This window comes from Streptomyces sp. NPDC021562 (assembly GCF_040640875.1).
GTDB lineage: Bacteria > Actinomycetota > Actinomycetes > Streptomycetales > Streptomycetaceae > Streptomyces.
Genome location: NZ_JBFACN010000002.1, coordinates 317,759 through 433,101, shown reverse-complemented (window position 1 = coordinate 433,101; position 115,343 = coordinate 317,759). Strand labels below are relative to the sequence as shown.

The window sequence follows — 115,343 nt, the reverse complement described above, 5'->3', positions numbered from 1 at the left end:
CGCCCGCGGGTTCAGTGCGGCTGGTCCGCGCCGGCGTCGAGCTGGTGGTCGGCCCAGACGTAGGTCTCCGGCAGCAGGTCGGCGACGGCGACGGCCCGGACGCGGTCGCCCGAGCCGACGATGACCTTGAGGTCCGGGAAGTAGTCGAGGAGAACCTGCCGGCACCTGCCGCACGGCGGTACGACGCCCCGGTCGCGGTCGCCCACGGCGACGACGGTGTCCAGGTCGTAGGCGCCCTGGGCGGCCGCCGCACCGATGAGGACCAGCTCCGCGCACGGTCCTCCCGTGAAGTGGTAGGCGTTCACCGCCGTGACGATCCGGCCGTCCCGGGCCCGGGCCGCGGCCGCCATGGTGTGGTTCTCGCCCCGGCAGCGCGTGCGGGCCACCCGCGCCGCGGCCTGGACGAGTTCGTGATCGACGGGATGGGTCGGCGTGGTCATCGGCTCTGCCTCCGTGGGATCTCGGACGACGGGCCGTGCTGCCCGCCCGCCCGTGATCCTGGCGCACGACGCGCGCCCGGCGTACGGGTCAGTCCTCCGGAGGCCGCGCCTCCATCAGGCGTTCCGCGATGTCGTCCGCCCAGCCCTGGGCCCAGAGCCGGAGCGCGGTGACGGCCCCGGCGTCCAGGCCGAGGACCGTGAACTCCCTGTCGTCCATCCATTCCGTGCCCGTCAGCCGGGCCTGGAGGTCGGCGAGGTCGAAGGTGTCCCGGGCGTGCCGGCGGCCCAGGTCCTCCAGGTCGGGCAGGGACCAGCGGTCCGCCGCGGCGTGCACGATCAGCAGGTCACGGGGCAGGCCGCGGTCGGCCAGGGCCCAGACCCGCATGCCGACCACGTCCTCCAGGGACAGGGTCAGACCCAGTTCCGTGCGGACCGGGGGGTGCCAGAGCGCCTCCTTGAGGATGTCGACCTCGCCCTCGTCCCCCGAGACCACGTCGGTGACCACGAGTTGTGCGGAGAGCGGGTCCGCCTCGCGGGTGACGACGCCCCAGCCGTGGTCGCGCAGCGCCGCCGCCACCGTGCCGGCGATCATCCGCATGGGCGCCGCGTGCTGCGTCGCGACGTCGAGGGTCCGGCCGGGACGGTCGAACAGGCCGTGCGCCTGGGCCGCGTAGTCGCCGGTCAGCGCCAGGGGACAGGCGGCACCGGCCGACAGGACGTCGGGCAGCAGGCGGCGGTGCAGCTCGGTGAGCTTCACCTGGCGGCGGCCGGTGTCCCGTGGGGGCGTCCGGCGGGCGGGTGCGGTCGGGCCATGCCCCGATTATCGCGGGCCGCGAAGCCCCGCGCCTAACGGGTGACCGGGCCGATGTACGTCCCGGGGTGTGTCGCACCGTCCTGGAGCACCAGCGCGCCGCCGTGCCAGGGCAGGTCGTACGACGTGCGCTGGTTCGGCGCGGTGATGACCACGGTGGTGGGGGTGAAGGCGGTGGAGTCGCCCTGCTCCGCGACGAGGTAGGTCAGGGTGAAGTGGGCGGCCGCGCCGCTCGCCAGCGTGACCCGCTGCGGGGTGGCGTCGGTCCGCCGGAGCGACCACTGCCGGCCGCTGTTGACCAGGTCGACGCCCGGGAAGCCGTACATCGTGCAGGTGTGGCCGCTCTTGTTGGTGAGCGCGACCACGGCGTGCTGCTGGCCGCTTCCGCTGCCGGCGTCGGCCCAGGAGTAGCCGAGCTGGGAGGCCTGGCAGGCGGCCACAGAGCCGGCGGCGGAACCACCGGCGGAGGAGCCCCCGGAGGCGGCCGCACCCGACGTACCGCTGCCGCTGCCGCCGCCGCTCCCGGAGCCGGAGCCGGTCGTACCCGTGGACGTGCCAGCGGCGCCCGACCCGGACCCGCCGGCGGAACCGGACCCGCCGGTCGAACCCGACCCGCCGGTCGCACCGGACCCCGTCGCGTCACCGGCCGCCGGTGCGGCCGTGCCGCCGTCGGAGTGCACCGACCCCGACGCGGTGCCGTTGCACGCGGTGAGCAGAGCCATCAGCGCGGCGGCACCGGTCAGGGCGGCGGCGGTCTTACGGAGGTGCGTACGGCGGTGCGACATGGGATCCCCCAGCGGTGCGTTCTCCCCGGCTCTCTGCCGGACACCTCTTTCGATGCCGCCCCGTCAGGGGAAGTTCGGAGATCGCCGTCACGAGCCCGTCGTGGTCACGTCACACCCGTCGTTACAGAACGGCGCCGCTCACGCCATCCAGAAGAACACCGCCGTCATCCGCTTCTCCTCCAGGGTCTTCCCGGTGTACCGCGTCGCGCTGTGCACGAGGTTGGCGTTGTAGAGGAGCAGTCGGTTGTACTTGTGCGGGACGCGGACGTCCTCCTCGAAGTGGTCGCCGGGCACGAACCGCGTACCGAGGGCCTCGACGAGGTTGTTGTGCGGGGCCTGCACGACGTTGCCGCCGAGCCGGCCGCCGGGCAGCGACTGGCGGTAGAACGCGGTGCCGCAGTCCTTGGCCACCCCGGGGTTCAGGTACAGCACCGCCGCGTACCGGCACAGCGCCCGCGAGTCCGTGTGCGGGCGCGGCTCGCTCTCGCCCTCGCCGACCACCTGCACGCAGTTGTGGTTCAGGGTGCCGCCGCCGGGCGCCTGCTGCACCCACAGCTTCCCGGCGCCGGTGGCCTGCCGCACCAGCGCCTCCACGACGTCGAGTTCGGCGGGTTCCAGGCCGGGCATGGTGCGCAGGCCGGGCCAGGTCTCCGAGGTGTACGGATACCCCTGGACCCAGTCGTCCTTGGCCAGACAGCGCTCCCGCACGGCGTCCACGTCGGGCAGGACGTCGTCGAAGACCCAGTAGTCGCGGCCCTTCGTGGGCTTGCGGTAGGGCAGCACGGGAAGCACGGAGTGTGGGGGCATGCGGCGAAGCCTGCCCCCAGCTTTGTCATGACCACATGGACCAGGGGAAATCCACACCGTCCCCTGAGGAAGACATGGGGATCCGACGAGAACCGCCGGGCAACGCCTCACAAGTTCTTTACCAAATCAAAAGGTTTCGAGCGCTTTCCTGTCCGTACTTCCCTGCGTCCGACCCGCCGTGCGCGGGGCCTCGACCGGGCCGGAGGTACCGATGCCCTTTTCGCGTAACGCGACAGGCACTCTCGTCGTGGGAGGAGCCCTGAGCCTGACCCTCGCCGCTCTCGCCTATCCGAGCATGCTGGGTGTGAACACCACGTCCAGCGCCGCCACCAGAGTCATCGCCAACACCCAGTGGGGGCCCCTGACCGAGGGCGACCGGGACTTCGTGGTGAAGGTGCGCGCGGCCGGACTCTGGGAGTACCCGGTGGGGCAGCTCGGCCTGAAGAAGGGCACGACCCCGGCGGTCATCACCGCGAGCAAGCACCTGATCGACGGGCACGCGGCGCTGGACATCAGCTGCCGCAAGATCAGCCAGATGCTCAACATCACCATCCCCAACGTGGCCTCGCCGCAGCAGCAGGGGTTCGTCAGCACCCTGACCGCGGACAGCGGCAAGAAGTTCGACACCGACTTCGCCAACATCCTGCGCGTGACGCACGGTTCGATCTTCAACACCATCGCGAAGGTCCGTTCCACCACCACGAACACCCTGGTGCGCACCCTCGCCGACCAGGCCAACGCCACCGTGCTCGACCACATCACGGTGATGGAGCAGACCGGCCTGGTCGACTTCCCCTCGGTCCTCTTCCAGGAGACGACCCCGCCGAAGCTGCCCGCCACCGACCTGACCCCGCCGCCGCCGGACCCGGGCCAGCCGCAGGTCGTGCTCACCCCGCCGGTCAACAGCACGACCAAGCCGCCGGCCCTGCCGGGCGAGCCCGGCTTCACGGGCAGCGGCGCCGGCGTCGGCAACGGCGGGACCCCCGCTCCCACCGCCGGCTGATCAGGCGCCCAGCCACACCGTGGTGTCCGACGGCAGCGTGCCGTCAAGCGGCAACGGCACGCTGGCGAGCAGCACTTCGCCCGGCGGCAGCGGCACCGGCGCGTGCGACACGTTCGTGACGCACCGCCAGCCGTCCGACCGGGCGAAGTGCAGCACACCCTCGGGGGCCGCGGCCCAGGTCAGCGTCTCGCCGTCGAGCAGCTTGCGGCGCAGCCGCAGCGCGCTGCGGTAGAGCTCCAGGGTGGAGCCCTCCGCACCGGCCTGCGCCTCGACGGCGTACGACGCGAACCACGAGGGCTGCGGCAGCCAGGCGCCGCCCGCGCCGAAGCCGTACGACGGTCCCTCCGTCGTCCACGGCAACGGCACCCGGCACCCGTCGCGGCCCTTGCGGACGTGGCCCGTCTGCTCCCAGATCGGGTCCTGGAGGACGGCCGTGGGCAGGTCGGCGACCTCGGGCAGGCCCAGCTCCTCACCCTGGTAGACGTACGACGAGCCGGGCAGCGCCAGCATGAGGAGGGTGGCGGCGCGCGCCCGCCGCAGGCCCTGTTCGGCGTCGACCGCCGGGGCCCGGCCGCCGGACAGCAGCCAGGCGTTCTCGTCGGTGCCGGCCGGCAGCGACAGCCGGGAGGCGTGCCGGACGACGTCGTGGTTGGACAGCACCCAGGTGGCGGAGGCGCCGGCCGCGCGGGCGGTGGCCAGCGAGTCGGCGATCACCTGACGCAGCGCGTCCGCGTCCCAGGGAGCTTGCAGGTACTCGAAGTTGAAGGCCTGCCCCAGTTCGTCGGGGCGGGCGTACAGGGCGCGGCGGGCGCCGGGCACCCAGGCCTCGGCGACGGCCGTGCGGGGCGGGGCGTAGGCGTCGAAGATCTTGCGCCAGTCGCGGTAGATCTCGTGCACCTCGTCACGGTCCCAGTAGGGGTGGGTGCCGGGCGGCACCCGTTCCAGCGCCTCCTCACCGGTCGCCCCGAACTCCGCCACGTCCCGCAGTGGTTCGGCGAGGTCCTTCACCAGGGCGTGGGCCACGTCGATCCGGAAGCCGTCGACGCCCCGGTCCGACCAGAAGCGCAGGGTGGTGCGGAAGTCGGCGCGGACCTCCTCGTGCTCCCAGTTCAGGTCGGGCTGTTCGGGCGCGAAGAGGTGCAGGTACCACTCGCCGTCCGGGACCCGCCGCCAGGCGCTGCCACCGAACACCGACTGCCAGTCCGAGGGCGGGAGTTCACCGTGCGCGCCGCGGCCGGGCCGGAAGACGTAGCGGTCCCGGGCCGGGGAGCCGGGACCGGCCCGCAGGGCCTCCTGGAACCAGGGGTGCAGGTGCGAGGTGTGGTTGGGGACGATGTCGACGATCACCTTCAGGCCCAGCCGGTGCGCCTCGGCGGCCATCGCGTCGAAGTCGTCGAGGGTGCCCAGACGCGGGTCCACGTTCCGGTGGTCGGCGACGTCGTAGCCGCCGTCGGCCAGCTCGGACGGGTAGAACGGGCTGAGCCACAGGGCGTCCACGCCGAGCGCGCCCAGGTGGGACAGCCGCTCGGTGATGCCCTTGAGGTCACCGAGCCCGTCGCCGTCCGCGTCGGCGAAGCTGCGCGGATACACCTGGTAGATCACGGCCTGGCGCCACCAGTCGGGGTTCCTGGAGGAAAGGTCGACCACGCGTGTTCCTTTCGGACGAAGCGACTCGGACGAAGCGACACCGACATGAAGTCTGTCCATATTGCCGCGAAAGCGAACCTTCACCCCGGCCGGAACCGTTCGTTCCCTGTGTGAGGGAGTTGTGATGATCTCCGAACGAACCCTGGCTGTAGGCAGGTTGACAGGGTTCGGCGAGGCCAACCACCATGGTCCGCACACTGTGGCGCATGTGACCGACGAGCCCGGTGTTTCTTCGCTGTGCCCTCGCTTCCGCTGCCTTACGCGGCTTCTCCGCACGATGGGATATCCATGTCCATAGCCAGCCATGTCACCGCGCGCCGCCTGCTGGGGACGGGCGTCGCGTCGTTCGCCCTGTGTGCCGCCACCGTCGCGGGCGCCTCCGGCGCCTGGGCCCACGGCGGTGCCCCCGGCGGTGACGGCTGGAACTCCGGCGGCCACTACAGCCCCGGCACCGGGGCCGGCACGGAGACCGGCACGGACAAGTGCCAGTTCTCGATCGACGGCTCGAACTTCTTCGACTCGGTGAAGGTCGACGACCAGAACCTGAAGGTCACCGAGGACGGCAAGGTCCACCTGAAGGTCCGCGCCGCGGGTGACGCCGCCGCCTGCACCGCCTCGCTCGCCTCCTACATCGCGCACGGCCCGACCTTCGCCACCTCCGGTGAGCAGATCTTCGTCGACTTCGACTCGGTGACGGTCAAGCAGGGCCAGACCGACTCCCTCGACATCGCGGTCCCGGACGCCGGCTGCTTCGCGCAGATCGACCTCTACCGGGGCGCCGTCAAGTTCGACGGCAGGAAGGACGCCAACGACGGCTTCGTCCACGGTGACCTGCCGGCCGGCCCCGACCACGCGGTCATCAAGGACAAGCTGATCGCCTCCTGGAACGGCGGCACGAAGGACTGCTCGACCAGCGAGTCCTCGTCGCCCTCCCCGTCCCCGTCCGCCCCGGCGCCCTCGGCGTCGGAGTCCACCCCGGCCCAGCCGTCCACCCCGGCCGAGGAGACCACCACCCCGGCGCCCTCGGACAGCGCGTCGACCGGTACGGCCACCCCGTCGCCCTCCGCGTCCGAGTCCAGCACCACCCCGGCCTCGGCCCCCAGCACCGACTCCGGCAGCGGTGGTGGCGGCGACCTCGCCCACACCGGCGCCAGCTCGAGCACCGGCTACCTGGCGGGCGGCGCGGCCGTGCTGCTGGCCGGCGGCGGCGCGATCGTCGTCGCGACGCGGCGCCGCAAGGCGAGCCGCGCCTGACGGGCCGACGCCCCGCACCGACGTGCGCCCGGCCGTCACGGACGGCCGGGCGCACGCGTGTCGGGAGTGGTCACCGCCGCCGCCCGGCTCCTCACCGCTGCCGGCGCCCCGTCGGCCACCCGGCCGGGGGGGCGTGGTCGAACGGCGCAAGGGCGCCTCAGTCGTCTCCGCCCGGCCCGTCCGGGACGCCCGGCCCATCCGCAGCCGTTCCCGTGACCGCCCCCTCGGCCCGCTCCGCGACCGTCCCCGCGGCCGCCTCCGCGACCGTCCTCAGATAGAGCCGCACGTACCGCGGCACGTCCACGTCGAGCGCCACGTCCACCAAGGCCCGCTCCCGGCCACCGCCGTGGATCTCGGCCTCGCCGGGGCGGGCGCGCCGGTCGACGATCGTCTGCCCCCGGGTCGGGCCGGGGGCCAACGACACCTCGACCGGCAGCAGCCGGGTGGTCAGTCCCTCCGGGTCGGCCACGGCACACACCGCACCGGCGTCACCGAGGCCGCCGGCCTGATCGTCGCCGTCGGCACCGGCGGAACTCGGAACGGCGGAACTCGGAACGGCGGGCCGGTGGGCGAGCAGGTCGCCGGCCAGCCGGGCGCCGGGTTCCGTGCTCGCGCGCAGCCGTCGTACCTCCGCGCCCGGCACCACGACCCGCTGGAAGACGTCCAGGCCGTACATGGTGATCGGCACCCCGGCGGTGAGCAGGACGGCGGCTGCCTCGGGGTCGTGCCAGACGTTGAACTCGGCGACCGGCGTGGCGTTGCCGGTGGCGACCGCGCCGCCCATGAACACGATCCGCTCGATGTTCCGGGTGACCTCGGGGTGGGTGCGCAGCAGCAGGGCGATGTTGGTGAGCGGCGCGGTGGGGATCAGGGTGACCGGCCGGGGCGAGGCGAGGATCTCGCGGCGCAGCAGCGTGACGGCGTCGACGTCGACGGGCCGCCGGGTCGGCGCGGGCAGCCCGAGGTCGCCCATCCCGTCCGCCCCGTGCACGTGCCGGGCCGACCGGACCGCCTCGACCAACGGCCGCTCGGCCCCCCGGGCGACCGGGACGTCCCCGGCGCCGGCCCGCTCCAGCACGGTCAGGGTGTTCCGGACCACCCCGTCCACGTCCGTGTTCCCGGCGACACAGGTCACCGCCCGCAGCTCCAGCCCCGGGTGCCGGACGGCGAACAGCAGGGCGAGGGCGTCGTCGACCCCGGTGTCACAGTCGATGACCACAGGAATCCGCTGACCGGCCATGGGGTGCTCCTTCCGTCAGCGCGACTCTATGCGGTCCCGGAAACGGGTGTCGCGGGCGCGATCAGCCGAGACGGGGCCGCTCACGGTGCTCCAGGAAGTGACGGATCCGGAGCCGCTGGGTGTGGTGCATCGGCAGTCGATCGATCTCCGTCGGCCGGACGAACCGCAGCTTTGGTGGACTTCCCGGACGGCCGTTCCCGGGAGTGGGTCGGTCATCTCCATGCCGCCGCCGGGGCTGTTCGGCTCCGGTGCCGCCGGTCGTCGTAGTACCCGGTCCGTGCCGTCTGCTCTCGGGCCCGAGAAGCCTGCGTCCTCGACCCAGACCGCGAACTCGACGCCCACTTCCGCCCGGAAAGGACGACCAGCCCCGGGGGCCGTCCGGATGGGGCGGGTCACCCGGTCGGGTCGGAGCGGTGGTGGTGGGGGGCGGGTGGTGGTGGCGTGGGAGCAGCCGTTTCCGCCGCTGCTCCTGGTCTCCGGGGAGGCCCCGCCATGAGAGTCACCGTCTCCGGTCTTGCCGTGGTCGGGCTGCTCGCCGTCTCCGCGTGTACGGCGGGCACCTCGCCCCCGGGCGCCGTCTCCGACTCCGCCCGCGCCGCCGCCGAACGGCCCGCCGCCTCACCCGGCGCCCCCGGCCCCCCGGTGCTCACCGTCGACCAGGCGCAGGCCGCGCTGATCGGCGAGGCCGACCTGGGGGTGCCGTGGACGGCCGGCGACGCCACCGCCACCTGGCACGACGGGCTGCTCAAGGCGACCACCGGGCAACCGGACTGCCAGCGGCTGCTCGACGCCCTGTACGCCGAGGACCTGGTCGGCGCCCCGGCCGGACCGCAGGCCGGCGTCGTCCTCGACGACGGCGACGACGCCGCCCAGTTGCGCTACCAGGTCGACGCGAGCCACGCCGCCGACGTCGACCGGACGCTGGCCTGGCTGCGGACCCTGCCCGGCACCTGCGGACGGTTCACGGCGCAGACGACCGCCGCCGGTGCCGAACTCGTCCAGGTCGCCGACTCCCGGCTGTCCGGGCTCGGGGACGCACGGCAGGGCCTGCGGGTCGCCCTCACCTGGCAGGCGTCCGCCGACGCCGACCCCAGCACCCTCACCCTCGACGTCGCCGTGGTCCGCGTCGGTGACGACGCGATCGTCCTCACCACCGGCGCCCTCGGCACCCTCCCCGCGGACACCACCGAGCAGGTCCTCCACATCGGCGTCCAGCGCCTCGCCCAGGTACGGGAGAAGGGGCGGGCGCAGGCCTGAGGTGCCGCTGCCACCGAACGCCCCCGCAGCCGGTTCCCCGCCCCCCTCTCACAGCGGTGGCTGGGCCGGGGCCGGACCCAGGGTCGTCGTGCCGGGGGCCGTGCGGTGGCCCAGGCCGGTGCGGTAGGCGTCGAGGGCCGCCTCCACCCGGCCGGTGCGGCGCAGCAGGTCACCGAGCAGCCGGCACAGGTCCGCCAGGTCACCGGCCGCGCCCGCCCGCTCCAGCAGGCTCAGCGCCCGCACATAGTGCTCCTCGGCCGACTCGGTGTCCCGCGCGTCCTCGGCGATGATGCCGAGCAGCCGGTGGGCGGCGGCCGAATGCACGGCGCCGCGCTCGGAGTTGAAGTCGCCCAAGACGTCCTGGAGGAGTTCGGCGGCCTCGTCCGACTTGCCCCGGCGGTGCAGGACGTCGGCCAGTTCCACGGCGGCCTGGCTGCGGTACAGGGCGGCCCGGGTCTCCGAGAGTATCGCCAGCGCTTCCCGCAACTCGCTCTCCGCGCGCTCCAGTTCTCCGTTCTGGGCGCAGACGTAGCCGCGCATCCAGTGACAGTTGGCGAGTTCGGTGCGCAGTTGGAGCTGGCGGTACAGCTCGGCGGCCTTGGCGAGGGAGGCGTCGGCCTCGGCGGCCCGGCCCTCGGCGAGCAGGGTGCGGGCGACGGAGCGGTGCATCCGGGCGATCAGGGCGGGGTCGCCGGACTGCGGGGCGAGGGCGAGGGCGAGTTCGGCGGCCTGCGCGGCGCGGGCGTGCGCGCCCATGTCCATGTAGGGGCCGATGGCGGAGGCGTAGAGGAGGAGCAGCGCGTCCGGGTCGTGCAGGCCGCTCCGGTTGAGCTCGTCGAGGGTGGACTCAAGGAGGTAGACGGCATAACGAAGCTCACCGGCGAGGTAGTGGCTGACGGCCCGGCCGCGGATGGCGGGGACGCGCACCGGCAGCGGCTCGTTCGCCGTCCACAGCTCGGCCCGTTCGAAGAACTCCCTGGCCTGTCCCAGTTCTCCGGTGTCCAGGGCGCATTCGCCCAGGCCGAGCAGTGCGGTGGCCTGCTCCACGGCCAGCCCGTGCGCCTCCGCCTCCGCGAAGAGGGCCGCGTACTGGGCGGCGGCCTCCTCGGCGGCGCCGGTGGCGAGGGTGCGCTGTGCCTCGGTGAGCCGCAGCCTGAGGTCGGTGGCGAGGTGCGCGGGGCGCCCGCTGGCCAGCTCCTCGAAGCCGACGCCGAGCCGCCCGGCGATATGGCGGAGCGCCTCGTCGGAGGCCCGCACCCGGCCCGCCTCCAGCGTGGAGATGTAGGCGGGCGTGTAGGCCGGCTCGGCCAGCTGCCGCTGCGTCAGCCCCCGTTCACCGCGCAGCTGCTGCACCCGTCTGCCGATGGTCTCCGGATCGTCTCGTTCCTGCATCCTGCCTCCCCCAACTCCCCCTGGACCTCTTGCCGTTGAGCGCTGTCAGCCCCTAGGTTAAACGGCGGATTAAACCTGCTTAACCCGCCCCTGTCGTTGCGAGGTCGCCGTGCTCGGACGCTTATCCGCACGCCCTGCCGCACGCCCCCGGTCCCGGATCCGCTCGATCGGGGGGACCCCCGCCTTCCGTAGTATCGCCGCCGCCGTCATCGCGGTGGCGGCACTCGTCACGGCCGGCAATGCCGGACCGGCCGGAGCGACGGACGACTCCACCGGTTCCCAGGCCCCGGCCACGGCGACGGCCACAGCACCCCACACCGTCGACCACTAGGGCCACACCCGCCCCACCGGCCCGGCACCACGACACCGCACACCCGCCAGGACACTCACGCCGATTCACCCCACCTGCCGCCCAGAGTCGTGAGGCGGTGTGGACCGGACCCCTACCGCCGAGGTGTCCGGCGTTCGTACACCGTCACTCTGCGGCCGCGGATCTGTTCGTCGGCGACCGGGGTGAAGCACTCGCGCAGGACCTGGGTCTTCGCCCGGTCCCGGGCGGCCGTCACCGGACGGGCCACCCGGGGCGCGTCGGTCACCAGGAGTATGCGGCGCTCGGCGAGGATCGCGGCGCGTATGCGGTCCGGCGACGCCTCCACGCCCTTCAGGGTGCCGGACCGCTCGGGACTCTCCGTCAGGGCTATGTCCCGCAGGCCCGCGAAGGCGTCCGGCGAGACGGACGCCGTGTCCCTGCGGGCCGCGGGCACGAAGAGCACCGCGTCTCCGGCCCGCTTCAGGTGCCGTACGTCCGAGGCCACCGCCAGCACGTCGTCCACCCTGCTCGCCGGGGACCGCTTGGCCAGCGACTGCGGGAGCAGGGCCGCCACGGCCACCGCCAGCACCACGGGCAGGATCCCTCGCGACGCCACCGGGAAGCGGGGCGCGGCCGCCCGTACCGCCGCGCCGACGGCCGCCCCGATCAGCAGCGCCAGCCCCAGCATGCTGTAGAGGACGTAGCGGTCCAGGAACAGCGGCTGGACCAGGGACAGCGCGATCAGGCCGAGTTGCGGCACCGCCAGCAGCGGCAGCCCCACGGCCGCCGCCGACAGCCGCCCCGTCCGTGGCCGGTCCGGCACCGCACAGGCACCGCCGATCGCCAGCAGCACGCCGGGGCCGATCAGCATGTGCCAGGTCAGCGGCGGTATCCAGGAGACCTGAGCGGACTGGCCGCGGCTGAACACGATCAGCGGCAGCACCCCGGCCGTGGCGCACCCCGCCGCCACCGCCCACCGGGACAGGACCGCACGGTCGGCCCGGACCCACAGCACGGTGACCAGATGCGCCGCCAGGATCATGAGCGAGAGCCAGTTCAGCAGGCCCATGAGGAGGACGGCGGCGCCGTAGGCAGCCCAGTGGCGCGCGGGGACCCGGTGCTGGAGGGCGGTCACGAGGAGCAGGGTGGAGATCCCGGCGCCGGCCGCCACCAGCGCGTACGGCCGGCCCTCCTGGAGGTAGAACTGCACGGCCGGCAGCAGTCCGAGCGCCATTCCGCCGGCCAGCCCCGCCCAGACACCGGCCAGGCGCTGGCCGATCACGGCCACGCAGGCCGCCGCGACCGCGGTGGCCAGCACCGACGGCATCCGCAGGGTCGTGGTGCCGGCGCCGAAACACTCGAACAGCGCATGCATCAGCAGGTAGTAGAGGCCGTGGACCACGTCGACGTTCCCCAGCATGTGCCAGATGTCGGCGGTGGAGCGCCGGGCCACCTGCCAGGTCGCGGCCTCGTCGCGCCAGACACTGTTCCGGCGCGCCAGACCCCACAGGCCGAAGGCGCACGTCCACAGCAGCGGCAGCAGCCAGACGAGGGGCGCGGCTCCGGGCCGGGAAAAGCGGAATACCGCCTCTGACTTTCGGCCAGTCGACATGAAAAAGGGCTCCCGATGCGGTCGGCGAAGAGAGTGGCCCGTCAGAAGTCCCGGCCGACTGTGCACCGTAGCACCTCGGCCAAATGCCCTGGCCCGGGGCTTGTTGTACCTGTTCAGAGACCCGGCGCAACCTATTTATTCACGCCACTGACCGAATATGACCCCCACCTGATTTGCGACAGCTTTACCTCGTGATCCGCTGCTTTTCAGCCAACTCGGCACCTCATAATGATCCGGCTGTTGCGTCGAGATCACATCCCGTTCAGAGTTTTCAACCGTGCACAGCAAGCCCACGGGAAACTCACAGTGAGAGGTGTTTCACCATGCACAGGAGAAACGTGGTCAAGGCTGCCGTCGCGTCCGCTGCCATCATTTTCGCTGCGGCAACTCCGGCAATCGCCACGACGGTCGACGTGTCCGGCGGAAAGTGGAGCTACGACCAGGGCGCAAACACGGCTTGGTCGAACTACAAGCACCCGTCGAACTGGCACGCCTCGTCGGTGAAGATCGGCAGCGTGACCTTCAAGAGCGGCTGCACCACCCCGGGCCAGTGGTCGCTGGCCTCGGGCACGAAGAACGGCGGCGGCATCTCGTACTACTACGACCCGAGCTGCTGACGGCGCGGCCGTGGGGGCGGGTGCAGTCCGCCCCCACGGCTGTTCTTCCCATGGACTGAACTGGATGGGTACCAGATGCTGCATCGAGGCACAAGATTCGTCCACGCCGCGGTCCTGGTCTTCGCCGCAGCGCTGTCCTTCCTTTTCGTACGGGGCCTGGACGAGACCGGAGTACTGGGAAATTCGGCTCTGATCGAGGTCATCGACTCCGACGGGTCGAAAAACGGAACCCAGGTCGTGCGAGCCGTCGAGGCCTTCTCCGCCGAGCACGGCGTCGGGGTGGCCCGCGAGGTGCCCGATCTGAGGAATCCGGACGGGCTCCGGCACCTCTATCTGGCCCCGGGCGGCGGCTCCTCCGTGACGGCCGACTGGCCGGCCCACGGATATCCGGAGTTCAGCAGGAAGCTCGCGACCCGCGTGCACCCGCTGTCCGAGGTCGCGGGACTGGACCCGCGCGGCTCCTACTACGTGTTCGGCTCGTCCTCGGACGTCGACCGGCTGGTGGCCGAGTTCGGCCGACTCGGCCTCACCACGAGCGTGACCCACCCGCTGTCGTACTCCGAGCTGACCGACCGGTACACGGACGATCCGCTGCTGCGGGCCTTCTGGGTGGTCGCCCTCGCGGCGGTGACGATGACCGGCGCGAGCGTGCTGCTCAACGCGAAGACGTACGGGATCCTGCGGATGCAGGGCATGTCCTTCGCCGGCATCCTCCTGCGCGACCTGCGGCAACTGGCACCCTTCTGGCTCGCGTCGGCCGCCGGCGTGACGGCGGTGACCCTGACCTCGCTCGGCCTCTACAACGGCTTCGCCTGGTTCGGACTGTTCGCCGCGGTGGCCACGGTGGCCGCCGCCCTCCTGGCCGGCCTGGTGCTGGCGGCCCACGCGGCGGTGCTCGGGCTGACCTACAAGGTCGACGTGGGGCGGGCCCTCAAGGGCGAGTTGCCCGCGCGGGCCGCGTCCCTCAGCGTCTACCTCGTCCGCATCCCGGCGCTGCTGCTCGCTCTCGCCATCGCCACGAACGTCACCCTCGCGGGCCGGGGCGTGCTGGTGCGCCTGGAGAACCAGAAGGTGTACGAGACGGTGGGCGACGCGGTCTCCATCCGTCTCAGCGGCGCCTTCGCCATGCACACGGAACAACTGGACCGGCACGTGGGACCGTGGCTGCGCCAGGCCGACGGGCGCGGTGAGGTCGTCCTCGCCGGCCGCAGGGACCTGCAGGTCTCCGCCCCCGGCGCCCGGCTGCCGTCCGGTGAGTTCCTCATCGTCAACGACAGCTACCTCGCCGAACAGCCGGTACGGGATCCCGCGGGACACCGATACCGCTCCGAGGCCGACGGCGGGAAGGCACCGGACGCACGTCCGGTCCGGGTCATCGTCCCCGATTCCCTCGCCTCCCACCGGGCGGTCATCACCAAGGCGGCGTCCGAGATCGTCGACCCCCACCAGGACCGACACATTCCGCTTGAGGTGCTGAGAGGCAGGTCCGGACAGCGCCTTTTCGGGTACAACACCGGCGCCTACGTCTACAACTCGGCACACGGCCCCGACGAGGACAGGTCCATGCTCCGCGATCCGGTCGTCATCGCCGTACCCAATGGTTCACGGTTTCTCACGGACGACGCGTACACCACCTATGCGACCCAGGCGGGAGTCGTTTTCCCGAAACCGGACGACGTGCTCGAAGGAATCAGGGCGAACGGACTTCAGAGTTACTTGAGCGGAATGAGTCCCGTCGGACAGAAAACCGCCATGGATCTCAGGAACGCGGTCAGCGAACTGCGGATCCAGGTGTTCAATCTCGTCGTTTCCGCGCTCGTTCTCCTCATCGCCGGTGTCGGGGTTTGCATCATCTACTCCCGCAAAAACGCGCAGACGATATTCGCACGGCACATCAGCGGGTGGCGCTATATTGCCACGCACCGTTTCGTCCTCGCCGTGGAACTGGCCATAGCGATGGTGTTCGCCACCCGGGTGCCCTTCGAGGCGTGGCAGCAGAACCAGGAGGTGAAGAAGTTCGCGGCCGCCGGTGCACCCACGCCCTTCCAGCCCACTCATGTCACCGCGCTGGACGTCGGTGTCATCACGGCGCTCGTCGTGGTCGAATTCGGGGCCGTGCTGCTCGCCCTCGCGTTCTTCCACCGCCGGATCGTGAAGGAAGGGGCGAGGACCGCGTGAACCCCGCCAGCACCGACATCATTTCAAGCCAGCCGGAGCATGTGGTGATCGAAGTCGAGAACCTGTCCAAGGCATTCGAGTCCCGGGTCCTGTGGCGCGGAGTCGACTTCACCGTCGGCCGCGGCGAGATGCTCGCCCTCGTCGGCCCCAGTGGATCGGGCAAGTCCACCCTCCTCAACTGCCTGGGGTTGCTCGACAGGCCGAACTCCGGGGCGATCAGGTACCGCGGCGAGGACATCACGCGGTTCGGCAGGGGGGAGACCCGGCGCTTCCGTCGCGACAGTCTCGGTTACCTCTTCCAGCACTACGCCCTGATCGAGAACGCCACCGTCGAGGAAAACCTGGAGGTGGCCGTCGCGCCCCGGCGCAGGGCAGCGGGCAGCGGTGGCCCGGGCATCGCGGAGGCCCTCGACCGGGTGGGCCTGGCGGACCGGGGCAAGGAGCGGATCCACGTTCTGAGCGGCGGCGAACAGCAACGCGTGGCCCTGGCCCGGCTGATCGTCCAGAGGCCCGCACTGGTCCTCGCGGACGAGCCCACCGGCGCCCTCGACGACGCCAACACCGCTGTCGTCGTCGAGATCCTGCGCGAACTGAGCGGGGCGGGCTGTGCCGTTGTGCTCGCCACCCACGACGCCACGGTCCGGGACGCCTGCGACACGGTCTTCACGGTGCCCGGGCAACCGGGCAGGCACCTCGTCGCCAACCGGTGAAAGGGCGGCGTCCGTTCGGCGAAACGCCCTCCTCCGTTTGACGGAAAGCCCTTCCATCCGGGCTCCCGGCAGGCCAGTCTCTCCCCGCACCCGAATGTCATGTCCGGGGCGAACACTGGACCGTCGACTGGAGCCACCCGATGTCCCGCACCAGGACCCACCGCCTCGGCCGAGCCGTCGCCGTCGTGGGCAGCGCCGCCGCGCTCACCCTCGCCCTGCCGTTCAGCGCCTCGGCGGGCGTGCTGCAGAACCTCCCGGAGAACGCCACCACGTTCCAGAAGTTCTTCGAGCCGCTCTACGACTACGACACGGACGCCTGCTACCCCGCCGCCGCCATCGACCCGTCCGGCAACCTCAACGGGGGGCTGAAGCCGACCGGCGCGATCACCGGCCAGTGCCGCGACGGTCACCTCGACCACGCCAACACCTACTCGCGGGCCAAGTGCAACAACGGCTGGTGCGGGATCATCTACGCCAGCTACTTCGAGAAGGACGAGGCGTCCCCGGGCATCGGCCACCGCCACGACTGGGAGTGCATCGTCGTCTGGGTCAAGCAGGGCGCCGACCACCCGTCGTACCTGTCCGCCTCCCAGCACGGCGACTTCGAGACCGAGGCGGTCGCCGACGTCCCGATGAGCGGTCAGCGCGTGCAGGTGGTGTACCACAAGGACGGACTGAGCACCCACGACTTCCGGTTCGCCAAGTGGGGCGAGACCCCGGAGAACGACGACGGCGCCTGGCACCAGGAGAACCTGCTCACCTGGGACGACATGGCCGCCAACCTGCGGGACGTCCTGAACGCCTCGGACTGGGGCGACGCGAACCTCCCCCTCCAGGACGCCAAGTTCGACGACCACCTGAACAAGGCCAAGCCGACCGCGATCACCTTCGACCCGTACGCCTGACCCTGCGGCCGACGAGGAGCCGACGGGCTGGGGTGGCGACCGCCCCAGCCTTCCGGCCCTCCCGCACCCCATGAGCAACCGGAGAGACAGGGCAACGCCGACTTCCCGCTGACCGGCGACTTCCAGGACGACATCAACAAGGCCCGCCCCTCCGAGGTCCCCGCCTTCTGACGGCCCCCCACCGGCCGCGGCCGCGGCCGCCGACGGACTCTCCCCGACCGGCTGCGGCCGAATCCCGGTGCGGCCGAATCCCGGGTGCTGATTGTCAGTGGCATGACCTAGTCTTCGTTTCATCCGCCACACACGGCCCACAGGAACCTCGCACGGGTGGGCCCTGCTCCGTGGCGCCCATTTCATTCGATCCGGGGGGTTCGAATCAGCGTGCGTATGCGCACCGTCACGGCCGCCACCACCCTGGCGGTCCTCTTCAGCTCCGCGGCCCTGGCCGCCACTCCGGCCTACGCCGACACCAGCGGGCTCCTGCCGGTCAGATCGGTCGGCGACATCGTCGTCGACGGTGCCCACCAGCAGGTCTTCATCAGCGACCCGACGAACGGCAAGATCGTCGTCACCGACTACTCGGGCAACGTCGTCAAGCAGCTCACCACCAACCTCTCCGGCGTCCACGGACTCGAACTGTCCGCCGACTCCGGCACCCTCTACGCGGCCGTGCAGGACATGGACGCCATCGCCGTCATCGACACCGCGACGGACACCGAGACGACCCGCTACACGGTCGGCGACAAGCCGCTGAGCGTCGCCCTCGCGGGCGGCAAGCTGTGGTTCGGCTACGGCGGCGACACGGCAGGCAACATCGGCTCCGTCGACCTGACCGGCGATCACACGGTCACCCTCAACCAGGACCGCAGCTGGTACCAGGCGCCGCTCGTGGACGCGGCGCCCGGCTCCGACGTCCTGGTCGCGGGCGCGGTCGACCAGAGCCCCGTCGAACTGGCCTCCTACGACGTCTCCTCGGGCACCGCCACCAAGCTGGCCGCCACCCGGGACGCGGGCAGCAACCTCGGCGACCTCCAGGTCACCCCCGACGGCAAGGACGTCGTGGTGGCCAGCGGGGCGCCCTACTACCACCAGATCTTCAAGACCTCCGACCTCAACGAGGACGGCAAGTACACCAGCGTCAACTACCCGAACGCGGTCGCCATCGCGCCGGACGGCACGGTCGCGGGCGGCAGCGACGCCTCCTACAACCCGGACGTCTACATCTTCCGGCCGGGCAGCAGCGAGGCCGTCCGCTCCTACGAGTTCCCGAGCACCGGCGCCTCCAGCGGCTCCGACCTGATGGCCGACGCGGGCCTCGCCTGGGCGCCGGACTCCTCCCGGCTGTTCGCGGTGTCGTACAACAGCGAGGGCGTGTACTCGCTGCGCGAGTACGACACCCCGGGCAAGGCGGCCAGCACCCTCACGGTGAACGCCCCGGCGTCGGCGACGCGCGCCAAGCCGCTCACCGTCACCGGCACGCTCTCCTCGACGACCGCGTTCCCGGCCGGCACGCAGGTCTCGGTCACCCGCACCGACCTCGACTCGCCGAACGGCAAGGCGCTGCCCGCCGTGACGGTCAAGGCCGACGGCACGTTCTCGTTCACCGACACCCCGCCGGCCGGCGGCAAGGTGACGTACCAGGTCGGCTACGCGGGCGACGCGGACCACGCGGCCGCCTCCGCCAAGGACACGGTCGACGTCTCCCGGGCGAACCCGACGCTGACCCTGGACAACAACGGCAAGGTGTACGCGTACGGGAAGGACGTGAAGTTCACGGCCCACCTCGGGACGACGTACAAGAACCGCACCGTGGAGCTCTGGGCCGACCCGTTCGGCTCGGACAAGCCCAACAAGCTGGTGAAGTCCGGCAAGGTCGACTCGCACGGCAACCTGTCCGTCGTCCTCGACCTCAAGCGCGACACCAAGGTCACCGCGAAGTTCGCGGGCGACGCCCGCTGGCAGCCGCGCTCGGTGTCCAGCACGGTGGGCGCGAAGGTCAGCGTCTCGATGTCGGTCAGCCGCCAGTACAAGTCGAAGAAGGCCTGGGGCCAGACCTACTACTACTTCCACAAGACGAAGAACCCGCTGTTCACGACCAAGATGCCGTACTACACCGGCCGTGCGCAGCGCTTCGACTTCCAGGTCTACTACCAGGGCAAGTGGTACTCGGACACCTCCCAGTACTTCGCCCTGGCGAGCAACGGCGTCTCCCTGGTCGAGTTCACCGGCAACCACAAGAGCGACGTCGGCTGGCGCTTCCGCGTCCGCTCGGACTACATCAACGGCACGTCCGGCGACACCGTCAACTCCACGACGTACGGCGCCTGGAAGTACTTCACCTTCACGAGCTAGCCGGCCGTTCAGCTGGTCTGAAGCTGCCGGAGGTGCTGCTGGACATGGTCCAGGGCACCTTCCCGGCGGCCCGGCACCCTGAGTCTCAACTCCGCGAGCGCGGGCCCCAGTTCACGGGCCCGCGCCGCGTCCTTGATGGCCCCCCACTGGTGGTGGGCCCGGTCCACGGCCGCCTCCACGGCAGGCGTGTCGGCGGGCTCCCCGGCGGCCAGCCGCGTCCTGGCCACGGTCAGCCAGGTACGGCAGCTGCGCGCCGCGTCCCCGGCGAACATCGCGAGGTCGGCCCGCACCTCGGACCAGTGCAGCGCGTCCTCGGAGGCCGGTCCGTGGGCCCGCGCGGCGGCCTCCTCCCAGCGGGCCGCGAGCTCGTCCGCCTCCGCGTACCGGCCGTCCCGCACGGCCGCGCTGATGGCGTCGTGCGGATCACCGCCGTCCGGGCCGTGCGTACTGAGCAGCATGTCGGTGGCGGTCTCCGCGCCGAGCCGCACGAGCACCTGCTGGTGCAGCTGCTCCAGCGGCGGCCGGTGCCCGCTCCTGAGCACCGTCGCCACGGCCTTCATGTACGACGGCACGGCGACCTCCCGCCGGGCGGGCGGCGGTGCGACCCGCCCGTGCACGGCGTTGTTCCGGCCGCAGTCGAGGGGGACGGCGCGCAGGTGCTCCCAGGTCTCGTGGTCCGTGTGCAGGTCGAGCACCAGCGACGTCGCCCCGGGCGGGCGCAGCCGCAGCTCCTCGCGGATCCAGTGCCAGGGCAGCGCGGTGTACCGCACGGTCGCGGGCGTGGTCCTGGCCAGGGCCAGGTGCGGCAGCCGCTGTCTGCGGTCCAGCTGCAGCTGTCCGGTGACGAAGAGGGTCAGCGGGCCGGGGGCGGCCGCGGCGGCCCGCAGCCGGGTCAGCACCGCCTGCGGCTCCAGGGGGTCGGCGAGTTCGACGACGTTGGCGGTGTCGGTGCCGGAGAGTATCGCCGGGGGCACGGCCGCGAGCACGGGGAGCACGGAGGCCGCGTCCACCAGTCGCCCTTTGCCCGTCGGCGAGGCCGCGAGCAGCAGCACGGTTCCGGGCATCGGGCCCTCCCCCTTGTTTCCCAGGTCCACTTACGTCAGCACCGTAACCGCTGCGCTTGCAAAGCGGGGGCCGAGAGTGAGCTTTGATCCGGGATGGGGGAGTTACGGCCCCCCGCGACGCCGGACAGACCCTAGCGGGGGGACGGGGTGCGGCGTACCGCGAAGATCGTGGTGTCGTCGGAGAGGTGGCCACGGCTGTGGCGCAGTACTCCGTCGCGGACGCGGGCGACCAGGCGGGCCGGGTCGGTGCCGGGCGACCCGCGGACCTCGGCCGTCAGGTCGTAGAACTCGCCGTCCCCGTTCCTCGCCTCCGTCACCCCGTCCGTCGTGATGAGGAGGGTCTCCTCCGGGGCGAGAGGGATCGTGCGGGTCGGCGGCGGTCCGGACCCCTCGCTCAACTCACCCATTCCCAAAGGGAGTACACCTCCCGGTGGGAAGGCGCGGACGCCTGCCGGGCCGACCGCGAGGGGTGGCTCGTGGCCGAAGTTGACCAGCTCCACCACGTCCGGACGGCCCGGCGGGAACCCGAGCAGCAGCGCCGTGGCGAAGCGGTCCCCGTCGTCGCGGCCGAGGGCCACCGTATGGCCCCGGTGCCGGAGCATCCGGGTCTCCAGCCGGTCCGCCACCGTCGCCAGGTCCGCCTCGTGGTACCCGGCCTCCCGGAACGTGCCCAGCAGCGCCGCCGCCGTCTCGACCGCCCCGAGCCCCTTGCCCTGCACGTCCCCCACCAGCACCCGTGTCCCGTGCGGGCCCGGCTGGATGTCGTAGAAGTCCCCGCCCACCCGGGCCTCCGTGTCGGCGGCGAGATAGACCGCCGCGTGATCGAGCCCGGCCCACCCCTGCGGCAGCGGACGCAGCACGGTGCGGCGGGTCGTCTCGGCGATGTCCCGCATGTGCAGGATCCGGCGTTCGCCGTTCAGCCGGACCGTGCAGGCGAGGACGGCCAGCACCCCGGCGAGAGCGACCAGGACGAAGTCGGGCAGCCCGGCCTGGTACTCCTTGGGCCAGGCGCTGTCCACGGCGACGTAGTCCAGCAGGGACAGCACCGAGAAGGCGGCCGTCGCCCAGACCCCGCAGAGCGCCGCCGCGATCCCGGGCACCAGCACGATCCAGGAGACGATCCGGAACCGCTCCGTGGTGTTGAGGTCGACCGCGGTGATCCCGGCCAGCAGCAGCAGCGGCGCCAACCAGGCGAAGCCTCTGCCCCAGGCCCACGGCAGGTCTCGCCGCCGCCGCAGGGCCTGGTGGTCGGTCACGTCAGTCAGGGAAACACGGGTGCGCACGGCCCGCACGTCGTACGGGGCGGCGCGCAGGATGCCGTACGGGCCCCCTGACACCTGGCGTATGGCCGACTTGCCAGGGGGTACCCGCAGGTGTGCTCTGGAAGGCGGGGGCGAGGAGAGAGGAGCGCTCGCATGGCGCACGCTGCACCCACGTCCGGCGGCACGGTCCGGGCCGGTCGTACCCCCGACATCTTCGACGCCCGGACGCACGCCCGGGCCCGGATCGCCATCTCCGTCGTGACCGGGTTGATCTACGGCGACTGGGTCGCGGCGAACAGCCGCGCCGGCGGCCCGATCACCGGCTGGAACCTGCTGACCGGCTTCGTGAGCGCCTTCGTGTTCGCGGTCGTGCTGTGGGCGGTCATGACCTTCGCGCCACGGCTGCGGCGGGAACTGCACGCGGCGGTGTGGGCGGCGTTCGCCGGCATCTCGTTCGGCTTCCTGTACAGCGCGACCGGCGAGGCGGTCCTGCGGTCCATCGGCATGGCCCTGGCCGTGGCGCTCGTCGTCCTGATCCTGTCGTTCTACCGGTTCTACACGCGGGAGGACGCGGCCGGACACCGCATCCGATAACCCCCCCCCGTGCCCGCGTGGGCCCCGGCCACCACGGCCGGGGCCCACGATTTCCCCTTTTTCCTCACTGGTCGCCGGGCCCTTGGAGGCACCCGGCGACATCCCGGCGGGGCCCGGATTCCCGGAACCCACACCCGAAACCAGGAAACACCCGTTCGGATCAGTCCTCCACCGGAGCGGGCCGAGCCGGCCCGAGCCGAGTCGTCCGGGCAACCGCCCCCGGCGACGTACTCCGTGTCGCCCGTTCGGCCCGGCCAGGGCCCGTCATACCCCCCGCATGCAGGCGCACGGCTCGCCTGACCGGCCCTCAGGGGCTTGCCTGGAACCGTGCCCCCAGTGCTCCCCGGGCCGGTGCGGCCCCCGGGCCCCGCACGGGCCGTACAGACGTCATGGCCCAGGTGGGCCACACGGACCACGTGGCCCGTGCGAGCCGCCCGGTCCGCCCTCGCCGCACGGCTTGTCCGCAGCACATGGATCGTCCGCGGCACACAGGCCGTCCGCAGCGCGTGGCCCGGCCATGGCGCGCGGCCCGACCGTGGTGCCAGACCCGTCCGTGGCGCACGGACCGGTCGCGCCGCTTGGCCCATCCGCGGGACCAGCCCCGGCCGCGGCGCCAGGCCCGTCCATGGCGCACGGGCCGTCCTCGGCACGCGGCCCATCCGCGGCGCGTGGCCCGGCCGCGGCGCGTGGTCCATCCGCGGCGCGCGGCCCGACCGTGGTGCCAGACCAGTCCGTGGCGCACGGACCGGTCGCGCCGCTTGGCCCATCCGCGGGACCAGCCCCGGCCGCGGCGCCAGATCCGTCCATGGCGCACGGGCCGTCCTCGGCGCGCGGCCCCTCCGCGGCGCGTGGCCCATCCGCGGCGCCAGTCCCGGCCGCGGCGCCAGGCCCGGCCGCGGCACCGGACCCGTCCACAGCCCGCGGCCCGCCCGTAACCCGCGGCCCGTCCGTAGCCCGCGGCCCGTCCGTAGCCCGCGGCCCGTCCGTAGCCCGCGGCCCGTCCTCGGCGTGTCGCCCGTCCGTGGTGCACGGGCCGGGTGGCGTGCCCGGCCGCGCTGCCTGCGGGGCGTCCTGTCGGCGCTGCTGATCACGCTGTCCTGCCTGCTGCTGCCGTTCGGTGTGCTGTCGGCGTGGGCGGCGTACGGGCTGGCGGACACCGGGCAGTACGTGAGCACGATGGCGCCACTGGCCGAGGACCCCGACGTCCGGGACGCCGTCGCGGCCACCGTCGGCGACGGCATCATGCGCGAGGTGGACGTCGGCCGGCCCATGCGGGGCACGGTGGCACCCTTCGTACGCGAGGCGGTCCGCTCGTTCACCCAGACCCGGGCGTTCCGGCTGGCCTGGGACGCCGGCAACCGGGCCACCCACGACGCCGTGCTGCGGGCCCTGGAGGACGAGCGCGAGGAGGCCGTGACGGTCGACCTCGCGCCGGTCACCGCCCAGGTCAGGGACCAGCTCACCCACGACCATGTGCCGCTCGCGGCCCGTATCCCGGTCCAGCACACGGCGGTCGCCGTTCTCCCGGCCGCCGAGCTGGACCGGCTCCGGAAGGGGTTCCACGTGCTCGAAGTCGCCGGGTTCTGGCTGCCCGTCGCGACCGTCGCCTTCGCGGCCGGCGGTATCGCCCTCGCCGTCCGCCGCCGGCGTGCGGTCACGGCGACGGCGCTGGGTACGGCGCTGGGCGGCGCCCTGCTCGGCCTCGCCCTCTCGATCGGCCGCGCCCTGACCCTGTCCGGTCTGCCGTCCGACGTACCGCACCCGGCCGCGGCCGCCGTCTACGACGCCCTGACGTCCACCCTGCGCACGGTCTCCTGGTTCCTGCTCGCCCTCGGCCTGACGGTGGCCCTGCTGTCCTGGCTCAGCCGCTACGCCCGCCGCAGCTCCGCTCCGGCCCCCGAACCGGAGGGCGAGGTTCCCAACTCCTCTTCCCGCAGAGCGAATTCACAGGATTCCCCTTCTCCTGACCAGAGCATGACACGCATGTAACCCATCGCTACCCTGACGGTCACGTGGTGGGTGTCCCGGCCGGGCAACGTGGCGGAACGACAGCCACCGGTACGGAACACCGATGGCCGACGTGACCTGAGGAGCCCCCGCCCGATGAACCGTCCCACCGCACGCCGCACCGCAGTCGCCGTGGCGGCCGGCCTCGCCCTGCCGCTCGCCGCCGCGCTGCCCGCGCACGCCGCCGACCCGACCGTCACCGAGGCCCAGTGGCTGTCCGACGTAGCCGCCGTCACCGGCCCCGCGCAGAGCTACCTCGACAGCCGCGCCGCCACCAACACCTCGGGCGCCAGGCTGGCGATCGTCCTCGACATCGACAACACCGCGCTGGCCTCCCACTTCGAGGGCGGCTACCCCACGCCCGCCACCGCCCCGGTGCTCACCCTCGCCCAGGACGCGCACGCCAAGGGCATCAGCGTCTTCTTCGTCAGCGCCCGCCCCGACCTGATCGACCTGACCACCAGGTACAACCTCACCAAGGTCGGTTACACCGTCGACGGCCTCTACACCCGCTCGCTCGGCGAGATCATCGGCAAGAGCGTGGCCGACTTCAAGACCGCGCAGCGCAAGAAGATCGAGGCGAACGGCTACGACATCGTCGCCGACATCGGCAACAACACCACGGACCTGACCGGCGGTTACGCCGACACCACCTACAAGCTGCCGGACTACGACGGCCTGCTGGACTAGCCGCTCCCACCCAGAAGGTCCCTGGTCAGGGGCGCTGCGCCGCGAGCTCCGCCAGGCCGCGCAGCGCCTCGGCCAGTTCCGGTTCGTCCGCCGAGGCGAGCCCGATCCGGACCGCGTCCGGCGTCCGCTTCGGGTCGACCCGGAAGGCGGTGCCGGGCGTGATCCCGATGCCGCGCGCCGCCGCGGCCGCCGTGAAGCGGTCGGCCCGCCACGGCGCGGGCAGCTCCCACCAGGCGAAGTACCCGCCCGGATCGGCCCGTACGGCGAACCCGTCGAGCACCTCGCGGAGTATCCCCTGGCGGCGCCGGGCCTGCGCCCGCTTGGCCTCGACGAGCCGCGCCACCGTCCCGTCCCCGATCCACCGCACGGCCGCCTCCAGCGCGAACGCCCCCGCGCTCCAGCCGCCTGAGCGCACGGCGTTCGCCACCGCCGCCACCCGGTCCTCGGGGACGACGGCGAACCCGACGGTGAGGCCGGGCGCGACCCGCTTCGAGAGCCCGTCCACGACATGGACGAGCCCGGGCGCGAGGGCGGCGAGCGGCGGCTCGCCGCCGCCGTGCAGGAAGGCCCAGACCCGGTCCTCCACCACCGGAAGCCCCAGGTCGCACACGGCCCGTGCGAGGTGCAGCCGCCGCCCGGCCGGCATGGTCCGGGAGGTCGGATTGTGCAGGGTCGGCTGGAGGTAGAGCGCGGAGAGCGGCCCGGACCGGTGCGCGGCGAGGAGCGCGTCCACGACCGGCCCCTCGTCGTCCGTCGGCACCGGTACGAGGGTGACGGAGAGCCGCCCCGCGATCTCCTTGACCAGCGGATACGTCAGCGGCTCCACCCCGACCCGGCCGCCCGGCGGTACCAGGGAGGCGAGGGTGGCGGCGATGGCCTGCCGGGCGTTGCCGGTGAAGAGCACCCGGCCGGGGTCCGGCCGCCAGTCCCCGGTGGCCAGCAGCGCGGCGGCGGCCCGCCGGGCGTCCGCGGTGCCGTCGGCGGGGGCGGGCCGCAGGGTGGCGGTGAGGGCGTCGGCCCGCAGCAGCGGCGCGAGCGCGGGCGCCAGCATCTCCGACTGCCCCGGTACGACCGGGTAGTTGAGCTCCAGGTTGATCCGCGCGGCACCGCCCTCGTCCTCGACGAGCGCCCGCCCCCGTGGCACGTCCGCCGCGGCCCGGACGAAGGTGCCCCGGCCGACCTCGCCCACCACCAGCCCGCGCCGCACGAGTTCGGCGTACACCCGTCCGGCCGTCGAGGCGGCGATCCCGTGCCGGCGCGCGAACGCCCGCTGCGGAGGCAGCCGTTGTCCCGCCCGCAACCGCCCTCGCGCGATGTCCAGCGCGATCCGGTCGGCGATCCCCCGGAAGTCGTCCACCGCACACCCCTCATCTCTCGTCGCACCGAGATTGCACCGAGGGCAAAGATCTTATTGCACCGAGGAGTTGACGGCCCCTAGGGTCGATCACATGCCCCCCTTCCTCGCATACACCGACAATGCACGCCAGAGCGCAAGCACTCCCCTCCTCCTCGTCCACGGCCACCCCTTCGACCGCACCATGTGGCACCCCCAGCTGACGGCCTTCGCCTCCGACCGCCGGATCATCGCCCCCGACCTGCGCGGCTACGGCGCCTCCCCGGTCACCTCCGGCAAGACCACCCTCGCCCGCTTCGCCGCCGACCTCGAAGACCTCCTCGACACCCTGGACGTGCCGGCCTGCGTCGTCGCGGGCCTGTCCATGGGCGGCCAGATCGCGATGGAGTGCTACGACCGCCTCGGGCCCGACCGGGTGCGCGGGCTGGTCCTGGCGGACACCTTCCCCGCCCCCGAGACACCCGGGGGCAGGCGGGCCCGCAACGCCATGGCGGACCGCCTGCTGCGCGAGGGCATGCGGGGCTACGCCGACGAGGTCCTGGAGAAGGTGGTCGCCCCCTACGCCGACCCGGACGTGAAGGCCCACGTCCACCGCATGATGACGGCGACGGACCCCGAGGGCGCCGCCGCGGCCCTGCGCGGCCGGGCCGAACGCCCCGACTACCGTCCCCTGCTGACCAGGGTCACGGTCCCCTCCCTGGTGGTGGTCGGCGCGGACGACGAGTACACCCCCGTCGCGGACGCCGAGGCCATGCACGCCCTCCTCCCCGAGGCCGAGCTCCGGGTGATCGACCGCGCCGCCCACCTGCCGAACCTGGAACGCCCGGCGGAGTTCAACCGGGCGCTGGGGGAGTTCCTGGCACGCGTCGACCGGGCACCGCTGGCCCGGCACGCACCCGGATAATGGGCACATGTCCCGCGAGTTCCCCATCGGCCTCACCCCTCCCGACTGGCTGGTAAGGAACCTCCGGCCCCAGCGGGCGGCCCCCCTCAACCGGGCCGCCCTCCTCCGAGCCGCCCTCGGCATGACCCTCCCGCTCGCCGTCGGGCTCGCGGCCGGACAGCCCGCGTACGGCGCGCTCGCCTCCATGGGCGCCCTGTCCGGGGTCATCGGCGACACCGCCGACGCCTACCGCATGCGGGTCCTCAACATCGCGGTCCCCCAGCTCTTCGGCGCCGTCGGCGTCACCGCGGGCTCCCTGGTCTACGGCCAGGGCTGGCTGACGGTCGCCGTCGTCACCGGCATCGCGCTGGTCTCCGGGATGATCTCGACGATCGGCGCGGTGTCCTCCGTGTCCGGGCTGCTCCTGCTGCTCAACTCCGTCATCGGCGCGGGCCTGCCGCTGCCCGGCCCCTGGTGGCTCACCCCCGTCCTGATGACCGGCGGCGGCCTGCTCGTCCTCCTGCTGGCCCTGCTGGCCTGGCCGCTGCGCTCCGGCGTACCGGAACGCTCGGCGGTCGCCGCGGCCTACCGCACCGTCGCCGACCTGCTGACCGTGAGCGACACCGGCGACGGCGAGGCGTACGACCGGGCCCGGCACACCGTCACCCAGTCGCTGAACCAGTCGTACGACCTGATCCTCGCCCGGCGCGCCCGCTACCACGGCCGCAACCGCGAACTCACCCGGCTGCTCGCCCAGTTGAACGCGATCACCCCGGTGGTGGAGGCCGCCCCCGCCGTCCGGCTCGCCGCGAGACCGCTGCCGCCGGAGGTCCCGGCGGCGGTCCGGCACATCGCCGACGCCATCGAGACCGGCTACACCGGCCCGACCGGGCTTCGTCTGCCCGAGCCGGTCAACGAGACCGGCCGGGCCGTCGACCACGCCCTGCGGCACGTCGCCGAGGTCGCCACCAGCCCCGACGTTGACCCCCGCGGCATCGACGACCGCCTCGGCCGCCCGGCCGCCCTCGGCGTCCGCACCGCCCGCGCCGCCCGCAACGTCGTGCTCTCCGCCAACTCCTGGCGCTACGGCATCCGCCTCGCCCTGTGCATCGGCATCGCGCAGGCACTGGTCTCCCTGATCCCCGTGCCCCGCTCCTACTGGGTGGCCCTCACCATCACCTTCGTCCTCAAGCCCGACTTCGGCTCGGTCTTCAACCGCGCCCTGCTGCGCGCGCTGGGCACCGTGGTGGGCCTGGTGGTGGCGGCGACGGTCCTCGCCCTGGTGCCGCGCGGCTGGTGGGACGTGCCGGTGATGATGGTCCTGGCCCCCCTGATCCCGGCCCTGACCCCCCGGGGCTACGGCTTCCAGACAGCCGCCATCACCCCGGTGATCCTGCTCCTCTCCGACGTACTGAACCACCAGGGCACCGCCCTGCTCCTGCCCCGCCTCCTGGACTCCCTGATGGGCTGCGCGATCGCCCTGGTCGCGGGGTACCTGCTGTGGCCGGAGAGCTGGCACACCCGGGTCGGCGACCGCCTCGCCGACGCGGTGGCGGACACGGCGACCTATGTCGAGCTGGCGTTCGGGGGCGGCCGGCGGGCCGGCCCGGAGGGCGGGGACCAGGGCGTCGATCCCGCCGCCCGGGCCCGGATGCGCCGCCGGCTCTACCGCGACCTGTCCACCATCCGCACCGAGTTCCAGCGCGCCCTGACCGAACCCCCGCCCACCGGGCGCCGTGCCGCGGCCTGGTGGCCCCTGGTCGTCGCCGTGGAGCGCATCGTCGACGCGACGACGGCGGCCCGGGTCCGGGTACGGCACGGGGCACCGCCCCCGTCCCGGGCCGAGGTGGACCAGGTCACCCTGCAACTGCGCGAACTGGCGTCGGGCGTACGCGAGTCCGAGACCCTGATCGCGGTCCGCACGGACCTCACGGGCCCACCGGACAGCGTCCTGGAACCGCTCCGCCAGGAGGTGGCGGCGGCCAGGGCGATCGCGTCCCCGCACTGACCCCGGGGAAAGCGGTGCCGGACTCGACCGGCGCACGCCCGACCGGAGTCATCGACCCTCCCCAAGATCGCAACCTGGGGCCGCTAACCTTACGTGTCCGTCCTGGCCAGCGATTGACGGGTTACAACTCACGCGAAGGGTTGCGCACATGGGCATTCTCACTCTCCTGCGGAACGCATTCGGCAGGTCGCGAAAGCCGCGCCCTGCCGAGGCAGAGGGTGCGGACCAGCTCCCTTCGCAGTCGACACCGACACCAGAAGCGGCAGCTCAGACACCGACGGCGGTCCCGGAACCCCGCCCGTCGACGAAGGACGAGCACGACCTGGTGTCGGCGGCCTTCGACAACGTGACGGTCCCGAAGCAGGCGTCCCGCACGATCGAACCAGACCTCCCCACCCCCACCACGAAGACCGCCCCCGAACCGACGACCGAGCCAAAGACGAAGGGGGAGCCGCAAGCCAAGACCGACGCCGAGCCGGAGACCGAGGCCGAGCCGAAGGCGGAGGCCGGAGCCGACGCCGAGCCGGAGGCCGAGGCTGGGCCGGAAGCCGAGCCGCAGGCGAAGGCGGAGGCGAAGGCGGAGGCTGAGGCGGGAGCCGAGGTCGAGGCTGGCGCTGGGCCGGAAGCCGAGGCCGAGCCGGAGGCCGCGCCGAAGGCGGAGACGCAGGCGGAGGCCAAGGTCGAGGCCGTGGCTGAGCCGACGGCCGTAGGCACGACTGAGCCCGTTGCGGAAGACGCAGCAGAGGCTGCACCCCAGGCCGAAGCCAAGCCCGCGGCCGAACCGGAGGCAGAGGCGGAGCCGAAGGCCGAAGACCGGGCCGAGCCCGTGGTGGGCGCAGCAGGCTCTGCGGCGACGGCGGAGACCAAGGCCGACCCCGAAGACGCGGCAGAACCCGCAGCCCAGGACGAGGCCGAGCCTGCGGCCCAGCCGGAGGCGGAGACCGCCGAGCCCGAGGTCGCGGCGGAGGCGGCAGCCGCGCCGGCCGTCGAGGTGACGGTCGAGCCTGAGGCCGAGGCCGAGCCGGTGATCCGGCTGACGGTCGAGCCCGTGGCCGTCGCCGAAGCGCAGCCGGAGGCCGAGGTCACCCCGGAAACGGTCGAGCCCGCAGCCGCCGACGGCGAAGCCGCCCCGCAGGGGCCACCCGCACCCGACGACGAAACCGTCACGGGTGGTGCGGGTGGGAACGACTCCGCCGAAGGCGCAGCCGAGGCCGCCGTCGGCGGCGACGCCGCCCGCGTCGCCCTCGCCAAGGCCGGCCTCTCCGCCGCCCACGCCACCACCTACCTCGTCCTCGACCGCTCCGCGAGCATGCGGTCGTACTACAAGGACGGCTCCGCGCAGGCCCTCGCCGACCAGACCCTCGCCCTCGCCACCCACCTCACCCCGCCCGGCGACACCCCCTCCGTGCACGTCGTCTTCTTCTCCACCGAGGTCGACGGCACCACCGACCTCACCCCGGCCTCCCCCGAGAACGCGATCGACGAGGCGCACGCGGGCCTCGGCCGGATGGGCCGCACCAGCTACCACGCGGCCGTGGAGGCCGTACTCGCCCACTACGACGCGAACGCCACCCCCGGCACCCCCGCCCTGGTCGTCTTCCAGACCGACGGCGCCCCGGACGCGAAGACCCCGGCCACCCAGTCCCTCACGGACGCCGCGAAGTCCCACCCCTCGGTCTTCTTCTCCTTCGTCGCGTTCGGCGAGCACGAGAACAAGGCCTTCGACTACCTCCGCAAGCTGAAGACCCCCAACACGGCCTTCTTCCACGCGGGCCCGACCCCCCTGGAGCTCACGGACGCGGAGCTGTACGACGGCCTCCTGATCGACTGGCGCCCGTAACCCCCGCCCGCACCCCCCACGCCCCGCCCCCCCCGTGCCGCCCGCTTCTCACCCAATAAAACGGGAAGCGGGCGGCATACACATGTCGGCTACGATTTCAAGGTTCGCAAGAAGAGCAACACACCGACCTGGGAGCAGCCCCCGATGGCTCGACACCTCATCACCAGCGCCCTTCCGTACATCAACGGGATCAAGCACCTGGGCAACATGGTGGGGTCCATGCTCCCGGCGGACGTGTACGCGCGGTACCTCCGCCAGCGCGGCCACGACGTCCTGTACATCTGCGCCACGGACGAGCACGGCACCCCCGCCGAGCTCGCGGCGAAGGAGCAGGGCCTCCCGGTCGACGAGTTCTGCGCCCAGGCGCACGACGCGCAGAAGGCGGTCTACGACGGCTTCGCCCTCGCGTTCGACTACTTCGGCCGCAGCTCCAGCCCCGAGAACCGCGAGATCACCCAGCACTTCGCCCGCCGCCTGAACGAGAACGGCTTCATCGAGGAGCGTGCGATCCGCCAGGTGTACAGCCCGGTGGACGGCCGTTTCCTCCCGGACCGCTACGTCGAGGGCACCTGCCCGCACTGCGGCTACGACAAGGCCCGCGGCGACCAGTGCGAGAACTGCACGCGCGTCCTGGACCCGACCGACCTGATCAACCCGCGTTCCGCGATCTCCGGCTCCACCGACCTGGAGATCCGCGAGACCAAGCACCTCTTCCTGCTCCAGTCCAAGCTGGAGAACGAGGTCCGCGAGTGGGTCGCCCAGCACGACAAGGACTGGCCGCAGCTGGCGTCCTCCATCGCCCACAAGTGGCTGACGGAAGGCCTGCACGACCGCGCGATCACCCGTGACCTCGACTGGGGCGTCCCGGTCCCGGCCGACACCTGGCCGGAGCTGGCCGCGGAGGGCAAGGTCTTCTACGTCTGGTTCGACGCCCCGATCGAGTACATCGGCGCGACCAAGGAGTGGGCGGACCAGGACCCGGACAACCGCGACTGGAAGTCCTGGTGGTACGACGTCGACACCGACGTCCGCTACACCGAGTTCATGGCGAAGGACAACGTCCCGTTCCACACGGTGATGTTCCCGGCCACCGAACTCGGCGTGCGCGAGCCGTGGAAGAAGGTCGACTACGTCAAGGCCTTCAACTGGCTGACGTACTACGGCGGCAAGTTCTCCACCTCGCAGAAGCGCGGCGTCTTCACCGACCAGGCCCTGGACATCCTCCCGGCGGACTACTGGCGCTACTTCCTGATCGCCAACGCGCCGGAGTCGGACGACTCGTCGTTCACCTGGGAGCACTTCACGGCGACGGTGAACAAGGACCTGGCCGACACCCTCGGCAACTTCGTCAACCGCGTGCTCTCCTTCTCCCGCAAGCGCTTCGGCGACGACGTCCCGGCGGGCGGCGAGCCCGGCGAGGCGGAGACGAAGCTGGGCGCCCAGATCGCCGAGCTCCTCGCCGAGTACGAGTCCCACATGGAGACCCTCCAGTTCCGCAAGGCGGCCGCCGCCCTGCGCGCCCTGTGGTCGGCCGGCAACTCCTACCTGGAGGAGAAGGCCCCCTGGCTGGAGATCAAGACGGACAAGGACGGCGCGGCCCTGACCCTGCGCACGGCGATGAACCTGATCCACCTCTACTCGGTGGTGTCGGAACCCTTCATCCCGTCGACGGCGAAGACGATGCGCGAGGCCTTCGCCCTCTCCGCCGACACCGCGACCTGGGTCACCGCCGACGAGGCCAAGGCGCTGACCGCGGTCCCGGCCGGCACCCCCTTCACGGTCCCCCCGGTCCTGTTCGCCAAGCTCACGGACGAGGACCTGGAGACGTACAAGGAGCGCTTCGGCGGCACAGAGTCCTGACCGCCCCCCCCTCCGGCCCCTTGACCCCGCCCACCGGCGTCAAGGGGCCACCACACCTCAGCTCAGCAGCCCCAGCACCAGCGCCCCCGCCACCGGCGTCGCGTACACCAGCGGGAACGGGATGTGCGAGTACCACCTCGCCCGGGCCACGGTGATCGCGGCGGCGGTGAAGTAGAGCAGCAGCCCCACCCCCGCCAGCACCCCGACCACCGGGACGGCCAGCCCGACCAGCAGCCCGACCGCCCCGGCGGCCTTGGCCACCCCGAGCGGCGTCCACCAGGCCCGTGGCACCCGGTAGTCGGTGAGCGCCTTGACGATCCACTCGGCCCGCATCAGCAGCACGGTCCCGGAGAACCCGGCCAGCACGGCGGCGACCAGGGTGACGACGACATGGGCGACACGCACGAGAGACTCCCCTCACGACAAACAACCGACGCCTCACTGACGCGCGCGCCACCGCATGTGTGACAAACGCAGGGCTCCGCCCCCGCCGTTCGCCGATCCGAACGCCCCATGTAGATGTATTCTACGTAGAGAGGAGCTACCGAAGCGCTGCCCGGAGACTTCATGCCCACTCCCTTCGTAGGACGTCGCGTCGAGCTCGCTGTGCTGGACAAGAGGTTGAGGCGAATCAGTGAGCAGGGAGCCGGAACCGCCGTCGCCATAAGAGGGCGGCGGCAGGTCGGGAAGTCCCGGCTCGTCCAGGAATTCTGCGACCGCGCGGGCCGACCGTACGTCTTCTTCACGGCGACCAAGGGAGCCTCCTCCCTGGAGGGCATCGCCGCTTTGATGGCGGAGCTACGCGAATCCTCACTGCCCTCCAACCCGGAACTGGTGCCCAGGACAGCCCCCACCAACTGGCCTGATGCCTTTCGCGCCCTCGCGGCCCTCCTGCCCGACTCGCCGAGCATCGTTGTTCTCGACGAACTGCCCTGGCTCGCCGAACAGGACTCCCTGTTCGACGGCGCACTGCAAACCGCCTGGGACCGGCTGTTGTCCCAGCGCCCCGTCCTGCTGCTCCTGCTCGGCAGTGATCTGCACATGATGGAACGGTTCACGGCCTACGACCGCCCCTTCTACGGCCGTGCCGACAGCCTCGTCCTGGGCCCACTGAGCCCCGCCGAGACGGGCGGCGCACTGGGCCTGGAAGCAGCGGATGCCATTGACGCGCACCTCGTCTCAGGTGGCCTGCCGGGGATCCTGCGGGCCTGGCCGCACGGCACCCCCGCGCTCGACTTCATCCGATCGGAATGCGCCGACCCGGCGTCCGCCCTGTTCGGCGTTCCCGAAGCCGCCCTACTGGCCGAGTTTCCCGCGCCGGACCAGGCCCGCCGCGTCCTGGAGGCGGTCGGCAGCGGCGACCGCACGCACGCCAACATCGCGGCGACAGCCGGCAGCCAGAGCGGAGCGTTGCCGTCGGGGATCCTGTCTCCACTGCTGCGCCGCCTCACCGAGGAGAAGCGGATCCTGGCATCGGACGCACCGCTTTCGGTCAAGCCGGGCAAACCCGCCCTCTACCACGTGGCCGACAGCAACCTCCGCCTCTACCTGGCTGCCATGCGGTCCGCACAGGAGCTGTCCCGGCGCGGTCGTCCCGAGGCCGCGTTCCAGGTCGTCGAACGACGCTGGGCTGCCTGGCGGGGTCGCGCCGTCGAGCCGCTGATCCGACAATCGTTGGAGCTCGCCGCCGCTTCGGAGGGCTTTCCCTGGCCCGATACAGCAGTCGTCGGCGGCTGGTGGAACCGCCGGTTCGCACCGGAGATCGATCTCGTCGGCGCTGACCGTGCGCCCGTAGCCGGAACCGTCTCCTTCGCGGGGTCCGTGAAGTGGCTGGGCACGCCCTTTGACCACCACGACCTGAGCGCACTCGTCCAAGGCGCAGCGGAGATCCCCGGTTTCCTCTCCAGTGGAGCAGGCTTGGCGGTGGTGTCCCTCTCGGGTACCACGGCCGCGGTGGCCGCCGACAGGGTCGGGCTGGTGTGGGGCCCCGCTGAGGTGATCGCCGCGTGGGAATCCTGAAGCCGGGCAGACAGCCCCGGCACCCTGGCCCTCTCCCCGAGTGTCCGCGAAACTGAGACCAAGCAGGCGTGAGTTGCCTATGCTGCTGAACCGGACAGGTGGGGGCGATGGCGGCACCGGGGGAGACCAGGCCGGAAGCGGCCTCGATTCGCAATGAGTTCGCACTGGAGCGGTACCGCTACATACTCCAGCAGATCCACGCGGTGAACGAGAACGCGTACCGCTTTCTCGCTCTCTACCAGACACTCGCCACCGCACTGGTCAGCGCGGCTCTCACGCTCTTCGTCGGATACCGGAAGTGGGATCTGGCACCCGCGACCGCGCGAGGCGGAGTAATCGGGTTGCTCGCCCTCGTCACCGTCGTCGCCGCCTTCACGGGCACCCTGATCGTGGTGGGCGCGATGAACTGGCTCGACTACCGCAACGAGGAATGCGACATCACCGATGAGATCGTCGGCCCGGGATTCCGCAAGCGCCCCCGTCCGGGCAACTTCCTTCGCTGGTACGAGACCTACGTGCTGCTCTTCATCCTCGTCTCGGTGATCACCATGTGGTCGATCGCCGCAGTCTTCCTCCTGCCAGCGATGAGGTGATCGTCTCCCGTGCCCGAGCACGACTACACCAGTACGTCTCTGTGGCAGCGCACCCTTGCCGCACGCCGGGGCGATGATCCCCACAGCGAACAGCGGGAGCGACTGCGGACGTCATACCTCGAACTACGCAGGAAGGCGGGTGTGCTCCTGCAGGAGAACGTTCGCAGCACACCCGATTTCACGGTGCACGACATCACGCACGTGGACGCGTTGTGGGAGACGGCCGATCTCGTATGTGGTGACCAGGTGGCACTGAACCCCGCTGAGGCGTATGTCCTGGGTTGTTCCTTCGTTCTCCACGACGCGGCCATGGGGGAGGCCGCTTACGGGACGAGCGTGCCCGAGACCCTGGGCGAGGAAAGATGGCGCGATCTGGTGTCGGTGGCTTACTACCGGCAAGAGGGGTGCTGGCCCGACCAGCACCAGTTGAGCGCGCCCCCCAGCGAGATAGCCGAAGCCTGCCTGGCGACCGCGATCCGCGAGACACACGCGGAGCAGGCACGGCGGCTGGTGGAGCAGGCATGGCGGTCCAGTTCAGGCAACGAAATCTTCCTCATCGAGGAGGTACACCTGCGTGAGGTGTACGGCCCCTTGATCGGCGACCTGGCGGCCAGCCACTGGTGGCCGGTCGACCGCCTCGCGGACGAGTTCCGCCGCAAGTGGGGATCGTTGCCGTGGCAGCCGAGTGAGTGGACCATCGAACCGCTCAAGCTGGCATGCGTCCTGCGGCTCGCCGACGCGACCCAGATCGACGCCCGCCGTGCTCCGACACTGTTGTTCTCGCTGCGCGGTCCACAAGGAGTTTCTCGCGAGCACTGGCGGTTCCAGGAACACGTCAGCCGCCCCGACCGCGACGGCGACCGAGTCACCTACACATCGCTGCGGCCTTTCCTCCCCCACGACGCGACGTCCTGGTGGCTGGCCCTCGATTATCTACGCGCCATCGACCTGGAATTGAAGGCGGTGGACGCCCTCCTTCACGACCTGGGCCGGGACCGGCTCGCGGTACGCGCCGTCGCCGGAGTCGACTCCCCCGAGCGCTTCGCCGAACACTTCCGGGTGCAGGACTGGCGTCCCATCGACGCGACGGTGAAAGTCGGCGACGTGCCCCGCCTGGTCCGCAGCCTCGGCGGTGAGCAACTGTACGGTGACAAGCCGGATGTCGCGCTTCGGGAACTCATCCAGAACGCCCAGGACGCCGTGCTGGCCCGCCAGGCGCTGCAACCTGACTTCCCCGACGGCCGCATCGAGATCCGGCTGAGCGAGAACGACGGGTCCTGGTGCCTCGAAGTCCGCGACAACGGCGTCGGCATGGATGAGGAGACGCTCATCCACGGGCTGCTCGACTTCGGCACCAGCGGGTGGAGCTCACCCACGGTCCGCAATCTGTTCCCGGGCCTGGCCGGCGGTGGCTTCACGCCCAGCGGCCGCTTCGGGATCGGCTTCTTTTCCATCTTCCTCCTGGGCGACCGGGTGGAGCTGATCACCCGCCGCTTCGACGCCGCGATCCGGGACGCCCGTCGCCTGACCTTCGACGGGCCGTCCCACCGTCCCCTGCTCACGCCGCTGACCGCACGTAGCTGGGTGCCCGAGGGCACGACGGTACGCATCACCTTGGGCAGGGCTCCCAACGACGTCAAAGGCCTCTTTTACCGGACATCCGACGAACGGCTCACGGAACTCGTCCAGCAGTTGGTCCTCGAAAGTGCCGTACCCGTCCACGTCTGGGAACCCGGGGCGAGCGCGCCGGACGTCCTGGAGCCGTTCTCACTGGCTGCAGGCACGGCGGACGAGGTCTTCGACCGCCTGTACCCGCCGTCGATCCACGGTCGGCATGTCGGGGAAGAGAAACAGCGACTCCGGCTGCGCGACGACTTCGTCGGGCAGGCCACCGAACTGCTGGATGACAGGGGGCAACGCATCGGCCTGGCAACGCTGGGAAACGATCTGTACTACACGGGGCGAGGCAACTACTCGGGGATCGTCACGGTCAACGGGTTCCTTGCCGACGAGTCGATCTCCTTCGCCGGATACCTGGCCGGTCGGCCGAGCCGGGCCTCGCGCGACCGGGTCGCCCTGGCCGCCGACGAGGACCAGGTGCGCGACTGGATGCGCAGCCAGGAACAACGGCAGCGTGACACCGGGCGCTTCGCGGACTCGGTTCAACTGGAACAGGCCTTCACCCTGTACTGCGCTTTCGGTGGCCTCTCCGACGACCTCGCCTTCGCCTTCACCGCCGGGGGCCTGCTCCGTGCGGCTGATGCGGCCCATTGGGTGGCACAACGGAACGAGATCTTCATGACCTTCGGTCTTCCGCTGGCGTTTCGCACGCGGCCGCCGGAGGTCTATCACTACCTGTCAGGGCAGAGCGTCCAACTGCCTGAGAACTGGGTTCTCATCTACCAGAGAGTCCCTGGCGCGCCTTTGTCGGAGGTCTTCCCACCGGTCATGAACCGCGATGCGGAATACGACTTCGCGCGCCACCACACCACGTCGACATGGCAGAAGGTGTGGTGGCGCATGACAGGAGAACTTGACGGGCTCTTCGTGCGTGCCCTGTGCGAGGCATGGTCGTGCACCCCCGAGTCCGTGCTGGCGCCGGTCGAGGAGCGCAACTGGTCCGACATGCAGTTTTTGGACGACGAGAGCCTGGGTGCCGTACCGGGCTACCTGCTGCGCAGGCCCGCGAGCACAAAGGCGCTGTAGGCGGCGACGAGGTCGGTCGTCGGGTTGAGGCGCGCCTGCACCACCGGCTTCATAGAAGTGAACCGTCGTGCGAGCGCCGTACAGGCGAACGCGCTTCATCCAGCGATCACCCGTTTTCGCCGACACCGTTACCCGTCTCCTGTCCGCTGCCGCCGCGAAGTGGACCCCTGCTGCGCGTACGTCGTGGCATATTCGGCAGAATCAGGTGAACATTTCGGCGGGGTGGGACCCTTGTTCCTGCATGACCACGACACATCCGTATGGTTTCGCCATGGCACCTGAGCTCATCCCGATCGCCTACGAGCCACACGGCCGTACCGAGGCCATCGGTCACTACACCGGCGGCCAGTTCCTGGCGTCGGTCACCTATGCGTTCCCCGAGGGGTTCCGGCTGGACGAGGGCTGGGAGGAGCAGAAGCGGCTCTACTCGGTGCTCCATCTCTTCGACGCCGAGGGGCACTACCGCGACTCGCAGATCTGGTGCGCGGGCAGCTGGGCGGAGCAGCAGCGCGATCCGGACGGCACCGACTCGGTGTTGGCGCGGGCCCGCGCGCACCTGGCGAACATGCTGCGCAGTCTGCCGAGGCGGACGTACACGGACATCGCCATCCGTCCGTTCCGGCTGACCGTCGACGGGGTGCTGTTCGGGCTGGTGGCGAAAGAGGACGAGGACGGCGAGTGGGCCGAGCTCTACCCGGACCACCTGGGCTTCGCCGAACCCTGGGACGGCCGGTACGACACGTGACCTGCGTGGACAAACCCAACTGCTGGTAGGGTCCGTCCACTTGTGTGGGGGCAGGGGACCCTCGCGGGGAGGGGGGATTCTCACATGCGCAGATACGCCGTGCCGCGCCGGGACTGGCCGTCGCGATCTCTTCGGTGGCGACGCTGGTCGTGACCGGTGGCGCCGTGCTTCCAACGACAGCCGTGGCGGCCCCGGTCATGCCATGGACCTCGGCCACCGCGATCACTGGCACCGACGTCTCCACCTCGGCCGTCGCGATCTGGAACCAGTTCGCGCAAGCCGGGGCGGTCGAACGCAAGCTGTACGCCGCTGTCCGACCGGCCGGCAGCGACACCTGGGGCGCCCCGGCGCTGATCGCGACCACCCCGGACGAGACCTCGCCCAGGTCCGGGCCCTTCGACATCCGGGTCGTCAGCTCCGTGCTCGTCGCCGACCACTCCACCTGGTCGGCACCCGTCGGCATGGCAGGCAGGGACACCTTCTGGGGCGACGGCGGCATCGACCTCGCCGACGCCCCCGACGGAACGCTCACTGCCTTGTGGGGCGCCCGGTCGCCGGACCGACGGTCGCCTTCGAGGCCACCGACGAGTCCGAGGACCAGACCGTCACCGCCACCCGTGGCGGCGACGGCACGCGGTCGGCGCCCGACACGGTGACCGCCACCGAGGACCTGGCCGGGACCCCCGAACCGCTCATCGCCCCGGACGGCGACGTCACCCTGGTCTGGGCTCCTACAAGTCCCTGTCCTGCCAGGACAGTCGATGAACCCAAAGGAAGTAACTCATGCGCAGATGGGGCGCGGCTGCGTTCGTGGCCGCCTCTCTGATCGGCGGCGTCCTGCTGCCGACCGTCCCAGCCACCGCCATGCACGGCGCCGTGCCCGGTGACTTCAACGGCGACGGCTACCGCGATGCCGTCCTGCCCGCGCCGGGCGCGAACGTGTCCGGGAAGGAGGGCGCTGGCGCGGTCGTCGTGCTGTACGGCTCCGCCTCGGGACTGTCGGCGAGCCGCCGTAAGACCATCACCCAGAACACCGCCGGCGTGCCGGGCGTCAGCGAGGCCGGCGATGCCTTCGGCTCCGCCACCGCCACCGCCGACCTGAACCGGGACGGTTACGCCGACCTGGTCATCGGAACGCCGTACGAGGACACCTCCAAGGGCACCGAATCCGGTGCGGTGACCGTGCTCTGGGGCAGCAGGAGCGGCCTGACGAGCGGCACGGACCTGCCGTCGCCGTTCTCGTCCCCGTCGCACTACGGCGAGGACGTCGCCGCGCTCGGTCTCGGCGCCGGGTCGAGGACGCGGGTGGCGGTCGCCGGAGAGGACGGGACCGTGACCTTGGGCGGACCGTTCAGCCGGACGGGCACGTTCGGATCCGCCGTCCACAACGACGACACCACGTCCCCTCTCTCCGTCGCGCTCGGCGATTTCAACGGCGACGGCGTGCCCGACCCGGCCTCGTCCACCGACCGGCTGAGCGGCCTGAGCGGCCTGAGCGGTGGCGAGATCTACACGACTCCCGCCTACGGCAACGCGCTCAAGGGCAACGGCCTGATCACGGCCTCCGGCGACATCAACGGCGACGGATACGCCGACCTCGTGGCCGGCGACCCGGACGAGCCGGAAAAGGCGGGCGTGGACGGGGCGACGGGCGGCCGTGTCCTCGTCTGGTACGGCTCCGCCACGGGTGTCTCGCCGGCCACGACGCCCGTGCAGATCACGCAGAACACGGCCGGCGTCCCCGGCGCGAGCGAGAAGGACGACGCCTTCGGTGGGTCGCTGGCGGTGGCCGACCTCGACCGGGACGGCCTCGCGGACATCGTCATCGGAGCGCCGTACGAGAGCCTCGCCAAGAACCGGGCGGGTCAGGTGACCGTGGTCCCCGGCCGCCGCAGCGGCGCACTCGGCACCGGCTCCTACTCCTTTTCACAGGACACGGCGGGGGTGCCGGGGGCCGCCGAGACCGACGACTTCTTCGGTACGACGGTCTCGGTCGGGGATGTCGACAAGGACGGCAGGCCCGAGCTGTTCGTCAGCGCGGTGGGCGAGAACAACGACGCCGGCGCCGTCTGGGTCTTCCCCGGCGGCTCCACCCGGCCGACCGCCACCGGCAGCCGCGTCATCACCGCACACGCCGTTGGCCTTACTCAGACATCGTTCCCCGCCCTTCTGGGCGGCGACGGACTGCTCTCGCGGATCTGAACGGACTGTCGACGTCAGCGCCGTTCGTCCCGTCCGGCTCGACGCCCAGGGCCAGCTGGGCGGGTGGGAAGCCACCCGGCAGGGGCATTCGCGAAGGGCTCGGAACCGGCGTCGGTTTCGAGCCCTTCGTGGCGACCGGGGTGTCGCCGGGGTTACTTCGGCTGCGGCTTGCGGATCGACAGGTGCAGCTCGCGCAGGCGGCTCTCCTCCAGCTCGGTCGGCGCGCCCATCATCAGGTCCTGGGCGTTGCCGTTGAGCGGGAAGGCGATGGTCTCGCGGATGTTGGGCTCGTCGGCGAGGAGCATCACAATGCGGTCCACACCCGGGGCGATGCCACCGTGCGGCGGGGCACCGAAGCGCAGCGCGCGCAGCATGCCGGCGAACTCGCGCTCGACGGTCTCCGCCTCGTAACCCGCGATGCCGAAGGCCTTGAGCATGATGTCCGGCTCGTGGTTCCGGATGGCGCCGGAGGACAGCTCCACGCCGTTGCAGACGATGTCGTACTGCCAGGCCAGGATGTCCAGCGGGTCCTGGGTCTCCAGGGCCTCCATGCCGCCCTGGGGCATCGAGAACGGGTTGTGCGAGAAGTCGATCCTCCCGGTCTCCTCGTCCTTCTCGAACATCGGGAAGTCGACGATCCAGCAGAACCGGAAGACGTTCTCCTCGAAGTGCCCGGCGCGCCGGGCAGCCTCGACGCGCACCGCGCCCATGATCTTGGAGACCTCGTCGAACTCGCCCGCACCGAAGAACACGGCGTGACCGGCGGCCAGCTGGAGCCGCTTGGTCAGCTCGGCCACGTTCTCCTCGGTGAGGAACTTGGCGATCGGACCGGACAGCGAACCGTCCTCCGCGACGCGCACCCAGGCCAGGCCCTTGGCGCCCTGCGAGACGGCGAAGTCGCCGAGCTGGTCGAAGAACTTGCGGGGCTGTGCGGAGACGTCCGGCACCGGAAGGGCCCGCACGTGCTTGCCGGCGAACGCCTTGAACTCGGAGCCCTCGAAGATGTCCGTGATGTCGACGAGTTCCAGCTGGGCGCGGAGGTCCGGCTTGTCGGAGCCGTACTTCAGCATCGACTCGCGGAACGGGATCCGCGGGAACGGCGAGGTGACCTCACGGCCGCCGCCGAACTCCGTGAACAGCTCGGTCATCAGCCGCTCGATGGGCTGGAAGACGTCCTCCTGCTCGACGAAGCTCATCTCGACGTCGAGCTGGTAGAACTCGCCGGGCGAGCGGTCGGCGCGGGCGTCCTCGTCGCGGAAGCAGGGCGCGATCTGGAAGTAGCGGTCGAAGCCGGAGATCATCAGCAGCTGCTTGAACTGCTGCGGGGCCTGCGGCAGCGCGTAGAACTTGCCCGGGTGCAGACGGGAGGGCACCACGAAGTCACGGGCGCCCTCGGGGGAGGTCGCGGTGAGGATCGGGGTGGCCATCTCGTTGAAGCCGAGGGCGACCATCTTGTGGCGGATGGCCGAGATCACGGCCGTGCGCAGCATGATGTTGCGGTGCATGCGCTCGCGGCGCAGGTCCAGGAAGCGGTACTCCAGGCGCCGCTCCTCGTTGACCCCGTCCTCGGCGTTGATCGTGAACGGCAGCGGGGCGGCCGCGCCGAGCAGCTCGACCTCGCCGACCTCGACCTCGACCTCGCCGGTGGGCAGGTCGGCGTTGATGTTCTCGGCGCCTCGGGAGACGACCTTGCCGTCGACCCGTACGGTCGACTCCTTGCTGAGCTTGTCCAGGGCCTCGTAGGCGGGCGTACCCGGGCGGGCCACGAGCTGGGTGATGCCGTAGTGATCGCGCAGATCGATGAAGAGGATGCCGCCCAGGTCGCGCCGATTGTGCAGCCAGCCACTCAGCCGGACGTCGGTGCCGACGTCAGAGGAGCGGAGCTCGCCGCAGGTGTGGGACCTGTACCGATGCATCGTGGTTCATCCAGCCTTCGCGGATCGGGGTGTGTTACCAGCCTGACGTTTCACGTGAAACACCACCCAGCGTACCGGGCGCCCCAAGGCCCACTCCCCCCAATAAGGAGTCGTTGATCGGTAGCGCTTTTTGATCGGGTCTTCCTAAAGTGGGGCAATGCGAACTGGCGAGCCCCTGCCCGCCGTGGAGGACGTCCTCGCCGCCCTCGCGACCGGGCTGTGGCACTGGGACACCGCCACCGGGCTGGTCACCACGGATGCGGAGACAGCACGGCTGATCGGGCTGCCCGCCGAGGCCTCCGTGCTCTCCGAGGCGCTGGTCCGGTCGCGCTTCCACCCCGTCGACTGGAACGAGAACACCAGCATCACCCGGCTGGCGGCCATCGAGGGCACCCTCGCGGAGGTCCGGCTGCGGGTCATGGACGAGCGGGGCCGACTCATACGGACCGTGCGCAGCCGTTTTCGACCGGAGTACGACTCCGACGCGCGCGTCTACCGGGTGACCGGCACCCTCCAGGAGGTCACCGAACCGGCTCCCGGCTCCGCCGCCCGGCATCCGGTCACGGGGGACTGGCGGCGCTCCCGGGAGGCCTTCCTGCTGGACGCGGGCCGCGCGCTGGCGGAGGCGCGGTCCACCGAGGAGGTGCTGCGGGTGGCGGGGGGCCTGTCCATGCCCGGGTTCTCCCCGGACGGGCTGGCCGTCTTCGGCGCCAAGGGCGACCGGCTCACCATGATCGGCCACCACGGCCAGCAGATCAACAAGGACAGCCCCTTCAGCAGCATGCCGCTGGACACCGACTACCCGGCGGCGGAGGTGGTGCGGACCGGCCGGGCCGTCTATCTCTCCTCCCCGGAGCAGTACAAGTCCCGCTACCCCGTGACCTGGCCGCTCGCCGAGCGCTTCGGCCGCAGGTCCTGGGCCTTCCTGCCGCTGACGGTGGCGGGGCGGACCCTGGGCGCCTGGATGGCCGGGTTCGCCTATCCGGTTTCGTTCACCCCCGACGAACGTTCCGTGCTCACCACGGTGGCGCGGATGCTGGCGCAGGCCCTGTCCCGGGCCGGGATCGCCGACTCCGAGCGGGAGCTGACGGACGGCCTCCAGCGCTCCATGCTGCCGACGCTGGGCCCCGAGATGCCCGGCATGGACGCGGCGGCCCGCTACATACCGACCGGCGGCGGGCTCCAGGTCGGCGGCGACTGGTACGACATCATCCCGCTGCCCGGCGGCACCTCCCGGGCCAGGTCCGGCCGCGGCGGCCGGTACGCCCTGGTCATCGGCGACGTCCAGGGGCACGACGTCCGCGCGGCGGGCCTGATGGGGCAGCTGCGGATCGCGCTGCGCGCCTACGCCTCCGAGGGGCATCGTCCGGACGCGGTGCTCTCCCGGGCCTCCCGCTTCCTGCACGGGATCACCTCCGACGAGGAACTCGCCGACCCGCGCTTCGCGACCTGCCTGTACGTCGAGGCGGACCCTGCGACCGGGGTGCTGGAGATCGCCCGCGCGGGGCATCTCGACCCGACGATCCGGATGGCCGACGGCACGGTGCTGCGGCGGCCCACGGCGGGCGGGCTGCCGCTCGGGATCGATCCGGACGCCGACTACCCGACCACGCGGTTCACCCTCGAACCCGGCGAGACCATGATGATCTGCACCGACGGGCTGATCGAGACCGGCGGCCACGACATCGAGAGCGGCTGGCAGCGGATCCGGGCGATCCTGGAGGAGGACGACGGCGACCTGGAGAAGCTGGCCGACGCCCTGGTCCAGGCCGTCCACGGGCCGTCCTCGCACCACACCACCGGGCCGCTGGCCGACCGCCGCGAGGACGACATCGCGGTCCTGCTGCTGTCCCGCCCCGTCGCCGGACCCCTCGCGGTACGGCCGCGGATCCGCCGCACGCTGCTGTCGGTCGCCCAGGACGAGCCCGAGCGGATCGCCGAGGCCCGCCAGCAGCTGCGCGAGCTGCTGCACGACTGGGACTCGTCCGACCAGGTCGACTCGGCGGTCCTGCTGGTCTCGGAGATGCTCACGAACGTCCTGGTGCACACCGACGCGGACGCGCTGCTGCTCGCCGAGGTCTCCGGGCAGGCCCCCGGACGGCGCCTGCGGGTCGAGGTGACCGACGCCGGGGACGACCTCCCGCACAAGCGCCGCCCCGGCGAACTCGCCTCCTCGGGCCGCGGTCTGCTCCTGACCGAGCTCCTGGCGGACGCCTGGGGCGTCGACCCGCGCGGGGAGGGCAAGACCATCTGGTTCGAGCTGTCCGAGGACCAGGGCCAGGACCTGGGATAGGGCCGGGGTCAGGGCGACGGCCGGTCGGGGGTGGTGGCGTACCGGGCGTGCAGTTCGTGGACGACGCCGAAGGCGGCCGCGGTGAGGGGGACCGCCAGCAGCATGCCCAGGATCCCGGCGACGGAGGCGCCCGCCGTGATGGCCAGCATGACCACCGCCGGGTGCATCTGCACGGTCCTGCTCTGGATGGCCGGCTGGAGCACGTGCCCCTCCAGCACCTGCACGGCGAGGACGACCCCCAGAACCCACAGCGCGATCACGAAGCCGCGGTCGGCGAGGGCGACCAGGACCGCCACCGCACCCGAGAGGAACGCGCCGAGGTAGGGGATGTAGGCGCCGACGAAGACGAGCGCACCCAGGCCCACGGCGCCCGGCACCCGCAGGACCAGCAGGCCGACGGTGATGCAGACGGCGTCGATGAGGGCGATGAGGGTGGTGCCGCGCATGAACCCCTCGACGGCCTCGTAGGCCCGGCGGGCCATGGCCTCCACCATGTCGGCGCTGGAGCCGGGTGCGAGCGCGCGGACGGTGTCGACCACCTGGTCGGAGTCGCGCAGGAAGAAGAAGACGAGCAGCAGGGCCAGGACGGCCAGGGCGATGCTCTCGCCGACCAGGCTGACCCCGCTGATGACGTTGGAGGCAGCGGTCCCGCCGAACTCGCCGAGCAGTTTCCTCGCGTTGCCCGCCAGGTCGCCGATCGAGGTACCGGCGGCCCCGAAGTGCCGGGCGAGCGATCTCGCCGCGGACTTGAGCGAGGCGACGATCTGGTCGCCGGTGTCGACGAGCGCGGCGACGACGATGTAGACGGCGCCGCCGACGACCACGACGACCGCGACGCAGGTGAGCCCGGCGGCGAGGGACCGCTGGACGCCGACCCGGACGAGGCGCCGGTACAGGGGGCCGAGCAGCGCGGTGCCGAGGAGGGCGAGCAGCACGGGGGTGACAGCGGTGCGGAACTCCGAGCACAGCCGGATGCCCACGTAACCGACGCCGGCCGCCAGCAGGATGACCGCGCACCAGGCGGCGAACCGGCGCACGGCCTCGGGCAACAGGGACACCCGTCCAGCGGACCACGCGAGCCCGTCCGACGCCCTGTGCTGCACCCCCTCCCGGGTGAAAGCCGGCAGGAGAGGCCCGGCGCGGTCGACACGCCGGGCCTCTCGGGGCGCCTTCTTCCCGTCCGCCGCCGGCCCTCAGGCCTGCGGGCCGCCCTCGGACATTCCGTGCACCGCCGGGACCGTCCCCAGGCGGCCCTTCTGGAAGTCCTCGAACGCCTGCTGGAGTTCCTCACGGGTGTTCATGACGAACGGGCCGTAGTGGGCCATCGGCTCCCGGATCGGCTGCCCGCCGAGCAGGACGACCTCCAGGTCCGGCGTATGGGAGTCCTGCCGCTCGTCCGCGCGGACGGTCAGCGAACCGCCGGCGCCGAAGACGGCCGTCTGGCCCAGGTGGATCGGACGGCGCTCGGCACCGACCGAGCCCTTGCCCGCCAGCACGTACGCCAGCCCGTTGAAGTCCTCCCGCCACGGCAGGGTGACCTCCGCGCCCGGAGCCACCGTCGCGTGGATCATCGTGATCGGCGTGTGCGTGATGCCGGGACCGGCGTGGCCGTCCAGCTCACCGGCGATGACGCGGAGCAGCGCGCCGCCGTCGGGCGTGGTCAGCAGCTGGACGTTGCCACCGCGGATGTCCTGGTAGCGCGGCGCCATCATCTTGTCCCTGGCGGGGAGGTTCACCCACAGCTGGAGGCCGTGGAAGAGGCCGCCCGAGACGACGAGGGACTCCGGCGGCGCCTCGATGTGGAGGAGGCCGGAGCCGGCCGTCATCCACTGGGTGTCGCCGTTGGTGATGGTGCCGCCACCGCCCTGGCTGTCCTGGTGGTCGAAGATGCCGTCGATGATGTAGGTGACGGTCTCGAAGCCGCGGTGCGGGTGCCAGGGGGTGCCCTTGGGCTCGCCCGGCGCGTACTCCACCTCACCCATCTGGTCCATCATGATGAACGGGTCGAGGTGGCGGTAGTTGATCCCGGCGAACGCCCGGCGCACCGGGAAGCCCTCACCCTCGTAACCGCTCGGCGCGGTCGTGACGGTGAGCACGGGACGGGCCACGGCGTCGGCCGGTGCCGCCACCCGAGGCAGGGTGAGCGGGTTCTCGACAGTCACTGCAGGCATGTTGGCTCCTCCTTGTGCACCCAGTTTAGTTGAGCGTTGAACTTTCTGCCACCCCTAACGACGAAGGCCCGGAGGGCATTCCCTCCGGGCCCGGTCGTCCCCCGTTCGGTGGATCAGTTGCTGAAGTAGAGGTAGTTCCACGCACCGTAGGTGGTGGAGTTCACGGTGTCGCCCGACGAGCCGTTGACGTACACCGAACGCATCCGCGCCCGGAGACCGGACTCGCCGGGAGCGTCGAACTGCACGTACGACTTGCCGTTCGTGCCGAGCCTGAAGTACTCGGAGTCCGTCGAGTACCACCGGCCCTGGTAGTAGACCTCCAGGTCCAGGCGGTGCTCACGGCCCGGGTAGTAGGTCATGGTCGTGTTGAACACCGGGCCGGTGTTCTTGTGGAACCAGCGGTACGACGTCGAACCAATCTTCGCCGTCTTGTAGTACTTGGAGAGCGAGGTGGAGATCTTGACCCGCGCGTACGCGGTGACCTTCGCCGTCTTCGGCGCGTAGCGGCCGTCCCCGTCGAAGACCGCCGAGACGGCCGTGTCGCGGGTCATGTCCACCCAGGCGGAGATGTTCCCGTGGGAGTCCACCCTGCCGGTCTTGATCAGCTTCTTGCCCTTGTCGCTGCCGAAGGGGTCCGCGTAGATCTTGACCGAGCGGTTCTTGTACGTCGTCCCGAGGTGCGCGGTGAACTTCACGTCGGCGCCGTAGTTGTACAGCTTGCCGTTGTTGTTCAGGCTCAGGCTCGTGCCCGCGCGGGAGACCGAGACCTTGTCGGACGCGGTGGCGGCGGTGTGGCCGGCGTCGCCCGCGTAGCTCACCTTGTAGGTGACCGTGCCACCGGCCGGCGGGGTGTCGGCGAAGGAGTAGGTGCCGTCCGCCTTGACGGTGACGGCGGCGAGCGCCTTGCCGCCGGGGCTCTCGACGTCGGTGCGGGTGACGGAGAGCCTGGCGCCGGCGGGCAGCGGGACAGTCGCCGAGAGCTTGCCGGTGACGGTGAGCCTCTTGGCGCGGGGCGCCGAGCTCGGGGCGTTGACCGTGAGCGTCGGCACGTTGAGCGTCGGCTGGGTCAGGACCTTGAGCGTGTAGGAGGTGCCGTTCGACGCCAGCGCGAAGATCCGCGAGGAGTCCGGCGCCCAGCGCAGGTTGCCCGTGGCGTAGTCGGTCGAGGTGCCGAGGGTGTAGGTGCGCAGCGGCTTGGTGGCGTCGGGCCGGTAGACGCCGACCTTGCCGGCGTTGAACTGGGCCACCAGCCCGTTCGGCGCGATGTCGGCGCTCCACGCGCCGGGGTAGGAGCCTGCCTTGCTGAACTTGCCGTCCGCCCACGCGTCCCGGTCGGTGCCGTTGACCAGCACCTGGTCGGAGCCGGGGACGAGGTCGATGTCCGCGATGCCGTTGTTCAGGGTGTAGTCGCCGGAGTACCAGGCGGTGGCCTTGGTGGTGGCGCCGGAGACGTCGACAACGGCCATGGAGTCGGTGGAGATGCCGGTCTCTCCGACGGCCAGCACGCCCGGCCGGTTCGGGTCGGTGTCCAGCAGCGCCTGACCCCAGACACCGACCGAGGTGCCCTCGGTGGGGAACTGCGCCATCGCCACCGGGTCGGTCCCGCCCGCCGGGTCCACCGACGGGTCGATGGAGCCGATGTCGCCGTCCCACTGGTCGCCGTACGAGAACCACGCCTTGCCGCCGGTGAAGGCCAGGTGGCGGGGGCCGGTGTCGGTCGGGATGCTGTACGTCGTCCTCACGTCCAGCGTGGCCGGGTCGAGGGCGAGGATCCGGTGGGTGTTGGGCAGGGCCGCGTACAGGGTGCTGCCGTCGTCCGACAGCGCCAGGTCGCTGACGCCGCCGAGGCCGGTGGCCGAGTCGACGAGGGTGCCGTTGTAGTCGGAGGCGACGATCCGGCCGTTCGCCGCGTCGCCGACGAACACCCGCTGGAGGGTGCCGTCCACGACGAACCCCCCGATGTTGGTGACGGTGGTGGCGGCCGCCGAGGCGGTCCCCGCCGCCACGACGCTCAGCGCCGCCGAGCTGAAGACGACCGCGAGCGCCGTCGCGACCGAAGTGCTGCGCATGCGCACAGTGCTGAAACCCCCAGAGAGAACCCGGGTGCGCCGGGTGGATGAGAGCGCCGCGCGGCACCCGGACACGACCGCAGAAAAAGCGGTGACGCCCGGGGCGCGGCTGCCGGGGGGAAGCCTATGGCATGGCTGCGACAACAGGGGGGCGAGTTTTCACAGGGCAGGGGGGCCGCGCCCCGTCAGGGGCGCGGGGAACTGCGCGACCAGCCGCGACGGCGCCGCAGGTCGCAACGCTCAGAGCGAAGCGCTACCCGTACATCCGCCGCATCGCGAACTCCACCATCTGCTCGACCGCCTTGGCGTCGAAGACCATCCGGTGCTCGCCCTCCATGTCGAGGACGAAGCCGTAGCCGGTCGGGAGCAGGTCGATGACCTCGGCGCCGGTGATGACGAAGTACTTGGACTCCTTGCCCGCGTACCGGCGCAGCTCCTTCAGCGAGGTGAACATCGGGATCACCGGCTGCTGGGTGTTGTGCAGCGCGAGGAACCCGGGGTTGTCGCCGCGCGGGCAGTACACCTTGGACGTGGCGAAGACCTGCTGGAAGTCCTCGGCGGTGACCTGACCGGTGGTGAACGCACGGACCGCGTCCGCGAGGGACGGCGGGGACGGCTCGGGGTAGAGCGGCGCCTGCTGGCCGTAGCCGCCCGGCATCTGCTGCTGGGGCTGGGCGTACTGCTGCTGAGCGGCCCCACCGTCCATGGGCTGGCCGTATCCATACATGCGCGCAAGCCTACCGAGACACGCGGTGCACAGGAGAAGGTAGACCCTTCTCACACTTCACCCGTTGGGGGTTGCGTCTTATTACCGACGGGTAGCATCATCGGAGCTACTCGTTGGTATGTGAAAGCTTGCGCGAGGATTCAGTGCCTCGCCGATCCGGATACGGAGCCGTCACCATGGGGCACTACAAGTCCAACCTCCGCGACATCGAGTTCAACCTCTTCGAAGTGCTCGGCCGCGACAAGCTGTACGGCACCGGCCCGTTCGGCGAGATGGACACCGACACCGCGAAGAGCGTCCTGGAGGAACTGACCCGGCTCGCCGAGAACGAGCTGGCGGAGTCCTTCGCCGACGCCGACCGCAACCCGCCGGTCTTCGACCCGGAGACCAACACCGCCCCGGTCCCGGCGTCCTTCAAGAAGAGCTACAAGGCCTTCATGGACTCCGAGTACTGGCGCCTCGGCCTGCCCGAGGAGATCGGCGGCACCACCGCTCCCCCGTCGCTGATCTGGGCATACGCGGAGCTGGTCCTCGGCGCGAACCCGGCCGTGTGGATGTACTCCTCCGGCCCGGCGTTCGCCCGCATCCTCTTCGAGGAGGGCACCGAGGAGCAGAAGAAGTGGGCGCAGCTCGCCGTGGACCGCACCTGGGGTTCGACCATGGTGCTCACCGAGCCCGACGCCGGTTCCGACGTCGGCGCCGGCCGTACCAAGGCGGTCCAGCAGGAGGACGGCTCCTGGCACATCGAGGGCGTGAAGCGCTTCATCACCTCCGGTGAGCACGACATGGAGGAGAACATCCTCCACTACGTGCTGGCCCGCCCCGAGGGCGCCGGTCCCGGCACCAAGGGCCTGTCCCTCTTCCTCGTCCCGAAGTACCTCTTCGACTTCGAGACCGGCGAGCTGGGCGAGCGCAACGGCGTCTACGCCACCAACGTCGAGCACAAGATGGGCCTGAAGGCCTCCAACACCTGCGAGATGACCTTCGGCGACCGCCACCCGGCCAAGGGCTGGCTGATCGGCGACAAGCACGACGGCATCCGCCAGATGTTCCGGATCATCGAGTTCGCCCGCATGATGGTCGGCACGAAGGCCATCTCGACGCTGTCCACCGGCTATCTGAACGCGCTCGAGTACGCCAAGGAGCGCGTCCAGGGTCCGGACCTCGCGAACTTCATGGACAAGACCGCGCCCAAGGTCACCATCACCCACCACCCCGACGTCCGCCGCTCGCTGATCACGCAGAAGGCGTACGCCGAGGGCATGCGCGCCCTGGTCCTCTACACCGCCTCCATCCAGGACGCCATCGCCGTCAAGGAGGCGAACGGCGAGGACGCCAAGGCCGAGCACGCGCTCAACGACCTGCTCCTGCCGATCGTCAAGGGCTACGGCTCCGAGAAGGGCTACGAGCAGCTGGCCCAGTCGCTGCAGACCTTCGGCGGCTCCGGCTTCCTGCAGGAGTACCCGATCGAGCAGTACATCCGCGACGCCAAGATCGACACCCTGTACGAGGGCACCACCGCCATCCAGGGCCAGGACTTCTTCTTCCGGAAGATCGTCCGCAACCAGGGCGCCGCGCTGAACTCGCTCGCCGAGGACATCAAGAAGTTCCTGGCGCTCGGCACCGGCGGCGAGGAGCTGGCGGGCGCCCGCGAGCACCTCGCGAAGGCGGCCGTCGAACTGGAGGCGATCGTCGGCCTGATGCTGACCGACCTCGCGGCCACCGAGCAGGACGTCAAGAACATCTACAAGGTGGGCCTGAACACCTCCCGCCTGCTGCTCGCCTCCGGCGACGTGATCGTCGGCTACCTGCTGCTCAAGGGTGCCGCGATCGCCGCCGAGAAGCTGGAGACGGCGTCCTCCAAGGACAAGCCGTTCTACACCGGCAAGATCGCGGCGGCGAAGTTCTTCGCGGCCAACGTGCTGCCGGGCGTCACCCTGGCCCGCAAGATCGCGGCCGACGTCGACCTCGACCTGATGGAGCTGGACGAGGCCGCTTTCTGAGCCACCCGGTCCGTTCCCCGGAGGCCCGTTTCCCCCTGTGATGTCCTGGGGGGAGCGGGCCTCCGCACGTCGTTAAGGTGAAGCACATGAGTTTCGATCGCGGCCACACCGACGACCTGATGTCCTTCCTCGCGGCCAGTCCGACGCCGTACCACGCGGTGGCGAACGCCGCCGGCCGGCTGGAGAAGGCCGGTTTCCGGCAGGTCGCCGAGACGGATGCGTGGGAGGGGACGAGCGGCGGCCGGTACGTCCTGCGCGGCGGGGCGCTCATCGCCTGGTACGTCCCCGAGGGCGCCGCGCCGCACACGCCGTTCCGGATCGTCGGCGCGCACACCGACTCCCCGAACCTGCGGGTCAAGCCCCGCCCGGACACCGGCGGGCACGGCTTCCGCCAGGTCGCCGTGGAGATCTACGGCGGCCCGCTGATGAACTCGTGGCTCGACCGGGACCTGGGGCTGGCCGGCCGGCTCAGCCTGCGGGACGGCGCCACCCGCCTCGTCGACGTGAACCGGCCGCTGCTGCGGGTGCCGCAGCTCGCCATCCACCTGGACCGGGCGGTCAGCAGCGACGGGCTCAAGCTGGACAAGCAGCGTCACCTCCAGCCGATCTGGGGCCTCGGTGACGACATCCGGGACGGTGACCTCATCGCCTTCCTGGAGCAGGAGGCCGGCCTGTCGCCCGGCTCGGTCACCGGCTGGGACCTGATGACCTACGCCGTCGAACCGCCGGCCTACCTGGGCCGCTCCGAGGAGCTGCTGGCCGGCCCCCGGATGGACAACCTGCTCTCCGTGCACGCCGGTACGGCGGCCCTGGCGGCCGCGGCGACGGGCGGCGCCGAACTGCCGCACGTCCCCGTGCTCGCCGCCTTCGACCACGAGGAGACCGGCTCCCAGTCGGACACCGGCGCGGACGGGCCGCTGCTCGGCACCGTCCTGGAGCGCTCGGTGCTGGCGCGCGGCGGGTCGTACGAGGACCGGGCGCGGGCCTTCGCGGGCACCGTCTGCCTCTCCTCCGACACCGGGCACGCCGTCCACCCCAACTACGCGGAGCGGCACGACCCGACGCACCACCCCCGCGTCAACGGCGGTCCGATCCTCAAGGTCAACGTCAACAACCGCTACGCGACGGACGGTACGGGCCGCGCGGTCTTCGCCGCCGCCTGCGAACGGGCCGGCGTCCCCTTCCAGACCTTCGTCTCCAACAACTCCATGCCGTGCGGCACCACGATCGGCCCGATCACCGCGGCCCGCCACGGCATCCGGACCGTCGACATCGGCGCGGCGATCCTGTCGATGCACAGCGCCCGCGAACTCTGCGGCGCCGAGGACCCGTTCCTCCTGGCGAACGCGCTGGTGGCTTTCCTGGAGGGCTAGGGCGTGTTGCGAAAGTCCCGTCGTCCGCCCGGAGGGCGGGCCGCGCGGCGTCAGGTGCGTGCTCTCGGCGTGCCGGGCCCTGACCCACGTACTGGATGTACTTGGGTCAGGGCCCGGTGCGGCGAGAGTGCGTGCATGGCGTCGCGCGGCAGGCGGGACTTTCGCAACACGCCCTAGTTGCACATGTCCCGCCGACTCCCGGGTACTCGGTGTGCACCGGAACCACCACCGGACCTGAAGGGAAGGCAACGCTCATGGGGCTCGGCGGGTGCATCATCCTCATCGCCGTGGGGGCCATCCTCACGTTCGCGACCGACTGGCACATGCAGGGCGTCAACCTCGACGTCGTAGGCCTGATCCTGATGGCCGTCGGCATCATCGGTGTCGCCACCTTCAGCAGCATCGCCCGCCGTCGGCGGGTCATGGTGCCGCCGGCCGCGACGGTCGTCGAGGAGGAACGGCACCATCACCACCGTGACGGATACACCGACGGGTACGGCGTCTGAGCTGGTCCCGCGCAGGCGCTGACCTGGCGGGCGCGGCGCCGCCTCAGGCGTCCTGGTCCATTCCGGCCAGGACAAGAGGCAGTCGGCTCGCCCCGCCCTGCGTGATCCGCACCGGCACGCCCCAGTCCTGCTGATGCACATGGCAGGCGGGATATGCGTTCGCCGGGTCGTCGTCGCAGCTCGCGGCCATCGCCGAGACGTGCAGGACGCCCTCGGTGACGGCCGGGTTCAGGTCCACCTCTCTCGTGAGGTCGGTGTCCGCGCCCTCACCCTTGAGGAGCAGCTCCGGCGGGGTCGAGGAGACCAGCAGGCGGGTCGACGGGCCGTACCGGGTGTCCAGTTTCTGGCCCGCCGGGGCCTGGAAGATCACGTCGAGGCGGAGGCGGCCGGGGGCCACCTCGGTCGCCGCCCGCTGCGTGCGGTGCGCGACCGACGCCACCCGGACCGCCTCCTCGGGCAGGCGCAGGCGGGTCAGCCGGTGCCGGGCCGACTCCACCACCACGATGTCCTCGCCGACCAGCACCGCGTCGCTCGGCTCCCGCAGGTCCGTGGCCAGCGTGGTGACCTCGCCGGTCGCGGGGTCGTAGCGGCGCAACGCGTGGTTGTAGGTGTCGGCGACGGCCACGGAACCGTCGGGGAGCGCGGTCACCCCCAGCGGGTGCTGGAACAGGGCCTGCCCGGCGGCGCCGTCGCGGTGTCCGAAGTCGAACAGACCGGTGCCGACGGCCGTGTGGACCCGCCCGTCCGGGTCGACCCAGCGCAGGGCGCTGGTCTCGGAGTCGGCGAGCCACAGGCGGTCCGCGGTGGCCGCGAGACCGGACGGCTGGGCGAACCAGGCCTCGGCGGCCGGGCCGTCCACCAGCCCCTCGTTGGTGGTGCCCGCGGCGACCGCCACGGTCCCCGCCTGCGGGTCGTAGGCCCACAGCTGGTGCACGCCGGCCATGGCGATCCACACCCTGCCGCCGAAGACGGCCACGTCCCAGGGTGAGGAGAGGTCGATCTCGCGGGCCGGGCCCGAGGTCGGGGAACCCTGCCACCACTGGCGCCCGGTGCCGGCGAGGGTGGTCACCTCGCCGGTGTCCGGGTCCAGGCGGCGCAGGGCGTGGTTCACGGTGTCGGCGACGACCACCGAGCCGTCGTCGAGGAGCGCCAGCCCCTGCGGCTCGCTGAAGGAGGCCTCGGCCGCCGTGCCGTCCGCGAAGCCGCGCGCACCGGAGCCGATCCGCCGTACGACGGTCTCCGCGTCCTCCGCCAGCTCCACCAGCTGGTGCCGGCTGGTGTCGCTGACCAGGAAGTTCCCCGAGGGCAGCAGCAGGACCTTGCCGGGGAAGCGCAGGGCGGTCGGCTCGGGCTCCGGCGGCACGTACGGGCCGTCGCCGCGCCGCAGGGTGCCCTTCGCCTCGTGCTCCGCCTCCAGCTCCTCGACCAGCCGGGCGATCGCGTGCGCGTGCCCCTCACCGGCGTGCTGGGCGACGACGTACCCCTCGGGGTCGATCACCACCAGCGTCGGCCAGGCGCGGACCGCGTACTGCTTCCAGGTGGCGAGCTCCGGGTCGTCGAGGACCGGGTGCTCCACGCCGTACCGCTCCACGGCGTCGACGACCGCCTGGTGCTCGGCCTCGTGCACGAACTTGGGCGAGTGCACCCCGATGACCACCACGGTGTCACGGTGCTGCTCCTCCAGTTCACGCAGCTCGTCCAGGACGTGCAGGCAGTTGATGCAGCAGAACGTCCAGAAGTCCAGGACGACGATGCGTCCGCGCAGGTCCGCGAGGGTGTACTGCTTGTCACCTGTGTTCAGCCAGCCGCCCTTGCCGATCAGCTCGGGGGCACGGACGCGGGCACGGCGCGGGGTGGGGGCCGGGGATGTCTCGCTCATGGATCAAGGGTGCCACTTCCCCCGAGCCGTGCGATCGCGCCTGTGGACAACCTGCTGCGCCGCTGGTCAGCGCAGTGCGTGGCCCGTCGTCGCGTCCACGTGGGACGGGACGGCGTCGTGGTGGTCGCCGACCGTGAGGGTGCCGGTCGGTTCGAAGAGGAGGATCGACGCTCCGGCCGGGGCGCTCGGCTTGTGCTCGGTGCCTCGGGGGACCGTGAAGACCGACCCCCGCGGCAGGACGACCGTGCGCTCGCCGGCCGGCTCCCGCAGGGCGATGCGCAGTTCGCCCTCCAGGACCAGGAAGAACTCGTCGGTGTGGTCGTGGACGTGCCAGATGTGTTCGCCCTCGGCCTTGGCGACGCGGACGTCGTAGTCGTTGACGGCGGTGACGATCCGCGGGCTCCACAGGGCGTCGAAGGACGCGAGGGCGTCGGCGAGGGAGAGGGGTTCGCTGGTCATGTCGCTCATCCTGGGCGGTGGTCCGGCACCCGCGTGAGTGCTAGAAATCGCACATGCCGCAAGGATCCTCTCAGCCCCGGCCCCACCGGGTCGCCGTGATCGTCGACTCGGGGACCAATCCGTTCGAGGTGGGGGTCGCCACCGAACTGTTCGGGCTGCCGCGGCCCGAGCTGGGCCTGCCCGTGCCGCCCTACGAGGTGACGCTCTGCGCGCCCACGCCCGAGGTGCGCATGAACCACGGCTTCTTCACGCTCAGCGGGGTGGCGGGGCTGACGGCCGTGGACGAGGCGGACACGTTGGTCGTACCCGGACGGCCCGACAACGTCGTACCGCGCGGTGCCGACGTCCTCGACGCCGTCCGGCGCGCGCACGCGCGGGGCGCGCGGGTGGTGAGTTTCTGCACCGGGACCTTCGCGCTCGCCGAGGCCGGGCTGCTGGACGGACGGCCGGCCACCACGCACTGGCGCTGGGCGGACGCCTTCCGGGACCTGCACCCCCGGGTGCTGCTCCGGCCCGACGTGCTCTTCGTCGACGACGGCGACCTGCTCACCGCCTCCGGCAGCGCGGCGGCGCTCGACCTGGGGCTGCACATCTGGCGCCGGGACCACGGCGCCGAAACGGCCAACGCGGTCTCCCGGCGGCTGGTGTTCGCCTCACACCGGGACGGCGGCCAGCGGCAGTTCGTGGAGCGTCCGGTGCCCGACGTACCGGACGAGTCGCTCGGCCCGCTGCTCGCCTGGGCGCAGGAGCGGCTCGGCGAGCCCCTCGTCGTGGCGGACCTGGCCGCGCGGGCGGCCGTCTCCCCCGCCACCCTGCACCGCCGGTTCCGCGCCCAGCTGGGCACCACCCCACTGGCCTGGCTGACCGGCGAACGGGTGGCTCTCGCCTGCCGTCTCATCGAGCGCGGGGAGGAGCGGCTGGAGGTGGTGGCGGCGCGCAGCGGTCTCGGCACCGCCGCCAACCTGCGCGCCCGGCTGCGGCGCGAGACCGGACTCAGCCCGTCGGACTACCGCCGGCGTTTCGGGCCGGTCGGCCGGGAAGGGGTACAGACATGAGATTCCAGGTGCGGGACCGGCTCCTCGGCTTCGGCGAGGACTACTGGATCGAGGACGAGCACGGCGACAAGGTGTTCCTCGTCGACGGCAAGGCCATGCGGCTGCGGGACACGTTCGAGCTGAAGGACCGGCACGGACGGGTGCTCGTCGACTTCCACCAGAAGATGTTCGCCCTGCGCGACACGATGGTGATCGAACGCGAGGGCGAACCGCTGGCCACCATCAGGCGCAAGCGGCTCTCGCTGCTGCGCAACCACTACCGGGTGCGCCTGGCCGAGGGCACCGAGCTGGACGTCAGCGGCCGGATCCTGGACCGCGAGTTCGCCGTCGAGTACGACGGTGAGCTGCTCGCCGTGATCTCCCGGCGCTGGCTGCACGTGCGGGAGACCTACGGCGTCGACGTCCTGCGGGACGACGCGGACCCGGCGCTGCTCATCGCGGTCGCGGTGTGCGTGATCCACCTCGCCGACAAGGAGCGGGAGGAGGACTAGCCGCCGGCCGGGACGGGCGGACGGTAGAGGCAGGCCCAGGGCCCTAACGGTGGTGCGGGGGCTCAAGGCCCAGCAGGCGGTCCTTGAGGGCCGGGAACTGTTCGCGGGTCGCGGCGACCTTGGCGGGGTCGAGGTCGACGGTGAGGACCTCCTCGCCCGCGCCCGCCTCGGCCAGCACCTCGCCCCAGGGATCCACCACGATCGAGTGACCCGCCTGCGGAACTCCGGCATGGGTCCCGGCCGTTCCACACGCGAGCACGAACGCCTGGTTCTCGACCGCCCGCGCCTGGGCCAGCAGCGTCCAGTGCGCGCGTCGCCGTTCGGGCCAGCCCGCCGAGACGACCATCGTCTCGGCGCCGGCGTCGACCAGTCCGCGGAAGAGCTCGGGGAACCGGAGGTCGTAGCAGGTGGCCACCCCCAGGGTGGTCCCGGGGAGCCGGACCGTCACCAGTTCCTGCCCGGCGCCCATCAGCACCGCCTCGCCCTTGTCGAAGCCGAAGCGGTGGATCTTGCGATAGGCCGCGGTCAGGTCACCGGAGGGGGAGAAGACGAGAGCCGTGTTGTAGAGGGGGCCGTCCGGGTCCCGTTCCGGGATCGAGCCGGCGTGCAGCCAGACGCCCGCGTCGCTCGCCGCCTTGGCCATCGCCTCGTACGTCGGGCCTTCGAGCGGCTCGGCCTCGGTGGCGAACCGCTCGTAGGCGAACGCACCCGTCGTCCACAGTTCGGGCAGCACCACGAGATCGGCTTCCGCCTGCTCGCGCACCAACGCGGCCACGCGTCGCCGACGAGATTCGACCGATTCGCCCTCGTTTACATCGATCTGGATGAGCGAGGCGCGCACACTACCACCGTCCTGGCATTCGAGCCGTCCATACGGGCCTACGATCGTCACACGAAAGCACTGCCGGGGTGCCTCACAGCAGCGTAACTTGGGGGTCCCCCCGGTTCGAGCGAAGTCGAGAATTGGGGGAGTCTCAAGACACCCGCCGACAGCAGCCCACCTCCCGCTGGCAGCGCCGCCACAACCTGCCCGAGTACCGACCGCCGAGGGGTCCCGTTTCCGTGAGTCTGCATCCCACCCTCCAGCCCTACGCCGACGCCTGGACCCACTCCATCGAAGCGATATCCGAGCTGGTGACGCCTCTGGTCGAGGGGGAGTGGAACCGGCGGACGCCCTGCCCGGGCTGGTCGGTGCGGGACGTGGTCTCCCATGTCATCGGCCTGGACTGCGAGATGCTCGGCGACCCACGCCCCATCCACACCCTGCCGCGCGACCTCTTCCACATCACCAACGAGCACCAGCGCTACATGGAGATGCAGGTCGACGCCCGCCGTCACCACACGGCGCCCGAGATGACCTCCGAGCTGGAGTACACGATCATCCGCCGCAACCGTCAGCTGCGCAACGAGTCGCGGGAGCCGGGGCACATCGTGCGCGGGCCGATGGGCAAGGAGATCACCCTCGAAGAGGCCATGCGCAACCGCGCGTTCGACGTGTGGGTGCACGAGCAGGACCTGCGGGCGGCGCTCGGCCGGCCCGGCAACCTGGACTCGCCGGGCGCACACGTCGCCCGGGACGTGCTGCTCGCCGAGCTGCCCCGGGTGGTCGCCAACGACGCGGACGCCCCGCGCAGTTCGGCCGTCATCTTCGACGTGCACGGGCCGGTCGAGTTCCTGCGCACCATCCGGATCGACATCCAGGGCCGCGGCACCCTGGAGGCCACCCCGGCGCTCGGCCCCGCCGCCGTCTTCACCCTCGACTGGGAGACGTACGTCCGGCTGGCCTGCGGCCGCACCTCCGCGGACGCGGTCGCGGACCGGGTGAAGGCGGAGGGCGACCCGGAACTGACGGCGGCGATCCTGCGCCACTTCGCGGTCACCCAGTAGGACGGTCGGCAGGCGGATTGAGTCGGCGGGCGGACGCCGGTCATGCGCCGTCGGCGGGCGGACGCCGGTAATTCGCTGTCTCCCGGGGACCGCGGACGCCTACCGTGCCCGGCATGACCGCTGACGCCGCACCACACGACGACCTCCCACCCCGCCTCACCCGCCTCACCTTCCACGGCCCCCTCTCCGAGGCCCGCGCGACCGCGATGGTTCGGCGTCTGGCCGCCACGCGCCCCGCCGGCGTGCTGGACATCGGCTGCGGCTGGGGCGAGTTGCTGCTCCGGCTGCTGGAGGCCGTACCGGAGGCGCGGGGCGTCGGGGTGGATCTGCACGCGGGGGACCTGGAGCGGGGGCGCCGGGCCGCCAAGGCGCGGGGGCTGGCGGACCGGGTGGAGTTCGCCGAGGAGTCCGCCGTCGGAACCGCCCGCGGCCCGGCCGACGTGGTGCTGTGCCTCGGCGCGAGCCAGGCGCTCGGCGACGATCCCGTCACGGCCCTGCGTGAACTGCGCCGCCTGGTGACCGACGGGGGCCGGGTCCTGCTGGGCGAGGGCTTCTGGCAGCGCGTCCCGACGGACGCCGAGCTGTCCCGGATGTGGCCGGGTGCCTCGGTGGCCGATCACCACCCGCTGGCGGAGCTGGCCGACCTGGCGGTCGCGGCCGGTTTCCGCCCCGAGTGGATCGAGACGGCCGGCCCGGACGAGTGGGAGGAGTTCGAGTCGGCGTACCAGGCGGACCAGGAGGTATGGCTGGCGGCCCACCCCGGTCATCCCCTGGCGGCGGAGACCCGGGAACGCCTGGACGCCCACCGCAGGGCCTGGCTGACCTACCGAGGCGTCCTGGGCCTAGCCTACCTGACCCTGGTCCCGACGACGGCCTGAACCACCCTCGTACGGGCAGGAGGTCGGACTACGCGGGCACGTGCACCGTCTCCACCCGGCTCGCCACCAGCCGCTCCCGCTCCCGCCGGACGGCTCGCCCCCGCAACCGCAGGATCTGGCTCACGCCCAGCGCCTGCAGCACGAACACGCACGAGAACGCCACCGTGTAGTTGTCGCCGGTCGCGTCCAGCAACACCCCGACCGCGAACAACGTCGTCATCGAGGCCACGAAACCACCCATGTTGGTGATCCCGGACGCGGTCCCCTGCCGCTCGGGCGGGTTGGCGGGCCGCGCGAAGTCGAAGCCGATCATCGACGCGGGTCCGCACGCCCCCAGCACCGTGCACAGCACCACCAGCAGCCACATCGGCGCGTGGTCGCCGGGATACGCCAGGGTCGCCGCCCAGACGAGCGCGGTCGCCCCGACCGTGCCCAGCGCCAGCGGCAGCCGCGCCGTGTGGTGCCGGGCGACGATCTGGCCGTAGACCAGTCCCACCGTCATGTTGGAGAGGACGACCAGGGTCAGCAGTTCCCCGGCCGTGGCACGGGACAGCCCCTGCGCCTGCACCAGGAACGGCAGCCCCCACAGCAGCAGGAAGACCATCGCGGGGAACTGGGTGGTGAAGTGCACCCACAGACCGAGCCGGGTCCCCGGCTCCCGCCAGGACGCGGCGATCTGCCTGCGCACGTAGGCCGCTCCCTGGTGCGGGAAGGGCTCCGGCTCGTACCCCTCGGGATGGTCCTTGAGGAACAGGAACACGAGGACGAGGACGACCGCGCCGGCCAGCGCGCTGCCCGCGAACGCCAGGGTCCAGCCCAGGCCGTGCAGGAGCCGGGCCAGGACCAGGGTGGAGACGAGGTTGCCCGCCATGCCGACCAGGCCGGCCAGCTGGGCGATCATCGGGCCGCGCCGGACCGGGAACCAGCGGGTGCCGAGCCGCAGCACGCTGATGAACGTCATCGCGTCACCGCAGCCCAGCAGCGCGCGCGAGGCGAGCGCGGTGCCGTACGAGGGGGAGAAGGCGAAGCCGAGCTGTCCGGCGGTGAACAGCACCGCGCCGATGGTCAGCACCTTCTTCGTGCCGAGGCGGTCGACCAGCAGGCCGACGGGTATCTGCATGCCGGCGTAGACCAGCAGCTGGAGGATCGAGAAGGTGGACAGGGCCGAGGCGCCGACGTGGAAACGGTCGGCCGCGTCGAGGCCGGCCACTCCGAGGGAGGTGCGGAAGATGACGGCGACGAAGTAGACCGAGACGCCTATGCCCCACACGGCGACGGCCCGGCGGCCGCCCGGGGGATCACCGGGCAACGGCGTGCCGCTGCGGCTCATCGGACCTCACCCCGTGCCAGGTGCGCGAACCAGTCGACGTGCCGGTGCACGAGGTCGACCGCACGATCGGCGTCCCCCGCGCGCAGCGCGTCCAGGATCTCCTCGTGCTCGGTGAGCGACTTGGCGATCCGGTCGGGGTGGGCGTGCATGATGGCGACGCCCATCCGCAGCTGCCGGTCGCGCAGTTGGTCGTAGAGCCGGGAGAGGATCCCGTTGCCGCCGTCGCGGACGATCTCGGCGTGGAAGCAGCGGTCGGTGACGGCTGCGGCGGCCAGGTCACCGGCGGAGGCCTCGGCCTTCTGCCGGTCGAGCAGTTCCTGGAGGCGGGCCACCAACGCGGCCGACGGGGGTACGGCCTTGCGCACCGCGTGTTCCTCGACCAGCATCCGGGTCTCCACCACGTCCGCGATCTCCTGCGCGGAGACGGGCAGCACCATGGCACCCTTCTTCGGGTAAAGCCTGATCAAACCCTCGACCTCGAGGCGCAGCAGCGCCTCGCGGACCGGCGTGCGGGAGACCCCTACGGCCTCGGCCAGCTCGCCCTCGGTGAGGAGGGTGCCGCCTTCGTAGTGACGGTCCAGGACGCCTTGTTTGACATGGGAGTAGACGCGGTCGGCGGCGGGGGGCTGCTTGACGGCCAGGCTCATGCCCACAGCTTAGATACAACGCGTACGCAAGGGCGCACGGCGTCCACCATCCGGACGTGACGTACATCGCACCCAGCAACCGCACAACCATCTGTGCTACTTACGTGTCACACACATGCGGCCCCACACGCTTTGGCACCCCCAACTCGGCCGCATCACAGGGGCATTACGACTCGACTCGGGGTATTTCAGTTGATTACCGGCATTAAGGGCACCCGCCTCCGCAAGGCCGTCGCCGTCGCCGTCACCTCCGGCGCGATGCTCGCGACCGGTGCCCTCACCGCGGCACCCGCGCAGGCCGTCACCGCACCCTCGATCGTGGCCAAGGGTGGCTACGTCATGAACAATTCGACGGCGAAGACGCTGTACACGAAGAAGGCGGACACCCAGCTGTCCACCGGCTCCACCACGAAGATCATGACCGCCAAGGTCGTGCTCGCACAGTCCAACCTGAACCTGGACGCCAAGGTCACCATCCAGAAGGCGTACAGCGACTACGTCGTCGCCAACAACGCCTCCCAGGCGCACCTCATCGTCGGCGACAAGGTGACCGTCCGCCAGCTGCTCTACGGGCTGATGCTGCCTTCCGGCTGCGACGCCGCGTACGCGCTCGCCGACAAGTACGGCTCCGGCACCACCCGCGCCAAGCGTGTCGCCAACTTCATCGGCAAGATGAACACCGCCGCAAAGAGCGTGGGCGCGACGCACACCCACTTCGACTCCTTCGACGGCATCGGCAACGGCAACAACTACTCGACGCCGCGCGACCTGACGAAGATCGCCAGCAGCGCGATGAAGAACGCCACGTTCCGCACGGTCGTCAAGACGAAGAGCTACACGGCGAAGACGATCACCAAGACCGGTTCCACCCGCACCATGGCGGCCTGGACCAACACCAACACGCTGCTCAGCAGCTACAGCGGTGCGATCGGCATCAAGACCGGCTCCGGCCCCGAGGCCAAGTACTGCCTGGTCTTCGCCGCGACCCGCAACGGCAAGACGGTCATCGGCACCGTCCTCGCCTCCTCCTCGATCACCCAGCGCGCCACGGACGCCACGAAGCTCCTGAACTACGGCTTCGCGACGATCTGACCCGCTCCACACCAAGGCCCGCCGCACCCCATGCGGCGGGCCTTTTTGCCATACCCAAAAGGAACTTCGCAGCAGAACTCCCGTTCTTCCCTCGCAATCGTGAACATGCAGGTATGTGACTGGCATATTCGATTTTCTCCGCCCTAGGTTCCGCAGCGGAGGTGGTTCCCATGAACGAACCCAACAAGCAAGCGAAGCCGGCCGGCCGCCACGAGGCCATCGACGTCAGCGACTTCGTGTACGCGGCGACCGGAGCGCGAGTACGACGGCTGACCATGCCGGACGGAACGCACTGGTTCCCGGCTGTGGATGTGTGCAAGGAACTCGGGTACACCACACCCAGCAAGGCGCTGGCAGATCACGTCCCGGAGGCCCATCGAGAAACTCTCGAGACCGTGACTGGAGGTCACGCTCTCAGCATTCCCGCAGGTAGGCAGTGGCGTCGAGACATGAATCTCATCGATCTCCAGGGCCTGATCATCCTCGTCAACGGCTGCACGAAGCCGACCTGCGCCCCCTTCAAGCAGTGGGTCGCGGAGGTCATCGAGACAGTCCAGCGAGAGGGTTCCTACACTCTCGAAGAGGCCGAGGTGCAGCCGACCGAACCGGGGGCGCCCATCGCGTACGCCATGCCGGAGCAGGTCGCCGAGGCCATCGTCCGACTCGAGGCACACAACCTTCAGCTGGACGAGCAACTGGCGAACGGGCAGCGCGAACTGATCGAGTTGCAGAGGAGCACGCTCGCCGTGCAGCAGGCCATGGTCCGGGCCATGGAACGGATCGCCGACCGGCTCGACGAACTCGTCCTCGAACGCCGCAAGCCCTACGGTCCGCCCGTGGCGCTGCCGACCACCGAGTCCGTACTCGCCGACTGGCGGCGGCGGTTGTCCGTGACCGAGGACGTGTGGACGGTGGCCGTCGTGATCGCCCCGGTCCTCGTCGAGAAGGGTGAGCTGCGCGAGCCGCTCGAATCGATCGCCGCGCGCACCGGCCTGACGGTGCACCGCGTCAACGAGTGTCTCCGGCTGCTGCGCAAGCACGCCTGCATTCACTCGCGCGGCGGGACGGAGGAGGGGGCGCCGGTCTACGTGCTGAACCAGCTCTGACATGCAGTGGGCGGCCGCAATCCAAGCTTGCGGCCGCCCACTCTCTCAACCTATCCGGCCTCAGCCCCAGGTAATCAACCGCTTCGGCTGTTCGAGGATCGCCGCGATGTCCGCGAGGACCTTGGAGCCGAGTTCACCGTCGACCAGGCGGTGGTCGAAGCTGAGGGCGAGGGTGGTGACCTGACGCGGCTTCACCTTGCCCTTGTGGACCCACGGCTGGAGTCTGATCGCGCCGACCGCGAGGATCGCCGCCTCGCCCGGGTTGAGGATCGGCGTGCCCGTGTCGATGCCGAAGACGCCGACGTTGGTGATGGTGACCGTGCCGCCCTGCATCGCGGCCGGTGACGTCTTGCCGTCCCGGGCCGTGGCGACCAGCTCGCCCAGCGCCTCGGCCAGTTGCGGGAGCGTCTTCGCGTGGGCGTCCTTGATGTTCGGGACAATCAGGCCCCGCGGGGTGGCCGCGGCGATCCCCAGGTTGACGTAGTGCTTGAGCACGATCTCCTGGTTCGCCTCGTCCCAGGACGCGTTGATGTCCGGGTTGCGCTTGATCGCGACCAGCAACGCCTTGGCGATGAGGAGGAGCGGGTTGACCCGCAGGCCCTGCATCTCCTTGTCCTGCTTCAGCTCCTCCACCAGCTTCATCGTCCGCGTCACGTCCACCGTCACGAACTCCGTGACGTGCGGGGCCGTGAACGCGGAACCCACCATCGCCGCCGCCGTCGCCCTGCGCACACCCTTGACGGGCACGCGGGTCTCGCGGGCGGTGTCGTACGCAGCGACGGGGGCCGCGGGAACGGCAGGCGCGGCGGGAGCGGCGGGAGCCTCGGGTACGGCCACCGTCGCCTCGGGAGCCGCCGCCACCGCCGCGTGCACGTCCTCGCGCGTGATGACGCCGTCCGGGCCCGACGGGGTCACCGTGGCCAGGTCCACACCCAGGTCCTTCGCCAGCTTGCGCACCGGCGGCTTCGCCAGCGGACGCGGGCGCTCCTGAGGCGCGTCGGCGGGCGCCGCGGGGGCGGGAGCGTGGCCGTTCAGCTCGCCCTGGACCGCGGAGCGGACCGCCGCCTCGGCGACCGTCACCTCCGGCCCCTTGCGCGGGCGGCGCTTGGTGGAGGAGGCCGCCACGCCGTAGCCGACGAGGACCGGCTGGCGGCCCTCCGGCTTCTTCTCCGGCTCCGGCGCCGCGGCGGCGGGCTCCTCGACGGGAGCCTGCTGGGCCCCGCCCGCCACGTCGACCGTGATGATCGCGGTGCCCACGTCCACCGTGGTGCCCTCCGCGAAACGCAGCTCACGCACCACCCCGTCATACGGGATCGGCAGTTCGACGGCCGCCTTCGCCGTCTCGACCTCGCACACCACCTGACCGTCGGTCACCGTGTCACCCGGCTGGACGTACCACTTGAGGATCTCCGCCTCGGTGAGCCCCTCACCCACGTCCGGCATCCTGAACTCGCGTACGGACGCTTCCGTCATCGTCGTCACGACCCTCTCCTCAAAACGCCAGCGAGCGGTCGACGGCGTCGAGCACCCGGTCCAGGCCCGGCAGGTACTCCTCCTCCAGACGCGCCGGCGGGTAGGGGGCGTGGTAGCCGCCCACCCGGAGCACCGGGGCCTCCAGGTGGTAGAAGCAGCGCTCGGTGATGCGGGCGGCGATCTCCGCGCCCGAACCGAAGAACACCGGCGCCTCGTGCACCACGACCAGCCGGCGGGTCTTCTCGACCGAGGCCTGGATCGAATCGAAGTCCAGCGGGGAGACGGACCTGAGGTCCAGGACCTCCAACGACCTGCCCTCCTCGGCGGCCGCGTCGGCGACCTCCTGGCACAGCTTGACCATCGGGCCGTAGGCGACCAGCGTCAGATCGGTGCCCTCACGGACCACGCGCGCCTTGTGCAGCGGACCGGGGATCGCCTCCGGATCCACCTCACCCTTGTCCCAGTACCGCCGCTTCGGCTCGAAGAAGATCACCGGGTCGTCGCTCTGGATGGCCTGCTGCATCATCCAGTAGGCATCCGAGGAACTCGCCGGGGACACGATCTTCAACCCCGCCACATGCGCGAACAACGCCTCCGGCGACTCCGAGTGGTGCTCGACCGCACCGATACCACCGCCGTACGGAATCCGCACGACCACCGGCATCTTCACCTTGCCCAGCGAACGCGCATGCATCTTCGCCAGCTGCGTGACGATCTGGTCGTACGCCGGGAAGACGAAACCGTCGAACTGGATCTCCACCACCGGCCGGTAACCCCGCAGAGCCAGACCGATCGCCGTACCGACGATCCCGGACTCCGCCAGAGGGGTGTCGATGACGCGGCTCTCACCGAAGTCCTTCTGCAGGCCGTCGGTGACCCGGAAGACACCGCCCAGCTTGCCGACGTCCTCACCCATCACCAGCACCTTGGGGTCCGCGTCCAGCGCGCGGCGCAGCGACTCGTTGATCGCCTTGGCCAGAGCCATCTTCTCCGCAGCCACGGTCAGACCCCCTCCACGTCCGCGAACGACGCCTGATAGGCGGCGAACCGGGCTCGTTCCTCATCGACGAGCGCGTGCCCGTCCGCGTACACGTGCTCGAAGACGGCGAAGTGGTCCGGGTCCGGCATCGCCCGCACCGCCTCACGCACCCGCCTGCCCAACGCCTCCGACTCGCTCTCCAGTTCCGCGAAGAATCCCTCGTCCGCGTGGTGTGAAGCCTCCAGATACCGGCGCAGACGCAGGATCGGGTCCTTCGCCTCCCACGCCTCGCGCTCCTCGTCCGCCCGGTACTTCGTCGGGTCGTCGGAGGTGGTGTGGGCACCCATCCGGTACGTGAACGCCTCCACCAGCGTCGGACCCTCGCCGCTGCGGGCCCGCTCCAGCGCCCACTTCGTCACCGCCAGACACGCCAGCACGTCATTCCCGTCGACACGGACGCCGGGGAAACCGAAGCCCTGGGCGCGCTGGTAGAGCGGCACCCTGGTCTGCTTCTCGGTCGGCTCCGAGATCGCCCACTGGTTGTTCTGGCAGAAGAACACCACCGGAGCGTTGTAGACCGCGGAGAAAGTGAACGATTCGGCGACGTCACCCTGGCTGGACGCACCGTCACCGAAGTACGCGATCACCGCACTGTCCGCACCGTCCTTGGCGACCCCCATCGCATACCCCGTCGCGTGCAGCGTCTGGGAGCCGATGACGATCGTGTAGAGGTGGAAGTTGTTGGTGTTGGGGTCCCAGCCGCCGTGGTTGACGCCGCGGAACATGCCCAGCAGGTTGGTCGGGTCGACCCCGCGGCACCAGGCGACGCCGTGCTCCCGGTAGGTCGGGAAGACGTAGTCGTCCTCGCGGGTGGCGCGTCCGGAGCCGATCTGGGCGGCCTCCTGGCCGAGCAGGGAGGCCCACAGACCCAGCTCGCCCTGCCGCTGCAAGGCGGTGGCCTCGGCGTCGAAACGACGCGTGAGCACCATGTCGCGGTACAGGCCGCGCAGTTCGTCGGGGGTGATCCCGGCGACGTAGGGGTCGTACTCGGCGTTCTTGACCCGCTTGCCCTCGGGGGTCAGCAGCTGCACGAGTTCGGGCTCGGCGCTCTTCTTCGTCGTGGTGCGAGTGGTGGTGCGGCTGGTGGTGCGCTTGGTGCCGGTCTTGCTGCCGGTGGTACCGGCCTTGCCTGCGGCGCTGCGTCGCGGTGTGCCCGCGGCACTGCTGTCCACGCTCACGTGTGCTCCTCCGTCGGTCCGGCCCCCGGGGTTGCCGGGTGAACCAGTGCGGCTCACCTGTTTCCGACACCCGTGGCACGGGGTGGGTGCCACTCGGCCGGGAACAGGCGTGACAGGTGCCCCGGCGAGCGCCCTGCAAGATGCACGTTACCCAGTGCGTCACATTTCTGTGAAACCCCTCCTGACCTGCGTTTTTGCTTGGAAATCCAAGTACTTTCCCCTTGGGTTCCCCAGTGGGTCGACGCGGGCCGGAAGCTAGCTGGTCAGAGCCTTGCGAGAAGCCGGAGCAACCGCACGTTATCTCGCGGGACCGGGGGACGGGAAGAATGCTTCGCACCCGAGTTCGTCAAGGTCCACCCTGTGACCGAAAGCGATCAACAGCGACTGTCTGCAACAATCCGCAGCTCAAGGCCTCATCCGGTGCCCTAGCATCTGCCGCGTGCCGCGCTCACCCGTACCACCCCTCGTGCCCCATGCGCCCCCTCTGGGCGCCTTGCTCCGGCTTTACGCCGCCGGTTCCGCACTCGCCTGCGAGCCCGTGGAACAAGGTCTTCTCAACCGCGGCTACCGCCTCTGCACCACCCGCGGCAGCTACTTCCTCAAGCACCACTTCGATCCGGACACCGCCGACCCCGCCGCCATCGAGCGCCGGCATCTGGCCACCCAGCGCCTCGCCGCCGTCGGCGTCCCGGTCGCCCCGCCCCTGGCCCACCGCGACGGCCGGACGGTCGCGGTCGTCGGCGGGCACGCCTACGCGCTGCACCCCTGGATCGACGGCAGGCACCGGCACGGCGGACAGCTCACGCGCGGGGAGTGCACGCGGCTCGGCGCGCTGCTCGGTGCCGTGCACGCCTGCCTGGAAGACGTGATGCCGCCCAAGGGGCGCACCCGCCCGGCCACCGCCCCCCATCCCGTGGAGAGCGCCGACCCGGCCGACACCTACGCGCTCATCGACGACCTGCTCACCCGGGTCAGCCGCCACCGCCCGGCCGACGCCTTCGACGAACTCGCCCGCCACCGGCTCCTGGAGCGCCGGGCACTCCTGGAGCAGCACGCCGGCCGGCGCCCGCCGCGCGGCGGCCCGGTGGGCTGGGTGCACGGCGACTTCCACCCGTTCAACCTGCTGTACAAGGACGACGACGCCCCCGCCGCGATCGTCGACTGGGACCGGCTCGGGGTGCAGCCGCGCGCGGAGGAGGCGGTACGCGCCGCCGTGATCTTCTTCGTCCGCCCGGCGGGCGCGCTCGACCTGCGCAAGGTGCGCGCGTACGCGCGCGCGTACCGGCGCGCGGCCGGGGCCACGCCCTCGGAGCTGGCGGCGGCCGTGCACCGGGTGTGGTGGGAGCGGCTCAACGACTTCTGGATGCTGCGCTGGCACTACGAGCGGGGTGACACCCGCGCGGACTCCCAGTTCCCCGCCGCCTCGGCCCTGGCCGTGTGGTGGACCAGGGAGTACGAAGCGGTGTGCGACGCGTTCGTGGCGTGACACCGGCCGGTACGACGAAGGCGCCCTCCCGGTGACGGAAGGGCGCCTCGCCCGTGCCTCGTCGCGTCATGCCGCGCCTTGCCGCGCCTTCTCAGTTGCCGAAGGGCGTGGGTGTCCTTCAACCGCCGCCCAGGCCGGAGCCGGAGATCGTGCCCGCGTCGGTCCCGCCGGCGTCGCCGGTGCCCGTCGTGTCGGAGGGCTGCGAGTCCGGCGAGCTCGCGGTGTCGGTCGGCTGCGAGGCGCTGGCCGTCTCGCTCGGCTCGCTGCTCGGCTCGCTGCTCTGCTGCTGGGACGGGCTGTACGTCGGGGTCGGCGGCTTCGAGTAGCCGTTGTGGTTGCCGTTGCCCGAACCGCTCGTGCCGGTGCCCGTGTCCGAGGACGTGGCGCTGGTCTCGTCGGTGGGGCTGGAGCTGGGCGTCTCGTCCTTGGTGGTCTGCGAGGCGCTCGGGGACGTCGACGGCCCCGTGCCGCCGCCGTCACCGCCGCCACCGCCCTTGTTCAGCGCCAGCGCGACGCCCGCCGCGATGGCGATCACCGCGAGGACGGCCAGGATCCAGAGCCTGCCGCGGCCGCTGCCCTTGTTGCCGTGCCCCTCGAAGCCACCGTCGTCGCCCCCGTAACGGGAGGGCAGGATCGGCTGCGGGATCTGGGTGGTCCCGGAGGCGGCCGTCGGGTGCGGCATCACGGTCGTACCGGCGAACCCGGAGGCCGGGGTGTGCCGGCCGTCGTGCACGGCGACCGGGCCGGTGTTCCAGGTGCCGGTGTGGCCGCCCTGGTCGTACAGCATCTGCAGGGCGTACTGGACCAGGCCGCGCATCTCCTCGGCGGTCTGGAAACGGTCGTCGGGCTCCTTGGCGAGCGAGCGCATGACCAGGCCGTCCAGCTCCGGCGGGGCCGCGCCCTCGGAGGTCTGGGACGGCGGCACCGGGATGTCCTGGACGTGCTGGTAGACCACCGACAGCGGGGTCTCCCCGATGAACGGCGGCCGCAGCGCGAGCAGTTCGTAGAGCAGACAGCCAGTGGCGTACAGGTCGGAGCGGTGGTCGACGGCCTTGCCGAGCGCCTGCTCCGGGGACAGGTACTGGGGGGTGCCCATGACCATGCCGGTCTGGGTCATCGTCGTGGACGCGCCGTGCAGGGCGCGCGCGATGCCGAAGTCCATCACCTTGACGGAACCGGTCTGGGTGATGATGACGTTGGCCGGCTTGATGTCGCGGTGCACGATGCCGTGCTGGTGCGAGTAGGCCAGCGCCTCCAGCACCCCGGAGACGATGATCAGGGCCTGCTCGGGCCCGGGCGCCTCCGAGTTGATCAGCAGGTCGCGGATGGTGTGGCCCTCGACCAGCTCCATCACGATGTACGGCACCGACTGGCCGCCGACGACGTCCTCTCCCGAGTCGTACACGGCCACGATGGCATGGTGGTTGAGGCCGGCGACCGACTGTGCCTCGCGGGTGAACCGGGCCTTGGAGACCGGGTCCTCCGCCAGGTCGGCGCGGAGCAGCTTGACGGCCACGGTGCGGCCGAGCCGTACGTCCTCGGCCGCGAACACCTCGGCCATGCCGCCCCGGCCGAGACGGTGGGTCAGCCGGTACCGGCCGTCGCCGACCAGGCCCTGGTTGCCCCACATCTCCGGCGCGTCTGACATGCCGCCGCCAGTCGCCTCGGGGTCGGACGGGCCCTGGGCGCTGTGCGTCTGTGCCATCGGTCCTCGCCGTCGTTTCTGCCCGCGGTGCGCGCGGTGTTGTCACGGTCTCCGTCGGCCACGCTACAGCCTCCGGGCAACCCGCAGGTCCGGGATCCGGCCCGTGGACGGACCGGCCATGAAACCCGCACCCCTCACCGTCGTGCAAATTCTGTGTACCGGGCGTACGGCCGCTGTAACGCTTCCGCGACTCTTCCTTCGCGTACGGTCACGGAACGGGCACCGCGCTTGACGTGTCGGTGCCCTGGGGCAGACTTGGCCGGGAATGGGACATTCGATCAACAAGGGTGCCTGAGGGGCCGACGGGGGACGGGGAAAATGAGCCAGGACGGCGCACACGGCCGTTATACGGGGCGGGCTCTGGCCGGTGGCCGCTACCAGCTGCGCGACCTGCTCGGCGAGGGCGGCATGGCCTCCGTGCACCTGGCCTACGACACGGTCCTGGACCGCCAGGTCGCGATCAAGACCCTGCACACCGAACTCGGCCGGGAACAGGCCTTCCGCGAGCGCTTCCGCCGCGAGGCCCAGGCAGTGGCCAAGCTCACGCACACCAACATCGTCTCCGTGTTCGACACCGGCGAGGACGCGCTCGACGGCGCCACGATGCCGTACATCGTCATGGAGTACGTCGAGGGCCGCCCGCTCGGCTCGGTGCTCGACGAGGACGTACGGCAGTTCGGCGCGATGCCCGCCGACAAGGCGCTGAAGATCACCGCCGACGTGCTCGCCGCGCTGGAGATCAGCCACGAGATGGGGCTGGTCCACCGCGACATCAAACCGGGCAACGTGATGATGACCAAGCGCGGGGTCGTCAAGGTGATGGACTTCGGCATCGCCCGTGCCATGCAGTCCGGGGTCACCTCGATGACCCAGACGGGCATGGTCGTCGGCACCCCGCAGTACCTCTCCCCCGAGCAGGCGCTGGGCCGTGGCGTGGACGCCCGATCCGACCTCTACTCGGTCGGCATCATGCTGTTCCAGCTGGTCACCGGGCGGCTGCCGTTCGACGCGGACTCCCCGCTCGCGATCGCCTACGCGCATGTCCAGGAGGAGCCGGTCGCCCCCTCCTCGATCAACCGTTCCCTGCCGCCGGCCGTGGACGCGCTGGTCGCCCGCGCGCTGAAGAAGAACCCGAACGAACGATTCCCGACCTCCGAGTCCATGCGCGACGAGTGCCTGCGGGTGGCCGCCTCGCTCCAGCCCGCCGCGCCCAGCATCGTGCCGGGCGTCCCCCGGGCGCAGAGCGGCTCCGGGGTCGGCTCCGCGGTGTTCCCGCCCGTCGACCAGGCCACACCCGCGGCGTCCGGACCGGTGCAGACCCCGTACCAGCCGACGCCGGCCGCCCATCCGTACGGCACCCCGGCACCGACGCCGTCCCCCGCCTACGGCTATCCGCAGCAGGCCGGCTACCAGACCCCGGCGGGGTACGGCCGGCCGGCGCCGCCTGCCCCGCCGTACTCCACGGCCCCGGCCACCGTCTCCACCGGTGCGGGGGGCGGTGGCGGTGGGAAGGGCAACCGGCCGGCGGTCATCGGGTCGGTCGCGGTCTCGCTGATCGCGGTGATCGGGCTGGTCGTCGCGCTGGCCCTGCACAACAAGGGCGACGGCGGTGACGACAACGGCGGCGGTGGCAGCAGCGCGAGCGCCTCGGCCTCGCACGCCTCCGGCTACCGCGGGCCCGACACCTCGAAGACCGTCGAGACGACCGAGTGCACCGAGCCCGAGGAGTCCTACAACGACCCGAAGAAAGTGCGGGTCCCGGACTTCAAGTTCAAGTACATCAAGTCGGTCAAGGCCTGCTTCCAGGCCGCCGGATGGCAGATGAAGATCACGAACGTCGACGAGAACACGTACGGCGACGGCGCGGTCATGGACCAGTTCCCGTCCTCCGGCACGGACGTCGACCCGAAGGACATGCCGACCATCGAGCTCAAGGTGTCCACCGGCAACCCGGCCACCGGCTGAGGCACGAGGACGCACGGGCTGAGGACGTAGGAAGGGCCCGGCGGTCGCACGCCGGGCCCTTTCGCCTGCCGGGAGACCTAGAGGTATGGGCCGCCGGTGCGGCCGGCCTGGCCGTGTTCGTCGCCCTCGTGGCCGACGCCCGGTGGCAGCGCACGGCGCATCTGCTCCAGCTGGGCACGGGCGGCCATCTGCTGGGCGAACAGGGTCGTCTGGATGCCGTGGAAGAGCCCCTCCAGCCAGCCCACCAACTGCGCCTGCGCGATCCGCAGTTCCGCGTCGGAGGGGGTCGACTGCTCGGTGAACGGCAGTGAGAGCCGCTCCAGCTCCTCCACCAGCTCCGGCGCCAGCCCGTCCTCCAGCTCCTTCACGGAGCTGGCGTGGATCTCCTTGAGCCGGACCCGGCTGGCCTCGTCGAGGGGAGCGGCGCGCACCTCCTCCAGAAGCTGCTTGATCATGCTGCCGATCCGCATGACCTTGGCGGGCTGTTCCACCATCTCCGTCACCGGGACCTCGCGGGAGTCCTCGTCCCCGTTGCCGCCGCCGAGAGCCATTCCGTCCTGGCCCACGACCAGGATCTGCGGGTTCTCGGTGGACCGTTCGTTCCTCGGCATCTCCATGCCGCCATTCTCTCGCACCCGTACACCTCACCAGCGTGGTGCCCCCCTCTGGGGCTGATCCACCTTTCGGAACGCACCAGGACCGGCCGTAGACCCATCGGGCGAACCAGAAATGCCCGGCTTGTCACCGAATGTGAGGCTGGTGGGCGTCGGCCCTGACGACGACCGTGCTCCAGGAGGTCACCGCCGTGACTCCAAGGCTGCGAACCGCCTTCGGCGGTCTTCTGCTGCTCGTCCTCGCGATGATCCTGCTGCCGTCCCGCACGGCTGTCGCCCACGGCCCCGGGCCGCTGACCTCCGACTCCGTCGGCGCCTCGGCCACCCCCCGGCCGTCCCTGGCCGGGACGGTGGCCGGTGAGGGCCGGACGCGGCCGGGACGGCACCTGGGACCGGCGGTGACGGTGATGGGCGACGAGGACCCCGACGACCCCGACGAGGAGGCGGCGGAGGACGGCGCCGAGAGCCAGGCCGCCACGGCCGCGCAACCGCCCCGGGACGCCGCCGTGAACCCGACCGCGCCCCAGCCGCCACCCGTCCACCAGGCCATCGCCCCCGGCCAGGACGGCGAAACCGAGCCCGTACTGGACATCCTGCCGCTGGGCAGCGGACTGGTCCTGATCGGCCTCGGACTCGGCCTCGCCTTCATCGGACTGCGGGTGCGCCGCGGCTAGCGGGTGTCCGGGGATCCCCCGGCCGGTGCCGGCAGCTTCCCTAGCCGGTGACCAGTAGGACCTTCCCGATGTGGTCGCTGGCCTCCACCACCCGGTGCGCCTGCGCCGCCTCGGCCATCGGCAGCTCCCGGTCGACGACCGGACGGACATGGCCCTGGGCGATCAGCGGCCAGACGTGCTCACGTACCGCCGCGACGATCGCCGCCTTCTCCGCGAGCGGCCGGGCGCGCAGCGAGGTCGCGCTGATCGCGGCCCGCTTGGCGAGCAGCGCTCCGATGTTCAGCTCGCCCTTGACGCCGCCCTGCATGCCGATGATCGCGAGCCGCCCGTTGACCGCGAGGACCTGCACGTTCCGGTCCAGGTACTTGGCGCCCATGTTGTCGAGGATGACGTCGGCGCCCGCGCCGTCGGTGGCCGCCTTCACCTCCTCGACGAAGTCCTGCTCGCGGTAGTTGACGAGGACGTCCGCGCCCAGCTCGGCGCAGAAGTCCAGCTTCTCCTTCGTCCCCGCGGTGACCGCGACCTTGGCGCCGACCGCCTTGCCCAGCTGGATCGCCATGGTGCCGATGCCACTGGAGCCACCGTGCACGAGCAGCGTCTCGCCCGGGCGCAGATGGGCGATCATGAAGACGTTCGACCAGACCGTGCTGACCACCTCGGGCAGCGCGGCGGCCCACCGGAGATCCACGCCCTCGGGCACCGGCAGCAGCTGTCCGGCCGGGACGACGACCCGCTCCGCGTAGCCGCCGCCCGCGAGCAGTGCGCACACCTCGTCGCCGACCGACCAGCCGGAGACGTTCGGGCCGAGCGCGGCGATCCGCCCGGAGCACTCCAGGCCGGGGTAGGCGGACGCGCCCGGCGGGGGATCGTAGTAGCCCTGTCGTTGCATGATGTCGGCGCGGTTGACGGCGCTGGCCACCACCTCGACCAGTACTTCGCCCTCGCCGGGCACGGGGTCGGGGACCTCGTCCCACACCAGCGCCTCGGGTCCACCGGGTTCGGGAATCGTGATCGCATGCATGTCCGCGACGCTACTCCTCACCCGTCAGGACCCCGACGGCGGCGGTACCGGCCACTCGCCCGGTCAGGCGCGGGGCAGCGGCCGTATGTCCGGTGCGACCCGGCTGCCCGGGGAGGCCCGGACGATGGTGATGAGGCGGTCGGTCGGCTGGATGGTGCCGACGGCCGGGTCGTCGTAGCCCAGCACCCGGTGGCCGCGCAGGACGCTGACCACCAGGTCGGCCGTCTCGCGCGGGGTCTTGCCGACCTCGGCCCTGACCGCCGGGCGCTCGATCAGGTCCAGGCCGCTGCCCTGCTGGATGAGGTCCTCCATGACCATGCCCGCGGCGGGGCTGAGCACGGACAGGCCGAGCAGCCGGCCGGCCGCGCTGGCGCTGGTGATGACGGCGTCGGCACCGGACTGCTTGAGCAGTGGCGCGTTCTCCTCCTCGCGGACCGCCGCCACGATCTTCGCGCCCCGGTTGAGCTGCCGGGCGGTCAGGGTGACCAGGACGGCGGTGTCGTCACGCTGGGTGGCGATGATGATCTGCCGGGCCCGCTGCACCTCGGCCCGCTTGAGCACCTCGCTACGGGTCGCGTCCCCCACGACCCCCGCGAAGCCCTCGGCGGTGGCCGCGTCGATCACCTTGGAGCTGGGGTCGACCACGACGACCTGGTCCGCCCTCAGTCCCGTCGCGCAGACGGTCTGGATCGCCGAACGTCCCTTCGTGCCGAAGCCGACGACGACGGTGTGATCGCGCAAGGCGGACCTCCAGCGGTTCAGGCGGAATTCCTCCCGGGTGCGTTCGGTGAGGACTTCGAGGGTGGTGCCGACCAGGATGATCAGGAACAGCACGCGCAGGGGCGTGATGACGAAGATGTTGATGAGCCGGGCGCCGTCGCTGACGGGCGTGATGTCGCCGTAGCCGGTGGTGGAGAGGGTGACGGTGGCGTAGTAGAAGGCGTCGAGCAGGTCCACCGAGCTGTCCGAGGTGTCGTTGTAGCCGTCGCGGTCGGCGTAGACGATCAACGCGGTGGCGATCAGCACGAGCAGGGCCATGGCCAGCCGCTTGGCGACCTGGCGGATCGGGCGCTCCACCACCTTCGTCGGGAGTTTCACCCGATGGGTCACCAGGTGCTCGTCCGCCTGGCGGGCCATGGCGTCATGGCCGGGAAGTTTCACGTGAAACACACCCCGATACCGGCGGCCGCCCACGGCAGGTCGAGCAGTTCCGTCTCCGCCCCCTGCTGGGCTCCGCCCGGCGGTACGACCGCGAGCGCGTCGGCCGCGGCGATACCGCGCAGCATGGCCGGACCGTTGTAGTGCAGGGGGATCGCGGCGTCACCGCGCAGCACCACCGGGATCAGCCGGGTGTCGTACGGGTGCCCGTGCACCGTTTCCGCCACGGGCAGCGCGTACGGCTCGGGCGCCGGGTGGGCGGCGAGAGTGCGCAGCAGCGGTTCGGCGAGGGTGAGCAGACCGGAGACGGCGGCGAGGGGGTTGCCGGGCAGGCCGACGAGATGCTGGTTCTCCTTGAGGCGGGCCAGCAGCATGGGGTGGCCGGGGCGCACCGTGACGCCGTCGACGAGGAGTTCGGCCCCGAGCCGTTCCAGCGTGGGGTGCACGTGGTCGACCGGGCCGGAGGCGGTGCCGCCCGTGGTGACGATCAGATCGGCCGTCGAGGAGGTGATCGCCCTGCGCAGGGCCCTGGCGTCGTCACCGAGCCGGCGCACGGCGGTCACCTCGGCGCCGAGGGCGCGCAGCCAGGGCGGCAGCATCGGGCCGAGCGCGTCCCGGATGAGTCCTTCGCTCGGCAGCCCCTCGGTGAGCAACTCGTCGCCCAGGATCAGGACGTCGGCGCGGGGCCGCGGGACGGCGGTGACGGTGTCGTAACCGGCCGCCGCGGCGAGGCCGAGGACGGCCGGGGTGACCAGGGTGCCGACGGGCAGCAACTGGTCGCCGCTGCGGCACTCCTGGCCGCGGGGGCGGATGTCCTGGCCGTGGACGGTGTCGCGGGTGGCGTGCAGCCTGCCCTGGGCGTCGGTACGGCCGTGTTCGCTGCGGAGCACCGCGGTGGTGTCCGCCGGGACCCGGGCGCCGGTGGCGATGCGGACCGCCTCGCCGTCGGTGAGCGGCTCGGGCTGCCCGTGCCCGGCCAGCACCCCCTCGTCGCGTACGTCCCAGGGGCCCGGGCCCGCCACCGCCCAGCCGTCCATCGCGGAGGTGTCGAAGGAGGGCAGGTCGGTCAGCGCGTCCAGCGGGGCGGCCAGGGCCAGGCCGAGGGCGTCGGCCAGCGGGACGGAGAGGGGGGCCCGGCGACCGCCGGTCCGGGCGGCGCGGGCGGCGATCTCGCGGGCCTGGGGCCAGGGGGTGGCGCGGTGGCGGTGGGCCGAGGGGGCGCCGTGGGCGGGCGGTCCCTGGCGGTGCTCGTCCTGGGCGGCGGATGCGGACACCGCGTCCCGCACGGGCTCCCGGGGCTCCCCGGGCCCCCGGGGTTCACGGGACTCTCTCACGAGGGCGAGCGCCTCCTCGACGTCGAGATCGTCGTCGGTGTCCCCGGCGGCCGCACCGGCCCGTACCCCGGGGGCGGTCATCGGCCGGGCCCGGGGGCGGGGGGCTCGGAGCCGGGGACACCGCCGGCCGGGGTGTCCGGAGCCGGGTTGCCGGGGGCGTTCGTCTCCTCCGCCCAGCGCAGCGCCAGAGCGGCGGCCTTGTGGGCGGCCTCGGCGACCGCTTCGGGGCCGCCCTTGCCCTGCGCGGCCGCGTAGCCGACCAGGAACGTGGTCAGCGGGGCGGCCGGCCTGGCCACCCCGTGCGCCGCGTCCCGGGCCACGTCGAGCAGCAGCCGGAAGTCGACGTCCAGGTCGATGCCCAGCTCGTCCTTGACTGCGGAGATCCATTCATCCAACACGTGCCCATGCTCCCTGATGCGTGCCCTGGCGTCGGCGATGTCGTCCCAGGTGTCGCAGTCGAAGGACGCGCGGGGGTCCGGGACGCGGGTGAGGTTCAGTGCGGCGGTCAGGCGCCGCAGCGGGAGGCCGGTAAGGCCCTGCTCGTCCCCGGCGAGGGCCGAGAGGGCGTGCCTCAGCGCCGTCGTGCGGTAGGCCGCCACCAGGGGCTGGTCCCTGCCGTCGGCGTCGGTGAGCAGCGCGGCGTCGGCGTCGGAGGCGCTGAGGACCGACAACAGCCGCGCCACGGTGGCCTCTTCCAGGAACGGCAGGTCGGCCGAGAGCACGACCGCGTAGGCGGCGGTGCTGTGGCGCAGGCCGGCGCCGAGGGCGGCGACCGGGCCGCCGCCCGGGGGGTCCTCGCGGGTCCATCGGACCGGCCGGGAGGTGGCGCGGGGGGCCGCCACGACGACGGTCTGCTCGGCACCCGCGCACGCCGCCAGGACACGGTCCAGGAGGGGGCGTCCGCCCACCCGCACGGCGGGCTTGTCGGCTCCGCCGAGCCGCCGGGCGGCGCCACCGGCGAGCACGATCGCGTCGTAGGGGGGTGTGTCGGTGGCGGTCACCTTTCGAGTATGGGGGGACGTGTGATCACAGGGAACAGACGGGGGGTCGTGCACCCCCGCGGGGCGCCGCGCTCAGAGCGTCCTGAGCAGGACCGCCGGGTTCTCCACGCAGTCCGCCACGTAGCGGAGGAAGCCGCCCGCCGTGCCGCCGTCGCAGACCCGGTGGTCGAAGGTGAGGGACAGCTGGACGACCTGGCGGACCGCCAGTTCTCCGTCGTGCACCCACGGCTTGGGCGTGATGCGGCCCACGCCCAGCATCGCCGCCTCGGGGTGGTTGATGATCGGGGTGGAGCCGTCGACACCGAACACGCCGTAGTTGTTCAACGTGAAGGTGCCGCCGGTGAGTTCCGTCGGGGTCAGGGTTCCGGCGTGGGCCGACTCGGTGAGGCGGGCGAACTCCGCCGTCAGGGACTCGGCGTCGCGGGCGTGGGCGTCCCGGACGACGGGGACGACCAGGCCCCGGCCGGTCTGGGCGGCGAATCCCAGGTGGACGTGGTCGAGTTGGACGATCTCGCGCGCCTCGACGTCGACGTAGGAGTTCAGCTCGGGGTGGCGGGCCAGGGCCGCGGTGCAGATCCGCGCGAGCAGTGCGAGCAGCGAGATCTTCGGTCCCCCGGCCGCGTTCATCGCGGTCCGCGCGCGCATCAGCTCGGTCGCGTCGGCGTCCACCCAGCAGGTCGCGTCGGGGATCTCCCGGCGGCTGCGGGAGAGCTTGTCGGCGACCGCGCCCCGGATGCCCTTGAGGGGCGTGCGGATGCCGGCCGGCTTCGGCGGTGCGGTGCGGGCGGCGGCGCGGGCCGCGTCCACCCGCAGGGCGTCCTCGACGTCGGCGCGCAGGATCAGTCCGTCGGGGCCCGAGCCGGACAGCCGGCGCAGATCCAGGTTGTTGTCCCGGGCGAGCCGGCGGACCAGCGGGGAGATCACCGGGACGGGTCCCTCGGTGCCCCGGGGGGACGGCGGTGCGGACACCCGCGCGTGGGCGTCCGCCGTCCCGGCCCCGGCGGCCGTGCTGCCGCGGGCGGGGTCGACGGCGGCGCTGCCGTCGGCGCGGTCGGGGGACGTGGCGCGCACCCGTCGGCGGCGGGCCGGAGGGGCTCCCGTGCCGTAGCCCACCAGGACGTTGCCGGAGCCCTCCGGCTCGGGGAGCGTGGTGTCCTCGCCGACCGCGACCGTCAGGAGCGGGGCCCCGACGGGCAGTTCGGTGCCCTCCTCGCCGAAGCGGGCGGTGACCACACCGCCGTAGGGGCAGGGCACCTCGACCATCGCCTTGGCCGTCTCGACCTCGACGACCGGCTGGTCGATCGCGACCACCTCGCCGACCTGGACCAGCCAGGTGACGATCACCGCCTCGGTGAGCCCCTCCCCGAGGTCGGGCAGTTTGAACTCCAGCACCTGTGCCATCAGCCCTCGGCCTCCCACTGCAGACGCGCCACCGCGTCCAGGATGCGGTCCACGCCGGGCAGGTGGTGACGCTCCAGCATCGGCGGCGGATACGGGATGTCGAACCCGGCCACGCGCAGCACCGGCGCCTCCAGGTGGTGGAAGCAGCGCTCGGTCACGCGTGCCGCGATCTCCCCGCCCGGCCCGCCGAACCCGCCCGACTCGTGTACGACGACCGCGCGCCCGGTGCGCCGTACGGAGGCGCAGACCGTCTCGTCGTCGAACGGCACCAGGGAGCGCAGGTCGACGACTTCCAGGTCCCAGCCCTCCGCCTGGGCGGCCTCGGCGGCTTCGAGGCAGACCGGTACGGACGGGCCGTAGGTGATGAGCGTGGCGCTGCGCCCGGTTCGGCGCACCACCGCGCGGCCGATGGGTTCAACGTCCGCCGGGTGCTCGGGGTTCCAGGAGTCCTTCGACCAGTACAGCCGCTTGGGTTCGAGGAAGACGACCGGGTCGTCGGAGGCGATGGCCTGCCGGAGCAGTCCGTAGGCGTCGGCGACGGTGGCCGGGGTGACGACGTGCAGGCCGGGGGTGGCCATGTAGTAGGCCTCGGAGGAGTCGCTGTGGTGCTCGACGCCGCCGATGCCGCCGCCGTAGGGGATCCGGACGGTGATCGGGAGGGGCAGCCGGCCCCGGGTGCGGTTGCGCATCCGGGAGACGTGGCTCATCAGTTGCTCGAACGCGGGGTAGGCGAAGGCGTCGAACTGCATCTCCACGACCGGGCGCAGTCCGTACATGGCCATGCCGACCGCGGTGCCGAGGATGCCGGCCTCGGCGAGCGGGGTGTCGGTGCAGCGGGTCTCGCCGAACTCCTCGGCGAGACCGTCGGTGATCCGGAAGACGCCGCCGAGGGTGCCGACGTCCTCCCCCATGACGTGCACGGCCGGGTCGGCGGCCATGGCGTCCCGCAGGGCGCGGCCGAGGGCCTGCGCCATGGTGGCGGGTTTCACGGCGACGGTCGTCATCGATGGCCGCCTTCACGGTGGTCGTCCTGCTCGGCCTCCAGTTCGGCCCGCAGCAGGGCGCGCTGCTCGCGCAGTTGCGTGGTGGTCTCGGCGTACACCTGGTCGAAGAGGTCCATGGGGTCGAGTTCCGGATCGCGGTTCATGCGCTCGCGCAGGTCGGCGGCCATCGCCTCGGCGTCCTCGCGCGCGTCGCGGACGGTGTCCTCGTCGAGGAGTCCGCGGGCGGTCAGCTCGCGCTCCAGGAGCAGGATCGGATCGTGGTCGCGCCAGGTGTCGACCTCGGTGTCGCCGCGGTAGCGGGTGGCGTCGTCGGCGTTGGTGTGGGCGTCGATCCGGTAGGTGACCGCCTCGACCAGGGTGGGTCCGCCGCCCTCGCGTGCGTGCCGTACGGCGTCGGAGAGGACTTCGTGCACGGCGGCCGCGTCGTTGCCGTCGACCAGGCGGCCGGGCATGCCGTAGCCGACGGCCTTGTGGGCCAGGGAAGGGGCGGCGGTCTGCTTGGCGAGCGGGACGGAGATGGCGAAGCCGTTGTTCTGGACCAGGAAGACGACGGGGGCCTGCCAGACGGCGGCGAAGTTCAGCGCCTCGTGGAAGTCGCCCTCGCTGGTGCCGCCGTCGCCGACCATGGCGAGCGCCACCACGTCGTCGCCCTTGAGGCGGGCCGCGTGGGCGAGGCCGACGGCGTGCGGGAGCTGGGTGGCGAGCGGGGTGGAGAGCGGGGCCACGCGGTGGGCGTGCGGGTCGTAGCCGGTGTGCCAGTCGCCGCGCAGCAGGGTGAGGGCCTCGACGGGGTCCACGCCCCGGGCGACCACCGCGAGGGTGTCGCGGTAGCTGGGGAAGAGCCAGTCACGCTCCTGGAGGGCGAGCGCGGCGGCGATCTCGCAGGCCTCCTGGCCGGTGCTGGAGGGGTAGACGGCGAGGCGGCCCTGCTTGGTGAGAGCGGTGGCCTGCGCGTTGTAGCGGCGGCCGCGTACGAGCTGGGTGTACAGCCGGCGCAGCAGCTCCGGGTCGGCCTTGGCCGCCGACTCGGTTCCCAGGACGCGGTACGGTCGCTCGTCGGGCAGCAGCGGCGCGGGGTCCGTCCGGGGCTGCCAGGCGGGCGGCGGCGACGGACGGTAGGCGTCGCGCTGCTCCATGACCGTCATGACGGCACCTCCTCGTGGGGGTACGGGAGCCGGATCGCCTGTGACCCGTCCCACCTACCGATTGTTCGGTCGCCGACACATTTTGGCTACAGGCCCCCCGAGGCTGTGGACAAACGGTTCTCCACAGCCTGGAATGAACGCAGTACGTCCATGGTAGGGAGGCGGGGGGACATGGCACCTGAACAAATGGCCGAGGGGCCGCCGGACCGCGCCGCGCTGCCGCCCGCACGTCCGCTGGACGCCATCGATCAGGACATCCTGGGGATCCTCCAGGCGGACGGCCGGGCGTCCATACGCGCGGTCGCGGAACGTGTCCATGTCTCGCGGGCCAACGCCTACGCCCGGATCAACCGTCTCATCGAGGACGGGGTGATCCGCGGTTTCGGTGCCCGGGTGGACCACGAGCGGGCGGGCCAGGGCACCTCGGCGTACATCACGCTGAAGATCGTCCAGAACAGCTGGCGCACGGTCCGCGAGCAGCTGCGCCAGCTGCCCGGCGCCTCCCACATCGCCCTGGTGGGCGGGGACTTCGACGTGCTGCTCCTGGTGCACACGTCCGACAACCGCGCGTTGCGCGAGCTGGTGCTGACCCGGCTGCAGGCCATCCCGGAGGTGCTCAGCACCCGCACGCTGCTGGTGTTCGAGGAGGAGGACCTGGATCCGGACGACCACTGACGACGGTCGGCCACGGCCGCGGTCAGTGGGCGCGCAGCCCGGTGAAAGCCAGCCGCACGACGGCGTCGGCGACCTCCCGCTCGCTCGCGCCGTGCCCGTCCGGGCGGTACCACTCCACGATCGAGTTGACCATGCCGAAGACCAGCCGGGTGGCGAGCCGCACCTCGACGTCGCCGCGCACCTCGCCCTCGGCGGCGGCCGCCTTCAGCAGGTCGGCCACCCGGTGGTCGAAGTCGCGGCGCCGCTCCAGCGCCCACCGCTCGGTGCCGGTGTTGCCGCGCACCCGCAGCAGCAGCGTCACATAGGGCAGTTCGGCGATCAGCACCTCGACCATGCGCCGCACGACGTGTTCCAGGCGGTCGGCGGCGCCGCCCACGCGCGCGTGCTCCTCGTCGAGGATCCCGAAGAGGCCGTCCAAAGCGCGGCTCACGGCGCGGCGCAGCAGTTCCTCCTTGCCGGAGACGTGGTGGTAGATCGACGACTTGGAGATGCCGGCCGCCTTGGAGAGGTGCTCCATGGAGGTGCCGTCGTAGCCACGCTCGTTAAAGACCTGGACCGCCACCGAGAGCAGGGTGTCGGGGGTGTAGGTGTCGCGCTTGGCGGTGGTCACGAGGCGCCCTCCCGCTTCTCGGTGGCGTAGGCGTGCCGGTAGAGCGCGAGGGAGGGCGCGTAGCGTCCGCTCGGGTCGCGCAGGTGCAGGTCGTCGAGGAGGTCGTAGGCGAAGTCGCGGCCGAGGCGGCGGCTCCACTCGAAGGGGCCGAGCGGATAGTTGACGCCCAGGCGCATCGCGGTGTCGATGTCCTCCTCGGTGGCGACGCCCTTGGCGACGGCGTCGTGCGCGAGGTCGATGATCCGGGCGACCGTGCGGGCCACGATCATGCCGGGGACGTCCCCGATGACGCTGACCTTCTTGCCGAGCGCCTGGAACAGGCCGACGGCCTCGGTGAGCGTCCGGGGCAGCGTGTCGTGCCCGGCGGACAGGGCGATCCGGGTGGCGCGGCGGTAGTCGAGGGCGAGGTCGAAGTAGACGACGTCCCGGAACTCCACCGAGGTCTGGCCGTCGGCGAGGGCCAGCTGGCCGCCGCTGGGCAGCACCAGCCGGGTGCCGTGGTCCTCGTCCTCCTCGCGGACCTGGATGCCGGCCTCGCGGATCATCGCGAGCAGTTCGGCGGCCGGTCCCAGGGTGCCCTCGGCGACGACGTAGGCGGGCGGCCGGGCCGGTTCGGCGGTGTGCGGTTCGGGGCGCTCCGCGCCGTCCTCGTAGTCGTACCAGCCGTGTCCGGTCTTGCGGCCGAGCCGGCCGGACTCCACGAGCCGGCGCTGGGCCAGCGACGGGGTGAAGCGGACGTCCTGGAAGAAGGCCTGCCACACGGAGTGCGTGACGGACTCGTTGACGTCCTGGCCGATCAGGTCGGTCAGCTCGAAGGCGCCCATCCGGAAGCCGCCGCTCTCGCGCAGCACCGCGTCGATGGTGGCCGGGTCGGCGGCCTGCGCCTCGTGGACCGCGAACGCCTCGGCGTAGAAGGGCCGCGCGATCCGGTTGACGATGAAACCAGGGGTGTCCGCGCAGGCGACCGGCGTCTTGCCCCAGGAGCGGGCGGTCTCGTACGCGCGCGTGGCCGACGTGACGTCGGTCGCGAACCCGGAGACCACCTCGACCAGCGGCAGCAGCGGGGCCGGGTTGAAGAAGTGCAGGCCGACGAGGCGGGAGGCGCTGCGCAGGCCGCCGCCGATCGCCGTCACCGACAGGGAGGAGGTGTTGGTGGCGAGCAGACAGTCGTCGGCGACGACGCCCTCCAGGTCCCGGAACAGCTCCTGCTTGACCTCCAGCCGCTCCAGGACGGCCTCCACGACCAGGGCGCAGTCGGCGAACTCGGTGAGCCGCTCGGCGGGCAGCAGCCGGGCGCGGGCCGCGTCCCGGTCGGCCGCCGTCATCCGGTCCCTCTCGACGAGCCGGTCCAGGCGGGCACCGATCGCCGCGGCCGCTTCGGCGGCCCGGCCCGGGACGGCGTCGTACAGCCGTACCCGGTGGCCGGCGACGAGGGCGACCTGGGCGATGCCCTGGCCCATGGTGCCGCTGCCGACCACGCCCACGGTGCTGCTGAGGTCGAGTGCTGTCATGTGCGCGATCCTCCCGCACGGGGTTTTCCACAGATGCGGCAGGCCCCCTTGTCCCGACCGATCGTTCGGTTACTCTAGCCCTGTCCGGCTGTTTCTGCCCAGGTCATGAGCTCGAAGGGGAGCTCATCGAACGAGGAGTTGGTCCCGCATGACCGCCGAACTCACCGTGCACGAACTGATCGCCAAGCACCGGCCCACGCTCGACCAGGCGCTGGAGGCGATCCGCACGCGCGCGTACTGGTCCCCCCACCCCGAGCACCCCAAGGCCTACGGCGAGCACGGCAGCCTGGACGCGGCGGCGGGCAAGGCGGCCTTCGAAGCCCTGCTCGGCACCCGCATCGACCTCGGCCAGCCCGGCACCGACGACTGGGCCGGGGGCGAGGTCTCCCCGTACGGCATCGAGCTGGGCGTGACCTACCCGCACGCCGACGTCGACACACTGCTGCCGGCCATGCGGGCCGGGCAGCGCGCGTGGCGCGACGCGGGCGCGCAGGCGCGTGCGGTGGTGTGCCTGGAGATCCTGAAGCGGATCAGCGACCGCACGCACGAGTTCGCGCACGCCGTCATGCACACCAGCGGCCAGGCGTTCATGATGGCGTTCCAGGCGGGCGGCCCGCACGCCCAGGACCGCGGCCTGGAGGCGGTGGCGTACGCGTACGCCGAGCAGGTGCGCACCCCCGACACGGCGGAGTGGAGCAAGCCGCAGGGCAAGCGCGACCCGCTCGCCCTGACGAAGACCTTCAAGCCGGTCCCCCGCGGGATCGCCCTGGTCATCGGCTGCAACACGTTCCCGACGTGGAACGGCTACCCCGGGCTGTTCGCCTCCCTCGCCACCGGCAACGCGGTCCTGGTCAAGCCGCACCCGCGGGCGGTGCTGCCCCTCGCCCTCACCGTGCAGGTCGCCCGCCAGGTCCTCGCCGAGGCCGGCTTCGACCCGAACCTGGTCGCCCTGACCGCCGAACGCCCCGGCGAGGGCATCGCCAGGACGCTCGCCACCCGCCCGGAAATCAAGATCATCGACTACACGGGCTCCACCTCCTTCGGCGACTGGCTGGAGGCCAACGCCCGGCAGGCCCAGGTGTACACCGAGAAGGCCGGCGTCAACTCGGTCCTCGTGGAGTCCACTGGCGACTACCGGGGGATGCTGTCCAACCTGGCCTTCTCGCTCTCCCTCTACAGCGGCCAGATGTGCACCACCCCGCAGAACCTGCTGATCCCCCGCGACGGCATCCGCACCGACGAGGGCCCGAAGACGTACGACGAGGTGGTCGCCGACCTCGCCCGCGCGGTCGACGGCCTGCTCGGCGAAGACGCCCGTGCGAACGCGCTGCTCGGGGCGATCGTCAACCCCGACGTCAAGGCCCGCCTGGAGGCCGCCGCCGGACTCGGCGAAGTCGCCCTCGCCTCCCGGGAGATCACCAACCCGGAGTTCCCGGACGCGGTGGTCCGCACCCCGGTGATCGTCAAGCTGGACGGGGCCAAGCCCGACGACGAGGCCGCCTACATGAGCGAGTGCTTCGGCCCGGTCTCCTTCGCCGTCGCCGTCGACTCGGCCGCCGACGCGGTGGAGCTGCTGCGGCGGACGGTGCGCGAGAAGGGTGCGATGACGGTCGGCGCGTACACCGTCGACGCCGAGGTGGAGAGCGCCGTGGAGGAGGTCTGCCTGGAGGAGGCGGCCCAGCTGTCGCTGAACCTGGTCGGCGGGGTGTACGTCAACCAGACGGCCGCGTTCTCCGACTTCCACGGGTCGGGCGGCAACGCGGCGGCGAACGCGGCCCTGACGGACGGCGCGTTCGTGGCCAACCGGTTCCGGGTGATCGAGGTGCGCCGGGAGGCGTAGCGGACGGTCACGACGGCCGTGGCGGGGCACCGCCACGGCCGTCGTGACCGGCGGCGCCGCTCCCCTCGCAGGGCCTTACCGAGCGCTCCAGTGGTACAGCGTCATCGCCACGCTCGTCGCCAGGTTGTAACTGCTCACCTGGGGACGCATCGGCAGCCGCAGGAGATGGTCGGCACGCGCGCGCAGCTCTGGTGACAGGCCCGTTCGTTCGGAGCCGAAGGCGAGGATCGCGTCGTCCGGGAGCTTCGTGCCGCGGATGTCCTCGCCCTCCGGGTCCAGGGCGTAGACGGGGCCGGGCGGCAGCTCCGCCACCTCCGTCCGCTCCACCGCCGTCGCGAAGTGCAGCCCCGCCCCGCCCCGCACCACCGTCGGGTGCCAGGGGTCGAGCGTGCCCGTCGTGATGACTCCCGTCGCCCCGAAGCCCGCCGCCAGGCGGATCACCGCGCCCGCGTTGCCGAGGTTGCGGGGTTCGTCGAGGACGACGACCGGCGCGCTGCGCGGGATGTGGGCCAGCGCCCGCAGGTTGGCCTCACGGGACGGCCGTACGGCGAGGGCGGCCACGCCCGTGGGGTGCGGCCGCGGGACGAGGGTGGCGTACGACGCCGCACTCACCTCGGTCAACAACGCGTCCAGCGCCTCCCGCACGTCCGGCGCCAGTTCGCCCGCCAGGGCCAGCGTCGCCGCCCGGTCCGTGGTGACCGCCACCGGCACCTGCGCACCGAAGCGCAGGGCGTGCTTGAGGGCGTGGAAGCCGTCCAGCAGGACGGCCGAGCCGGCCGTCCGTGCCCAGTGGTCGAGGGGGTCGGTCATGCCCCGAAGCCTACGCGGGCCGTTCCTCGGCCCCGGGGGAGCGGGGCACGGGCAGCGTCCGGTCCCCGCGCCGCAGGACACGCTCACGCGCGCGTCCGGCCCAGTCGCCCAGGCGGTGCAGGAACGCCGTGGGCAGGAAGACCGAGTCCGCCGCGATCATGGCGAGGGAGAAGAACGGCAGCCCGAGGACGACCGCGATCACCGCGTGCTCGGTCATCATCGCGGCCAGCAGCACGTTCTTGACCCGCCGGTTGAACAGCGTGAACGGGAAGGCGACCTGCACGATCACCGTCCCGTACGTCACCAGCAGCACCATCGTGCCGTTGGCGGACAGCAGGTCGGCGAGGGCCGGCCAGGGGGAGAAGTAGTCCAGGTGGAGCGGGTAGTAGACGGCCGTGCCGTCCTGCCAGCGGGAGCCCTGGATCTTGTACCAGCCGGCGGTGGCGTAGATCAGGCAGGCCTCGGCCATGATCACGAAGAGCGCGCCGTTGTGCAGGACGTTGGCCACGACGTCCAGCAGGATCCGGGGCTCAGGGGTGCGCGCCCAGCGGCCCACCGCCCACCACAGGGCGGTGCCCGCCCAGGCCGCCCACAGGACGGCCGGGACCAGCCAGCCGCCGCCGGTGCGGCCGGTGACGGCCGCCGCGACCAGCACGAGCCCGGAGGCCGCCCACAGGGCGGGCCCCACCCAGTCGGGTTCCCCGGACGCCGTGGATGCCGTGGACGCCCTGGCCGCCCTGCGCGCGTCCAGCGACCACACCTGGCCGCAGCGGGTGAACACCAGGTAGAAGGACATCAGGTGCAGCACGTTGTCGCCGCCGTCGCCCATGAAGACGCTGCGGTTCTGGAGGGACAGCACGCCGACCATGAACAGCAGGGAGGTGGCGCGGGTGCGCCAGCCCACCAGCAGCAGGGCGCTGGAGAGGACCGCCAGGAAGTAGAAGACCTCGAAGAAGGCCTGGCCGTCGGAGGCCAGCAGCGCCGTGAAGGCATGGTTGTCGGCGGTCAGTTGCTGGGCGAGGCCGAAGCTCCAGGGGCCGTCGGGGCCGTAGAGCTCCTGACGGTGCGGGTACTCACGCAACAGGAACAGCAGCCAGGTGGCGGCGAAGCCGATGCGGACGACGGCCGTCTGGTACGGGCCGAGCGCCGACCCGGTCACCCGGGCGACGGCGTGGGACAGGCACAGGGCGAGACGGCTCACCGCACACCCCCGTTCGCCTCGTCGGCGGTGACCGTCCACCAGGGCAGCACGCGGTAGACGGGGGTGTCCGAGACCTTCTCCCCGCTCCAGTCCGGCGGGGGCACGTTGGTGGTGCTGGAGCGCACCTCCACACGCTGGATGGTGCCCTTCTTGCTGGTGGCGTCCTGCTCGTACATGCGCATCACGACGATCCGGCGCAGGTACTGCTCGGACAGGGAGCCGCGTATGCCGATCGGGCGGTTGTCGGCGCCGTGCGTGGTGACGAAGAAGTCCCAGGCGCGGCGCAGCTCGTTCTGCACGGTGTGGCTCGGCAGCAGGCTGCCGTCGATGGCCTTGCCGTCCTGCACCGACAGGTCGTTCCAGCCGGTGGTGGTCGTGGTGCCGTTCGGCATCAGCACGGCGGCGCGGACCTGCACGGCGATGTTCTGCTGGAGCGGGTTGGGTGCGAAGAGCTTCCAGTTCTGCTCGAACTCCGGGTACACCCATTCCTCTATCGCCTTGCCGTGCTGCTTCGTCACCGTGTTCGCCGGCGCGATGCTCAGGAACACCATCCCGAGGTGCACACAGGCGGTGACCGCGACCAGGGCCACGGCGAGGGCAGCGCCGACCTGGTAGCGCGGGGAGAGGGCGGCGACGCCGGAACGGGGGACGGGCGCCGCGCCGCCGGGCCCGGCCGGGACACGGGCCCGCACCGGCCCGGCTCCGCCCGGACCACCGGATTCGCCCAGACCGTCCGGCGCGTGCGGACCGTCCGGCCCGTGTCGGGCGTCCGAGTCCTCGTCGTACGCGTCCATGCCGCCCCGTTCCCCGGTCCCGCCTCGTCGTCCGGACGGCTGGTTCGCGGCCGCCCGTGTGCCGCCGCCCGGCACTCGCACGGAACGGTACTCAGCACCGGCCGCCGGGCGCAGCCCCGGGAGGGAGCCGGGGCACGTGGCCGTCGCCACTCCGGAGTGCTCCGCCGGCACTCCGGTACGGCCCGGCGGAGCACTCCGCCCGGGGACACCGCAGGTCAACGGCGTCCGGTCCGGTCGGCCGGATCGCGCACGCGAGGTTTCCACAGGCCGCGGCGAACCTTTTCCACAGGGCCCGCCGCCGTAAGCCGTTCCGGTCGAGAATGGAGGCGCGGACGTCAGACGGCGGCGGCCCGCGCCCGGAGCATCCGGCGGACCGCGTCCGCGCGTTCCAGGAGGGTGTTGCGGACCACCGGGGCCGCCTGCCGGGCGGCCTGCCGGGCCTTCTCGAGGTAGGCGTCGTCGACGGCGAACGGGGGGAAGAGCTGGGATGCGTAGACCATCGCCGGGATCATGCCGCCCTGGTCCAGTCCGGGGACCGCGTCCAGGTAGTGCTGGGCGTAGGAAGCGAGCCGGGCGTCCTGGCCGGGGCGCCAGAAGCCGGCCGCCACCGTGGACACCGCGTGGAGGGGCACCGCGCGGTCCACGGCCAGCCGCTGCCAGACCTCGGCCTTCGCCGCGGGATCGGGGGCGGCCGCCCGGACGGTGAGGGCGCGGACCCAGGCTTCGGGGTCGGGGTCGCGTTCGAGCAGGACGGCGGACTCGGCGGCGGTGTCGCCACCGAGTTCGGCCTCCCGGATGAGGGCGCGCCAGCGCAGGTCGACGTCGTCACCGGCCTGGTCGCGCAGCCAGGCCAGGTCCTCGGCGTCCGCGGTGCGGGCGAGGCCGCGCAGGGCGACCTGGCGACGGCCCGGGTCGGCCGCGAGCCGTCGGCAGACCGCGGCCACCGCGCGGGTCAGGGCGGGGCGTTCGGCGGGCGGGGCCCAGAGTTCGGCGATGGTGGTGACGAGGTTGAGACAGGGTTCGATCACCGCGTCGGAGGTCTCGGCCGCGAGGACCGCGGTGAGGCTGCGCCCGGCCTCGGCCGCGGTGGCCTCGCCGGCCGTCAGCATGTCCCAGACGGTGGCGGCGGCCACGCCCCGGGAGATGGGCGTGGGCAACAGGGCGGCGGACTGGAAGAGGGTGTCACGGGTGGCGGCGGACGGGCGGGCGGTGGCGAAGGTGAGGTCGTCGTCGTTGACGAGGAGGAGGTCGGCGGTGGCGGGGAGACCGGCGACCGGGGTGCGGGCCTCGGTGACCTCGACGCGGACGAGCGAGGTGCGCTTCAGTGCCCCGTCCTGCCGGTCGTACGCGCCGACCGCGAGGATCTGGGGGCGGGGGGTTCCGTCGGCGACCAGGGTGACGGTGTCGCCGTCGTGCTCCAGCGTGAAACGGTCGGTGCCGGCCGTCTCCAGCCAGGCCTTCCGCCACCCGGTCAGATCGCGGCCGCCGGCCTCGGAGAGCGCGTCGATCAGGTCCTGGAGGGTGGTGGTGCCCCAGGCGTGCCGGGCGAAGTAGGCCGCCATGCCGGTCCGAAAACGGTCCTCGCCGACGTAGGTCATCAGCTGGTGGAGGACGGAGGCGCCCTTGGGATAGGTGATGTTGTCGAAGATCGACGCGGCCTGGGCGACGTCGTGGATGGCCTGGTGGATCGGGTGCGAGACCGGCCCCTGGTCGGAGAGGTAGGCCTTGAGCTTGTCGCCGGCGAGGTGGCCCGCCCAGGCGTCGGTGTAGCGGGTGGCACCCTCGGCGGCCCAGTGGCAGGCGAACTCGGCGAAGGCCTCGTTCAGCCAGAGGTCGTCCCACCAGCGCATGGTGACGATGTTGCCGAACCACATGTGCGCCATCTCGTGGAGCAGCACGACCGCGAGCAGCTCCCGCTCCGCGGGCGTCGGCTCGGCCCGCCGCAGGAACCCGTCCGACCAGGTCACACAGCCGTAGTTCTCCATCGCGCCGCCGAACTCCGGCATGAACACCTGGTTGTAGGTGCGCTGCGGGAACGGCATCGCGAAGGCCTCGGCGTAGAAGGCGAGGCCCTGCCGGGTGAGGGTGAAGATCTCGTCGGCGTCGCGTTCGAGTACCTCGGCGAGCGAACGACGGGCGTAGATGCCGAGGTCGTGGCCGTCCGCCTCGCGGCGGATCCCGTGGAAGGGGCCCGCGTTGACGACGGTGTTGTACGTGGACAGCGGCGGGGTGTCCGGGAAGACCCAGCGGCGGGCGGCGCCCTGCTCCTCGACGCGCGGGCCGCCGGAGTTGCTGAGCACGGTCCAGTCGGCCGGGGCGGTGACGGTGAAGGCGTGCGGGGCCTTGAGGTCGGGCTGGTCGAAGCAGGCCCAGACGAACCGGGCCTCGTCGGGTTCGAAGCTCGTCCAGACGTAGACCTCGCCGTCGGCCGGGTCGGTCGCCCTGTGCACGCCCTCACCGGTGGTGGTGTCGGCCTGGACGCTCTCGACGCGCAGCACGTTGTGCGCGGCGAGAGCGGGCAGGGGGATCCGGCCGTCGCCGGAGGGGGTGAGCGGGGTGCCGTTCAGGGTGGCGGCGCGGACCTCCGCCGCACAGTCGACGAAAGTCTCCGCGCCCGGCTCGGAGCAGGTGAACGTGATGGTGGAGACGGCGCGGATCTCCGGTCCCCCGGGCAGCGCGGTGAGGTCGATGTCCACGTCGTACCGGTCGACCGTTATCAGCGCGGCCCGGCGCTCGGCCTCGGTCCGGGTCAGGCTTCGGATCCCCATGGCGTCCTCCCTCGTGTGTCCGTCCCCGTCGGCGGACAGCGGCCGACAGCGTACGACGGGACGAGCCGGAGGTCGCGGGGGTTTTCGGTTCCCTTCTTCTATAACCTGTTCTATCTTGACGGACCGTCAGTTCAGCACACCGCCGGGAGGACAGGACCGTGGACTTCACCTTCACCGAGGAGCAGTTGGCGGCGGCCGAGGCGGCACGCGGGGTGTTCGCCGCGGTGGCGCCGGACGCGGTGCCGAGCCCCGCGCTGACCACCGGTGCCGTGGCCGAGGGCTTCGACCGGGACCTGTGGGACAGGCTGGCGGCCGCGGATCTGCTGAGTCTGCTGCCCGGCGCGGAGTACGGCGGGGCCGGCCTGGACGCCATCGCGCTGTGCCTGGTGCTGCGGGAGTCGGCGAAGGTACTGGCGCGGGTGCCGTTGCTGGAACACAGCGCGGCCCTGGCGACCGTACAGGCCTATGGGGAGGAGGAGTTGAGAGGGCGGCTGCTGCCGCGCGCGGGACGGGGCGAGCCGGTGCTGACCGTCGCCGCGAGCGGACGCACCGGGCACGACGCGGCCGAACGGGCGGTGACCGCACGGCGGGACGGTGCCGAGTGGGTGCTGGACGGGGTGCAGACCTCGGTGCCGTGGGCGTACGACGCCGATCTCGTCGTCGTCCCCGCGCACACCGGCACCGACCGGAGCGTGCTGGCGCTGGTGGCGCCCGGCGCGGACGGGGTCACGCTCGCCGAGCAGGTGTCGACCAGCGGGGAACGGCTCGGTGAGCTCCGGCTGGAGTCGGTGCGGGTCGCCGCCCGGGAGGTGCTGGAGCGGTCGGGGGCCTGGGAGTGGCTGCGGGAGCTGCTCGCGACCGGGACGTGCGCGCTGGCGCTCGGGGTGGGTGACCGGGTGCTGCGGCTGACCAGCGAGTACACCGGGAAGCGGGAGCAGTTCGGGCATCCGATCGCCACGTTCCAGGCGGTGGCCGTGCAGACCGCCGACCGGTACATCGACCTGCGCGCGATGGAGGCGACGCTGTGGCAGGCGGCGTGGCGGATCGCCTCGGGGGCGGCCGGGGCCCTGCCCCTGGCCGGGGATGTGGCCGTGGCGAAGATCTGGGCGGCGGAGGGGGTGCGGCGCGTTGTGGGGACCGCGCAGCACCTGCACGGGGGCTTCGGGGCCGACACCGAGTACGTGCTGCACCGGTACCACGCCTGGGCGAAGCAGCTCGAGCTGGCGCTCGGGGGCGCGGGGGCCCATGAGGAGGCGCTGGGAGACCTGCTGGCCGCGCATCCACTGGGGTAGCGGGAGACCAACGGGCCCCTTGCGGGCCGCTCCGGCCCGGGGCGCCAGAACCCGGGCGCCAGAACCCGGGCGCCGGAGGACCCGCGCCGGACGAGCGCTAGAGGACGAAACCCTCTTCGCCCGTGTCCGTCACGACTTTGCGGCCGGCCGCCTGCCACACCTGCATGCCGCCGTCCACGTTCACCGCGTCGACGCCCTGCTGGACCAGGTACATCGTGACCTGCGCCGAGCGGCCGCCGGAGCGGCAGATGACGTGGACGCGGCCGTCCTGGGGGGCGGCCTCGGTCAGCTCGCCGTAGCGGGCCACGAACTCGCTGATCGGGATGTGCAGGGCGCCTGCGGCGTGGCCCGCCTGCCACTCGTCGGCCTCGCGGACGTCCAGCAGGAAGTCGCCGTCCTTGAGGTCCGAGACCCCGACCGTGGGCACACGCGCTGCGAAGTTCATGCCCCCGACGCTACCCGACCGGCACGCCCGTCCGACGCCACTCCCGCCCGGCTACCGCTCCCGCCCGGCCGCTACTCCTGTGTGAGCAGCGTGGCCAGCTCGGCCTCGCGCTCGGCCACGTCCTTGCGGAGCCGCTCGCCGATCTCGTCGAGGAGGCTGTCCGGGTCGTCGGGGGCCAGCCGGAGCAGACCGGCGATGGGTCCGTCCTCCAGCTCCTTGGCGACCAGCCCCAGCAGCTCCTTGCGCTGGGAGAGCCATTCGAGGCGGGCGTACAGCTCCTCCGCGCGGCTGGGCCGGCGCTCCGGCGGGACCGGACCGGCCGCCCACTCCTCGGCAAGTTCCCGCAGCAGGGCCTCGTCACCGCGGGCGTAGGCCGCGTTGACCCGGCTGAGGAACTCCTCGCGGCGCTCCTGCTCGGCCGGCTCCTGTGCCAGGTCGGGGTGGGCCTTGCGGGCCAGCTCGCGGTAGAGCCGACGGGCCTCCTCGCTGGGCCGCACCCGCTGCGGAGGCCGTACCTCCTGCTCGGTGAGCATCGAGACGGCCTCCGGGAACAGCCCGTCGCCGTCCATCCAGCCGTGCAGCAGTTCCTCGACGCCGGGGATGGGCATGACCCGGGCGCGGGCCTCCTCGGCGGCGCGGAGGTCCTCGGGGTCGCCGGTGCGGGCGGCCCTCGCCTCCGCGATCCGTGCGTCCAGTTCTTCGAGGCGCAGGTAGAGCGGGCCGAGTTTCTGCTCGTGCAGGCGGGAGAAGTTCTCGACCTCGACGCGGAAGGTCTCGACCGCGATCTCGTACTCGATCAAGGCCTGCTCGGCGGCCCGCACGGCCCGCTCCAGGCGCTCCTCGGGCCGCGGTGTCTGGGGCTGCTCAGCTTCCGGGGTCGTCACCCGACCAGACTAGGGCCTGTCGCCGCCGACGGTGGCCGGGACCCACTCGGCGGCCAGGTCCGCGCAGGCCACGACCGGACTCCCAGGACGGCCGCCCGGAAGCCACGACCCACCCCGCCCGTCCCGCCCCCGCGGCTCACACCCCGTGCTCCGCCGCGATCCGTCCCGCCCGTACCGCGGTCACCAGGTGCTCGTGGTCCGCCTCCGTCAGGTCGGCGTAGGTGACCGCGAACGCGGCGATCGCCTCGTCCAGCTCCTCACTCTTGCCGCAGTACCCGGCGATCAGGCGCGGGTCCACGCCGTGCGAGTGGGCGCGGGCCAGCAGGGCGCCGGTCATCCGGCCGTAGTCGTCGATCTGGTCGGGGGAGAGCGCGGCCGGGTCGACGCTCCCCTTGCGGTTGCGGAACTGCCGGACCTGGAAGGGGCGCCCCGCCACCGTCGTCCAGCCGAGCAGGATGTCGCTGACCACCTGCATCCGCTTCTGGCCGAGGACCACGCGGCGGCCCTCGTGCTCGACGGCCGGCGCCTCGAACCCGGCCGTGGCGAGATGCGGTACGAGCGCGGACGGACGGGCCTCCTTGACCTGGAGGATCAGCGGCTCGCCGCGGTGGTCGAGGAGGAGGACGACGTAGGACCGGGTGCCGACGCTCCCGGTGCCCACGATCCGGAAGGCGACGTCGTGCGGGGTGTGCCGGGCGAGCAGCGGGTGCCGGTCCTCGGAGAGCGTGCCGACGTAGTGCTCCAGGGCCGCGGTGACGGCCGCCGCCTCCGCGTCCGCGACCCGGCGCAGTACCGGCGCGGCGTCCACGAACCGGCGGCCGCCGTCCTCGGTGGGCTCGGTGGCGCGGGCCGCGAACCGGCCGCTGGTGTTGGCACGGGCCTTCTCCGAGACCCGGCGCAGGGTGCCGAGCATGTCGTGGGCGTCGGAGTGCGAGACCAGTTCCTCGTCCGCGATGGCGTTCCACGCGTCCAGCACCGGGAGCTTGGCCAGCAGACGCATGGTGCGGCGGTAGGCGCCGGCCGCGTCGGCGGCCGCCTTGCGGCACGTGTCCTCGTCGGCGCCCGCCTCCCGGCCGGCCAGCACCAGGGAGGCGGCGAGCCGCTTGAGGTCCCACTCCCAGGGGCCGAACACCGTCTCGTCGAAGTCGTTCAGGTCGATGACGAGATCGCCGCGCGGGTCGCCGTACAGACCGAAGTTGGCCGCGTGGGCGTCGCCGCAGATCTGGGTGGCGATCCTGGTCATCGGGGTGCGGGCCAGGTCGTACGCCATCAGCCCGGCCGAACCGCGCAGGAACGCGAACGGGGACGCCGCCATCCTTCCGACCCTTATCGGGACCAGCTCCGGGATGCGGTCCCGGTTGGACTCCTCGACCGCGCCCACCGCGTCCGGCCGGGAGCCGTCCAGGTCCAGGGCGGCGTGGGCGGCACGCGGCACCGCCGTACGCAACGCCTTGCCCTCCGCCTTGGGGGAGCCCTTCGGCGGCCACTGCGCGAAGCCCTTCGGCGAGGGCAGCACGCGTGTCCCGGCCGTCGTCAGCTCTTCCCGTCCGGTCATGTCGACCGCCTCCCCCGTGCGCCGATCAGCACATTCTCGAACATCAACTCGTGCAGAGACGGTACAGGCGACCGCCGGAGCCCGTACCCGAGGTGCAGATGACGTATGCGGTTGGGAGGACCTGTGTGGTGGTGAGCAGCGGCGCGGGCGCGGAGTCCCGCAGCATGAAGGCGATCCGCTCCGCCGGGTACTCCGGGTCGACGGGAAGGTGTGCGGCTCCGGCCCTCAGGTTGGCCGGCAGGGCAACGACCATGTCGGCCCACCGGGACGGCGCCAGAACCACGATTCGGTCCGGACCGGAGCCTTCGGCGATCAGCAGCCGGTGAGGCGGTTCGACGCGAGATCGAGGTCCCGGGGACTCGGCGAGCAGTTCGGCGCGCTCCTCCTCGGTGGCCAGGTCGATCAGACCGACTCTGCACAACCTCGCCGCTTTTCTCATCGTCTTCCAGACCGCGGTTCTGTACTTCACCGCCGGCTACTGGAAGATCACCGGGGAGGTGTGGCAGGACGGCGTGGCGATGTACTGCATCAGCCGGATCACCGGCTTCGAGATGTCGTCCACGTACGCGCACCTGATGAACAACGCCTTCGCGGGTACCGCCCTCTGCTGCTTCACGATCTTCATCGAGCCGGCGCTGCCCTTCGCGATCCTGTCCGCTCGCCCGTGGATCCGGAAGGCCGACACGGTGGCCCTGGAGGGCATGCACCTGGGTATCGTCGCCTGCATGGGCCTGGTGTGCTTCGGGCAACTGATGGTCGGCGCGGACTGCACCTGCCTGCGCGACGAGGACTGGCGGTCACTCGCGCGGCGCTTCCGTTACGTCACGAGCCGTGTACGGGGCGGGAGTTGGTCACCACTGCCCGCGCGCGGCACGAACCCGGTGGCCATGACGGCGGGTCAGGGCGGTGCGGCCGATGCCTGACACGACCGGCGAAGCGGCGAACGCCGCGCCGGACGCCCTGTGCCGGTTCCTCACCGCCGAGCCCGCCGACAGGGAACGCCTGGCACCGCGCGTGGTCGCCGCCGTGGGCCGGGAGCGACTCAACGAGATCGTGGACACCACGCTCGAACGGGTCGGCGAGGTCACCGGCGTGCGCGACAGCCGCGACGGACTGGTGATCGAAGGCACCCGGGGGCAGGCCCTCGCCTTCGCCGCCACCAGGGACGGCCACGAGCTGGAGGGGCTCCTGATCGCCCCCGGCGCACACCGCCCGGCACGCCTGCGCACCGACTGGGTGCGCCCGGCTCTGGCCTGGACCGTGTTGGTGCTGCTGTTCGTCGTGCGCATCGACGCCTGCTGGGAGGCCCCCTCCCGGATCGCCTGGTGCGGCCGCCTGCTGATCGTCGCGGCCGGATACCTGGTCGTGGAGGGCTGGGGTGCCCCGGCCCTGTTTCCGTGGTGGATACGCCGACCGCTGGAGGCCGGGGCGCTCGTCGCCCTCGCCTCCGCCTGGCGACTGCCCGGGCTGCCCACGTCGGGCGGTGCCCCCGAACTGGTCGTGGGGGCCGCACTGGTCGCCGTCCTCGGCGTACTCCTGATGCGGGCGCGGCGGCACCGCTGGGGGACGGCCGTCTCCCAGCCCCTCGTCTTCCCCTTGCAGGGCGGCAGTTGGTACGTCGGGCAAGGAGGCGGACGCAGCCTCAACCATCACTTCGCCGTACCTGAGCAACGCGGCGCCCTGGACGTGGTCCAGGCCGGTCCGGGCGGGACGCGCGGGCGTCACCGCGCCCGGCCCCAGGGCACGCACGGCAAGAACGAGCGCTACCTCATCTACGGGCAGCCCGTGCACGCCCCCTGCGACGGTACGGTCGTCTCCGCCGCCGATCACATCGACGACCAAGAGCCCGGCGCCGTCCGCTACCAACCCCTCTACGGCAACCACGTGTGGATCGACACGGGCGCCGAGATCGTCAAGCTCGCCCATCTGCGCCCCGGCACCGTGACCGTGGCCAAGGGCGACACCGTGCGCGCCGGGCAGGTGCTCGGCGAGGTCGGCAACTCGGGCAACAGCAGCGAGCCGCACCTGCACATCCACGCCGAACGCGACGGCGTCGGCCTCGACCTGGAGTTCGAGGGGGTCCCGGGCCCGCTGTGCCGGGGCCGGACCGTCCGCTCGTAGACCACACCACGCCCTGCTCGACCTGGCCCCCCACGCGGCAGCGCGGGTGTGCGGTCCCCGTCTTCCCGCCCACATCCGACGCCCCTGCACCGGCTACCGGCACGGACCCGCCGCGTACAGGAAGTGGCTGGACACCCTCGCTCTCGGTGGCGAACGACCACGGCGCCGCAGCCGCACCGCAGCCACAACGAAGACAGGCCCCGCTCGTGAGATAGATCACGCTTCAGGGGCTATCTCCCCACCCGTAGAGATCGTTTCCCGCGCTGTACCGCCGGTTTTCCCTCGCCGCTGATCAGGAACACAGCGGTGGCATCACAACGGGAAGGGCACGGCGGCCATTCCGTGATCGCTGAGGCAGCGTTGTTGCGGGTGAGCGTATCCGAGAGGGAAGTGCAGCGGGCTGGTCTCGACGCTGGAACGGAGTCTGCTCGCGGTGATGCCCGAGGGGCTGTCGAGCCTCTGCGCTGACACCAGACCCGCGAGGTGGCGCCCAGGGGTGTCTCAGTCTCGGGCCCCCTGGAGTTCGAGGGTGCAGCACTTGACGCTGCCTCCGCCCTTGAGGAGTTCGGCGAGATCGACGCCGATGGGCTGGAAACCGCGGTCCCTCAGTTGCCGGATGAGGTCCGTGGCTGCCTTGGGGAGGAGGACGTTCAGCCCGTCGGAGAACGCGTTGAGACCGAAGGCCGCGGCATCCTCGCCCGAGGCCACAATCGCGTCCGGGAATATCGAACGCAGGACCTCGCGGCTGCCCGGGGTGAAGGCCTCCGGGTAGTACATGATCTCGTCTGGCGACAGGACAGCCAGGGCGGTGTCCAGGTGGTAGTGGCGCGGGTCGACGAGGGTCAGGCCGACCACGGGGAGGCCGAAGAACTCCTGGGCCTCGGCATGTGCGCGGGGGTCGGTGCGGAAGCCGGTGCCGGCCAGGATCGTCCCGCCCGCCCTCAGGAAGTCGCCCGCGCCCTCGTTGACGTGCTCGGGCCACAGGATGTCCGTGAAGCCCTGGCGGGCGAACCAGTCGAGGTAGGCGGGCCCCTCCGCGGTCCGCTGCAGGTGGCGGAAGCGGGCGCCGAGCACCTTGCCGTCGAAGACGGTGGCACCGTTGGCGGCGTAGACCATGTCCGGCAACCCGGGCAGGGGGTCGATCACCTCCACGGTGTGTCCGAGCGACTCGTACAGACCCCGGAGGTGCTCCCACTGTGCCAGAGCCAGCGGGGTGTCCACGGGCCGGTCCGGGTCCATCCAGGGGTTGATGCGATAGCTGACTTCGAAGTACTGCGGCCGGCACATCAGCAGCCGCCGCGGCACGGCGACACGGACGGGGCTCGGCGCGGGGCTCCCATCCGGGCGCGGGGCCGGACGGGAGGGGAGGGTGCTGGTCCAGGGCATGATGGGGCTCCTCGGGATCCTCGGGAGTGGGGCGCGGTGGTGTATCAGGCCTTCGGCCGCGGTACAGGGGGTCAGGCCGCGGTGGCGGCTGGGTCGACCACCACGCAGGTGGTGATCAGGTCGTTCTCGACGGTCCACCGCCCGCTCAGGGCCGTCAGGGACCGTCCGCCCAGGGGCAGGTGGTGGTGCAGGGACACGTCGAACGACTGGCGGTCCGGGTCGATCGTCAGGCTCGCGTCGTGGAAGTCGAGCCAGCGTCGTGCGAGCGGGAACCAGGCCTTGTAGACCGACTCCTTGGCACTGAACGTGAGCCGGTCCCAGTGGACTTCCGGGCTGCGGGCGTACAGCCGGGTGAGCCGGACGATCTCCTCCGGCCGGGCCACCGCTGGCAGCATCCCGTCCGGCAGTGCCTGGTGCGGTTCGGCGTCGATGCCCAGCGAGGCGATGTCGGCGGCGCGGGCCACGGCGGCGGCCCGGTAGCCCTCGCAGTGCGTCATGCTGCCGACGATGCCGTCCGGCCAGCATGGTTCCCGGCGGGGTCCCGGCAGGATGGGGACGGGGGGCAGGCCCAGCGCGCCGAGGGCCGTGCGGGCGCAGTGCCGGACGGTCCGAAACTCGGCGCGCCGGGACTCCACCACGCTCCGGGTCGCGGCCTCCTCGCCGGGGAAGAGGATCGCGTCCGGCAGATCGCGGAACGCCTCGGCGCAGGCCACCGTGTACGGCAGGATCCGCTTGATCACGGCGCATCTCCTGCGGGCGTCAGCCGAGGTGCGGCTGGGACGGGCGGGTGTGTGCTCATGGCTACTCCGTGCGTTCTGTCGGCGTGCGTCGCCGCGGGGCCGACCGGTGCGCCGTCGGTCGCCCCCCGGGCTTCGCGGTCGTCTCACAGGGCGAGGCGTACGTCGTACTGCTCGAACCAGCGGTTCAGTTCCAGCAGGTAGGACAGACTGATGGCGGGTGTGACCGCGGTGATGGGCCCGGGCAGGTCGCCGAGTCGCGCGGTGACGGCCGTCCGGACCCGCTCCCGGTCGACGAGGTCGAAGACCGGGGCGTGCGGGTCGGCCAGCAGGTCCATGACGAGCTCGCGCATGCGAGCCACGTAGATGTCGTTGCGGCTGGCCGGGTAGGCGCTCTTGGGCCGGTCGACGACCTCGTCGGGCAGCAGGCCGCGGGACGCCTCGCGCAGGACTGCCTTGGGGGTGCCGGCGTGCCGCTTCAGCCGCATGGGGACGTTGAAGAGGTACTCGGCGAGGCGGTGGTCGGCGAACGGCACTCGGACCTCAAGGCCCACCGCCATGCTGAGCCGGTCCTGGCGGTCCATCAGCGCCGGCAGCCAGCGGGTCAGGCCCAGGTGGAACACCTCGCGCTCATGCTGCCGTTCCGGGTCCTCGCTGGCGAGCCGGGGCACCTCCGCCAGCGCCTGGTGATAGCGGTCGGCCTCGTAGCGGGCGGGGTCGATCAGCTGGCGCACGTCCTCGCGCAACAGGATTTCGGGCTGGCGGCGGCCGTACATCCAGGGGAAGGAAGGGTGGGAGACATAGCCGGGGTCGAGCTGCCACAGATAACCGCCGAACATCTCGTCCGCCGCCTCACCGGACAACGCGACCGTGCAGTGTCGACGGATCGTTTGGAACAGCAGGTACATGGTGGTGTCGAGATCGCCCCAGCCGGGCAGGTCGCGGGCCTGCAGTCCGGCGTCGAACCGCTCGACCAGGGTGTCCACGTCAATGTCGCTCACCACGTGCCCGATGCCCAGCGAGGAGGCCACCAGCGCGGCGAAGGGCCCGTCGGAGCTGGGCCGCCAGGTGTCGGAGCCGGGGCCGCCGGCGGCGGGCGGGTTGACCGCGAAGCTGGTCAGACCGCCACCGAGCGCCCGGGCGGCCAGCGCGGTCACCGCGCTGGAGTCGATACCGCCGGACAGCAGGGTGCCGACGGGCACGTCCGCGACCACCTGATGGTCGACGATGTCCTCCAGCAGGGAACGCACGGTGGCGGTCGTGGTGGTGAAGTCGTCGGTGTGCGGGCGCGCTTCGAGCCGCCAGTACGCGCTCTCCCGTACGCCGTTGTCGGTGGCGACCAGCAGGTGGCCGGGCCTGACCTCATGGATGCCCCGGAAGGTGCCGTGCCCGGGGGTGCGGGCCCTCGGCACCGCCATCAGCTCGGCGACGCCCTCCGCGTCCAGCTCGGCCGATATTTCCGGGTGGGCGAGCAGGGCCTTGGGCTCGGAGGCGAAGACCACCCCGTCACCGGTGCGGGCATAGTAGAGGGGCTTGACGCCGAACCGGTCGCGGACCAGGACCAGCCGGCGCGCCCGCTCGTCCCAGACTGCGAAGGCGTACATGCCGTTCAGCCGATGGGTGAAGTCGGTGCCCCATTCGAGGTAGGCGGTGAGCAGCACCTCGGTGTCGGAACGGGTGCGGAACGTCCAGCCGAGAGTGGACAGTTCGGCGCGCAGTTCACGGAAGTTGTAGATCTCGCCGCTGAAGGTGAGGGCCACCTGGCCGCCAGCGCGGTCGGTGCGCACCATGGGCTGCCGTCCGCCGTCGAGGTCGATGACGGCGAGGCGGCTGTGCCCCAGGGCGGCATGCGGCGAGATCCAGCTCTCCTGGGCGTCGGGTCCCCGGGGGACGAGCGTCTTGGTCATGCGTTCGACGACCGGTCCGCTCTGCGTCAGGTCGCGCCGCCAGTCCACCCAGCCAGCAATTCCACACATCTGTCAGCTCCTCTTGAGCCTGTTCGCGGCGAATGCAAGGGAATGGGGAAGCGCCCGGTCCAGGAATGCCAGATCGTGACCGCCCAGGCGCTCGGAGAACTCTGTCTCGATCCCGGAAGCGGCAAGCTTCCGCACGGCTTCCCGGTTCATCCGCAGGATCCGGGGATAGTCGTCGACTCCCACGTCGGCGTAGACGGACAGGCCGCCGCCGTCGTGTTGTTCCAGCAAAGCCGTCAGGTCGTACCGGCCGCGCACCGGGCTGCCGGGCGGTCCCCAGACCCGCTCGTGCGCCTCTGTGGAGGGGATCGCCGTATCCGGGTCGTGGCGCAGACCGGTGTATGGGTCGCCGACGCGTGACGGCGCCTCGAACGCGCCGGCGTGGCTAAGCACCACGTCGAACAGGCCCGGATGGCGCAATGCCTGCATCAGCGCGGCAGCGCCGCCCATCGAGAACCCGCCAACACCGCGGACGCCCTGCCTCAGGTGCACGGCGTAGCGGTCGTCGACGAACGGGATCAGTTCGTCGACGAGATAGTCCTCGTACCGGAATCCGCGGTGGTCGTTGATGAACCAGCGCCGGCCGCTCTCTGGCAGGACCACCAGCAGCTCCAGGGCCGCGAGATGCTCGGTCAGCCGGGTGCCGGTCAGCCAGGTGGTGCGGCTGCCGCCGAACCCGTGCAGCAGATAGAGGGCGGGCACGTCGCGGCCTTCGGCCGTGCAGGTCCGCGGCACCAGCACGCTGGCGCGTTTGACCCGGCCGAGCGCCGGGCTGGCCCACTCCCAGGTCTCCAGGGTGTGGGACGCAAGCTGGCGTTTGTGGACGAGCGTCTGCACCGGTCACCGCCCCGCGTGGACGCGCAGGGCCAGGGACCGGCGGTCGACCTTGCCGGTGGAGGTGTAGTCCAGGGCGGGCACCACCTCGACGTGCTCGGGGATCATGTATCCTGGCAGGAAGTCCCGGCAGTGCCGCCTGAGTTCGCGTGGGTCCGGCGTGGTGCCGGGCGCGGCGGTCACGAATGCCACCAGACGGTCGCCGCCCTCGGGGTCCCGCGCGATCAGGCACACGGCATCCGCGACGTCGGTCCGGCCGTCCAAGACCGCCTCGATCTCCCCCAGTTCGATGCGGTGGCCCTTGACCTTCACCATGGTGTCGTCGCGCCCGCCAAAGACCAGGAGGCCGTCGGCGCGGCGCCGGACCAGGTCCCCGGTACGGTGGAACCGCCGACCGGCATGCTCTACGAAGGCGGCGGCCGTCTTCGCCGCGTCGTTCCAGTACTCGCGCATCACCGATCCGCCAGCGACGCAGAGTTCGCCGACCTGCTCGCCGGTCTCCGGCAGTGCCGTACCGTCCGGGCTACGCAGGAACGCGGTCGTGTACGGGCAGGGGCGTCCGATGGGCGGGGCCGGGGGTGCTTCCTCGGCAAGGTCTTCGGGGCCGAGCCGGTGGAACGTGCACACATTGGTCTCGGTCGGCCCGTACAGGTTGTAGAGGGCGGTGCCGGCGGGCAGTGCGCCGTGCAGGGCACGCAGGTGCCTGGTCGGGTACTCCTCGCCGGCGAAGGCGACCACCCGCAGCCGAGTCCCGGCCAGCTCGCTGCCCGGGGCCTCCACCATGCGCCGCAGCGCGGTGGGCACCGAGTACCAGACGGACACCTCGTGTTCGGTGACGAACCGGACCAGGGCGCGCCCCAGCCCCTGATGGCTCTCAGGGACCAGGGCGACAGAGCCGGCACAGGCGGCAGCGCCGAACAGGTCGAGGACGGACAGGTCGAAATGGAACGGGGCGTGGCTGGCCAGGACGTCCCCGGACGTCAGCGCGAACTCGTCGACGGCCCAGTCCACGAAGGCAAGGGCGGCGGCGTGGGTGAGCACCACACCCTTGGGGGTGCCGGTGGAGCCGGAGGTGTAGAGGAGGTAGGCGACGTCGTCCGGGGTGATGGAGACCCGCACGGGCGGGGCGCCGGCGTACCGGGTGAGGGCCTCCTCCCAGGTGGCGTCGGCTCCGGTGGCCGGGGCACCGGTGTCGTCATCGCCGACGGAGAGCAGCGACAGCCCGTCCGCCACCTCCGGGGCGCAGGACCGCAGGCTCCGGGCCCGCTCCGGGGTGGTGATCAGCCACGAGGCCCCACTGTCGGCGAGGACGGCCGCGGCGCGCTTCGGCGGCGCGGTCGGGTCGATGGGCACGTACGCCGCCCCGCAGCGCAGGATGGCGTGGAGGGCGGCGACGGCCTCCACGGACTTGTTCAGCCAGACGCCGACCCGCCGGCCCGTAAGGGACCCCGTGTCGGTCAGGGCGGTGGCCACGCAGTTGCTGATGCCGTCCAGTTCCGCGTAGCCGACCCGGTGCCGCCGGTCCCGGACGGCGACGGCCTCGGGGTGGTCGCGGACCGCCGCTTCCAGGAGGGTCGTCAACGTCCGTACGGGGACTCCTGTTTGATCTGTCACCTTCACCTCACTCCGAGCTTGGCGGCGACGACGTCGCGTTGCATGTCGGAGGTCCCGGAGGAGATCCGGGTCCCCAGCGCGTCGCGCAGCCGCTCCTCGATTCCGGCCTCCTCGGTGTAGCCGTGGCCACCGAAGATCTGCATGGCGTCCTCGAAGGTAGCCACCGCTGCCTCGCTCACCTGGAGCTTGACCATCTCGGGGAGCGGGGAGGAGGACCGCCCAACGGCGCCCGCGGGGCCGTGGTCCAGTTCCCAGGCCGCCGAGCGCAGCAGACCGCGCGAGGTCTCCAGGCGCAGCCGCATGTCGACGATCCGGTTGGCCACCGACTGGAAGGAGCCAATGCGCCGGCCGAACTGACGTCGGGTCCGGGCCCGGTCCACACACTCCTCCAGCTGGCGCTCCATGGCGCCGAGCAGGGGCGCGAGCAGCAGGGTGCGTTCCCAGGCCATGACGGTCGAGAAGATCGCCGAGCCCTGTTTCTCGGCGCCGAGGCGCATACGATCGGGCACCACGCACTCGTCGAGCACAACTTGGCCCCAGTGGCACGAGTTCAGCCCCATCTTGCGCTGCTCAACCTCCACCCGGACGCCGGGCTGACCGCGTTCGACGAGGAACGCGGTGACACCGGTGAAGCCGAGCCGGCTGTCCAGGGTCGCGTAGACGAGGAAGACGTCCGCGTCGGGAGCGTTGGTGACGAAGCGTTTGTGCCCAGTCAGCACATAGCCACCGGTCTCGCGCCGGGCCACGCTCCGAAGGGCGAGCGCGTCAGAGCCGGACTCGGTCTCGGTGATGGCGTGGGCGCCGACCAGGCGGCCGGAGGCTAGTCCCGGCAGGTAGGCCTCCTTCTGTTCCGGCGTGCCGAACTTCGCCAGCGGCAGTCCGACGGCCCACATGTGGGCGCCGGCGGCGATCAGCAGCCCGATGTCCCGGCAGCCGTGGCCGAGGCCTTCGAGGGCCAGGGCGCAGCTGAGCGCCGAGTGGCCCAGGCCGCCGTGTTCGCGGGGGGCGGGCAGGGCCATGACCCGGAGGTCGGCCAGCGCCTGCCAGTCAGCCGCCGCGGCGCCCTCGGTGCGCAGGCGGTCGTGCAGATCGAGCTGCTCGGGGGTCCAGGCGAGGTCCACGGCCGCCCCTACCGGATCGCCGTCTCGGACAGCCTGGCCAGCGCGCGCTCGACGTCGGCCTCGGCCGAGGAGTCGTCGTCCAGCAGGCCCTTGAGGTACTTCTCGTACGAGCCGAGGTCCATCAGCCCGTGCCCGCTGAGGTTGAACAGGATCGTCTCGGCCGTACCGGTCTCGCGGGCGCGTACGGCCCGGTCGATGACGTGCCGGATGGCGTGGGCCGACTCCGGCGCGGGGATGACCTGTTCTGCGCGGGCGAAGGTCACCCCGGCCTCGAACACCTCGCTCTGCCCGTAGGCGACGGCGTCGATGAGCCCCTCGTGGTACATCCAGCTGATCACGGGGGCCGCGCCGTGGTAGCGCAGTCCGCCGGCGTGGATGGGCGACGGGATGAACGTGTGACCCAGCGTGTACATCTTCGACATGGGTGTGTTGCCCAGCGCGTCGTGGTGGTCCCATGTGTACACACCGCGGGTCAACTTGGGGCAGGACTTCGGCTCCACGGCGACCAGGCGGGTACGGCGGCCGGTGGCGACGGCGTCGCGGTGGAAGGGCATGGTGAGGCCGGCGAAGTTGCTGCCGGCGCCGAGGGCCGCCACCACGGTGTCGGGGTATTCGCCGAGGTCCCGCAGCTGGGCGAGGGCCTCCTGCCCGATGACCGTCTGGTGCAGCAGGACGTGGTTGTCGCCGCTGCCGGCCGAGTAGCGCACGCCGTCGCCCTCGTTGGCGTACTCGTGTGCCTCGGAGCTCGCCACCGACAGACTGCCGGCGCAGTCGGGGTCGTCGGCCAGGATGGACCGGCCGGCCTCGGTGGTCACACTCGGGCTGGGGATGACGCGGGCTCCGTTGAGCTCCATCATCACGCGCCGCTGGGGCTTCTGTTCGTAGCTGCACCGCACCATGTAGACGGTGCACTCCATGTCGTAGGCGGTGCAGGCCATGGCCAGTGCGGTGCCCCACTGCCCAGCGCCGGTGCCGGTGACGAGTTCCCGGACGCCAGCCTTCTTGTAGTAATAGGCCTGGGCGATGGCCGAGTTCAACTTGTGGCTACCGGAGGGGCTCGCGGCCTCGTACTTGTAGTAGATCCGGGCGGGCGTGCCGAGGAACTCCTCCAGTCGGCGGGCCCTGACCAGCGGGGTGGGCCGCCAGCGCTCGTACTGCGCGCGGATCTCGGCCGGGATCTCGATGTACGGCTCGTCGCTGACGCTCTGCCGGTATATGGACAGCGGCAGTTGCGGCCGCAGACCGTGCCGGCCGGGCTGCTGGGCCGGCTTGCGCTCCTCGGGCACATAACCCGCGAGGTCGGCGATGACGTTGTACCAGTGGGTGGGAACCTGGCCCGCGGCGGCGGGGCGCGGTTCGGCGCCGGTGTTCACGGTGCGTCTCCTTGGGATGGGTCAGCTGCTGGCGAGCTCCGGGCCGACACCGGCCAGGGCGAGTTGGGACCGCATCAGGTCGACCAGGCTGCCCACATCGACGAGGTCTGCGGTCATCACGGCCTCGTCGTCGATCTCGCAGCCGAACCTCCGCTCGAGTTCGGTGATGACGCGCAGCAGGGTCAGGGAGTCCAGGCTGATGGTGGTGGAATACAGCGAGGCCTGGTCACGGATGTCCCCGGCCGACAGGTCGAGGTCGAGGATGTCCACCAGGACCTGCTTGACCTGTGTGGAGATGGAATCGGGCATGGAAGTCCCTCCAGTGCACAGCACGTGCCGTGCCGATCGGATGACAGGGTCTGAGGCTGTGCGGGCAGGGCTCAGGCCAGGGCGGCGACACCCGCGGCCGGCGCGGTGTCGCGGCGTACGACGAAGGCGACCAGGCGGCCCTCACGCGCGGTCACCACGGCTTGGGCGACCCCGGGGTGGGTCTGGAGAACGGCCTCGATCTCCCCGGGTTCGATACGGTGGCCGCGGATCTTGAGCTGGTCGTCGCTGCGGCCGAGGACGACGAGCTGTCCGTCGGGCAGCAGCCGGCCCAGGTCGCCCGTGTGGTAGCGGCGCCCAGCCGGGTGGTCGGCGAACCGCCGGGCGGTCAGCTCCGGGTCGCCGAGATAGCCGTGGGCAAGGCCGGTGCCACAGACGTGGATCTCGCCCAGCTCGCCGGTCGACACCTTCTGCCCAGACTCGTCCAGAACGAGGATCCGCGCGCCTTCGACGGCTCGGCCGACGGTGACCTCGCGGCCCGGCAACAGCTCGGTGCCCGTGCACCACACGGCCGCCTCGGTGGGCCCGTACTCGTTGTACAGCCGGGTGTCCGGCTGGAGGCGGGCGTGGTCGTCGACGAGCGGCCGCGGGCACGGTTCGCCCGCCACGACGACGTTACCTGGGCCGCTCGCGGGGCCAGACAGCCGCTGGAGCGCACTGTGGTAGTGCGAGGGCGTCATCGCGGTGTGCGAGATCCGCCCGCCGCACACCAGGAGGGCGTCCACCGCAGCCATGACGCCGTCGAGGGAGGCGGGAGCCAGCTCGACGGTGCCGCCACTGGCCAGGGTCCACCACACGCAGCCGATGGCGGCGTCGAAGGTCATCTGCCAGTTCATCAGGAACCGGCGCACCGGCTCCGGATAGTGCCGGAAACGCGCGAGGGTCATGGCGACGATCGCCCGGTGCGGGACGACCACGCCCTTCGGCTCGCCGGTCGAGCCCGAGGTGAAGACGATGTATGCGGGATCCTCGGAGCCGGACCGGGCGGCTGGCCGCTCACAGCTGCGGTCGCCGAGGCCCACCGCCCAGTGCAGCGGGGCGAGGCTGGCCAGGTCGCCGATCCGCTCCGCCGTGCCCAGCACCGCGCCGGCGTCGGTTCGGACGGCCAGCACCCGCAGTCGCTCCTTCGGGGCGCCGGGGTCGACCGGCACGTGCACCGCCCCGGCCTTGTAGGTGGCCAGCTGCGCAACGAGGGCACGGGCGCTGCGCGGAAATGCGGCGATTACGGCCTGTCCCGGGCGCAGGCCCTGGGCGATGAGGTCCAGGGCAACGCGGTTGGCGGCCTCGTCGAGCTGCCGGTAGGTCAGTTCGCCGTCCTCGGCGGACACGGCCTGGGCGTCCGGGTGCCGGTCCGCCTGCCGCTCGAACAGCGCCGAGAGGGTCGCACCGGGATCGTGCTCCGGCCGGTGGGCCAAGGCGTGTATCGCGCTGCTCACGGGGTGGGCTCCGGTTCCCGCAGGCTGCGCGGACGCATGTCGGTCCACACCTCGGCGACGCGCGCGAGGCAGGCCTGCCTGTCTCCGGTGAAGCCCTCGGCTCGCCAGCCGTCCGGGGCCGGGCGGTCCGCGGGCCAGATCGAGTACTGGTCTTCGTCGTTGACGACGACGATCTGCGTGTCCATGCAACACCTCGGGACGTGGGATGGGGCGAAGGGCCCCGCAGGCGGGGCCGTCTGCGGGGGCCGCACCGCGCGAGCGGTGCGGCCACCGGAGGGTTGGGGGCGGTCAGCGGCCCGGCTTCACGGCCTCGACGAGGATGTGGTAACCGAGGTAGTTGAACGGGGGGACGTCGCCCAGGTTCTTCTCGAGGGTGCGCACCACGCCAGCCACACCGCTGTCGGCGAGGACCTCGTCAGCCAGCCAGGCAGAGATCGTGGAGTTGCCGCGCAGGTGCGTCATGACCAGGCCGGAGGCGGCGAAGAGGGCCTTGAGCTCGTGCGGCGTGAAGCTGTACCAGGGGGCGGTCAGGTCGTTGCCGCCGCGCGTCCTGGTGAACAGCAGCTGCTTGCCCTCGACGTCGGTGATGTCGACAGCGGCGAACCGGTCGCCCTTGAAGAACTGCTCGAACAGACCGTTCTTGACCCCGATGACGAAGCGTCCGCCCGGCCGCAGCACCCGGCTCACCTCGGCGAAGACCCGCTCGCGGTCCTCGAGTGGGATGTGCATCAGGGCGAGCATGCTGGTGACCACGTCGAAGGAGTTGTCCTCGAACGGCAGGTTCGCCATGTCGCCCTCGTGCAGGTCCGCCGTGAGGCCCTGGGCGGCGAGCTTGCCCTCGGTGACGTCGAGCATCGCCCGGGAGATGTCCAGGCCGGTCACCTGCGCGCCGGCGGCGGCCATGGGGACGGTGAATCGGCCGGTGCCGCAGCCGATGTCGAGCACCTTCTGACCGGCCCGAACCTTGCTCAGAACGAAGTCGTACTCGGACTGCGTGAAGCCCTCGTCGGTGGGGCCCTCGCCCGGGATGCGCTCGTCGTACTCGGCGGCGATCTCCTGGTAGACCGAGCGGACCTGGACCTTCTGCGCCTCGGAGATCTGGGTCGGGGCGTTGTCGATAACGGTCACGGAATTCTCCCGTCAAGGAAAGTGGAGGAGGTGGGAATCGAAGAGATTCCAGGGTGAGCGAAAGAAAGCGGAGGAAAGCAAAGGATGACGATGGAAACGAAGGACAGTGAAGCTGTAGAAGCAGTTTCCGAGAACAAGCCCGAGGTTATTTCCTCTAGGGCCTCTCACCTTCTGGATTTAGCGTAGCAGCGATCTGTGGAATTTCACCCGGCGTACTTACGCGATTTTTTCGAGCGGTCCGAAACAGCGCCACGACCGCCGCGGGCAGCAGCACGAAAGCCCCAGTCACGGCGAAACACCAGGCCAGCGGGAGGGGAGTCAGCAGCAGGCCGATCCCAGCCGACCCCGCGGCATTCCCCGTGTTGAAGGCAGTATTGACCCAGGTGCCGGCCTCCGTGCCGCGGGACTCGGAATCCACCTCGCCAGCGATCAGATAGGCCGTGGTCAGTGTCGGCGCCATCAGGAATCCGACGGCACCGGCCAGTGCGCCCAGTCCGACCATTCCGGTGACCTGGCCGGACAGTACACAGAAAACCCCGAGAAAAGTGGTCAGGATCGGCAGCCGGGTACGGGTGGACAGCCGCCAGCGGATCGCGCCGTAGAACAGGCCGCCAAGCGCGCTACTGACTGCGAGCGCCGCCGACACCCAGGAGACCGTGGCGGCCGCCCCGTGCCGGTCCGCGAAGGCGACGGCGAGCAGATTGAAGGCCCCCATGCAGGCTCCCAGGCCGGCGGTGACGAGGACCGGTTCGAGCAGGGCCACCCACCAGCGCGGGTCCCGGCCGGGCGGAGTGGGCGCCCGCTCACCGCCGGTGTCCGGCGGTGGAGCGGCGGAGCCGCGGAAGGAGGCAGCGACCGGGGAGGTGGCGAGGACGGCCGTGCCGCCGAGCAGCAGCATGGCGCTCAGCAGAACCGCGAGGGCGGGTTCCGCGAGCGCCGTGAGCGCCCCAGTCAGCAGCGGCCCGACGACGTAGAGCAAGTCCTCCGCGACTGTGTCCAACGAGTAGGCCCGCTGGAGCAGTTGCTCGTCGTCGGGGACCAGCTCACGCCACAGGGTGCGCATGAAAGGGCCCAGCGGGGGCGCGCACGCACCGGCGGCGGCGCCAAGCACCCACAGCACGGCCTTGGAGGCACCGGACTGCCAGCCCACCGCCGCGATCAGAGCGAGCAGCACGGCGCAGGCGGCTGCCATGGGCAGCAGCGCCCGGTGCACGCCGTGCCGGTCGATGAGGCGGGCGCGGTACGGGGCCAGCAGCGAACTGGCGAGCCCGAAGACGGCCAGGACACCGCCGGCGACGGCGTACGAGCCCGTCGCGCGGTCGACTGTGAGCACCAGTGCCAGGAAGACGATGCCGTAGGCGAACCGGGCGACCAGCGCGGCACCGAACGTGCGGGCGGCTTGCGGTAGTCGGAGGACGGTGAGGTAGGAGGAGGCTTTCGCGGATGACAAGAACACTCCTGCGAGTTCGCGGTGTCCCGGCAGAGAGGGCCGGGACACCTACGGACGGGGGCCCGGGGCGGTGTCGGTCTCGGGGGTGGGGTCCGGCATGCGGGCCAGGGACAGGGCCACGGCGGCGCGCAGGGCGGCGGCCGTCGCCGGGCCCAAGCCGTGCCGGTCCACCGTGGCCAGCGCCTGTTCCGTCATGCCGCCGGGGGAGCTGACGGCGGCGACGGTGCCGGAGAAGGACGCGTCGGGCCGGGCGTGAAGCATCCCCGTGCCGTGCACCGCGTGCCGGGCCAGGTCCTCGGCGAGCCGGTACGGCAGCCCCAGACCGGCGGCCGCCTCCGCCAGGGCCTGGGCGAACCGGGCGAGCAGCGCGGGGCCCGCGCCAGAGAGCGCGCTGACCGTCTCCATGTGCTCGTCGTCGACGACGAAGACCTGGCCAAGCCGTTCGAACAAGCAGGTCACCCGCTCCAGGTCGGCCGACCCGGCCCCCTCCCTGGCAGACAGCACGGTAGCGCCAGCCCGTACGGCGACGGCCACGTTGGGGACCGCGCGCACCACCGGAACCACGTCCCCGACCGCCCGCGCGACGGCGGCCACCGGCCAGGAGGCCACCAGGGACACCAAGACCTGACCCTGCCTCAGCAGCAGCCGCAGCTCGGCGAGCACGTCCGCGGCCTCGTGCGGGTGTACGGCCACCACCACCAGGTCCGCCGACCGCACGGCCCCGGCAATGTCCGAAACCGGCACCAGCCCGGTGTCGTCGGCCAGGGCTCGCGCGCTGTTGCCGTGCCGGCAGACCCCATACAGCCGCTGCGCCGGCACGCCCGACTCGACCAGTCCGGTCACGATCGCCCGGGCGATCCGGCCACAGCCCAGGAAAGCCACCGCTGGGGCGCTCATCCGTGCCCCCCGGTGCCTGTCTCGTCGATGAGGTCGCAGATGGCCGTGACCCCGCGCAGGATCCGCTCCTCCGGCTCGGCGCCCACGGAGACCCGCAGGAACCGGTCGCAGGAGGCGCCGTAGGAGACGCCCGCGACCGTGCTCACGCGGTACCGGCGCAGCAGCTCTGCGGCGAACTCGGTGGAGTCCAGCCGGGAGGAGCCGAGCGACGGGAAGAGGTAGAAGGTGGAGTCGCCCGGCATGCTGGTCACCCCCCGCGCGGCGAAGGCCTCGGCGACCCTGTTGCGCCTGCGGACGACCTCCCGGATCTGCGGGCGGGTGCGCGCCAGGATGTCCTCGAAGTGCTCGGCGAGGTACTGGCACAGGATCGTCGGTGCGCAGGTGACCAGGTGCTGCTGGAGCTTGGCAAGCTGCCGGATCAGACTTTCGTGCGCGATGACGTAGCCCACCCGCCAGCCGGATATCCCGAAGTTCTTCGACATCGAGTTGCAGATCACAGTGTGTCGCTTGTCGGGGTCGAGGGCGGCCGCGGAGCGGAACGGCTCGTCGTCCGGCACGAACTCGCTGTACACCTCGTCCGCGATCAGCAGCAGGCCGTGGGCGTCGACGAGCGCGTGCAGCGTGCGCAGTTCCCCGTCGGACAGGCGCCGTCCGGTCGGGTTGTGCGGGTTGTTCACGATGATCGCCCGGGTGCGCGGAGTGATCCGGGCGGCGATGTCGTCCACGGTCGCGTGCCAGGGCAGTGTGACCGGAACACCGCGACAGAGCCTGACCTGGTCCGGATAGCTGACCCACAGGGGCTCGGGGATGATCACCTCGTCGCCGGGCTCCAGGATCGCCGCGAGCGTCATGAATGTCCCCGACTTGGAGCCAGCGGTGACCATGATCTCGCGGTCGGGGTCGGCCGGGGTCCCAGCCGTCATCTCGTGGTACTTGGCGAGCTTCTGCCGCAGCAGCGGTACGCCCCTGGTGTGCGAGTAGTGGTGGACGGCGGGCGTCAGTTCCTCGAAGGCCGGAGCCGGGATGTCGAAGAAGGCTTCCCCGAGGGAGAGCGTGATGATGTCCGCGCCGTCGGCCTGAAGCTCGTAGACCAGGTTGTTCTGTTTGATTGACGCGGCCTCGCTGATGCCGTCCATCAAGGACGAAGGACGTAGGGGTGCCATCGTGTCTCTCCTCTCGTGGCACGGATGCGGTGGCCGCCTACCGGAGGCCGTCACAGAACGCGGATCTGGCCCTCGCCCCACACCACGTTCTTCACGCAGGTGAGGGAGTCCAGGCCCATGGGGCCGCGGGCGTGCAGCTTCTGTGTGGACACGCCGATTTCGACGCCGTAG

98 protein-coding genes and 1 pseudogene (1 of these 99 cut by a window edge) are annotated in these 115,343 nt (G+C 71.6%); 39 read left to right on the top strand and 60 right to left on the bottom strand.

Features of this window, described 5'->3' with window-relative positions; genetic code table 11:
• Window positions 1-11 precede the first annotated feature (11 nt).
• The 4 genes from AB0G52_RS04410 to AB0G52_RS04395 all read right to left on the bottom strand — a co-directional run bounded on the left by AB0G52_RS04410 (window position 12) and on the right by AB0G52_RS04395 (window position 2,843).
• The gene (locus tag AB0G52_RS04410; RefSeq protein WP_132888514.1) at window positions 12-440 is read right to left on the bottom strand and encodes a cytidine deaminase; all 429 of its coding nucleotides are present in this window, start codon (window positions 438-440) and stop codon (window positions 12-14) included.
• 88 nt (window positions 441-528) lie between these two features.
• Window positions 529-1,197 (bottom strand): hypothetical protein, encoded by a 669-nt coding sequence (locus AB0G52_RS04405; protein WP_132888513.1) that lies wholly within the window; start codon window positions 1,195-1,197, stop codon window positions 529-531.
• Window positions 1,198-1,286: 89 nt separating this feature from the next.
• Complete coding sequence (locus AB0G52_RS04400) at window positions 1,287-2,036, bottom strand: DUF4232 domain-containing protein (protein WP_361333545.1); 750 nt, start codon at window positions 2,034-2,036, stop codon at window positions 1,287-1,289.
• 138 nt (window positions 2,037-2,174) lie between these two features.
• Entirely contained in the window at window positions 2,175-2,843 is a 669-nt protein-coding gene (locus AB0G52_RS04395; protein WP_132888511.1) for a DUF6445 family protein, read from the bottom strand.
• A gap of 211 nt (window positions 2,844-3,054) precedes the next feature.
• Between AB0G52_RS04395 and AB0G52_RS04390 the strand changes: the two genes are divergently transcribed.
• Window positions 3,055-3,846, top strand: coding sequence for a DUF4142 domain-containing protein (locus AB0G52_RS04390; RefSeq protein ID WP_207921688.1), 792 nt, complete (start codon window positions 3,055-3,057; stop codon window positions 3,844-3,846).
• On the opposite strand, the gene AB0G52_RS04385 is transcribed toward AB0G52_RS04390, so the two are convergent.
• Window positions 3,847-5,493, bottom strand: a complete 1,647-nt coding sequence (locus tag AB0G52_RS04385; protein WP_361333541.1) for a glycoside hydrolase family 13 protein — start codon at window positions 5,491-5,493, stop codon at window positions 3,847-3,849. It abuts the gene before it with no gap.
• A gap of 288 nt (window positions 5,494-5,781) precedes the next feature.
• On the opposite strand from AB0G52_RS04385, the gene AB0G52_RS04380 reads away from it, so the two are divergent.
• A complete protein-coding gene (locus AB0G52_RS04380; RefSeq protein ID WP_132888508.1) occupies window positions 5,782-6,747 on the top strand; it encodes an LAETG motif-containing sortase-dependent surface protein in 966 nt (321 codons plus the stop codon).
• Between the two features lie 157 nt (window positions 6,748-6,904).
• Here the strand turns inward: AB0G52_RS04380 and AB0G52_RS04375 are convergent, their stop codons facing one another.
• Together AB0G52_RS04375 and AB0G52_RS04370 are read right to left on the bottom strand one after the other, a co-directional pair.
• Entirely contained in the window at window positions 6,905-7,987 is a 1,083-nt protein-coding gene (locus AB0G52_RS04375; RefSeq protein WP_132888507.1) for a nucleoside hydrolase, read from the bottom strand.
• A 61-nt stretch (window positions 7,988-8,048) separates the two neighbouring features.
• Window positions 8,049-8,268 (bottom strand): annotated as a pseudogene (locus tag AB0G52_RS04370) (hypothetical protein); the annotation flags it as partial.
• A 211-nt stretch (window positions 8,269-8,479) separates the two neighbouring features.
• Between AB0G52_RS04370 and AB0G52_RS04365 the strand changes: the two are divergent.
• Complete coding sequence (locus AB0G52_RS04365) at window positions 8,480-9,244, top strand: hypothetical protein (RefSeq protein WP_361333537.1); 765 nt, start codon at window positions 8,480-8,482, stop codon at window positions 9,242-9,244.
• A gap of 48 nt (window positions 9,245-9,292) precedes the next feature.
• On the opposite strand, the gene AB0G52_RS04360 is transcribed toward AB0G52_RS04365, so the two are convergent.
• Both AB0G52_RS04360 and AB0G52_RS04355 read right to left on the bottom strand, forming a co-directional pair.
• Window positions 9,293-10,636 (bottom strand): helix-turn-helix transcriptional regulator, encoded by a 1,344-nt coding sequence (locus AB0G52_RS04360; RefSeq protein WP_361333534.1) that lies wholly within the window; start codon window positions 10,634-10,636, stop codon window positions 9,293-9,295.
• Between the two features lie 443 nt (window positions 10,637-11,079).
• Window positions 11,080-12,558 carry a glycosyltransferase family 39 protein gene (locus tag AB0G52_RS04355; RefSeq protein WP_361333531.1) on the bottom strand — a complete coding sequence of 493 codons (1,479 nt, stop codon included), beginning with the start codon at window positions 12,556-12,558 and terminating at the stop codon, window positions 11,080-11,082.
• 323 nt (window positions 12,559-12,881) lie between these two features.
• Between AB0G52_RS04355 and AB0G52_RS04350 the strand changes: the two genes are divergently transcribed.
• The 5 genes from AB0G52_RS04350 to AB0G52_RS04330 all read left to right on the top strand — a co-directional run bounded on the left by AB0G52_RS04350 (window position 12,882) and on the right by AB0G52_RS04330 (window position 19,320).
• The gene (locus tag AB0G52_RS04350; RefSeq protein WP_132888496.1) at window positions 12,882-13,175 is read left to right on the top strand and encodes a lactococcin 972 family bacteriocin; all 294 of its coding nucleotides are present in this window, start codon (window positions 12,882-12,884) and stop codon (window positions 13,173-13,175) included.
• A gap of 75 nt (window positions 13,176-13,250) precedes the next feature.
• Entirely contained in the window at window positions 13,251-15,353 is a 2,103-nt protein-coding gene (locus AB0G52_RS04345; RefSeq protein ID WP_361333528.1) for a hypothetical protein, read from the top strand.
• The gene (locus AB0G52_RS04340) at window positions 15,350-16,063 is read left to right on the top strand and encodes an ABC transporter ATP-binding protein (RefSeq protein WP_361333525.1); all 714 of its coding nucleotides are present in this window, start codon (window positions 15,350-15,352) and stop codon (window positions 16,061-16,063) included. The genes AB0G52_RS04345 and AB0G52_RS04340 overlap by 4 nt, the downstream gene beginning before the upstream one ends.
• Window positions 16,064-16,203: 140 nt before the next feature.
• A complete protein-coding gene (locus AB0G52_RS04335; RefSeq protein ID WP_132888494.1) occupies window positions 16,204-16,968 on the top strand; it encodes an NPP1 family protein in 765 nt (254 codons plus the stop codon).
• 381 nt (window positions 16,969-17,349) lie between these two features.
• Window positions 17,350-19,320: an Ig-like domain repeat protein gene (locus tag AB0G52_RS04330; protein WP_132888493.1), complete on the top strand. Its 1,971-nt coding sequence runs from the start codon at window positions 17,350-17,352 to the stop codon at window positions 19,318-19,320.
• A gap of 8 nt (window positions 19,321-19,328) precedes the next feature.
• Here the strand turns inward: AB0G52_RS04330 and AB0G52_RS04325 are convergent, their stop codons facing one another.
• On the bottom strand, window positions 19,329-20,384 hold the full coding sequence (locus tag AB0G52_RS04325) for a hypothetical protein (protein ID WP_132888492.1): 1,056 nt from the start codon (window positions 20,382-20,384) through the stop codon (window positions 19,329-19,331).
• Window positions 20,385-20,515: 131 nt separating this feature from the next.
• Complete coding sequence (locus AB0G52_RS04320; RefSeq protein WP_361333521.1) at window positions 20,516-21,640, bottom strand: PP2C family protein-serine/threonine phosphatase; 1,125 nt, start codon at window positions 21,638-21,640, stop codon at window positions 20,516-20,518.
• A 159-nt stretch (window positions 21,641-21,799) separates the two neighbouring features.
• Between AB0G52_RS04320 and AB0G52_RS04315 the strand changes: the two genes are divergently transcribed.
• The 3 genes from AB0G52_RS04315 to AB0G52_RS04305 all read left to right on the top strand — a co-directional run bounded on the left by AB0G52_RS04315 (window position 21,800) and on the right by AB0G52_RS04305 (window position 24,937).
• Window positions 21,800-22,240 (top strand): hypothetical protein, encoded by a 441-nt coding sequence (locus AB0G52_RS04315; protein ID WP_132888490.1) that lies wholly within the window; start codon window positions 21,800-21,802, stop codon window positions 22,238-22,240.
• 1,071 nt (window positions 22,241-23,311) lie between these two features.
• Window positions 23,312-24,229 (top strand): hypothetical protein, encoded by a 918-nt coding sequence (locus AB0G52_RS04310; RefSeq protein ID WP_361333697.1) that lies wholly within the window; start codon window positions 23,312-23,314, stop codon window positions 24,227-24,229.
• Between the two features lie 114 nt (window positions 24,230-24,343).
• Window positions 24,344-24,937 (top strand): HAD family acid phosphatase, encoded by a 594-nt coding sequence (locus tag AB0G52_RS04305; RefSeq protein WP_361333518.1) that lies wholly within the window; start codon window positions 24,344-24,346, stop codon window positions 24,935-24,937.
• A 25-nt stretch (window positions 24,938-24,962) separates the two neighbouring features.
• Here the strand turns inward: AB0G52_RS04305 and AB0G52_RS04300 are convergent, their stop codons facing one another.
• Window positions 24,963-26,294 (bottom strand): PLP-dependent aminotransferase family protein, encoded by a 1,332-nt coding sequence (locus tag AB0G52_RS04300; protein WP_361333515.1) that lies wholly within the window; start codon window positions 26,292-26,294, stop codon window positions 24,963-24,965.
• 91 nt (window positions 26,295-26,385) lie between these two features.
• Here AB0G52_RS04300 and AB0G52_RS04295 point away from each other — a divergent pair, with 91 nt between their 5' ends.
• The 4 genes from AB0G52_RS04295 (at window position 26,386) to metG (ending at window position 32,882) form a co-directional block, all read left to right on the top strand.
• A complete protein-coding gene (locus AB0G52_RS04295; RefSeq protein ID WP_361333512.1) occupies window positions 26,386-27,195 on the top strand; it encodes an alpha/beta hydrolase in 810 nt (269 codons plus the stop codon).
• Window positions 27,196-27,202: 7 nt separating this feature from the next.
• Complete coding sequence (locus AB0G52_RS04290; RefSeq protein WP_361333509.1) at window positions 27,203-29,182, top strand: FUSC family protein; 1,980 nt, start codon at window positions 27,203-27,205, stop codon at window positions 29,180-29,182.
• 148 nt (window positions 29,183-29,330) lie between these two features.
• Window positions 29,331-31,022: a VWA domain-containing protein gene (locus AB0G52_RS04285; protein ID WP_361333506.1), complete on the top strand. Its 1,692-nt coding sequence runs from the start codon at window positions 29,331-29,333 to the stop codon at window positions 31,020-31,022.
• Between the two features lie 144 nt (window positions 31,023-31,166).
• Window positions 31,167-32,882, top strand: coding sequence for a methionine--tRNA ligase (gene metG, locus AB0G52_RS04280; protein ID WP_132888484.1), 1,716 nt, complete (start codon window positions 31,167-31,169; stop codon window positions 32,880-32,882).
• A 57-nt stretch (window positions 32,883-32,939) separates the two neighbouring features.
• Here metG and AB0G52_RS04275 read toward each other — a convergent pair whose 3' ends face one another.
• Window positions 32,940-33,287, bottom strand: coding sequence for a DoxX family protein (locus AB0G52_RS04275; RefSeq protein WP_361333503.1), 348 nt, complete (start codon window positions 33,285-33,287; stop codon window positions 32,940-32,942).
• A gap of 162 nt (window positions 33,288-33,449) precedes the next feature.
• Between AB0G52_RS04275 and AB0G52_RS04270 the strand changes: the two genes are divergently transcribed.
• From AB0G52_RS04270 to AB0G52_RS04245, 6 genes are all read left to right on the top strand, one after another.
• Window positions 33,450-34,901, top strand: a complete 1,452-nt coding sequence (locus AB0G52_RS04270; RefSeq protein ID WP_132888482.1) for an ATP-binding protein — start codon at window positions 33,450-33,452, stop codon at window positions 34,899-34,901.
• A 107-nt stretch (window positions 34,902-35,008) separates the two neighbouring features.
• Window positions 35,009-35,494: a hypothetical protein gene (locus AB0G52_RS04265; RefSeq protein WP_132888481.1), complete on the top strand. Its 486-nt coding sequence runs from the start codon at window positions 35,009-35,011 to the stop codon at window positions 35,492-35,494.
• Between the two features lie 9 nt (window positions 35,495-35,503).
• Window positions 35,504-38,200 (top strand): ATP-binding protein, encoded by a 2,697-nt coding sequence (locus AB0G52_RS04260; RefSeq protein WP_361333499.1) that lies wholly within the window; start codon window positions 35,504-35,506, stop codon window positions 38,198-38,200.
• A gap of 271 nt (window positions 38,201-38,471) precedes the next feature.
• Window positions 38,472-38,945, top strand: coding sequence for a hypothetical protein (locus AB0G52_RS04255; protein WP_132888479.1), 474 nt, complete (start codon window positions 38,472-38,474; stop codon window positions 38,943-38,945).
• A gap of 197 nt (window positions 38,946-39,142) precedes the next feature.
• Entirely contained in the window at window positions 39,143-39,601 is a 459-nt protein-coding gene (locus AB0G52_RS04250; protein ID WP_361333496.1) for a hypothetical protein, read from the top strand.
• 127 nt (window positions 39,602-39,728) lie between these two features.
• A complete protein-coding gene (locus tag AB0G52_RS04245) occupies window positions 39,729-41,147 on the top strand; it encodes an FG-GAP repeat protein (RefSeq protein WP_361333493.1) in 1,419 nt (472 codons plus the stop codon).
• 152 nt (window positions 41,148-41,299) lie between these two features.
• Here AB0G52_RS04245 and aspS read toward each other — a convergent pair whose 3' ends face one another.
• Window positions 41,300-43,063 carry an aspartate--tRNA ligase gene (gene aspS / locus AB0G52_RS04240; protein ID WP_132888476.1) on the bottom strand — a complete coding sequence of 588 codons (1,764 nt, stop codon included), beginning with the start codon at window positions 43,061-43,063 and terminating at the stop codon, window positions 41,300-41,302.
• A 157-nt stretch (window positions 43,064-43,220) separates the two neighbouring features.
• Between aspS and AB0G52_RS04235 the strand changes: the two genes are divergently transcribed.
• Entirely contained in the window at window positions 43,221-45,356 is a 2,136-nt protein-coding gene (locus AB0G52_RS04235; protein WP_132888475.1) for a SpoIIE family protein phosphatase, read from the top strand.
• 8 nt (window positions 45,357-45,364) lie between these two features.
• On the opposite strand, the gene AB0G52_RS04230 is transcribed toward AB0G52_RS04235, so the two are convergent.
• The 4 genes from AB0G52_RS04230 to AB0G52_RS04215 form a co-directional block, all read right to left on the bottom strand.
• A complete protein-coding gene (locus tag AB0G52_RS04230; protein ID WP_132888474.1) occupies window positions 45,365-46,414 on the bottom strand; it encodes an AI-2E family transporter in 1,050 nt (349 codons plus the stop codon).
• Between the two features lie 135 nt (window positions 46,415-46,549).
• Window positions 46,550-47,527, bottom strand: a complete 978-nt coding sequence (locus tag AB0G52_RS04225; protein ID WP_132888473.1) for a pirin family protein — start codon at window positions 47,525-47,527, stop codon at window positions 46,550-46,552.
• A gap of 113 nt (window positions 47,528-47,640) precedes the next feature.
• The gene (locus AB0G52_RS04220; RefSeq protein ID WP_361333488.1) at window positions 47,641-49,596 is read right to left on the bottom strand and encodes an Ig-like domain repeat protein; all 1,956 of its coding nucleotides are present in this window, start codon (window positions 49,594-49,596) and stop codon (window positions 47,641-47,643) included.
• A gap of 253 nt (window positions 49,597-49,849) precedes the next feature.
• On the bottom strand, window positions 49,850-50,323 hold the full coding sequence (locus tag AB0G52_RS04215) for an SseB family protein (RefSeq protein ID WP_132888471.1): 474 nt from the start codon (window positions 50,321-50,323) through the stop codon (window positions 49,850-49,852).
• Between the two features lie 176 nt (window positions 50,324-50,499).
• Here AB0G52_RS04215 and AB0G52_RS04210 point away from each other — a divergent pair, with 176 nt between their 5' ends.
• The 3 genes from AB0G52_RS04210 to AB0G52_RS04200 all read left to right on the top strand — a co-directional run bounded on the left by AB0G52_RS04210 (window position 50,500) and on the right by AB0G52_RS04200 (window position 54,205).
• On the top strand, window positions 50,500-52,326 hold the full coding sequence (locus AB0G52_RS04210) for an acyl-CoA dehydrogenase (protein WP_132888470.1): 1,827 nt from the start codon (window positions 50,500-50,502) through the stop codon (window positions 52,324-52,326).
• A gap of 86 nt (window positions 52,327-52,412) precedes the next feature.
• Window positions 52,413-53,699 (top strand): M18 family aminopeptidase, encoded by a 1,287-nt coding sequence (locus AB0G52_RS04205; protein WP_361333484.1) that lies wholly within the window; start codon window positions 52,413-52,415, stop codon window positions 53,697-53,699.
• A 254-nt stretch (window positions 53,700-53,953) separates the two neighbouring features.
• Window positions 53,954-54,205: a DUF6458 family protein gene (locus AB0G52_RS04200; RefSeq protein ID WP_046727683.1), complete on the top strand. Its 252-nt coding sequence runs from the start codon at window positions 53,954-53,956 to the stop codon at window positions 54,203-54,205.
• Window positions 54,206-54,248: 43 nt separating this feature from the next.
• Here AB0G52_RS04200 and AB0G52_RS04195 read toward each other — a convergent pair whose 3' ends face one another.
• Together AB0G52_RS04195 and AB0G52_RS04190 are read right to left on the bottom strand one after the other, a co-directional pair.
• Window positions 54,249-56,084: a thioredoxin-like domain-containing protein gene (locus tag AB0G52_RS04195; RefSeq protein ID WP_361333481.1), complete on the bottom strand. Its 1,836-nt coding sequence runs from the start codon at window positions 56,082-56,084 to the stop codon at window positions 54,249-54,251.
• A 66-nt stretch (window positions 56,085-56,150) separates the two neighbouring features.
• Window positions 56,151-56,543, bottom strand: coding sequence for a cupin domain-containing protein (locus AB0G52_RS04190; protein WP_361333478.1), 393 nt, complete (start codon window positions 56,541-56,543; stop codon window positions 56,151-56,153).
• Between the two features lie 53 nt (window positions 56,544-56,596).
• Between AB0G52_RS04190 and AB0G52_RS04185 the strand changes: the two genes are divergently transcribed.
• Both AB0G52_RS04185 and AB0G52_RS04180 read left to right on the top strand, forming a co-directional pair.
• Complete coding sequence (locus tag AB0G52_RS04185; protein WP_361333475.1) at window positions 56,597-57,598, top strand: helix-turn-helix domain-containing protein; 1,002 nt, start codon at window positions 56,597-56,599, stop codon at window positions 57,596-57,598.
• Window positions 57,595-58,089, top strand: a complete 495-nt coding sequence (locus AB0G52_RS04180; RefSeq protein ID WP_132888465.1) for an LURP-one-related family protein — start codon at window positions 57,595-57,597, stop codon at window positions 58,087-58,089. The genes AB0G52_RS04185 and AB0G52_RS04180 overlap by 4 nt, the downstream gene beginning before the upstream one ends.
• 43 nt (window positions 58,090-58,132) lie before the next feature.
• Here the strand turns inward: AB0G52_RS04180 and AB0G52_RS04175 are convergent, their stop codons facing one another.
• Window positions 58,133-58,930 (bottom strand): carbon-nitrogen family hydrolase, encoded by a 798-nt coding sequence (locus AB0G52_RS04175; protein WP_361333472.1) that lies wholly within the window; start codon window positions 58,928-58,930, stop codon window positions 58,133-58,135.
• Window positions 58,931-59,151: 221 nt separating this feature from the next.
• Here AB0G52_RS04175 and AB0G52_RS04170 point away from each other — a divergent pair, with 221 nt between their 5' ends.
• Window positions 59,152-59,976, top strand: a complete 825-nt coding sequence (locus AB0G52_RS04170; protein WP_132888463.1) for a maleylpyruvate isomerase family mycothiol-dependent enzyme — start codon at window positions 59,152-59,154, stop codon at window positions 59,974-59,976.
• Between the two features lie 113 nt (window positions 59,977-60,089).
• Window positions 60,090-60,854, top strand: a complete 765-nt coding sequence (locus AB0G52_RS04165; RefSeq protein ID WP_132888462.1) for a class I SAM-dependent methyltransferase — start codon at window positions 60,090-60,092, stop codon at window positions 60,852-60,854.
• A 28-nt stretch (window positions 60,855-60,882) separates the two neighbouring features.
• On the opposite strand, the gene AB0G52_RS04160 is transcribed toward AB0G52_RS04165, so the two are convergent.
• Entirely contained in the window at window positions 60,883-62,184 is a 1,302-nt protein-coding gene (locus AB0G52_RS04160; RefSeq protein WP_361333468.1) for an MFS transporter, read from the bottom strand.
• Complete coding sequence (locus AB0G52_RS04155) at window positions 62,181-62,831, bottom strand: GntR family transcriptional regulator (protein WP_132888460.1); 651 nt, start codon at window positions 62,829-62,831, stop codon at window positions 62,181-62,183. The genes AB0G52_RS04160 and AB0G52_RS04155 overlap by 4 nt, the downstream gene beginning before the upstream one ends.
• A gap of 192 nt (window positions 62,832-63,023) precedes the next feature.
• Between AB0G52_RS04155 and AB0G52_RS04150 the strand changes: the two genes are divergently transcribed.
• Together AB0G52_RS04150 and AB0G52_RS04145 are read left to right on the top strand one after the other, a co-directional pair.
• Window positions 63,024-63,923, top strand: a complete 900-nt coding sequence (locus AB0G52_RS04150) for a D-alanyl-D-alanine carboxypeptidase (RefSeq protein WP_361333465.1) — start codon at window positions 63,024-63,026, stop codon at window positions 63,921-63,923.
• 170 nt (window positions 63,924-64,093) lie between these two features.
• Entirely contained in the window at window positions 64,094-65,029 is a 936-nt protein-coding gene (locus AB0G52_RS04145; RefSeq protein ID WP_361333462.1) for a BRO family protein, read from the top strand.
• A 60-nt stretch (window positions 65,030-65,089) separates the two neighbouring features.
• Here the strand turns inward: AB0G52_RS04145 and AB0G52_RS04140 are convergent, their stop codons facing one another.
• From AB0G52_RS04140 to pdhA (AB0G52_RS04130), 3 genes are read right to left on the bottom strand one after another with little or no spacing between them, the layout of a single operon-like run.
• Window positions 65,090-66,511, bottom strand: a complete 1,422-nt coding sequence (locus AB0G52_RS04140; protein ID WP_361333460.1) for a dihydrolipoamide acetyltransferase family protein — start codon at window positions 66,509-66,511, stop codon at window positions 65,090-65,092.
• Between the two features lie 10 nt (window positions 66,512-66,521).
• On the bottom strand, window positions 66,522-67,487 hold the full coding sequence (locus tag AB0G52_RS04135; RefSeq protein ID WP_132888594.1) for an alpha-ketoacid dehydrogenase subunit beta: 966 nt from the start codon (window positions 67,485-67,487) through the stop codon (window positions 66,522-66,524).
• A 17-nt stretch (window positions 67,488-67,504) separates the two neighbouring features.
• Window positions 67,505-68,719, bottom strand: coding sequence for a pyruvate dehydrogenase (acetyl-transferring) E1 component subunit alpha (gene pdhA / locus AB0G52_RS04130; RefSeq protein ID WP_132888456.1), 1,215 nt, complete (start codon window positions 68,717-68,719; stop codon window positions 67,505-67,507).
• Between the two features lie 466 nt (window positions 68,720-69,185).
• Here pdhA (AB0G52_RS04130) and AB0G52_RS04125 point away from each other — a divergent pair, with 466 nt between their 5' ends.
• The gene (locus tag AB0G52_RS04125) at window positions 69,186-70,205 is read left to right on the top strand and encodes a phosphotransferase (RefSeq protein ID WP_361333693.1); all 1,020 of its coding nucleotides are present in this window, start codon (window positions 69,186-69,188) and stop codon (window positions 70,203-70,205) included.
• A 118-nt stretch (window positions 70,206-70,323) separates the two neighbouring features.
• Here AB0G52_RS04125 and AB0G52_RS04120 read toward each other — a convergent pair whose 3' ends face one another.
• Window positions 70,324-71,910: a protein kinase gene (locus AB0G52_RS04120; protein ID WP_361333457.1), complete on the bottom strand. Its 1,587-nt coding sequence runs from the start codon at window positions 71,908-71,910 to the stop codon at window positions 70,324-70,326.
• A 318-nt stretch (window positions 71,911-72,228) separates the two neighbouring features.
• Between AB0G52_RS04120 and AB0G52_RS04115 the strand changes: the two genes are divergently transcribed.
• Window positions 72,229-73,875 carry a protein kinase gene (locus tag AB0G52_RS04115; protein WP_132888454.1) on the top strand — a complete coding sequence of 549 codons (1,647 nt, stop codon included), beginning with the start codon at window positions 72,229-72,231 and terminating at the stop codon, window positions 73,873-73,875.
• 77 nt (window positions 73,876-73,952) lie between these two features.
• Here AB0G52_RS04115 and AB0G52_RS04110 read toward each other — a convergent pair whose 3' ends face one another.
• Complete coding sequence (locus tag AB0G52_RS04110) at window positions 73,953-74,492, bottom strand: bacterial proteasome activator family protein (protein ID WP_132888453.1); 540 nt, start codon at window positions 74,490-74,492, stop codon at window positions 73,953-73,955.
• 188 nt (window positions 74,493-74,680) lie between these two features.
• Between AB0G52_RS04110 and AB0G52_RS04105 the strand changes: the two genes are divergently transcribed.
• Window positions 74,681-75,163, top strand: a complete 483-nt coding sequence (locus AB0G52_RS04105; protein ID WP_361333453.1) for a hypothetical protein — start codon at window positions 74,681-74,683, stop codon at window positions 75,161-75,163.
• A 40-nt stretch (window positions 75,164-75,203) separates the two neighbouring features.
• On the opposite strand, the gene AB0G52_RS04100 is transcribed toward AB0G52_RS04105, so the two are convergent.
• The 7 genes from AB0G52_RS04100 to pdhA (AB0G52_RS04070) form a co-directional block, all read right to left on the bottom strand.
• Complete coding sequence (locus tag AB0G52_RS04100; protein ID WP_361333450.1) at window positions 75,204-76,184, bottom strand: NAD(P)H-quinone oxidoreductase; 981 nt, start codon at window positions 76,182-76,184, stop codon at window positions 75,204-75,206.
• A gap of 63 nt (window positions 76,185-76,247) precedes the next feature.
• Window positions 76,248-77,345 (bottom strand): NAD-binding protein, encoded by a 1,098-nt coding sequence (locus AB0G52_RS04095; RefSeq protein ID WP_207921687.1) that lies wholly within the window; start codon window positions 77,343-77,345, stop codon window positions 76,248-76,250.
• The gene (locus tag AB0G52_RS04090) at window positions 77,342-78,757 is read right to left on the bottom strand and encodes a molybdopterin molybdotransferase MoeA (protein WP_361333447.1); all 1,416 of its coding nucleotides are present in this window, start codon (window positions 78,755-78,757) and stop codon (window positions 77,342-77,344) included. Before AB0G52_RS04090 ends, AB0G52_RS04095 begins: the two co-directional genes overlap by 4 nt.
• The gene (locus tag AB0G52_RS04085; RefSeq protein ID WP_132888448.1) at window positions 78,754-79,677 is read right to left on the bottom strand and encodes a molybdenum cofactor guanylyltransferase; all 924 of its coding nucleotides are present in this window, start codon (window positions 79,675-79,677) and stop codon (window positions 78,754-78,756) included. Before AB0G52_RS04085 ends, AB0G52_RS04090 begins: the two co-directional genes overlap by 4 nt.
• 72 nt (window positions 79,678-79,749) lie before the next feature.
• Complete coding sequence (locus AB0G52_RS04080; protein ID WP_361333444.1) at window positions 79,750-81,078, bottom strand: dihydrolipoamide acetyltransferase family protein; 1,329 nt, start codon at window positions 81,076-81,078, stop codon at window positions 79,750-79,752.
• Window positions 81,078-82,082, bottom strand: coding sequence for an alpha-ketoacid dehydrogenase subunit beta (locus AB0G52_RS04075; RefSeq protein WP_132888446.1), 1,005 nt, complete (start codon window positions 82,080-82,082; stop codon window positions 81,078-81,080). Before AB0G52_RS04075 ends, AB0G52_RS04080 begins: the two co-directional genes overlap by 1 nt.
• The gene (gene pdhA, locus AB0G52_RS04070; RefSeq protein ID WP_361333441.1) at window positions 82,079-83,227 is read right to left on the bottom strand and encodes a pyruvate dehydrogenase (acetyl-transferring) E1 component subunit alpha; all 1,149 of its coding nucleotides are present in this window, start codon (window positions 83,225-83,227) and stop codon (window positions 82,079-82,081) included. The genes AB0G52_RS04075 and pdhA (AB0G52_RS04070) overlap by 4 nt, the downstream gene beginning before the upstream one ends.
• Window positions 83,228-83,413: 186 nt before the next feature.
• Here pdhA (AB0G52_RS04070) and AB0G52_RS04065 point away from each other — a divergent pair, with 186 nt between their 5' ends.
• On the top strand, window positions 83,414-83,902 hold the full coding sequence (locus AB0G52_RS04065; RefSeq protein ID WP_132888592.1) for an Lrp/AsnC family transcriptional regulator: 489 nt from the start codon (window positions 83,414-83,416) through the stop codon (window positions 83,900-83,902).
• 22 nt (window positions 83,903-83,924) lie between these two features.
• On the opposite strand, the gene AB0G52_RS04060 is transcribed toward AB0G52_RS04065, so the two are convergent.
• Window positions 83,925-84,512 carry a TetR family transcriptional regulator gene (locus AB0G52_RS04060; protein ID WP_132888444.1) on the bottom strand — a complete coding sequence of 196 codons (588 nt, stop codon included), beginning with the start codon at window positions 84,510-84,512 and terminating at the stop codon, window positions 83,925-83,927.
• The gene (locus tag AB0G52_RS04055; RefSeq protein ID WP_132888443.1) at window positions 84,509-86,023 is read right to left on the bottom strand and encodes a 3-hydroxyacyl-CoA dehydrogenase; all 1,515 of its coding nucleotides are present in this window, start codon (window positions 86,021-86,023) and stop codon (window positions 84,509-84,511) included. The genes AB0G52_RS04060 and AB0G52_RS04055 overlap by 4 nt, the downstream gene beginning before the upstream one ends.
• Before the next feature lie 148 nt (window positions 86,024-86,171).
• Between AB0G52_RS04055 and paaN the strand changes: the two genes are divergently transcribed.
• The gene (gene paaN / locus AB0G52_RS04050) at window positions 86,172-87,863 is read left to right on the top strand and encodes a phenylacetic acid degradation protein PaaN (RefSeq protein WP_132888442.1); all 1,692 of its coding nucleotides are present in this window, start codon (window positions 86,172-86,174) and stop codon (window positions 87,861-87,863) included.
• A 75-nt stretch (window positions 87,864-87,938) separates the two neighbouring features.
• Here paaN and AB0G52_RS04045 read toward each other — a convergent pair whose 3' ends face one another.
• From AB0G52_RS04045 to pepN, 4 genes are all read right to left on the bottom strand, one after another.
• The gene (locus AB0G52_RS04045; protein ID WP_361333437.1) at window positions 87,939-88,673 is read right to left on the bottom strand and encodes a TrmH family RNA methyltransferase; all 735 of its coding nucleotides are present in this window, start codon (window positions 88,671-88,673) and stop codon (window positions 87,939-87,941) included.
• 10 nt (window positions 88,674-88,683) lie between these two features.
• Window positions 88,684-89,874 (bottom strand): HTTM domain-containing protein, encoded by a 1,191-nt coding sequence (locus tag AB0G52_RS04040; protein WP_361333434.1) that lies wholly within the window; start codon window positions 89,872-89,874, stop codon window positions 88,684-88,686.
• Entirely contained in the window at window positions 89,871-90,668 is a 798-nt protein-coding gene (locus tag AB0G52_RS04035) for a DUF5819 family protein (RefSeq protein ID WP_361333432.1), read from the bottom strand. The genes AB0G52_RS04040 and AB0G52_RS04035 overlap by 4 nt, the downstream gene beginning before the upstream one ends.
• Window positions 90,669-91,003: 335 nt before the next feature.
• The gene (pepN, locus tag AB0G52_RS04030) at window positions 91,004-93,436 is read right to left on the bottom strand and encodes an aminopeptidase N (RefSeq protein ID WP_361333429.1); all 2,433 of its coding nucleotides are present in this window, start codon (window positions 93,434-93,436) and stop codon (window positions 91,004-91,006) included.
• 158 nt (window positions 93,437-93,594) lie between these two features.
• On the opposite strand from pepN, the gene AB0G52_RS04025 reads away from it, so the two are divergent.
• A complete protein-coding gene (locus tag AB0G52_RS04025) occupies window positions 93,595-94,728 on the top strand; it encodes an acyl-CoA dehydrogenase family protein (RefSeq protein WP_361333426.1) in 1,134 nt (377 codons plus the stop codon).
• A 97-nt stretch (window positions 94,729-94,825) separates the two neighbouring features.
• Here AB0G52_RS04025 and AB0G52_RS04020 read toward each other — a convergent pair whose 3' ends face one another.
• The 4 genes from AB0G52_RS04020 to AB0G52_RS04005 form a co-directional block, all read right to left on the bottom strand.
• Window positions 94,826-95,155 carry a rhodanese-like domain-containing protein gene (locus AB0G52_RS04020; RefSeq protein WP_132888591.1) on the bottom strand — a complete coding sequence of 110 codons (330 nt, stop codon included), beginning with the start codon at window positions 95,153-95,155 and terminating at the stop codon, window positions 94,826-94,828.
• 89 nt (window positions 95,156-95,244) lie between these two features.
• Entirely contained in the window at window positions 95,245-96,057 is an 813-nt protein-coding gene (locus AB0G52_RS04015) for a hypothetical protein (RefSeq protein ID WP_132888436.1), read from the bottom strand.
• Window positions 96,058-96,193: 136 nt separating this feature from the next.
• On the bottom strand, window positions 96,194-97,612 hold the full coding sequence (locus AB0G52_RS04010) for a DUF2252 domain-containing protein (RefSeq protein WP_132888435.1): 1,419 nt from the start codon (window positions 97,610-97,612) through the stop codon (window positions 96,194-96,196).
• A gap of 43 nt (window positions 97,613-97,655) precedes the next feature.
• Entirely contained in the window at window positions 97,656-98,033 is a 378-nt protein-coding gene (locus AB0G52_RS04005) for an AMP-binding protein (protein WP_361333422.1), read from the bottom strand.
• Between AB0G52_RS04005 and AB0G52_RS04000 the strand changes: the two genes are divergently transcribed.
• Window positions 98,002-98,535, top strand: a complete 534-nt coding sequence (locus AB0G52_RS04000; protein WP_361333419.1) for a hypothetical protein — start codon at window positions 98,002-98,004, stop codon at window positions 98,533-98,535. The genes AB0G52_RS04005 and AB0G52_RS04000 overlap by 32 nt on opposite strands.
• Window positions 98,528-99,733 carry a M23 family metallopeptidase gene (locus AB0G52_RS03995; RefSeq protein ID WP_361333416.1) on the top strand — a complete coding sequence of 402 codons (1,206 nt, stop codon included), beginning with the start codon at window positions 98,528-98,530 and terminating at the stop codon, window positions 99,731-99,733. Before AB0G52_RS04000 ends, AB0G52_RS03995 begins: the two co-directional genes overlap by 8 nt.
• A 501-nt stretch (window positions 99,734-100,234) precedes the next feature.
• Here AB0G52_RS03995 and ddaH read toward each other — a convergent pair.
• The 15 genes from ddaH to AB0G52_RS03920 form a co-directional block, all read right to left on the bottom strand.
• Window positions 100,235-101,119, bottom strand: a complete 885-nt coding sequence (ddaH, locus tag AB0G52_RS03990; RefSeq protein WP_207921686.1) for a dimethylargininase — start codon at window positions 101,117-101,119, stop codon at window positions 100,235-100,237.
• A gap of 71 nt (window positions 101,120-101,190) precedes the next feature.
• Complete coding sequence (locus tag AB0G52_RS03985; protein ID WP_132888431.1) at window positions 101,191-101,859, bottom strand: 4'-phosphopantetheinyl transferase superfamily protein; 669 nt, start codon at window positions 101,857-101,859, stop codon at window positions 101,191-101,193.
• A 143-nt stretch (window positions 101,860-102,002) separates the two neighbouring features.
• Window positions 102,003-103,832, bottom strand: a complete 1,830-nt coding sequence (gene asnB, locus AB0G52_RS03980; RefSeq protein WP_132888430.1) for an asparagine synthase (glutamine-hydrolyzing) — start codon at window positions 103,830-103,832, stop codon at window positions 102,003-102,005.
• Window positions 103,833-103,835: 3 nt separating this feature from the next.
• Window positions 103,836-104,666 carry an alpha/beta hydrolase-fold protein gene (locus AB0G52_RS03975; protein WP_361333411.1) on the bottom strand — a complete coding sequence of 277 codons (831 nt, stop codon included), beginning with the start codon at window positions 104,664-104,666 and terminating at the stop codon, window positions 103,836-103,838.
• A gap of 3 nt (window positions 104,667-104,669) precedes the next feature.
• Window positions 104,670-106,244, bottom strand: a complete 1,575-nt coding sequence (locus AB0G52_RS03970) for an amino acid adenylation domain-containing protein (protein WP_361333408.1) — start codon at window positions 106,242-106,244, stop codon at window positions 104,670-104,672.
• A 35-nt stretch (window positions 106,245-106,279) separates the two neighbouring features.
• Entirely contained in the window at window positions 106,280-107,398 is a 1,119-nt protein-coding gene (locus tag AB0G52_RS03965) for an acyl-CoA dehydrogenase family protein (protein ID WP_207921685.1), read from the bottom strand.
• Between the two features lie 8 nt (window positions 107,399-107,406).
• A complete protein-coding gene (locus AB0G52_RS03960; RefSeq protein WP_132888428.1) occupies window positions 107,407-108,771 on the bottom strand; it encodes a TrpB-like pyridoxal phosphate-dependent enzyme in 1,365 nt (454 codons plus the stop codon).
• 21 nt (window positions 108,772-108,792) lie between these two features.
• Window positions 108,793-109,080 (bottom strand): acyl carrier protein, encoded by a 288-nt coding sequence (locus tag AB0G52_RS03955; RefSeq protein WP_132888427.1) that lies wholly within the window; start codon window positions 109,078-109,080, stop codon window positions 108,793-108,795.
• A gap of 71 nt (window positions 109,081-109,151) precedes the next feature.
• Window positions 109,152-110,534: an amino acid adenylation domain-containing protein gene (locus AB0G52_RS03950; protein WP_361333403.1), complete on the bottom strand. Its 1,383-nt coding sequence runs from the start codon at window positions 110,532-110,534 to the stop codon at window positions 109,152-109,154.
• Window positions 110,531-110,719 (bottom strand): MbtH family NRPS accessory protein, encoded by a 189-nt coding sequence (locus AB0G52_RS03945; RefSeq protein ID WP_165939322.1) that lies wholly within the window; start codon window positions 110,717-110,719, stop codon window positions 110,531-110,533. The genes AB0G52_RS03950 and AB0G52_RS03945 overlap by 4 nt, the downstream gene beginning before the upstream one ends.
• A 103-nt stretch (window positions 110,720-110,822) precedes the next feature.
• Window positions 110,823-111,662 carry a class I SAM-dependent methyltransferase gene (locus tag AB0G52_RS03940; protein WP_132888425.1) on the bottom strand — a complete coding sequence of 280 codons (840 nt, stop codon included), beginning with the start codon at window positions 111,660-111,662 and terminating at the stop codon, window positions 110,823-110,825.
• 154 nt (window positions 111,663-111,816) lie between these two features.
• The gene (locus AB0G52_RS03935) at window positions 111,817-113,112 is read right to left on the bottom strand and encodes an MFS transporter (protein WP_132888424.1); all 1,296 of its coding nucleotides are present in this window, start codon (window positions 113,110-113,112) and stop codon (window positions 111,817-111,819) included.
• Between the two features lie 48 nt (window positions 113,113-113,160).
• On the bottom strand, window positions 113,161-114,009 hold the full coding sequence (locus tag AB0G52_RS03930; RefSeq protein WP_132888423.1) for a pyrroline-5-carboxylate reductase dimerization domain-containing protein: 849 nt from the start codon (window positions 114,007-114,009) through the stop codon (window positions 113,161-113,163).
• A complete protein-coding gene (locus AB0G52_RS03925; protein ID WP_132888422.1) occupies window positions 114,006-115,172 on the bottom strand; it encodes a pyridoxal phosphate-dependent aminotransferase in 1,167 nt (388 codons plus the stop codon). Before AB0G52_RS03925 ends, AB0G52_RS03930 begins: the two co-directional genes overlap by 4 nt.
• Window positions 115,173-115,222: 50 nt before the next feature.
• A protein-coding gene (locus AB0G52_RS03920) for a glutamate-5-semialdehyde dehydrogenase (protein WP_132888421.1) crosses the window boundary here: on the bottom strand, window positions 115,223-115,343 show its final stretch. It continues 1,130 nt past the right edge of the window; 121 of the gene's 1,251 nt are visible here — the last part of the coding sequence; its start codon lies beyond the right edge, outside the window; its stop codon occupies window positions 115,223-115,225.

Bases quoted from the DNA above. Each gene is read 5' to 3' on its own strand.
- pdhA (WP_361333441.1), bottom strand. From the start codon at position 83,227: ATGACGGTCATGGAGCAGCGCGACGCCTACCGTCCGTCGCCGCCGCCC.
- AB0G52_RS04055 (WP_132888443.1), bottom strand. From the start codon at position 86,023: ATGACAGCACTCGACCTCAGCAGCACCGTGGGCGTGGTCGGCAGCGGC.
- AB0G52_RS04225 (WP_132888473.1), bottom strand. From the start codon at position 47,527: ATGCCTGCAGTGACTGTCGAGAACCCGCTCACCCTGCCTCGGGTGGCG.
- paaN (WP_132888442.1), top strand. From the start codon at position 86,172: ATGACCGCCGAACTCACCGTGCACGAACTGATCGCCAAGCACCGGCCC.
- AB0G52_RS04335 (WP_132888494.1), top strand. From the start codon at position 16,204: ATGTCCCGCACCAGGACCCACCGCCTCGGCCGAGCCGTCGCCGTCGTG.
- AB0G52_RS04110 (WP_132888453.1), bottom strand. From the start codon at position 74,492: ATGGAGATGCCGAGGAACGAACGGTCCACCGAGAACCCGCAGATCCTG.
- AB0G52_RS03945 (WP_165939322.1), bottom strand. From the start codon at position 110,719: ATGGACACGCAGATCGTCGTCGTCAACGACGAAGACCAGTACTCGATC.
- AB0G52_RS04090 (WP_361333447.1), bottom strand. From the start codon at position 78,757: ATGACCGCCCCCGGGGTACGGGCCGGTGCGGCCGCCGGGGACACCGAC.
- AB0G52_RS03930 (WP_132888423.1), bottom strand. From the start codon at position 114,009: ATGAGCGCCCCAGCGGTGGCTTTCCTGGGCTGTGGCCGGATCGCCCGG.
- AB0G52_RS04065 (WP_132888592.1), top strand. From the start codon at position 83,414: ATGGCCGAGGGGCCGCCGGACCGCGCCGCGCTGCCGCCCGCACGTCCG.
- AB0G52_RS04135 (WP_132888594.1), bottom strand. From the start codon at position 67,487: ATGGCTCTGGCCAAGGCGATCAACGAGTCGCTGCGCCGCGCGCTGGAC.
- aspS (WP_132888476.1), bottom strand. From the start codon at position 43,063: ATGCATCGGTACAGGTCCCACACCTGCGGCGAGCTCCGCTCCTCTGAC.
- AB0G52_RS04045 (WP_361333437.1), bottom strand. From the start codon at position 88,673: ATGACCGACCCCCTCGACCACTGGGCACGGACGGCCGGCTCGGCCGTC.
- AB0G52_RS04080 (WP_361333444.1), bottom strand. From the start codon at position 81,078: ATGGCACAGGTGCTGGAGTTCAAACTGCCCGACCTCGGGGAGGGGCTC.
- AB0G52_RS04315 (WP_132888490.1), top strand. From the start codon at position 21,800: ATGGCGCACGCTGCACCCACGTCCGGCGGCACGGTCCGGGCCGGTCGT.
- AB0G52_RS04075 (WP_132888446.1), bottom strand. From the start codon at position 82,082: ATGACGACCGTCGCCGTGAAACCCGCCACCATGGCGCAGGCCCTCGGC.
- AB0G52_RS04100 (WP_361333450.1), bottom strand. From the start codon at position 76,184: ATGCATGCGATCACGATTCCCGAACCCGGTGGACCCGAGGCGCTGGTG.
- AB0G52_RS04305 (WP_361333518.1), top strand. From the start codon at position 24,344: ATGAACCGTCCCACCGCACGCCGCACCGCAGTCGCCGTGGCGGCCGGC.
- AB0G52_RS04295 (WP_361333512.1), top strand. From the start codon at position 26,386: ATGCCCCCCTTCCTCGCATACACCGACAATGCACGCCAGAGCGCAAGC.
- AB0G52_RS04160 (WP_361333468.1), bottom strand. From the start codon at position 62,184: ATGAGCCGCAGCGGCACGCCGTTGCCCGGTGATCCCCCGGGCGGCCGC.
- AB0G52_RS04205 (WP_361333484.1), top strand. From the start codon at position 52,413: ATGAGTTTCGATCGCGGCCACACCGACGACCTGATGTCCTTCCTCGCG.
- AB0G52_RS04255 (WP_132888479.1), top strand. From the start codon at position 38,472: ATGGCACCTGAGCTCATCCCGATCGCCTACGAGCCACACGGCCGTACC.
- AB0G52_RS04195 (WP_361333481.1), bottom strand. From the start codon at position 56,084: ATGAGCGAGACATCCCCGGCCCCCACCCCGCGCCGTGCCCGCGTCCGT.
- AB0G52_RS04350 (WP_132888496.1), top strand. From the start codon at position 12,882: ATGCACAGGAGAAACGTGGTCAAGGCTGCCGTCGCGTCCGCTGCCATC.
- AB0G52_RS04245 (WP_361333493.1), top strand. From the start codon at position 39,729: ATGCGCAGATGGGGCGCGGCTGCGTTCGTGGCCGCCTCTCTGATCGGC.
- AB0G52_RS04235 (WP_132888475.1), top strand. From the start codon at position 43,221: ATGCGAACTGGCGAGCCCCTGCCCGCCGTGGAGGACGTCCTCGCCGCC.
- asnB (WP_132888430.1), bottom strand. From the start codon at position 103,832: ATGTGTGGAATTGCTGGCTGGGTGGACTGGCGGCGCGACCTGACGCAG.
- AB0G52_RS04360 (WP_361333534.1), bottom strand. From the start codon at position 10,636: ATGCAGGAACGAGACGATCCGGAGACCATCGGCAGACGGGTGCAGCAG.
- AB0G52_RS04210 (WP_132888470.1), top strand. From the start codon at position 50,500: ATGGGGCACTACAAGTCCAACCTCCGCGACATCGAGTTCAACCTCTTC.
- AB0G52_RS03925 (WP_132888422.1), bottom strand. From the start codon at position 115,172: ATGGCACCCCTACGTCCTTCGTCCTTGATGGACGGCATCAGCGAGGCC.
- AB0G52_RS03955 (WP_132888427.1), bottom strand. From the start codon at position 109,080: ATGCCCGATTCCATCTCCACACAGGTCAAGCAGGTCCTGGTGGACATC.
- AB0G52_RS04190 (WP_361333478.1), bottom strand. From the start codon at position 56,543: ATGACCAGCGAACCCCTCTCCCTCGCCGACGCCCTCGCGTCCTTCGAC.
- AB0G52_RS03995 (WP_361333416.1), top strand. From the start codon at position 98,528: ATGCCTGACACGACCGGCGAAGCGGCGAACGCCGCGCCGGACGCCCTG.
- AB0G52_RS04115 (WP_132888454.1), top strand. From the start codon at position 72,229: ATGAGCCAGGACGGCGCACACGGCCGTTATACGGGGCGGGCTCTGGCC.
- AB0G52_RS04365 (WP_361333537.1), top strand. From the start codon at position 8,480: ATGAGAGTCACCGTCTCCGGTCTTGCCGTGGTCGGGCTGCTCGCCGTC.
- metG (WP_132888484.1), top strand. From the start codon at position 31,167: ATGGCTCGACACCTCATCACCAGCGCCCTTCCGTACATCAACGGGATC.
- AB0G52_RS04325 (WP_132888492.1), bottom strand. From the start codon at position 20,384: ATGCCCGGAACCGTGCTGCTGCTCGCGGCCTCGCCGACGGGCAAAGGG.
- AB0G52_RS04270 (WP_132888482.1), top strand. From the start codon at position 33,450: ATGCCCACTCCCTTCGTAGGACGTCGCGTCGAGCTCGCTGTGCTGGAC.
- AB0G52_RS04395 (WP_132888511.1), bottom strand. From the start codon at position 2,843: ATGCCCCCACACTCCGTGCTTCCCGTGCTGCCCTACCGCAAGCCCACG.
- AB0G52_RS04380 (WP_132888508.1), top strand. From the start codon at position 5,782: ATGTCCATAGCCAGCCATGTCACCGCGCGCCGCCTGCTGGGGACGGGC.
- AB0G52_RS04355 (WP_361333531.1), bottom strand. From the start codon at position 12,558: ATGTCGACTGGCCGAAAGTCAGAGGCGGTATTCCGCTTTTCCCGGCCC.
- AB0G52_RS04010 (WP_132888435.1), bottom strand. From the start codon at position 97,612: ATGACCGGACGGGAAGAGCTGACGACGGCCGGGACACGCGTGCTGCCC.
- AB0G52_RS04410 (WP_132888514.1), bottom strand. From the start codon at position 440: ATGACCACGCCGACCCATCCCGTCGATCACGAACTCGTCCAGGCCGCG.
- AB0G52_RS04035 (WP_361333432.1), bottom strand. From the start codon at position 90,668: ATGGACGCGTACGACGAGGACTCGGACGCCCGACACGGGCCGGACGGT.
- AB0G52_RS04265 (WP_132888481.1), top strand. From the start codon at position 35,009: ATGGCGGCACCGGGGGAGACCAGGCCGGAAGCGGCCTCGATTCGCAAT.
- AB0G52_RS04345 (WP_361333528.1), top strand. From the start codon at position 13,251: ATGCTGCATCGAGGCACAAGATTCGTCCACGCCGCGGTCCTGGTCTTC.
- ddaH (WP_207921686.1), bottom strand. From the start codon at position 101,119: ATGCCCTGGACCAGCACCCTCCCCTCCCGTCCGGCCCCGCGCCCGGAT.
- AB0G52_RS04290 (WP_361333509.1), top strand. From the start codon at position 27,203: ATGTCCCGCGAGTTCCCCATCGGCCTCACCCCTCCCGACTGGCTGGTA.
- pepN (WP_361333429.1), bottom strand. From the start codon at position 93,436: ATGGGGATCCGAAGCCTGACCCGGACCGAGGCCGAGCGCCGGGCCGCG.
- AB0G52_RS04155 (WP_132888460.1), bottom strand. From the start codon at position 62,831: ATGAGCCTGGCCGTCAAGCAGCCCCCCGCCGCCGACCGCGTCTACTCC.
- AB0G52_RS04400 (WP_361333545.1), bottom strand. From the start codon at position 2,036: ATGTCGCACCGCCGTACGCACCTCCGTAAGACCGCCGCCGCCCTGACC.
- AB0G52_RS04120 (WP_361333457.1), bottom strand. From the start codon at position 71,910: ATGGCACAGACGCACAGCGCCCAGGGCCCGTCCGACCCCGAGGCGACT.
- AB0G52_RS04390 (WP_207921688.1), top strand. From the start codon at position 3,055: ATGCCCTTTTCGCGTAACGCGACAGGCACTCTCGTCGTGGGAGGAGCC.
- AB0G52_RS04165 (WP_132888462.1), top strand. From the start codon at position 60,090: ATGACCGCTGACGCCGCACCACACGACGACCTCCCACCCCGCCTCACC.
- AB0G52_RS04185 (WP_361333475.1), top strand. From the start codon at position 56,597: ATGCCGCAAGGATCCTCTCAGCCCCGGCCCCACCGGGTCGCCGTGATC.
- AB0G52_RS04250 (WP_361333496.1), top strand. From the start codon at position 39,143: ATGCCATGGACCTCGGCCACCGCGATCACTGGCACCGACGTCTCCACC.
- AB0G52_RS04215 (WP_132888471.1), bottom strand. From the start codon at position 50,323: ATGTATGGATACGGCCAGCCCATGGACGGTGGGGCCGCTCAGCAGCAG.
- AB0G52_RS04285 (WP_361333506.1), top strand. From the start codon at position 29,331: ATGGGCATTCTCACTCTCCTGCGGAACGCATTCGGCAGGTCGCGAAAG.
- AB0G52_RS04180 (WP_132888465.1), top strand. From the start codon at position 57,595: ATGAGATTCCAGGTGCGGGACCGGCTCCTCGGCTTCGGCGAGGACTAC.
- AB0G52_RS04375 (WP_132888507.1), bottom strand. From the start codon at position 7,987: ATGGCCGGTCAGCGGATTCCTGTGGTCATCGACTGTGACACCGGGGTC.
- AB0G52_RS04200 (WP_046727683.1), top strand. From the start codon at position 53,954: ATGGGGCTCGGCGGGTGCATCATCCTCATCGCCGTGGGGGCCATCCTC.
- AB0G52_RS04220 (WP_361333488.1), bottom strand. From the start codon at position 49,596: ATGCGCAGCACTTCGGTCGCGACGGCGCTCGCGGTCGTCTTCAGCTCG.
- AB0G52_RS04145 (WP_361333462.1), top strand. From the start codon at position 64,094: ATGAACGAACCCAACAAGCAAGCGAAGCCGGCCGGCCGCCACGAGGCC.